We start from the raw sequence: 115,343 nt of genomic DNA on the forward strand, positions 1-115,343 counted from the left end.
AATCTGACCGCTTCTTGTTTGAATTCCTCAGTGAATCTTTTATTGCTCATTTAATACTCCTGTTAACCTCAATTATGAGGCTAAAAAGTATCTAATGCAGCCGGGGCGATTCAGTAAGTCCAGATGCAACATTTTAAGCCCATACACTAGTGACGCTGTAGTCAATCTGATTATCTGGGAGAGAAAACACAAAGCCCGAAAAATTAAAAAGCACCTCTTAACTTGAGGTGTTTTTCAACAATAAATCATACCGTTACGATTTATTAAGTGCAGTTAAAACCGACTGCAATACCCCAGGAAACTTCTGCTCAATCTCCGCAATTCTGAGCGCATTCATATGCTCAGTGCCTTCAATCAAGGTTTCCACTAATCCGGCTGCGCGCAGGATTTTAAAGTGATGCGACATGCTGGATTTAGGGCGATTTAAATCCAGCTCACCGCAGGTGAGTTTGCGGCCAGCATTCGCCAAACGGCCAACAATCTCCAGGCGCGTCGGCTCAGACAGGGCATACATGATGTCTGTCAGCTCTACTTGATCAATACTAGGATGCTTAATCTGGCGCATGGCATTATTTTATCATGCCACTTGATGTTATTCTATAATTCGATTATATTCGAACTATAGAAGTTAATTCATGAGTAAAAGCGTTATGCAACAACAAGTGTCATCACAAGGTATCCCCCTCGCCTTATATGCATTAATGGCCGGAGCATTCGGCATAGGCACCACAGAATTTGTGATTATGGGCTTGCTGCCCGAGGTCAGCCGCGACTTACAGGTCACTATTCCCATGGCGGGGTTATTAATCAGTGGCTATGCCTTGGGCGTGGCGCTTGGCGCGCCGATGATGTCTATCTTAATGGCCAAGTTTTCGCGCAAAAAGTCTTTGCTGTGGTTGATGGGCATATTTACGCTGGGCAACCTGATCTGCGCCATCGCGCCGGATTACACCACACTGATGATCGCGAGAGTGGTGACTTCATTTGCGCATGGGACGTTTTTTGGCATAGGCGCTGTGGTGGCGACCAGCCTGGTGCCCAAAGACAAGCGTGCACTGGCGATTGCATTGATGTTTACAGGCCTCACAGTGGCCAACGTGGTTGGCGTGCCTGCGGGCACCTGGTTAGGCCAACTCTTAGGTTGGCGATCAACCTTTTGGGCAGTGACCATGATAGGCCCGTTGGCATTGGCAGCGATCTACTTTCTGGTGCCCAGTGACCATCATGCAGAAAAAGTGGCGGTTAAGTCTGAGATCAATGCCTTGTTGCAACCGCAGGTGATTGCTGGATTATTGCTAACCATTATTGCAGACACTGGCTTGTTCGCCATCCTCACTTATGTGGCGCCGATTTTGACCGATGTGGCCCATTTTTCACCCGCGGCCATCTCCCCGGTATTTTTGTTATTTGGCGTAGGCATGGTGATTGGCAACATTATTGGCGCCAAGCTTGCAGACATCAACCTCGATAAAACACTCATCGGTGCGTTGATGCTCATCATCGCCACCTTGGCCTCTTTCTCGCTGTTTTCGCATAACCAGATCGCGGTCGTCAGCCTGGTTGGCTTACTCGGCATTGCGGGCTTTGCGATGGTGCCTTCATTACAGATAAAAATCCTCGAAAAAGCCAGCGGCGCCCCTACCCTGGCCTCTGCCATGAACATCGGTGCCTTCAATGTGGGTAATGCGGCCGGTGCCTGGGTCGGTGGGCTGGTGATTTCCTCAGGATTAGGGCTCACCTCGATAGGCTGGATTGCTGCCTGCATCGTATTTGTCGGACTCGTATTGGCGGTAGTCGAACTGCGACTGGTTGCAAGCCGCCCTCATTCAACACCTGCGTAAACACGCTTTCATCATCAAAGGACCATCATGGCTGACTTATTTTCAAGCTACCAATTAAAAGACATCACTCTCAGAAACCGCATCGCGATTCCACCTATGTGCCAATATATGGCCGAAGATGGCGTGGTGAATGACTGGCACCTGGCGCATTACACCTCGCTTGCCCGTGGCGGCAGCGGTTTGGTGATTGTAGAAGCGACTGGCGTCGCACCAGAAGGCCGCATCACACCGGGCTGCCTGGGCATATGGAATGATGCACAAGCTGAAAAGCTGCGTGAAATTGCGGCAGCCATCAAAGCGGCTGGTGCAGTGCCCGGCATCCAGATTGCGCATGCAGGCCGCAAAGCAAGCGCTAATAAACCATGGGAAGGCGATGACCATATCAAAGAAGGTGATGCGCGTGCCTGGCAACCTATTGCCCCCTCAGCCATTGCGTTTGGTGGCGACTTGCCACGTGTACCAAAAGCAATGACGATTGATGATATTCAACGCGTAAAAAATGATTTTGTAGCCGCGGCCAAACGTGCGCTGGATGCAGGTTTCGAGTGGCTGGAAATCCACTTTGCGCATGGCTACCTCGGGCAAAGTTTTACCTCTGCACATTCCAACCACCGCACCGATAGTTACGGCGGCAGCTTTGAGAACCGTTCGCGCTTTACCATTGAAACCCTGGAAGCTATCCGCGAGGTCTGGCCGGAGAACTTGCCACTCACGGCGCGATTCGGCGTGATTGAATATGATGGCAAAGATGAAGAAACATTGAGTGAGTCAATTCAACTGGTGAAAGCCTGGAAACAACGTGGCCTGGATATGCTCAGTGTCAGCGTAGGGTTTACCATTCCGGAAACCAATATTCCTTGGGGCCCAGCGTTTCTGGCCCCGATTGCCCAACGCGTACGTAATGAGGCAGGCATTCCCGTCTCATCCGCCTGGGGCTTTGGCGCACCGAATCTGGCAGATAACGCGATTCGTAAACAGGAGTTGGACCTAGCCATGATAGGCCGTGCCCACCTGGAAAACCCGCATTGGCCCTATTTCGCTGCCAAGCAACTCGGCAAAGAAAACGCTGCCTGGGTGCTGCCTGCGCCTTATGCGCACTGGCTGGCGAGATATCACAGCCCAACCCAAGACTAAGGCGGCGCGTTTCACGCATAAAAAAGCCTGCCCTCTGGCAGGTTTTTTTATCGGCCTGATATCGTTTTAAGGCTCACAGAAAGCTAAACGCTGTCAGCGCCCACTGACAGCTGAATCAGCATCACGAGGATGTTTTGACTGAACATGTCAACTTAGTATGGGTAGTAACAAAACAAATTTATAAAGCAATGTTTTGTGCCTTCATCAACTAAGGAAAAATATCATGAAAACATCTATTAAAACCAACGTGTTAGCAGCGACTTTCATTTGTATTACCTCAACCCATGCGATGGCTTTCGATACCGATGAAATCAAAGACAATCAAGCGCCGTTGTCTACTGAATTTAATCAACTTGATAAATCAGGGGATGGATTACTTTCTTTTACCGAAGCCTCAGAAGACAAGCTTTTCACCAAAAAGCGCTTTGCCAAAGCGGACGTGGATAAAGATGGCACCTTAGACCAAGACGAGTATTCCACTTATAAATCTAAAGCGGTCAACAAAAATGTGTCTCGCGTGGTCGATGATAGTGTGATTACCACTAAGGCGAAGGAAGAGTTGTTAAGAGCTAAAGATATCAAGAGCTTGCAGATCAGTGTAGAAACTTATAAAGGGGAAGTGATCTTGAGTGGTTTTGTTGAAAGCGCCGCGATGAAAGCAAAAGCAGAGAAGATTGTGGCGAAAATTGAAGGTGTGAAAGCGGTGAAGAACAGTTTAGAAGTTAAAAGCTAACTGCATCCGCCAGAAAACACAACGGCCTCCAAATTGGAGGCCGTTGTCTATGGAATGCGATAATGGTGAATCGAGGTCTTGAGATCAGATTTAATCACCAGACACTGACGGAATTTTATGAATACTTAAATCTGCGCCGTCAAACTCTGACTCGGCATCCAAGCGAATACCGACCATTTTCTTGATCAAGCCATAAACAATGACACCGCCGACCAGGGCAATGGTCACGCCGACCAGCGTGCCAATGATCTGGCTGATCACACTGACGCCACCCATGCCGCCTAATGCTGAGCAGCCGAAAATACCAGCGGCAATGCCACCCCAGGCGCCACACAAGCCGTGCAGTGGCCATACGCCAAGTACGTCATCAATTTTTAAGCGGTTTTGAGTGACGGTAAACGCCCATACAAACAGCGAGCCTGCCACGGCACCGGTGACTAAGGCACCTAGCGGGTGCATGACGTCAGATCCTGCGCAGACGGCGACCAGGCCCGCCAAAGGACCGTTGTGGACAAAACCCGGGTCATTTTTACCGAGCACCAGTGCGGCCAGGGTGCCGCCGACCAGTGCCATCAGGGAGTTAACAGCGACCAGGCCGGAGATATTCTGAATCGCTTGTGCCGACATGACGTTAAAGCCAAACCAGCCGACCGTGAGTATCCAGGCTCCCAACGCCAGGAAAGGAATATTGGATGGTGGATAAGCGTGCAAACGGCCATCTTTGGTATAGCGGCCATTACGTGCACCCAGCAATACCACCGCCGCCAGCGCGATCCAGCCGCCCATGGCATGCACCACTACCGAACCAGCGAAATCATGAAAACCAGCGCCAAAACTGGTTTTCAACCAGTCCTGTAAACCGAAATGGTTGTTCCAGGCGATGCCTTCAAAAAACGGGTAGACAAAACCGACAATGAGAAAGGTTGCGGCCATTTGCGGATTAAACTTGGCACGCTCAGCAATGCCGCCGGACACAATCGCAGGGATAGCAGCAGCAAAGGTGAGTAGAAAAAAGAATTTGACCAGGTCATAGCCACTTTTCGCCGCTAATACATCCGCGCCGGTGAAAAAGTTGATGCCATAGGCAATGCTGTAACCAATGAAAAAATAGGCGATGGTGGAGACACAAAAATCCACCATAATTTTAACCAGGGCATTGACCTGGTTTTTTTGACGCACGGTGCCGACTTCCAAAAAGGCAAACCCGGCATGCATTGCCAGCACCATGATGGCTCCCAGCAATACAAACAAGACGTCATTCGCTGACACTAATGCTTCCATTTCGCTCTCCAACTATCGTTTTATACACATGGGCGTTTTGCCTTTAGGCACGCCTTATTTTTAATGCGCAGGTTGAAAGCAAATATCAGACCATTTATATGTGGTTGATTTTAAAGGAAGTGCATTTTAGGTTATCGACAAAATGCACCAAAAATGAACACACTAAAGTGCATTGCACATTTTAAGTGCATTTTTACATAATTTCTGGCGGTTGCAGTTGTTTGAGCATTTCCACCGCATCAGGATGCGCCGCCCAAAAATAGTAAAACTCACGCACGGCGTTTAAAAACAGGTGGCGGGTATTTTTGAGGTTAAACAAAGGCAAGGTCGCATCGGCAGTGATGCGAAACGCATTTTTTTCTGTCATCGGTGCTTCACGCAAACGTAGCAACATCAGCTTGGCCATGCGTGTGCGCAACTCGATGTCCATCTCCTGCTTGTGCTCCATAGACTTAAGCGCTTTGACATAGCCGTTGAGCGCCCATAACTCCGAGGTTTCAAACTTCTCTGACTGCAAGGCTGGCCAGACGGACTGCAAGTCGATGACGGCCGGTTGCCAGCTAATCGGGTGCAACTCGAAACCAACGGTGTCCGCATATTGCATGACGGCTTTGACATCGCCACGCCAAAACGGATAAAACTCGCGGATAATGGTGAGCAATTCCGGCCAGCGTTGTGCCGGTTTATCGGCCAGGCAATCGTCAACCGCCTGGCGGTAGGCGGTGCTGGTACACTCCTGGTCTGCCAGTAAGGGGCTTAACTCCGCCAGCAAGGCATCACGCTGCGCCATAATGGCGTCATCCGCGCCCTTGCCATGCAATAAATTATAATAAGCTTGAATAGCGTCTGCTTCGCGACTTGAACTCATGACAGGCTGCACTGATATAGAGGAATATGAACTTGAAACATCATACACTGAAACATATGATCGCTTTACGGGAGAACAACAATGGCTGAATGGGCTTTATTGGCCATTTTGATTGCTGGCGCATGGTTTTGGATGGACTCTGTCGCCAAACGCGAAGCGGCCTTAAAGATAGGCCGTCAACTGGCAGAGCGTTGCCATCTGCAATTTTTAGATGAAACCGTTGCCTGCTCGCGCGTCGGCTTTGCCCGCGATGGCAATGGCCGTATGCAATTGCAGCGCACGTATACCTTTGACGTCTCCAGCCAGGGCGTGGAGCGTATGGCCTGCCATTTGCAACTGCGCGGTGCGCAACTGGTGGCCTGGCATATTCCACCCTACGCCGCGCAATAACACTCACGCAACAGATGGTCATCGGCCGCTTCGCCCCCTCGCCCACCGGGCCATTACACTTTGGCTCACTGGTCGCCGCCGTTGCCAGCTACTGCGATGCCAAAAGTCGCGGTGGACAATGGCTGCTGCGCATTGAGGATGTGGATCAAACCCGATATGTCGCGGGCGCCAGCGAAGAGATTATTCATACCCTGCAACGCTACGGCTTTGCGTGGGATGATGACATTGTTTACCAAAGCCAGCGCGGCGCTCACTACCAAACCGCCTTAGCGCAACTGCACCAGCGCGGCCTGGCCTACCCCTGTACCTGCTCACGCAAAGAGATTGCTGACTCCAGCACATTGCTTGGTATAGAAGGTGCCATTTATCCTGGCACCTGTTTGCAACATGCCACCAAACCCGGCGCCGCGGCTGCCTGGCGCATTAAAACAGATGCGCAAACCATCCGCTTTGCAGATCAGATTCAAGGCCAGCAGCAACACCAGATGGCCAGCGACATTGGTGACTTTGTCGTAAAACGTGCCGATGGGCTGTTCAGCTACCAACTGGCGGTGGTGGTAGATGACACCTTGCAAGGCGTCACGCATGTGGTGCGCGGGGCTGATTTGCTCAACTCCACCACGCGGCAAATTTACCTGCAACAATTACTGGGCTACCCCACGCCGGTTTACGCCCATATCCCGCTGGTGCTCAATGCCGACGGCCAAAAACTAAGCAAACAGACCTTGGCCACTGCGTTACCAGACGATAATGTTGTCGAGACACTGGTCGCAGCCCTCACTTTTCTGCAACAACCATTACCGGATAATGCCCTGTCATTGCCACTGGCAAACGTGTGGCAATGGGCCATCGCACACTGGCAACTGCCGAAAGTTACCAGCGATTAACAATTAGGGCGCCATCCAAATGGTAAAATAGCGGCATGAACCAAGATCGCAACCAAGACCAATTACACCCGTTTATTTTTGAGCAGTCTGCCGTGCGTGGCAACTGTGTCCAATTAGACCAAAGCCTGTCGACCGCGCTTGAGCACCAGACATTGCCACCGGTGCTAAAAAAAGCCATCGGCGAGTTTACCGCCGCCAGCGTGCTGCTGACCGCCACCCTCAAAATGCAGGGCAAGCTGATTTTGCAGTTGCAAAGCCAGGGTGCGCTGCAACTATTGGTGGTGGAATGTACCTCCGGGCTGAATATCCGCGCCACGGCAAAAGTCAGCGGTGAATTGCATGGCGATCACCTCACAGCCTGGCTCAAACAAGGGCAATTAGTGATTACCTTAATGCCTGAAGAAGGCGAGCCCTATCAAGGTATTGTGCCGCTAGAAGGCGACAGTATTGCCAGCATGCTAGAAAACTACATGCTGCGCTCGCAACAAATTGATACGCGTTTGTGGTTAGCCTCTGATGGCGAGCGCGCCTCAGGCTTGCTGCTGCAAAAGTTGCCGCAACAACAAGAAAGTGACCTCGATTGCTGGAATCGCGTGCAACATCTGGCAGGTACGGTCACCGATCAGGAATTGTTAAACCTGGACACCGTTACCCTGCTACAACGCCTGTTTGTAGAAGAAGATGTGCGCTTGTTCAGCGGCCGTGACGTGCAGGCATTTTGTAGCTGCTCACAAACCAGCGTCACCAATATGCTGCAAATGCTGGGCATGGCCGAAGTACGCAGCATCATTGAAGAACAAGGCAGTGTGCAGATTCAATGTGACTTCTGCAACAAACACTATGTGGTCGACGAGCAAGAAGCGCTGGCGCTATTTGACGAAGATGATGACCATGAGGTCACGCACTAAAAGCAGTTAATCCGCCAACAAGCGTTGGCGCTGACACTCAAATAGCGCCACCGCCGTGGCCGCTGCTGCATTCAGTGACTCCAGCGCCAAGGTCCCCTGATGCGCCATCGGAATAGTAATGCAAGTACTCACGGCAGATTGCAAGGCGGCTGAAATGCCCGCGCCTTCATTACCCACCGCAAACAGCACCGGTTCACGCAGAGCTTGCTGATACAAGCTCTCACCCTGCATGGTCAAGGCCAGGGTGTTTCCGGCAAACGCATTAACGACCTCTACCGCATCCACCCCTTCAACCACAGGCAACACAAACTGTGCGCCCTGCCCACCGCGCAAAGCCTTGGGTGACCAGGCATCGGTACAGCCCTTGCTCAAATAAGCCACCTGCACACCAGCCGCCGCAGCGGTACGTAACATACTGCCCAAATTACCCGGGTCCTGAATATCTTCAATCAGCAAGGCAAAATCCACGTTCTCAGGCAAGGCTGGCTCAGGAATATCCACCAGCGCCATCACGCCACTGCTAGACGCTACCGGTGCCAGCTCGGCAAACATCAACGTTGGCAGCAACATGGTGTCTACATCAGACAACTGCTGAATCAGCCCTGTCGCCTCTACCGTGCTATGCCCTTCGGGAATAATCAGCAAACGTGGCTCACCATAGGTTTGGCAATATGCCTCGATTAAATGCACGCCTTCAAGCAGCGTTGACGATGTTTTTTTACGCTCACGCGACTGATCGAGCAGTTTGCGTAGCTGTTTAAAAACGGGATTATCGCGGGAAGTGATGTGTTTGAAGGCCATGGCGGGATTATACGTGAATTGGTTAGGTGGCTGATTTTGGGATTATGAAGAAACATCATTTTCCTCAATTTTTACTTCGGTGGGCTCATGTGACTTACTTTTTCGCCTTTCGGCGAGTCACTTTCTGGTGCTTGTCCCCCAGAAAGTAACCAAAGAGGACGACACCCAGCCATCACGGCCTGACGGCTCCCTTGCGTTGCTCAACAAAATAAGCCGGTCACGAAACTCGCCCTAGCAGCTTGCACACGACGCAAGCTGCCGCGGAGCTCAGACAGTCGCTCCCTCTACTCTTATTTTGTTTCCGCTACTCAGCGTGATGGGATGGGATTATTCTCATTTAAGCAGCAGCGTAGAAGTTGGGACAATTCAAAAGAATTCTTTTCTTATAACCATCGAGAGTTGCAGTCGCATGGTGTTCGGGGTCCCCATCTGACGCGCCGAGCAACGCAGGATTGGCGGGGGATTTCGGCAATCAACTGTTTGAGCCCCGCAACAAGCCACGTTCTGTGTGGCTTGTCAGGACGAGTTTTTGATTGACGCCCGGCAAGCCGAGTAGCACAGGATAAAAGCGGAAGCTGGGGTGCATTTCTTTTGGTTACTTGTTCTTTGTGCAAGCAAAGAAAAGTAACTCGCCGAAAAGGCGAAAAGCATCTCAACGACATAATCCATACGCTCCTCAGCATGCCATCCGACATAAGAATGACTTTCTAGCACATCAAAAAAACCAGTCTCACCAAAGCCTCCATCCAATTCACGTATAATCTTATTCATGGCAAAAACATTAGATTTAGAACGTATCCTGCACCGTCAGGGTTTTGGTACACGCAAAATGTGCCGCATTTTAATCGTCAACGAAGAGGTCACCGTCAACGGTGAAATGTGCGATGACCCGGACGCCAAGTTCGCGTTAGACGACACACTGCATTTCACTGTGAGTGGCGAGGCCTGGCAATATCGCGAACATAGCTATCTGCTGATGCACAAGCCTGCGCATTATGAATGCACGCATAAAACCCAGTTCCACCCGACCATTTACACGCTGTTACCTGAGCCACTGGTGGAGCGCGGCATTCAATGCATAGGCCGTCTGGACGAAGATACGACTGGTTTGATTTTACTGTCGGATGATGGACAGTTTATCCATAAAGTCAGCTCGCCCAAGCACCATGTGCCCAAGGTATATGAGGTGACTTGCAAACACGCCTTGAGTGCGGCTGACCTTGAGCATTTGCTGTCTGGTGTCAAACTGATTGACGAAGAGGAAACCATTGCGGCACTGGCGGTGACCAGCGTGTCGGCAACGGTGATACACATGACGCTGGCGGAAGGAAAATACCACCAGGTCAAACGCATGATTGCGGCGATTGGCAACCGTGTTGACGCGTTGAAACGCATTCAAATTGGCCAACTGACCCTGCCTGAATCGTTGGCGGCAGGCGAATGGCGCTGGCTGACCGCTGAAGATTTAATTGCTGTGCAGTCTTAATGTGCGCTTTGTAATCACATCACTCACAAGGAAACTCTATGACGTGGATAACCCTGGTAATTGCTGGCTTGTTTGAAACGGCCTGGGCCATAGGCTTGAAATATACGGATGGATTCACCCGCTTCTGGCCATCATTCTGGACCATTCTGGCGATGGTCATCAGCGTCTGGTTATTGGGTCTGTGCGTCAAGTCTTTGCCCGTAGGCACGGCTTATGCGGTGTGGGTGGGCATAGGCGCTGTTGGTACGGTGATTGGTGGTATCTGGCTATTTAACGAACCGGTCTCTGCACTACGCATCATTAGTTTGTGCTTGATTATGGCAGGGATTATCGGTCTTAAACTCGCCACCTTGCAGTCTTAATCACGCAAACTTAATCACTCGGCCTTCAAGCAAAGACCGTCAACACAGACGGAGGAAACAAGTGTATTTTTTTGTCTCCGTACGCAAAAAAGCGGTATGATCATGACACCATCGTTTGACTGGAGCGAGTATTTTGCAACCTCCCGCCATCCCGGCCAATGAAATAGAGCGCCTGCATGTCTTACATGCACTGGCCATTCTCGACACCCAGGCAGAAGAACGTTTTGACCGCCTGACCAGGATTGCAACGCGCATGTTCGATGTGCCGATTGCGCTGGTCAGCCTGGTGGACACCAACCGCCAGTGGTTCAAATCATGCATGGGTTTGCCTGTGCTGGAAACGCCCAGAGACATTTCCTTCTGCGGTCATGCCATTTTGGGCAATGACACTTTTGTCATCAATGATGCCTCAAAAGATCCGCGTTTTATGGACAATCCACTGGTGACGGCTGCACCGCATATCCGCTTTTATGCAGGCAGGCCGATACGCACGATGCGTGGTTTTAAAATTGGCACCTTATGCCTGATAGACACCAAGCCACGCGCCTTTGACGCCGAATATCTCGCAGACCTGAACGATCTGGCCGTGATGGTGGAAAATGAGCTGGCGGCGATTGAAATGGCGACCATGGATGAACTGACCGATTTAAGTAATCGGCGTGGATTCATCATGCTCACCGAGAAATACCTGAACTACTTCACCCGCCACCACGTGTTTGCCACGCTGGTCTTTCTGGACCTGAATGGATTTAAACCGATTAATGACACTTATGGCCATGATGAAGGCGACCGGGCCTTGCAGGCGTTTGGCAAAGGGTTGAAACTGGTGGGCCGCAGCTCAGATATTTTTGCCCGGCTGGGTGGAGATGAGTTTGTCATCTTGCTAGCGAACGCCCGCCAGCACGAAGCACACATTTATGTAGACCGCTTAACGACGTACCTGGATACGGTCAGACAGCAGCAACGTCAACCATACCAACTCTCGTTTGCCCAAGGCATCGTCGAGTTCGACCCACAACTGCCAAAATCCGTTGAGCAACTGCTGGTGGAAGGCGATGCACTGATGTATCAACGCAAAAAATCTACCGCGTTGTTACACCAGCCGCACCCCGCCATCAAATGACTTGAATGGACGGGGACCGGCTTAACTACCCAACAATTTTTGCGCTTTGGCCGTGGCGTTATTGGCCGACCGTTTTTTAGCGCTGACCGCATGGTGATTTTTTCCGGATCCGGCCTGTTGTGCCACACAGGCACCACCTGCACTGCCCAGTCCAGCGCCAATCACCGCCAGTAAACGGCCGCCACCCAAGCCGCGGCCGAGAATCGCACCGCCAGCACCGCCGACTGCCCCACCCAGCATGGTATGAGGCTGTGTCTTGCCACCACTGGCAACCACGCTACCAACGGCACCACCGACTGCCCCGCCCAATACCTCACCGGCAGGACCCAGCATGACTGCACCAATCGCCGAACCAGCCAAGCCACCGACACCACTGGCGCCGACGGCCTGATTATTGCAACTTTGCGCCTGCGCAACATGGCTCATGCATAACAGGCTGACAGATAATATCCAGATTCTCATACAGATCCTCCAGGCTCAATGCCCATGCTTGATGATTGGGAGTTAATCATGGTCATGATGACCACGGCCATGATGGTGGCCATGTTTTTTACCTTTTTTACCACGATAACTTCTCTGGTATGGATCAGGTTCGTCAATCACCTTACCAACCACTGCGCCGCCAGCACCACCGACCCCTGCGCCGACCACAGCACCAGTCGTGGTTCCGCTCACTTTACGACCAACAATCGCACCGGTTGCGCCGCCTGCGGCACCACCCAGAATAGCGCCTGTACGGCCTGAACGGCCAGTTGTCGCGGCGCCACCCAGGCCACCGCCTACCGCGCCACCAATCACTTCACCTGTGCTACCACCGAGTACACTACCTACCGCAGTGCCTGCAGCGGCACCTACGCCACCGCCCAGCCCGGTTTCCAGATTATCCGCCATGGCGGTTGTCGATAACAACGCCAACACACCCCATACCTTGCACATATTTAAAAATTTCATATCTTCCCTTATTTGAATAACTGCTTGCTTGAATGTTGAGTTGATTAATTTTATGGTTTGAATTTATGTTATTTTAAACTGTCCTCTTAGACAGCATTGCTTTTAATATCTTGGTTTTTACTATCCCCCAACCGACTTACTGACATGATGCCAGCTACCCGTTTATCACGACTGTTTTATCCTTTGATTGCGTTAACCTTAACCGCCTGCTCGGCCCCGTTACCACCACAAGCAGAACAGGCTGTTATAAAACGTTTTGACCCGACCCAATATGTGGGCACCTGGTATGAAATCGCCAGATTGGACAACACATTTGAAAAGGGGCTGGAACAGGTGACTGCCAACTACAGCATTAAGCCGGATGGCACACTCAAAGTGGTTAACCGTGGATTTAGTCCGGAGAAAAACGACTGGAGTGAAGCCATAGGCAAAGCCAAGTTTGTTGACCCGGCCAATGCAGACGGTAGTCGCACAGGCCGCCTTAAAGTGTCTTTCTTCGGGCCGTTTTATGGCGATTACAATATTCTCGAAGTAGACCAGCCCTATTACAACTATGCTCTGGTAAGCAGCGGTCGTGACTATTTATGGATATTGTCACGGACGCCGCAACTCACCTACCCGATCAAACAACACCTGATGGCCAAAGCCAAAGAGCTGGGATTCGCCACCGACCAGTTATTGTTCATCCGCCAGTCCAACCAGGTTGAGTACGAATCCGGTCGACATGTGATGCCCCAGCATCACTAATTCCTGCCGCGTCAACCCACTGGAGATCAACGCGCGGGAGGGCTGCCCCTCCCGCTCTGTTCATTGCGCGTCTATCTGTTGTGGCTGCTCGCTTTCAGGGCCTGCCGCGGGCGCATCCATCACAGAATCCAACCCTGCAGGCACAGGCGCTGGCACGACTTCACCCGTGCTGTAGCGCAATGCACCTAATACCGCATACACGCCATCAGCCTGCTTGGCCAGTGTGGTGACCGTTTCCACATCCTGTTTGGAGGCCACTTCACCGCTCAACTGCACCACACCTTGCGCATCGGCATCGACCTGAATATTGGACACATCCACACCATTGGTTTGCAAGGTGTTTTTCACATTATCAACCACGGTGTCACTAGGCAGAAAATTGTACATGGGCTCGGCTTTGGCTAGCACACCCGCAGCCAGTGCATTGGCACTACCACCCATTAATAATGCAATCATCGTACTCATTGCCAGATATCGGTTCATCTTATTCATGATGTTTCCTTTCTGTTGCATAAGGTGGCGAGTTGTTCAAGTTGTACAGAGGATGAATCAGTCAACACATGAAAGAACAACCCGCCGCAAGAAAAAAGCAAGCTACGCACTTGGGAGAGGATATGTAGCTTGCGAGGGGGTGTTTATTAGCCTTTTACCACGATGGCGTTTTTCACAGATTTCACGCCTTCAACGCTGGCCACCAGTTGCTCGGCCTTGGTTTTAAGGGCTGAGTCAGCAACAAAACCACTGATGAGCACTTCACCTTTGTGCGTTTCCACACTGATTTTGAGCGACTTCAAAGATTCTTCTTCCAGCAAGCGCGCTTTCACTTTAGTGGTAATCCAGCTATCTGACATCGCGCCTTTAATCGCTTTTTGACCAGTCTGTGTTTTGAGCTCTGCATATTCTTCGTAGCTCAAACTGCCATCCTTGTCATGGTCATAGGCTTTAAAATCTGGTTGCTTAACGCCTTTGTCCTGTTGCACTTCAGACCAGGTCAATGCGTTATTGGCATTCTTGTCCAGGGTATTAAATTCTTCCAGGTAAGGTTTTTCACCATTCTGGACTTCCTGCAAATCGAATGCGAAAGCATTGAGTGTGATGGTTGTCGCCAACAGGCCGCCAAAGATTGTTGCTTGTGTGTATTTTGACATTAACATGAGCGTCTCCTTTTTCACGCGTTACACAAAACAGTTCTGCTGTCTTGTGTGGCCATATTAATCAGGCACGCGTGTCAGGTCAGTCGTCCAACGACTGAAAGTCATGTCAGAATAAGACTACATTGAGGTTGATGCTGGCTCAGTCGATGGCAGAATCACTCTTGAGATAAGGCAACAGCACACGCGTGCTGGCACCTTGTTGCGGGGCGCTGGAGATTTCATAATGCCCACCAATGGACTCCACACGGTTACACATCCCGCTGATGCCATGCGTGCTATTAGTGAGCTTTTCCGGGTCAAAGCCGATCCCGTTATCGATAATTTCCAACTTGATATGCTGCTCGTCATGCATTAAATGCACAGAGACCTCGGTCGCCTTGGCGTACTTGCTGCAGTTATTCAAACTCTCCTGCACCAGCCGGTAAACAATCAGGCTGACCGTCTCGTTAATCGCCATTTCCTGCTCGGGCATAATAATATCCATTTGCCACTGGTTACGTGTCCTGGCTTCATCAATCAGGTTTTGCAACGAGGCAATTAAGCCAAAACTCTTAATCATGGCCGGATGCAGGTTCTGCACGATTTCGCGTTTAAAGTTAATACTACGATCCAGGTACTGGTTAGTCTTTTTGAGCTTGTCGGTCACCTGCGGCAATTGATCTTTCACATGCTTGATGGCCCAGGAGATATCCATCTTGATCGCGGTCAGCAAAGACCCAAGCTCATCATGCAACTCGCGGGATAGTTGATAACGCTCATGCTCAATATTAGTTTGCGCCTGCAATGCCTGGCGCTGCACGGTGGTGGTCAGACGCTGGATGTTGCGCTCATATTCGGCATTCTCATCGGTGAGGCGTACATATAAATTGGCCTTCTCCGCCAACTCACGTAACAAGCGGCGAATCACCAGCACCACCAATGAGACAAAAATCAGCGGGCAGGCCATGACAAACCAGCGCATCAGCTTACTGGTCATATCCCGCGTATCAGCCACTTCATCTCGGTAGTCCAGCACCAGCTTTTCAAACTGGCGGGACAACACCTCAATATTCCGGCTTTCCTTGACCCCTGAATCCAGCTTGACGACCGCCAATGCTTTATCAAACTGGCGCTTTTTGGCGAAATCAATGGTCACATTCATTTCGGCGGACTTTTTAACAATACTGTTCACCAGCTCGCTCATGGTGTTTTGTATCACCGGATGCTTGACCAGGTTGGTATGGTTGAGCAACTTATTAATATTGCGTAAATGCTGGCCCATTTGCTTGGTCGCATCATCATACGGCTGGAAATAATGCTCCGAACGCGTCAGCAGGTAACCGCGCTGCGCACTTTCGGCGATGGCCAGGTTAGACTGGGTTTTCGACGTTTCGAACAGCAACTGGTCTAGCATGGCTAACACATCAGTTTTTTCACGCGTGGTGACGATAAAACGGTCATTCACCACCAGCATGGCGGCTGCCAGCATCAGACTCACCGTGAGCAAAGCCACCGTGTTACCGCCAAAGGTATCACTGATTTTCTCCAGTCGATCAAGCAGGGCGATAAGGGTGGTTCTGACTTTTTGCATGGCGGTTGAGTGAAAAGATTGAAAAATCAGGCAATCCGGCGTAACGTTTTTTGCATGCATTGTTCACAATGCATCAGTCGCATCATAGCGGTGTTGCGAGTTAACAGCAACGTAAAGATGTGTTGACCCACCAATTTATAGACTGTCAGAGAATTCTGACTTTGATATCGGTGGCTGGCCGATAGGGAGATGACAGGCCGGTTGGGTAAGATAGCCACATGTTGAAAACACTTTTCGTTTAATCAACTGTCCAAACAGTCATCACGGTTTATTGGTGATCTTGAAGACGACACTGTAATCAGTATTTAAACCACGATTTAAAAAGGAGTTTCAAAATGTTTAATTTTTCAAAAGACAATGTTGAGAACACGACCGATCGTTTGGCCAAACACTCTGACCAGGCCATTGAGCAAATTGCTGCGCAGGTAAAATCGACTGCTAATGAGTTGCTGGATGCCGTCAATGACACCGCGGACAATACACAGGACAAGGCAAAAGAACTGATTCATACCTTGAAAAGCAATATTGACCGTTTGACCAATGAAGAAAATGCTGCGGCACTGGCCTCTAACTTGAGTTCAAAAGCGAGCCGTGTCAAAGAGCAGGTGCAGCGCGAAGTCAGCGATACTTATCACTCCATCAAGGACAAGACGGCAGATACCGTGCAGGAACATCCATTGGGCACCGTGCTGGTAGCCGCTGGTGTCGGTTTGCTGATAGGATACCTGTTGGGCACCAAACGTCGTGAATAAGCAAGGAAAGCTATGTGGGTAAACCTCTTGAAATTTGCCGCTGTTTTGTTTTTAAATCGCAAAGTGAGCGCATTGAAAGGTAGTTTTTTCAATCTGCGCCATCACGTAGCCGATTACACGGAAGATCGTGCGCAACAATTAAAACAGGACTTTCTCGAGGAAACTGAACGCCTAGCCACCAGCATGGTCGGCATGCTGGTGGTGTTTAGCATGTTCATTTTCACCGGTTTACTGGGCTTGATGTGGCTGTTTTCCCTCTTGTGGGAACATCCACACCGCTCCTTAATCCTTGGCCTAGCCATGCTGGTGCCAACGATTATCGGGGTCATCGCCTTTATTTCTGTACGTGCCATCTGGCACAAAAAACCGCTGTTTGCTGACTCGCTGGCCATGATTAACCAGGACTGGCGGTTGTTTAGAAAAGAAATGGCACCCGCAGAACAAACAGACGCGGCTGCCGCGCCAGACAATGATGGCGCAAAACCTGCAAATTAAACCCTTAACCCTGACTAATAAGTTTAAGAGAAGCGCATGAAAAGAATTCTTTTGGTAGATGATCACAGCATTGTACGTGATGGTTTACGTAACCTGATCGAGCTGGAAACGGATCTGCAAGTGACGGGGGAAGCCTCGTCCGGGGCCGAGGCGATCCAGTTGGTACGCAAAAACGAATATGATGCCATGGTGCTTGATATTTCCATGCCGGACAAAAACGGGGTGGATACCCTGCATGAATTGAAACATGTGGCGCCAAACCTACCCGTGCTGGTACTCAGTGGTTATGCCGAGGATCAATATGCCTTGAATTTAATGCGTAATGGTTGCAAAGGCTATTTAACCAAAAATGCAGATTCGGATGAGATTATCCTGGCGATTCGCACTGTCTCTGCTGGCAAGCGCTATATTTCCGCCGAACTGGCCGAGCTGATGACCAACGAACTCAGCCACCCCTCAGAGAAGCAATTGCACGAGACCTTGTCTGACCGTGAGTTTCAGGTCTTTGTCAAACTGGCCACCGGCCAGACGCCCACCGCAATTGCAGATGAATTATTTATCAGTATTAAAACGGTAAGCACTTACCGTAGCCGCATCCTGGAAAAAATGGCCATGAAATCGAATGCTGACTTGACCTACTATGCCATCAAATACGGTTTGCTTAATTAAGCCAATACGATTGAACGCATGAATATAACCGCCAAGCAGCCTGTGTTAACCCTTTATTGGACATCAGTCACTGGTTAAACCGTCATGTATAGATTATTGTTAGTTGAAGATTCCGCACTGATTCGTGATGTCATCGTCGAGATGTTGCATGACTGTGACCAACTGGATGTCAGGGATATCGCCACCACCAGTGACGAAGCCATTGATTTGCTTAATGCAAGGCAATACGACATGATCGTGCTGGATATTGAGTTAGCCAAAGGCACGGGCTTTGATGTGGTGCGCCACACCCGCCAGCAAGGCTATCCGTTTAAAGCGCCTGACATCGTCATGCTGACCAACCACGGCAACAGCTATTACCGCAACTTGGCGCATAATATGGGCGTTGAGTACTTTTTTGACAAATCCCTGCAATTTGATGAATGCATGGACGTGATCCAGCAACATGCAAATGCGTTGAACTAACCCTCACCTCCTCTCGCAAACCGACATGACCATCGCTACCTGGGAATTACTGAGCTATATCGTCACCGTCGTCGGTTTGCCACTCGCCATTCTCACCTTTGTGCTGGAACAGCGTAAAGAACGCGAGAATGAAGATGAAGAAGTCTACCAATTGCTGGCAGATAACTATACGGACTTCCTTAAACTGGTCATGGCCTATCCTGACCTGCAATTACGCTCACAAAGAGACCCCATGCCCATGACGGCAGACCAGGAAGAGCGCAAACTGGTGTTATTCGAAATCCTGATTTCGCTGTTTGAACGCGCCTATTTGCTCACTTATGACCCTGACATGCGCGGCAAACGCCTGCGGCGCTGGATGTCCTGGGAGGACTATATGCGCGAGTGGTGCCTGCGTGAAGATTTCCGCCAGCATTTACCGCGGTTACTGGTTGGTGAAGATGCAGATTTCGTCGCGCACATTACGCGCATTGCACAAGAGGCCAGCGCTCATCCCACGTAAAGCCGTGGGGATTTAAACCGACTTATTTCTTCAACGGTGTCAGTTTAAACCCGGCTTGTTTAAACGCTTGCAACAAGCCATTTTGCCCGGCCAGATGGGCCGCGCCAACCGCAATAAACACCGGCCGCTGGCGGGCCTGGTCGATACTACGGGCGGCCATCACCACATTGCGCTCATCGAGCAACTTCACCCGCATACGCTGCCACAATGCCGCGGGCAAGATGCCGCGCGTCATGGCATCATCCATATTGGCAACCTGCTCGGCATCTCCGGCCAAGTAGGCCTTCATTAACCTTTCAAAATCACCTTCTTTTTGTTTCTGGCTACGCTTGAGCACCGCGCGCAACATCAGCAATTGCTCGTCCAGCGTCATGCCATCCATGACGCCAAAATGCTCTTGTGCACTTTCCAGCCCCAGTACCTGTTTATCCAGTTCTTCCGCCTTGGCCTTGAGTAAAAAATCCTGCGCGAACGGTGTTTGCGGCTTGGGCAAATCAAACATCACCGCCAGCAACCACGGCTTCATTTTGAGGACCCGTTCCATCGGGATCACATGCATGTCGGCCAGACTGGCGACTTTATCCAGCTCGGCTTCTGATAAATATTGTTTCAGGCTACCCTGTGGCAATTGCAACAAAGATGCTGGTGGTGCATCTGCCACTTCGAGCATAAACACATCCACCTGTTTAAGTGCCTGCACGACCGCTGGGGAGAAATCAGTGACGCGATTATCGTCAGTATGCATGGTGCCAAACAGATAACTCACCTGCCCGGCTGGGGACTCGAGCTGCCAGAACAGGCTTTTTTCAGCCGCACAGGCCTGCTGGCCCAGCCATAAAAACACCGCGGCACACAGCCATAGCCCGCGCGTCAGGCACTTCATCGCTTTATTCATCCACATCAGCCAATATCCTTATTACTCATCAGCCGACATCCTCTCATAAATGACAACGCTCATGCCATTTTCACCTATCGGCGACACATGACATCGACCAGGTGTTGTCACTTATTTGATACGGAGATACCATGTGTTAAATAATATCAACAAGATGCTCAGGGAGATTGCCATGCACCCGACCGACCAGGCAGCAGAAACCGACCCACATAAAACGCACTCTTTTGAAGCCGTACTGGATGCGGAAATGCGGGGTATGGCACATTTGCGCCAGGACATTCATCGTGAAAACCTGATTGGCCTGGCCTTTTCTGGTGGCGGTATCCGCAGTGCCACGCTCAACCTCGGCATCCTGCAAGGCCTGGCAAAAAAAGGCCTGCTCAACAAATTCGACTATCTTTCAACCGTCTCTGGCGGTGGATATATCGGCGCCTGGTTTTCCAGCCTGGTTAAACACAGCAACCATGTGAATACCGTGCAGGCCGAGCTGGTGCTCTCTACACAGCCACAAAACAGTGTCGCGCGCCAGCTGACAGCCACCGAACAAGCCATTCTCTGGTTGCGCAGTTATAGCAACTACCTGACGCCCAAAACCGGTTTATTCACCGGCGACACGCTAGCGGCCCTGGCACAATGGATGGCCAACACCCTGCTCAACCAGGTGCTGCTGCTCTGCGTGCTCATCGTCTTGATGATGTCTGTGATCTTTTTCAGCCACTCAGACATACAAGGCACCTTGCTACCCGCATTCACACTGGATAGCGATCTGTTAAAGCAACTGTTTGCAAATACCGCACAAACGGTCACGGGCAAAACAGGCATCATCCTGGCATTAATCAGCCTGGCCAGCTCATTCTACTTCAGTCGCCGCAACTGCCTCAGCAGCGCCCATGCTCTTTACCCGGTGGCGGCATTTCTGTGTGGGGTGGCAGGCTTTAGCCTGCTGCTGTGGGCCATCCCACCATCCAGCTGGCAACAGCTATTCACCACCTATGCGGTCGATGACGAGGCAAATCAACTCCAGCCAAACTACTGGATAGGCTTGGGCGTGCCGGTGATTTCACTGCTGATTTCTGCCGGGCTGGTCGCCATCATGGGGCTCAGTGGACGCCTGTTAGACGTCAGTACGCGTGAATGGTGGCATCGTATCGGCGGCATTAATATTGGGTTTTGTGTCATCTGGCTAGCGCTGTTCGCTTGTGCACTTTATATTCCAGTGCTCATCCATCACTGGCTGGGTAGCCTGGGGACCACGGAAAAAAGCCTGACCGGCGTAGGCTCATGGTTGCTGGCTTTTTTCACCGCCAGACTAGGGAAAAGCCGCACGACGGGAGCGGAGTCACCCAACAGCCTGAAAGGCAAATTCACCACAGCCCTGCCCTATCTCGTGGTCGCACTCATTCTGCTGGTCTCTGGCTACCTGAGTTTCAGCCTGTATCTTTCGCCGCATCGCAGCCTGTGGTTTGCCGCTGCTTTGTTGATCGTCGTGCTCGGCAGCTGGCGCATTGATATCAACGTGTTTTCATTGCACAATTTTTACCGCAACCGCCTGACGCGTTGCTATCTGGGTGCCACCAACAATCACCGTAAACCCAACAGTTTTACCGGCTTTGATAATAATGATGATGTCACCATGTCCTCCCTGCGTGGGCAACGTCCTACGCATATTGTGAACACGGCGGTCAATATCAGCGATGGCTCGCAACTGGCCTGGCAACAACGTCAGGCGGCCTCGTTTATGTTTAGCCCCTATTACTGCGGCTTTAAATTACCTGATAACGAAGTCTGGTATGACACCCATCACTATACTGGCGAAGGCGGCCCGGAGCTGGGTAGCCTGGTATCCACCAGCGGTGCAGCAGCCAGCCCTAATATGGGGTATCACACCAACCCGGTCATGGGTTTTATCATGACCATTTTTAATGCGCGCCTGGGGCGCTGGTTTGGCAACCCGCTGCATGAGAATTACTTTAACCGGCTGCTGATGCGATTGAACTGCAAACTGCGGCTGCGCAACCCGCCACAACGACAATCACCGTTCTGGAACCTGTTCTACCTGATCAAAGAGCTGATCACCAACACCGGCTCGACCTCGGGCTATTTATACTTGTCGGATGGCGGCCATTTTGAAAACCTGGGAATTTATGAACTGGTGCGCCGCAGGTGCAAGCTGATTGTCGCCGTGGATGCTGGGGCTGATGGCTGCTATGAATTTGAAGACCTGGGTAATGCCATCCGTAAATGCAAAGTGGATTTCGGCATCACCATCAAACTGGATATCAATCCCTTATTGCCAGTCAACGAATGCAAATATGGCTTGTTTAAATGTGGCAGCCGTCATTTTGCCATCGGCAGCATTGACTACATGGGCGACGGCGATCCGGCACATATGGGTTACCTGGTGTATATTAAAAGCTCACTGACGGGCGATGAGCCCAGCGACCTGATTAATTTTAAATTACAGGAACCGAGTTTTCCGCACCACAGTACCGTAGACCAGTTTTTTAGCGAATCCCAGTTTGAAAGCTATCGCAGATTAGGCGAACATATTGCGCAAAACCTTAAACTGCCAGCCAATCATCCAGATAAAATAGTCGCCGAGCAGATACAAGCACTACTCCCAGGCCTGCTGGAGAGCGTGACTTAAGCCATCACCGACACACGGAGCACGCATGTCATCACACAATATTGTCTTAGGTCCCTTGCTGGGGCTGGAGGGTGAACACGAGAACGCCACCCTCTACAGCGTTTGCTTTCTCTCTGAAAACGACGTCGACGCCGCCACCCTGGCCTATCGCATAGGCAAGCAAAACTTGCGTAGCGAATTCAGTTTGATCAGCAGCCTGAGCCGCGGCAAGTTCTGGCGTGCCGAAATCGCCATTCCGCTGACAACGCTAGACCAGGTCTGTCATTACCAGATTTTGATTGATGCACAACCCGCCAGTTACGCACCCACGCGTAATACCCTGCTTGCTGACTGGTCATTTTTCTGCCCGGCGGCCAAGCAGCGGGTACAACTGGCATTCGCGTCCTGCAATGGATTTTCATCCGACAAACTGCGCGCGCAACACCCGGCGCCTATTGATTACCTGTGGCAACGTATGCAGCAGCAACAGGCTGCGCATATGGCGAATGTGGATTATACGGAAGTGGTCGATGCGCCTTATGCGGCGCTGATGATGGGCGGCGACCAGATTTATGCAGATGCGATTTTCAATGAAAAACAGCCTTTGTATGCCTGGTCGCAAAAACCGCTCAAAGAACAATTATCAGCGCCAGTCTCTGACACGCTCAGGCAGCGTATCGATCAGTTTTATCTCGATACTTATATCAGAAGCTGGACGCAATCTGCGGCGTTACGCTACTGCCTGGCCAGCATTCCCAGCATCATGATGTGGGATGACCACGACATTATCGACGGCTGGGGTTCACAGCCCTACCGCCTGGAAACCAGTCCGGCTTACCGAGCTATGTTTGATAGTGCAAAAAGGTATTTCACGCTGCTTCAGGTGCGGGGAATCAACAACCGTGCTTTGCAGCAACGCAACACGGCACCCGCGCATTTTGGCATGACTGTGCGTTTTCGCGATTATGGGCTGCTGGTGATGGATAACCGCAGCCAGCGTACCTTGCACAACATTATGGGCAGCGGCAAACCAGACTTCATTCAGGGCCTGGCAGAACTACAGGCAGGCTGGCAAGCCGGACAGAAGTTGCTTGTCCTGAGTGGCGTGCCTTTTCTTTACCGGCATTTTTCTGAAAGCGAAAACAACATCCGCCTCAGCATCCAGTTTGACGCCTATGACGATATGGCGGACCACTGGCGATTCAGCACACATTACGATGAAATGTGCAGTGTTTTGCAACGCTTGCTGCAGTTTCAAGCCGCCTTGCAAGCCAACACACCCACCAAAGTTTTTATCATTTCCGGGGATGTGCATGTGGCGGCCAGCGGTACCTATCGCGAGCAGGCTGATACAGGAAATCCATCTAGCACTGGGAATATAGTACAACTGATTTCTTCAGGCATTGTGCACCCGCCACCACTGAGCATGGAACAATCCGTGATCCGGCTGGCTTCCAGCGTCACACAGCCGGATATAGATCTCGGCGGAGGCTGTGTTTTATCCACCACGCTACGCAAAGACGCGTCTGGCAATCGTTTTTTATTCCACCGCAACTATGCCTGCATGCATGAAGGCAGCGACCACAAAGTGTGGGTCAACTGGCATTATGAAACCATTGATTTCCCGCATGCGAATGACCTGGCGGTCGGCGCGCAAAAGCTGCTTGGCCCAACACTCGGCTATCAAGTGCTGGGCTTGCCTTATTAACGGCCTGCGCCAGGTTTTCTGGCTTTATGCTTGTAAGCAGGATTTTTGGTCTGGTTAAAGCCTTTAGGCATGGGCTTGGTCTGGAAGCGGCTGCCATCCGACTGCACAATTTGCTGTAATACCGCAGGCTGATACGCAGGCACCAGATGCTTTTTACCGTTGCCAATTAAATCGGCTCGGCCCATTTTCTTGAGCGCTTCACGCAGCATGGGCCAGTTTTGTGGATCATGGTAGCGGATAAACGCTTTTTGCAATTTGCGGATGGTGCCAGTTTTAGCGACGGGCACGTTTTCGGAGTCTGGGGTGACTTTGCGCAAAGGGTTTTTACCACTGTGATACATGGCGGTCGCCATCGCCATCGGTGTCGGCGTGAAGGTCTGCACCTGGTCAAGGCGGAAATCATTACGCTTGAGCCACAGTGCCAGGTTGATCATGTCCTCATCTGTCGTGCCAGGGTGCGCAGCAATAAAGTATGGAATCAAATACTGTTTTTTGCCTGCTTCGGCACTGAATTTTTCAAACATGCGCTTGAATTCATCATAAGCGCCCATGCCCGGTTTCATCATTTTGCTGAGCACGTTTTCTTCTGAGTGCTCAGGGGCAATTTTCAGATATCCGCCCACATGATGCTGCACCAGCTCTTTGACATAATCTGGCGATTTGACGGCCAGGTCATAGCGCAAGCCTGAACCAATGAGGATCTTTTTCACGCCACGCAGGTTACGTGCCTTGCGGTATAGCTGAATCAACGACGAATGGTCTGTGTTGAGGTTTTCGCACACGCCTGGATACACGCAAGACAGTTTGCGGCAGTTTTTCTCGATTTCTTCAGACTTGCAAGACAGGCGATACATATTGGCTGTAGGCCCTCCAAGGTCAGAAATCACGCCGGTAAAGCCATCTACCTTGTCGCGGATTTCTTCAATCTCACGCAGAATGGAGTCTTCGGAACGGCTCTGGATAATACGGCCTTCATGCTCGGTAATTGAGCAGAAGGTACAGCCACCAAAACAGCCCCGCATGATATTGACCGAGAAGCGGATCATTTCCCAGGCCGGGATATTGGCGCCGTTATAAGACGGATGCGGTTTGCGCGCGTACGGCAAATCGTAGACGTAATCCATCTCTTTAGTCGTCAGCGGAATCGGTGGCGCATTCAGCCAGACCTCGCGGTTGCCGTGTCTTTGTACCAGCGCCCGCGCGTTGCCGGGGTTGGCTTCCAGGTGCAGCACGCGTGAGGCGTGGGCATACATCACCGGGTCGCTCACCACCTCTTCATAAGACGGCATGCGGATGACCTGGCGGTCACGCGGCACCTTGCTGGCTTTAAGCGGCAATGGCAGGCTGATGGTAGGCGCCGCGGCACCATTCGCACCGCTAGCCTCACTGCCTTTGTCATCTGTCGCGCAACTGGCATCGCCCTTGCCCATTTTCATGGCATACGGGTCTTCATGTTTGTCGATCACGCCTGGCCTGTCCAGCCGGGTTGAAGGCACCTCGAGGAACTCTTCCGGCACCTGTTTGCGGATAAATGCCGTGCCACGAATATCCTGAATGTCGTGCACAGCCTCACCGCGCGCAATACGATGCGACAGCTCTACAATGGCGCGCTCCGCATTACCATACAGCAGAATATCGGCTTTGGAGTCGATCAGGATAGAACGACGCACTTTGTCTGACCAGTAATCGTAGTGTGCAATGCGGCGCAGGCTGGCTTCGATACTGCCAATGACCAGCGGCACGTCTGAATAGGCTTCTTTACAGCGTTGTGAATACACCAAAACAGCCCGGTCCGGGCGTTTGTTGGCTTCAGCATTGGGCGTATAAGCATCGTCAGAACGGATTTTGCGGTCTGCAGTGTAGCGGTTGACCATGCTATCCATATTGCCAGCGGTGACGCCAAAATAAAGGTTGGGTTTGCCCAACACTTTAAAGGCGGCGGCAGATTGCCAATCCGGCTGCGCAATAATGCCGACACGAAACCCTTGTGCTTCCAGCAAGCGGCCGATGAGCGCCACGCCAAAACTGGGGTGGTCGATATAAGCATCCCCACTCACCAAAATAATGTCGCAACTATCCCAGCCCAGTGCATCCATTTCGGCGCGGCTCATCGGCAGCATAGGCGCAGTACCGAAACGCTTGGCCCAATAAGGACGATAGCTGTTAACAGGTTTGGCAATAAGGGAGGTGTAGATTTCCACGCGGGTGACCAGCAATGCTTGAGAGTTGCGCATTTTACGCGTTAATTGATTGATTTGAAATCATTTTTCTTAAAAAAATGAGGTGTTTTACCGTCACAAGCACACGGATGACAGAATCCAGCCTCGTACAAAGAAAAGCCCCCACGCAAAATAAACTGTGTGCTGAATCAGACGCTCAGCGCGAAAAGACAGGCAATCGCCGTTAACAGATGTATTTATGATTGCGGCAGTTGTTAAAGCCCTGTATAACCGTGATCAAGAGTGGGGTATTTTTTTACATAATAATTATTAAATTAACAATGAAGCATTACACGCTATTTAAAAAGATTCTATTACCCTTGGCAGCCTTTGGCCTGCTCATCGGGTTCATTTCATTTGCCTTTATTTTCAATCATCACCTGAATAATATTGAAACCAAGGCCAACGAGGAAACACAAAAGCTCGCCAACCTGCTAGTCACCGCCAGAACACTGGTCAGTGAACATGTGCTTTCCAGCATGGCATTGCTGAAACAATATGCCTCGGTTGAAGGCCAGCCCAATATTCACGGTGTCACCGATATGCTGGGGACACAGGTGCCTAACCTGCGCTTTGGCGACAGCCCGCAAACCGGCAGGACCATCCTGGTCGACTCTGTTACCCGCATCGGCAGTGGCACGGCCACCATTTTTGTCAAACGCGGCCAGCAGTTTTTACGTATTGCCACCAATGTAAAAAAAGCCGATGGCAGCAATGCCTTTGGCACCGAACTAAACCCCTATGGCAAGGTGATTGAAAAGCTGCAAAAGAACGAAACGTTCTACGGCGTGGTGGATATCCTGGGCGAGGCCTATCTGTCACGTTATGAACCCATGCACGACGATCATGGTCGTTTGATTGGCGCCTGGTATGTCGGCTATAAACTCGATTTCAACGCCATTGACCAGGCGATCCGCCAATGGGGATTTTTAGAAAAAGGCTTCGTTGCCATTACCGATGGCCATGGCAAGATTCGTTTCCTCACCGGTGGCATCAGCAAGCAGCAGGCGCTAGACGCCATGGAAGACAAGCAGCAACGCTGGAAAAAAGTCAGCAAAGAAGTGCCGGAATGGGACTTCCAGATCAACATCCTGTACCCCATCAATGAAGCTTACTGGTCCGCGCTAGGCGCGCTGTCACCAGTCATGATCATTGCACTGATCCTGACGCTAGTGGTGTTAATGGCCGTCATCAGCGGCTTGCAGCGCTTTGTTTTGAATCCTCTGGGTGGCGAACCGGAAACAGCAAAACTGCTGCTGATGCGCATTGAAAGTGGCGATTTTGCTGAAGACCATATTACGGCCACGCCGGACACCCTGATCGCCAACATGGTCAAAATGCGGCGCCGCCTGCGTGAAATGGTGAGCCAGATACAAGCCAGTGCCAACCGGCTCAAAGTCTCTGCGAGTGTGTTTGACCATGCCCATGATGCCATTTTTATTACCGATGAACATGGCCTGATTGTGCAATGTAACCCCTCTTTCAGTGTCGTCACCGGCTATACGCAGGCAGAGGCAATTGGGCAATCCCCGACCGCCCTGGGCATCGCCTGCCAGCAACCGGATTTCTTTCAAACCTTGTATGAAGGCGCGCAGGCCTTTCAAGAATGGCAAGGCGAAGTGTGGAACCGCCATCACCAGGGGCATGATTACCTGGTGGAGCTGGAACTGTCGCCAGTCATGAACCAGGCGGGCGAGTTCCAGCACTATGTTGGCTTATTCTCGGACATCACCCGCGCCAAAGAACAGCAGAACATGCTGGAACACCTGGCTTATCATGATGTATTAACGCAGTTGCCTAACCGCGTGCTCTTTTCCAGCCGTTTGCAACAAGCCCTGCTGGAAGCCGAGCGCCAGCAGTCACTAGTCGCCATCTGCTATATAGACCTCGACGATTTTAAAATTGTGAATGACCAGTATGGTCACGAGTTTGGTGACAAGCTACTCATGCAACTGGCCAACCGTCTGAACAGCATTCTTAAACCGCAGGATACGCTGGCCCGCCTGGGTGGCGATGAGTTTGCCATGTTATTGTGCGGCGGCCGGACACAAACCGAATACACGCGCTTACTCAAAAAACTGTTGGCGGCGATTGAAAAGCCATTTACGATTGATAAATTCAAGTTCTCGATTTCCGCCAGCATCGGCTACACGCTTTACCCGATTGACCACAATCCGCCCGACACCCTGCTGCGCCATGCCGACCATGCGATGTATCATGCCAAAACACATGGCGGGCACCAGTTCCACCTGTTTGACCTGGCCTCTGCACAACAGTCGCAACAACAGCAACTGCTGTTGCGCGATTTGCTCAATGGCATCCAGAACAGCCATATCAAACTGGTTTACCAGCCGCAAGTATGCATGCAATCAGGCAAACTGTTTTGCTTTGAGGCCTTGTTGCGCTGGCAACACCCCTTGCGTGGCCTGCTTTACCCGAATGACTTTCTCAACGCCGTTGAACATACCAGCCTGATTATCGACATTGGCAACTGGGTGATTGAAGAAAGCCTGCGACAACTCACGGAATGGCAGGCGCATGGCTTGCACACGCAAATTTCAGTGAATATTGCCGCACAACATTTAATGCATAAACAGTTCAGCGAACATTTGGCCAGCCTGTTTAAAAAATATCCCAATATCAAACCACAACAACTGCATATTGAGATCACAGAAAGCGCCGCCATCAGTGACTTTGCCCGCGTCAACCGTGTCATTCAACAATGCCAGTCGCTGGGCGTGGCGTTTTCTATTGATGATTTTGGCTCGGGTTATTCGTCACTGATTTATTTACGTCGCCTGCCGGTCGATATCATCAAAATTGACCAGTCCTTTATACACAATATGCTGAGCAACCAGGAAGACCTGGCGGTGATTCGAGGCGTAGTTATGCTTTGTCGCGAGTTTGGCCGCAAGGTAGTCGCAGAAGGCGTAGAAAAAGCAGAGCAGGCGCAGCTACTGGCGGAATTAGGCTGCGATTATGCACAAGGCTTTGGTATTTCGCGTGGCATGCCTGGCAACAAGGTTATAGAATGGGCAAGCAAGCACGACCCCTACCAATTTAACTGACGTTTATGCACGAACACTACTACCCGCTGCCGGGCGGGCCAGTACTCATTCTGGACACAAAAACGCCTTTTCCGCCATTGCAGCAGGCATTGACCGAGCCCAATGGGCTCATTGCCATTGGTGGCGACTTGACCGCAGACAGGTTACTGACCGCTTACCGGCAAGGGATATTCCCATGGTTCAGCCCGGGGGAGCCTATCTTGTGGTGGAGCCCTGACCCACGCATGGTTTTGTTTCCGCCAGCCTTGAATATCAGCCGCTCATTGCGCAAAGTCATCCAGCAACAACCGTTCGAAATCCGCTTTAATACGGCCTTCAATAGCGTCATCAGCGCCTGCGCAGCGACACCACGGCCCGGGCAACCCGGCACCTGGATCTCAGACGACATGATTGCCGCCTACCAGCGCTTGCACGCGCTGGGCTATGCACATAGTGCAGAAGCCTGGCAGCATGGCCAATTGGTAGGTGGCTGCTATGGCGTGAAAATTGGCCGCATGTTTTATGGTGAAAGCATGTTTCATCATGTCAGCAATGCGTCTAAAGTGGCGTTTGCCCATCTGGTGCAATGGTTAAACGCGCAACAAGTCGGTATGATTGACTGTCAGATGCATACGCCATTGCTGGCAAGCTTTGGCGCGTATGAAATCCCCCGAGACCGGTTTATCGCGCAATTGAACGATTTGGTGCAATATGACGTTACCTAATGATGCTCCGCTGCAAAAACTGCAGTTTTATGTCACCACGGCCTATCCGTGTGGCTACCTGCCCAAAAAGCTGGCGCAAAGCCTGATTGCCACCCCACAAAACCTGGTCGACGGCCCGGTCTATAGTGGCCTGATCCAGCAAGGATTCAGACGCAGCGGTAAATTTGCCTACCGCCCGCACTGCGAACACTGCAACGCCTGCATCTCAGTGCGTTTGCCAGTCAATGACTTTCAAATCACGCGTAGCCAGCAACGCGCCTTTAAAAAACATGTTGACCTGCAAGTGACGATTGTTGAAGCCAACTATGATGCTGAGCATTTCGCGCTTTACCAGGCTTACCAGCAACAGCGCCACCACCACGGCCCAGACCATATTGCAGACCAGGAAGACGAAGCTGCGCAGTATCAGCAGTTTTTGTGTCAAAGCAATGTGGAGAGCATCATGGTGGAGTTTCGCGATGCCTACGGCGCACTCAAAATGGTCAGTGTGATCGACATCGTGATGGATGGTTTGTCTGCGGTCTACACCTTTTACGACACGACCGATAAAGCCAGCTATGGCACTTATAGCATCCTGTGGCAAGTCGCCTGGGCCAAACAGCTGGGGCTCCCCTATTTGTATCTAGGCTACTGGATCGCCGACAGCCAGAAAATGGCCTATAAACAGCAGTTCCAACCACAAGAAAAATTGGTGGATGGCGAATGGGTCGCCAGCCTGCAGCCATAGCATGAAACACACCCCGCAATCGCTCGCCAGGCAGTTTTGCCTGGGGGCATATGTCAATGCCGTGGATGCCAAGCTCTGGCATGACACCTTTGACTACATGGCCAACCTCAAAGACGACAGCGTGTTTCAAAAAAAGCAGATTGCAAGCCTATGGGCGCAATACGGGGGCGACCTGCGGGCAAAAGTGAAAAACGATGCCCTGGTGCTAAAAGTACTTAAACGCGCAATGCCCGGCACAAATGGCGATGGCTACACCGTGTACCGTGGCGAAAGCTGGTTTTTATTTGATAATGACCAGATCGGTTTTTGCTGGACAGCCTCTGAAGACATTGCCACCACTTATGCCAAAGGCCTGAATGCAGTAGAGTCTGGTGGCGTGCTGCTCAAGTGCTATGCGCCAGCGGAATCCATTCTGGCCATAGAAAACAATGTGTTTATATGCGACCCCACACACTTATTGCGTTTGAGCACACTGGCGTTGTTTCCCAAGTTATAGTTTTTGCAGTTGATCACTTGCGCACCAAATAACCAACCATACCCCCTGCCGCAGCCGATAATATAGACATCGCCCACTTTTGCGCCTCGGCATCAGCAGACTTGCTTATCAAAGTATAAAAGCAAAACCAGACTAGCAAACCTACAAAAACAATGGCCATCAAAAATAACACAACATCTTTGAACAAACGTACATTTCGCTCAGGAATAGACTCTTCACGCTCGACCGAAACCTTATATTGATGATTCGGTGGTGGTGTATTGAGGTCTATTTTGCTCATAAGCCGATAATTTCTGTTTGTAACTGCCTACTTTGAGGATCAACCAAGCCCAGCTTTAACCCTTGTTGCTTTCCCTCCTGCGCTGCTAGAAACAACTGTAACGCCTTACGAAATATCTCGCTCTTGTTACTTTCGGAACGCTCAGCCAATTGGTCAATTTCACGATTCAAATCATCAGACAAAATCACATTAAAACGGACACTCATAAAAACCTCCAATACACTATAAATGTGTATTTTATACACCTTTTATACACATCATGCAATACTCCAACCCCCAGCTACCCCCACTGGCCATAGCCCTTAAACTGGGCGTGCACCTCACGCATCTGCTCAGGCGTTAACAACGCAGGCTCGCCAAGTTGCAATAAGCGCCAATACTGCTCGCACAAATTCTCCACCTCAACCGCGATAGCCAGCGCCTGCGGCAAGTTTTTACCTAAAGCGATCATGCCATGGTGCGCCAGCAAACAGGCTTTGCGATCTTGCAACGCACTTACCGCCACCTCAGAGAGGGCCTGCGTACCAAACAAGGCATAAGGCGCGCAGCGGATGTTGTCGCCACCCACAGTGGCAATCATATAATGAAACGGCGGCACATCACGCGCCATACAGGCAATGGTGGTGGCAAACATGCTATGGCAATGCACTACGGCATTCACCTCAGGACGCGCCTGCAAAATATCACGGTGAAAATACCACTCACTAGAAGGTTTTTTACCGGCCTCCGCCTGCCCTGCCCAGTCCATATACACCATGCTTTGTGTGCTCAGTTGTTCGGCAGGCACACCTGAGGGGGTGATCAAAAAACCATCGTCCAGGCGAATGCTGGCATTGCCAGAGGTGCCCTTATTGAGTCCTACCTGTACCATCTGTTGTGCTGCGTGTAACAACTGTTGTGCGGGGGTAGGCGTGCTCATATCATGGCTCCAAACTTTCTAGCTGTTCAGGCGTAAACACGCCGCGTTCAGTAATAATGCCAGTGACCAGCCGGGCAGGCGTGACATCAAACGCCGGATTCAGCGCTGTGCTCTCTTGCGGAATCACGCGGATGCGCTGTACCTGCCCACCCGCGCCCTGCCCTTGCATATACGCCACTTCATCTGCGTCGCGCATTTCAATTTCAATATCCGCACCACGTGCCAGATGCCAATCTATCGTAGGCGTAGGCACGGCGGCATAAAAAGGCACGTTCTGGTCAAACGCCGCTAGCGCTTTTAAATAAGTGCCTATCTTGTTACACACGTCCCCGCCACGTGTCACGCGATCAGCGCCCACAATCACCATATCCACTTGCCCGTGCTGCATTAAATGCCCACCGGCATTATCGGCAATCACCGTGTGCGGCACACCATGCTGTGCCAACTCCCAGGCAGTTAAACTCGCGCCCTGGTTACGTGGACGCGTTTCGTCCACCCACACATGCACCTTAAGGCCTGCATCATGAGCCGCATAAATCGGCGCCAGTGCCGTGCCGCCGTCTACGGTCGCCAGCCAACCTGCATTGCAATGGGTGAGGATATTCACTACCTGCTGTGGATTGACCGTGCCTTTGGCCGCGATGAGCGCCTTGCCATGCTGACCCAAGGCCAGGTTCTGCGTCACATCTTCGTCAGCAATGGCCTGCGCAAGCGCCCAGACTGCTGCTGCGCGTGCAGATTCTGGTAAAACCAGCAACTCCTGCTGCATACGCTGCGCTGCCCACGCCAGATTCACAGCCGTTGGCCGGGTAGCGACTAATTGCTTGACCACAGAGGCCAGCGCCTCATCACTGGCTGCCACCTGCATCCCCAAAGCGACGCCGTAAGCGGCCGCAGCGCCAATCAAAGGCGCTCCCCGCACTTGCATGCTGCGAATGGCATGACACATCTGAGCCAGGGTCGTCACTTCAACCGTCACAAACTCAAACGGCAACCGGGTTTGATCAATCAGCCAAACGGCATTGGCTTGCTGCCAGATCGTACGAAAATGTTGTTGCTTAACACGCATAAAAAGAGCTCTGCTGACGAGTGATCAATAATTGTAAAAGTTGTAAAATTGCTTGCTTTTCCTGTAGGACAAACACCGTATTTTTCCATCCACAAAATCTGTGGATAACTTTGTGGATTGCTGTGTCTTAATTCCGTAACTTACCAATTTAAAAGGACTTTTTCCAAAAGTTCATTTTTTAATCTATTTTTTTATTCAATAAAATCAATAACTTACAATGCATCACTATAATTGAAACACTTTCGACACATTCTTAATGTGTCACTTTAAGTCATGTGCATAAATGGGCTAATTTCGGCAAAACTTGCGTAGAATTTTTGCCTATCATTTCAATGAGTTGCGAAGTTTCCAAGCCACGAATTAAGGCCATTTCTTCCGCTATTCTTTTTAATTGCGCCGGGCTATTGCGCCCCTGGTGGCCGACCCAGACAGGTGGAATATCAGGCGCATCGGTCTCTAATACCAGCTGCTCCAGCGGCAATTCTGCGGCCAGTTGGCGGATTTTTAATGCACGCGGCCAGGTCATCGCGCCACCAAAACCCAACTTGAATCCTAACTGCTCAAAAACCGCCGCTTGCTGCATGCTGCCATTAAACGCATGGGCTATGCCGCCATGCACACGATGCTTGCGCAGGTATTTAAGGATGCTGTCTATCGCGCTACGCACATGCAGGATCACAGGTAACTCGAATTGTTTGGCAATCTGCAGTTGCCCTTCAAACAAAGCGATTTGTTTGGCTTCATTGTCACGCGTCAGGTAAAAATCGAGGCCGATTTCACCAATCGCCAGTAATTGATGCGCCTGCGGCCCGGCCAGTACCGTTGCGACGGTCTCCTGCAACTCCTGCAAAGCATCCTCTGGCGCTTGCGCGACATACATGGGATGCCAGCCTAGCGCAAAGCCTGCCTGCGGGTGTTGTGCGCACCACTGCATAATGGGTTGAAAAGTCGTTTGCGTCACGGCTGGAATCACCACGGCACGGATGCCCTGCGCCAGTGCCTCTCGCCACACTTGGTCGCGATCTGCATCGAATTCGCTGGCATCAAGATGGCAATGCGTGTCTATCAGCATAGAAAATCAAGGTTGCAATTTAGCCTGGATACGCAGATCCTGGCCAAACTGGCGCACATCAAGCATATTCAAATCACGCACCGCTGACATTTGCGTAAGCTCAGGCAAGGCAAACATGCCACGGGCAGTGTGGCCCATCAATTTAGGCGCGTAATACAGTAATAACTCATCAACGTAGCGGCTCTGCAGAAATGCACCATTTAAAGTAGCGCCTGCTTCAATCAGCACCTCATTGCATGGCAATGCCGTCAGTGCCTGCATCAACGCAGCAAGATCAACCTGACCTTGCGCATTCGGCGCCTGCAAGGTGCGCACGCCCATCACCTGTAATATTTCCAACTTGGCAGCGTCACCTTGTGCATAAGCCACCAGCGCATTGCCATCCTGCAACACCTTGGCATCAATCGGGATACGCAACTGGCTATCCACAATCACCCGCAACGGTTGCCTCGGGGTATTCACGTCGCGCACCGTCAACGAGGAATCGTCTTGCAGGATGCTGGCAATGCCGGTGACAATGGCACAACTTTGCGCGCGCCAGTGATGCACATCTTTGCGCGCAGCGGCCGAGGTAATCCATTGGCTATGGCCATTGGCTAACGCCGTACGGCCATCCAGGCTGGCGGCCACTTTGAGGCGCACATAAGGCCGCTGCTGGGTCATGCGCTGGATAAAGCCAGGGTTGAGAGCACGCGCCTGTGCCTCACACACGCCCACCGTGACCGCAATGCCCTGCGCCTGCAAACGCGCAATGCCATTGCCTGCCACCAGCGGATTCGGGTCCTGCATGGCGACCACGACACGGCTCACACCTGCATTCACCAGCGCATCGGCACAAGGCGGCGTGCGGCCAAAATGACTGCATGGCTCAAGCGTCACATAGGCAGTGGCGCCACGTGCCTGCTCAGCCGCCGCACGTAAGGCATGCACCTCGGCATGCGGCTCACCGGCTTTGAGATGTGCGCCCTCGCCGACCACCTGACCATTGCTAACAATCACGCAGCCCACACGCGGGTTGGGCGTCGTGGTATATAGTCCGCGCGCGCCCAGTCGCAGCGCGCGCGTCATCCATTCAATATCTTGTGAGGTCACTTGCATAGACTGCAATGATACAAAAAAACACGGCACTGCGGTTTTTTGTCGTTGCCTTGCGCGCCATAACCCACCAACGTGCCCGACAAACCCTGCCTTACCCTCACCGCTTAACTGTTGAATACCGTGGTATTTGCCAGTTTTTTTGCCGCTAACCTTCGCGCGCGATAGCGCTACACTGAGGCATGATTTATATTGCTGACCCTAATCCATGGCTGGCGCTGTATGCACAACCGCTACAGGCGCGCACCACCCCGCCCACTGCTGATTTGCAAGACTTTTTGTCTGACTATGCCAGATCGCAAGACTTAGCCAACCCGGTGACTATAGACACTCATGCCGAGTGGCAAGCCATGCTCGCGCAAGCGTTGGCCAGCCTGCCGGACAGCTTGCTGAACATCCTCGGCAAGTCTGTGCTGGGCATCTTTTTTGCACGCGGCATCGGCGCCTCCGGCCTGACAGACATGGTCGCTCTGGGCGATGGCAGCACAAATATCGGGTTTGTCGTGGTGATTGACAGCGATGCTTTCCAGCATGCCTCGGCCAACCACTGGGCCAGCTGGAAAGAACAGTCAGCGTTTGCCGCGCATCCAGGCGTGCAGATTGATGTCAAGATTGCCGACCCCGCTAATGATCAACGCCTGCAAGCCTTGCGCTTTTTGCTCCTGCACGAGTTTGGCCATGTATTAGCAACAATGACGGATATCTGTCCTAAAGAATGGTCATTCCCGCTACCCAAACTGGCAGGCCATTTCAGCAAGCTCAGCTGGCAAACCACGGGTGACAAGCTGATTCGGCCAGAGCAGAATTTTCCGCATCGTGAAAAAATTTCGTTTTACCGCCAACCAGCCATTCACGCCAGCCAGGCAATCGATCTTTACCGCGACCTGGCAAGAACGGCGTTTCCGACGCTGTATGCCAGCATGGATGTGCAGGAAGACTTTGCAGAGTGCTTTGCTACCTATGTACACACCCAATTACTGGGTCAGCCATATACCGTGCAACTCAGCGTCGACAATCAACTGGTATTGACCAGCGACGACTTCTGGGCCTCGCCCCGTGCCAGCGAAAAACGTCGCTATATGTACAATCTATTGCAGTCCCTGGAACACAATAATGCAGGGCACACCTTTCAGGGTCTTGCGCCTTTCCTGCGCATGAGCCTGAATGGCGCAGACTTGCGATCACATGGGCAATCGTTACTAGTACAGGCGAACCAGGATCAAGACAACGCGATTTTGTGGATGAACCTGGCGACAGTATTTTTATGCCTGAAAATGCGTGACATGGGATTAGCCATACAGGAGCAAGCCTTATCGCTGCAACGCCTGTATATCAGACCGGCAAACTGTAGACCGCCAAAATTCCGCCTGCTGATGATCATGACCCCGGGCGATTTGTCTGAAAACACCCCCATTGATTGTCTGCTGGAAAACAGCCCGGTCGAGCTGCTGTATTACTATGCGTCAGTCGAGCAGCCATTGCCATCGCCCATGCCTGAACACGATGCGGTGATGGTCGCACTCTCAGATAGCCAGGCCAACCGCGCCTTGCTGCTGGCGGTACAAGCCAGCCTGCTTGACCACGCACGGCCGGTGATTAATCCACCACACCTGTTGCCGAATGTGAATCGTGACCAGCTCAGTGAGTTGCTACAAGGCATCGCCGGGCTGGATATGCCACGCACACACCGATTAACCCGCAGCCAGGTCGTCACGCGCCTGAGCATGCAGCGCCCCACAGAAACAACTGAGCAGGATGCATTGCCTACCCTACCCTTGATTATCCGTCCGGTCGGCTCGCAAGCCGGTAACGATTTGGCCAGGATCACCCAGGCAACTGAACTGGCAGACTATTTGAAACAGGTCCAAAGTACATCTTTCTTTGTATCGCGCTTTGTCGATTACAGCAGCCAGGATGGCCAGTTCCGTAAATACCGCATCGCCATGCTACGCGGCCAGCCGTTTATCTGCCATATGGCGATTTCGAGTGACTGGATGGTGCATTACGTCAATGCCGGTATGTATGACTCTGCCGACAAACGGGCAGAAGAAGGCGCGTTTATGCAGAATTTTGCCAGTTTTGCCACGCGCCACCAGGCAGCGCTGGCCGCGATTTACCAGCGTTTGCAGCTCGACTATTTGTGCATCGATTGTGCAGAGACTAAAGACGGCAAATTACTGGTATTTGAAATCGACCACATCATGGCCGTGCATGCCATGGACTCTGCCAGCCTGTTCCCGTTTAAAGCCGGGCAAATCGGCAAGTTACAGCAAGCCTTTGAGCAGTATTTATACGCATTACAGCCGCAACCTTTATTGGAGAGCGCATGATGAAACTAAGTGCCAATCAACTGAATTTTTCTGGCGGTCCGGGTGCATTGCCCGAGAGCGTATTGCAACAACTGCATACCGCCATGCTCTGTGTGCCAGACGTCGGCTTGTCCATTTTAGGCATCAGCCATCGCTCTGAGTGGTTTGCGCAAGTGGTGCATGAACTGGAAGACAATGTCCGCCATTTGATGGGTTTGCCACCAACCACGCGCGTGCTCATGATGCAAGGCGGTGCCACGCAACAGTTTTCCATGCTGCCAATGAATCTGCTACGCAACGGACAGTCGGCAGACTATATCCATAGCGGCTACTGGAGTGGCAAGGCGATTCATGAAGCGGAGAAATCCGGCCAACTGCACTTGGCCTGGAGCGGTAAAGCGGACCAGTTTGGCCGCTTGCCTACAGATGCTGAGTTACAGCTCTCTAAAGATGCGGCCTATTTTCACTATATATCGAATGAGACGGTAGAAGGGTTGCAGTTCCATCGCGTGCCTGGCCGCGACGACGTACCGCGTATCTGTGATATGTCCTCAGACCTGTTATCGGCGCCAGGGGACTTTAATCGCTACGCCATGATCTACGCCCATGCGCAAAAAAATATCGGCCCGGCTGGCGTCACACTGGTGATTCTGCGTGATGACTTCATGCGCACCCTGCCCGATGATTTGCCAGGCTTTATCAATTATCACGCGCAAGCCGATGCGCACTCCATTTACAACACACCACCGGTATTTGCGATTTATAGTGTGTTGCTGGTCACGCGCTGGTTACGCCACGACATGGGCGGCTTGCACAATATGGCCAAACGCAACCAGGCCAAGGCAGACTGTTTATATCAGGTGCTGGATGACCATGCCGACTTTTACCGTGGCCGTGCGGCAGTGGCTGACCGCTCCAAGATGAATGTGGTATTTAATTTGCCGAACGCCGAGATCGAGCAAGCATTTTTTCAGCAAGCACAACTGGCAGGGTTTTCAGGCTTGAATGGCCACCGTAGCATAGGCGGCATCCGCGCGTCGATTTATAACGGCTTAGAGCTGGCAGCCGCTGAACAACTGGCCGACTTTATGCAAACATTTCGCCAGGGTTATAAAGTAACATCCGCAACCACGGCTTTGTCGCCTGCCTACGCTTAACCGACCAAAGGTTTAGTGCGAAGAAATCTGGCTATGGGTTAAACGCCCATCCTGGTCAAAATAAATGCGCAGGGCGTGATAGACATGCATGCACTTACCAAGGTCATACTCTAGCGCGTTGGCATCTTCCAGGCTAGGACGGCCCAGCAAGGCCATGACGGCTTCTTTTTTAGCGCCACGGATAAGGATGTGATTTTTCAGGTCGTAGGCCATGTCACCGCGGCGACATTCTTTTTGCACCGTATTGGCAAGTTCCATCCAGCGTGTCTGCTCAAACTTGTCACTGCCAAACACCGCCTGGTCTTTAAATGCCCACCAGGTAAAAAACACGATGGTGAGGATGACAGTGAATACCGCTAACGCAATTGCAGACAACTTGATCAGTTTCATGCCCCCCGCCGCCTTTCGGATTATGTATCGCTATCGGTCACATCCAGGTCACGGATAGCGTTATGGAAATCATCCACATCCGAAAAGCTTCTATACACCGAAGCAAAGCGGATATACGCCACCTGATCCATTTGTTTTAATTCTTGCATCACGGTTTCACCCAGCAGGCGCGCAGGCACTTCGCGCACACCCAAACCGAGCACTTTTTGAATAATGCGGTCCATGGCCTTATCCACATATTCGGTCGGCACTGGGCGCTTATGCAGCGCGCGCGTAAATGACACGCGCAATTTTTCGCGCTTGAACTCTTCGCGGTTGCCGTTTTGCTTGACCACTTGCGGCAGATGCAACTCTGCCGTTTCATAGGTGGTAAAGCGCTTATCGCAGACCTGGCAACGACGACGCCTGCGGATGGAATTTCCTTCCTCATTGAGTCGGGAATCCACCACCTGCGTATCATCAGCACCGCAAAAAGGACATTTCATGGCTAAAAACGGCCGTAGAAATTACTTGCCGTATACCGGGAATTTGTCAGTCAAGGCGTGTACTTTGGCTTTCACCGTTGCAATCACTTCTGCATTTTCCGGGTTGTCCAGCACGTCAGCAATCAGGTTAGCCACTTGCTCGGCTTCCGCCTCTTTAAAGCCACGCGTCGTAATCGCTGGCGAACCGATACGGATACCCGAAGTCACGAATGGGCTCTCAGGATCGTTAGGAATCGCGTTTTTGTTCACGGTAATGTGCGCCTGGCCGAGGAAAGCGTCAGCTGCTTTACCGGTCAAGCCTTTAGGACGCAGGTCTACCAAAAACACGTGTGACTCAGTACGGCCAGAGATAATGCGCAAACCGCGTGCCGCCAGGGTTTTGGCCATCACGCTGGCGTTTTTCAACACTTGTTCTTGATACACCTTGAACTCAGGTTGTGCTGCCTCAAGGAAAGCGGTCGCTTTACCGGCGATGACATGCATCAACGGGCCACCTTGCAAGCTTGGGAACACGTTGGAGTTGATGGATTTTTCAAACTCGGCTTTGGCCATGATGATACCGCCACGTGGGCCGCGCAAAGTCTTGTGCGTGGTAGAAGTGACGAAGTCAGCATGTGGCACCGGGTTAGGGTAAACACCAGCGGCGATCAGGCCTGAGTAGTGCGCCATGTCGACCATGAAATAAGCACCGACTTTTTTAGCGATTTCGGCCATCCGTGCCCAGTCAAAACGCAAGGCGTAAGCAGACGCGCCACCAATCAGCAACTTTGGTTTGCACTCGATGGCAATACGCTCCATCTCGTCGTAGTCGATTTCTTCTTTGTCGTTCAGGCCGTAAGGCACAATGTTGAACAACTTGCCGGACAAGTTGGCCGGGGAACCATGCGTCAAGTGACCGCCGTGGCCCAGGTTCATGCCCATGACAGTATCACCTGGTTTCAGGATGGAGAAATACACCGCCTGGTTGGCTTGTGAACCGGAGTGTGGCTGCACGTTGGCATACTCAGCGCCATAGAGCGCTTTCAGGCGGTCAATCGCCAGCTGCTCGACTTGGTCAACAAACTCACAGCCGCCATAGAAACGCTTGCCTGGATAACCTTCTGCATACTTGTTAGTCAGTTGCGAGCCTTGTGCTTCCATCACCGCTGGGCTGGTATAGTTTTCTGAAGCAATCAGCTCGATATGCTGATGCTGACGCTCTACTTCAGAAGAAATCATTGTGGCCAACGCCGGGTCTGCAACGCTTAAGTTTCTTGAAAAGCTAAACATGACGATCAAGTTTCCGTATTCACAAAAATAAAGCGTGATTTTACCATGAGGCGACCCCTGCATGCATCTTTAGCATCACACCGGCAAAGACGCCCCGGTTTTGTGCTCTAAAAGCGCATCATCAAGTCACAAGATAGTGGATGCAATCATTCAGTGCGCTAATCAGGCCACAGACGCACCAAATAAGTGCACACAATCCAACAGTTGCTGAACTGGCAGCAGACCTAAAAAACACAAAAACAAACTATCTATATGATTTAAATAGGATTATTAAACTTGGCATAACTTATGCTAATTAATAACCGTAAGCGTATATCTCCAAAATCGCTCCCTAAACCCAACTTCGGTTGGGTTCTTTTTTTGTCATCGCCCACCATAGGCCTTTAATGCTTGCGCGCTTTCAGTTGTTGCAGCGTTTTCTGGCAACCTTCATCTGCCGTATCTGACGCACTGCCAGAATCAAGAAAAGGCAGGATCACCGCAAATGGGTTAATCAACGCCAACAGCACGCCGCCTGCGACACGCGCGGCAATCGGCCCGGGGCTCAGCGATACCTTAGGGTCTACAAACGGCCCGGTGACCAGAATGGGCGAGCGCACCGTTAATGGTGAAAAGTTTTTCGGGCTGGCTTGCAGCTTGAGGTTAAGCTGCTCCTGCCCCAAATTAACATCACCGAGTACGTTCACGGTGGTCACCGGCGTATCGATGATGGCAGCCTCCGGCGTCAGCACGCCCTGCTTGGCATGCCAGCCCATGGCCGCACATTGCATGGGCAAGGGTTGGTCGCCTTTCATCAGCACGCCCACGGCTTGCGCAATATCCAGGCCTGCGGCTTCCACCACCAGGTGTGAAATCTCGCCTTCGCGCACCATGAGTGCCAGCTGACCATCCAGCGACTTAAGCAAAGCCGCCGTGGAGCGGCCACGCCCTTGCAAGCTGGCCTTGCCATTTAACTTACCCGAGATATACGCCGGTGCTGCATTGACTGGCGGTTGCTGAGCAGAGGATTGTTTACCTGATGACTTTTTGGCGTCAGGCGTCACTTTTAGCCATTGCTCCAGACGGATATCGCGCACTGCCAACTGGATATCCCACTCGGGCGCAGGCGGTGGTGATAGGTCCGTATTGCTGGCGTCATGTGCATCGATACTCAGCGCACCTGTGAGTATGCCTTGCGCGGTACTGGCTTCGAGTTCGGCCAGGCTTAATTTGTGTTTAAGCAACGTCAGGCGCAACTTCAAGGGTGAAATCCGCTGTTTAAAGGCATTGCCTAAATCCACCGCATCCAGGTGTACATCAATATCTGCATTCATGCGGCCATAAGTACTGAAATCCAGCGACTCGTCTGGAAAAAGCTTACCTGGATGCGCTTTATCCTGCGTTGCGCCAAACGCGGGCGCTAAATCCGCCAGCATGAGTAGTGCGCCTTGCAATTTGCCCCGCAGCATGGGTGTTTCAGGCGCAAAGTCATACACAAACTGCCCGGATAATCGGCTACGCCCAATATGCGCAGAAGGGATATTCACTTGCCATTGATCCGTGCCCTTTTCAATATCGGCGCTGACTTTAAAGGCGGCGGTACGCGGGAATGTCAGGTCGAGCAGATCGCCCACATCGGCCAGCGAGCCCCCCTTGACCTCCACTTTGCCTTTCACGCGCTGCGTGCCGAACAAATCATACACCGCCCCCCGAAATTGCGCGTTGACTGCGCCATACTTCAACCAGCCTTGAGAGTTAATCGGCGGAGACTGGCTGCCCTGGGTCGCCACTGGCAAAAAGCCTTGGGTCACGAGCTCACCCTGTATCGGTAACTTGCGAAACTGGCCATTGATTTTCACGCGGGATTCCGGCGTGGCGAGATGTTCACCTTCTTCGGTAAAAAATGTCACAGCCAGCTCGGCATCGGTCACGGCGTCAGCTACTTTTGCCTGCCCCTGATTCACTGCCAGTTGCTCAATCAGCGGAAAAGGCCGTGGCGGGCCGCTATCATCCAGCTCAAACGCCCAACTCGCATGCCGGTCTGCGCGGCGCAGCAAGTAGGTATTGAGTTGATCCGCACGAATCGCTGCAATGCGGTAAGGATCGGTGTCTTTGAGCGACCACAGATCGCGATAACGCAACGCCAGGTCCAGGCCATGCGCATCGACAAAATAAGGGGCGTCAAAACCTTCTGGCGCCGACAGTTTTAATCCACCCACCTGCAGGCGAATGCCACCTAGCAACTGCAAGCGAAACGGACGTTCAATCACGACTGAACGGTGCAATTTATCTTGCAGCAATTGTTGTAAGGGCTGACGCAGAAACGGCCAGCCGGCGATTTCACTGGCAATCACGGCCAGCACCAACACCAGCAAGATCCCGGCAATCCAGTTGCTGATAGGCGCAGATTTTTTTGTTGTTATGTCAGTCTCATTCATAGCTGGTCATGATGACAATGATCCGTCAGCATGGCTAGTCCGCCGTGGCTGACACACGTGTAGGCCGATTCTGTCAAAGCGATTGCTGCTGTCAGTTATAATAAGGGCATCAACACACACTTAAATACTGGAGCCGATTGTAATGAAATGGACCGATAGCCAGCGTATCGCTGAAGACCTGTATGACAAATTCCCCGAGGTGGACCCAAAAACCATCCGCTTTACCGACCTGATGCAATGGGTACTTGAATTGGACGGTTTTAACGACGATCCTGCCCATTGTGGCGAAAAAATCCTCGAGGCGATTCAACTGGCCTGGATTGAGGAAGCCGAGTAAATGACCACTTTCCTGCCAGCGTCGATTTTCAAAGCCTACGATATCCGCGGCATCGTCGGCGAGACGCTGACAGAAGACATTGTGCGCCAGATCGGGCTGGCTGTAGGCAGCCTGGCGCTGGAACGTGGCGAACACAGCCTGTGTGTCGGCTACGATGGCCGCTTATCCAGCCCCACCCTGGCCGCCGCCCTTACAACAGGCCTCGTAGAAACGGGGATCAATGTCATTGCCTTAGGCATGGTCACCACCCCCATGCTGTATTTTGCGGCGCACTATTTAACGCAAACCAGCAGTGGCGTCATGATCACCGGCAGCCACAATCCGCCAGCCTACAACGGCCTCAAAATGGTGGTTGCGGGCGAAACCCTCAGTAGCGAAGCCATACAAGCACTTAAGCAATCGATTATCCAGCAGCAGTTCACACACTCATCCCAGCCAGGCAAGCAATCGTTTCACGATATTCTTCCGGCCTATCAAGAAGCCATTGTGTCAGACATCCAGCTCGCACGCCCCATGCACGTAGTAATTGACTGCGGCAATGGCGTGGCTGGCGCTTATGCACCTGCCTTGTTTAAAGCCCTGGGCTGCGAAGTTGAAACCTTGTTTTGCGAGGTGGATGGCTACTTTCCCAACCATCACCCGGACCCGGTTGAAGCCAAGAACCTGCAAGATGTGATACACACTTTACAGGCTGGCGCGGCCGAAATCGGCATAGCCTTTGATGGCGATGGCGACCGCCTGGGCGTAGTCACCAAGTCCGGCCAGATTATCCGCAGCGATCGTCAACTCATGTTGTTTGTTGAAGACGTGCTGCAACAACAGCCTGGCAGCAAAGTCGTGTTCGATGTGAAATCCACGCGTCATTTATCGCCTTTTATACGCGAGCACGGTGGAAAACCGGTGATCTGGAAAACCGGCCACTCGCTGATGAAAGCCAAAATCAAGGAAACCGGCGCCGCCATTGGCGGCGAGCTCTCCGGCCACCTGTTTTTTAACGATGCCAGACAAGGCAAACCTCGCTGGTTTGGCTTTGATGACGGCCTGTATAGTGCCGCCAGGCTGCTGGAAATCATCAGCCGCAGCCCCGATGCCAGCGCCATGCTCGAAGCCCTGCCTGATAGCGTCAACACCCCAGAACTGCAAATTGCCATGCAAGAAGGCGAACCGCACGCCTTGATTGCCACGCTGCAACAATCGGCGCAATTTGCGGATGCCATTGAAATCATCACCATTGATGGCCTACGTGTGGAATACGCCGATGGCTTTGGCCTGGTGCGCGCCTCCAATACCACGCCAGTCCTCACGCTACGTTTTGAAGCGGATAGCGAAGCCGCATTAACCCGCATTCAACAAGCGTTTAAACAAGTCATCAGCCTCGCCGACCCAGACTTGAAAATTCCGTTTTAAGCCACCATTGAATGAGCATGCGATATGCCACACAACGACTCTACTCTCGCGGGCGCAGCCTGCTCTACACCCTGATCTGGCTGGGCCTTGCCACGTTGGTCTGGTTTTTAGTCGACCGCGTGCAACACCCGAATACCCTGGAACAGATTGGCCAGCAACAAGTCGTCAGCCTCAAACGCGGCCCCGACGGCCATTACAGCGCCGAAGCCCTGATTAACGGCGAACGTGTGCGCGTGCTGGTCGACACTGGTGCTACTGGTGTCGCTATTTCGCAAAGCGTCGCGGACCGTTTGGGCCTGGTCAGCCGCGATGCCATTAACACGCACACAGCCAACGGCAATGCGGTGTCTTACCTGGTGCGCTTGAAAACTGTGCAACTAGGTGGTGTGGTTGCGCATGATGTCGCCGCGACCATTTCGCCAGGGCTGGAAGGTGATGCCCTGCTTGGCATGAGCTTTTTAGGCAGGATGGACGTGAGGTTGTATCGTGGGGTGATGACGATACGGGATGGTGAGTAGTACGCGTGAGCACACGGGTTGCCCACGCGCCAGCGATTATGGTGCCTCAGCTGGTAATGGTTTACCTTGCTTGACAATGGCCACCGCCTGAGCAAACCGTTTATGGAACGTCGTTTCAGTTAAGGTTGTGGCGACATTCACCGTGACACGGCGTTTGGTCACGACAGTGACCTTGGTGTCGTCATCTTTCATTGGCTCTACCCAGGCACCCATGACCGCGCCCCATGACACCAAGTTAACGCCACTGCTGGTGAGCATATAGTGCTGGTCTCTATGCTCCTCAATCGCATCCGCACCTTCCCATCTGAAGACGGTTTTTGCAATTTCCCAGGCTTGCGCTTCTGTCACAGCATAGTTCTTGGTAGTGCCTTCGGCACCGCTTTGTTTCACTTTGACCACATCTTGCATGGTTGAGCAACCAGCCGCAGTCATCGCTAACGCCACTAACAGGGCGCTTGCAACTCTTCTTTTGATATTCATTCTTATTCTTTCAAATTATTAAGTAAAGATTGGTTAATCCAATCCGGCGCCACATTAGCAGATTTTGCGTGGCAAAGCCATGCGTTGCACACTGCTAGCGCCTGACGCCATACTCCAGCACAAACCATTGCGGATTCAATCCCACCAGCGGCGCACGCAATGTCGCCAACTCAGCCTCAGGCCCATGCACCTCAATGCGAACCAGCGTAGACACCTCGCCCATTTCATGCAAAATCGGGCGCAGGTTTTCAAGATGGGCTAACAAGGCCGCCGCATTCTCAAAGCCTTCGCGGCAATGCGCGAGGTCGCCATCAAAACTAAAGCCATAATACAAACAGCCGGGTTCGCGCGCTGACCACGCCACATACTTCTCGCAGATGGCGCGAAAAGCAGCGGCTTTGCCAGGATGAATCTCAAAGTAAGGGGAAACAGAACAGCAGGTATCTAATGTGGCCATTGCTAACTATCTTTGTTTAATCAATTACTTTGCCAGCTCGGCACCTTCAACCACCACACGGAAGAATTGCAATGCCGCCTGGTCCTGGATACGCACGCCAGTCGCCACAGAGCCGCGTTTGCCCGGTGCGATACCGCCCGTAATCAGCATGGATCGGGTCTGGTCGACCAACCGCCCGCGGTTATCATATTGCAACATACGCACCTGCACGCGGCCAACCTGCACGCTACTATTGTTCTGCACAGCGGCATACACCATGCCGGTGTTATCTGCCAAAGGGCCAGAAGGCAGGTAGCGCGCGGGGTTGCGTGGTAAATCGATGCGCATGGCGCGACCAGCGGCTTCTTTACCGATTTCAGAATCCGAACTGGCAGCCAGTTGATAATGCTGTAAGGCCAGTGAAGTTTCACCGCGGCCTTCGGCAATCTGGCCTAGCAAGGCATAACCAGGCGCCGTTGGCAGCAAGGCATTGGCTTTTTTCAGGAAAGGCTCAGCCTGCTCTTTTTTGCCATCATTAAATAAGGCAATCCCGCTTTGCACATAAGGCTTGAAGTAGTCAGGCTGCATTTGAATCGCCTTGTCGTAAAACGCCAGCGCCTCTGTGGTGTTTTTCTTGGTCAAGGCAATATCGCCTAACAATTCCTGAAAACGCGCTTCGTGCGGCTCGATACTGATGGCTTTTTTGGCCAGGGTTTTGGCTTTTTCGGCATCGCCTTTTTGCAAGGCTTCCTTGCCTTCGTCGTAGGCTTTATAAGCCTCGCGCGTCGCCATCAGTTTGGCCACTTTTTGCGCATAAACATCTTTGCCCATCTCGCCGCCAGCGCCTAATTCTGCCAGCGTTTTCCTGTTATCATCCACACGCTCTTGTGACGGCGGGTGGCTGGCAAACAGGCCGGAAATAAAATCTTGCCGTTTGCCTTCGCTCAGGCGTACAAACGTTTCTTGCAAGGTGACCGCTGCAGCCGGGTCATACCCAGCCAGTTTCATATACTTCATGCCATAGTGGTCAGACTCAGACTCAGCATCCCGGCCATATTTGCTGGTGATTAACTGCCCGCCCAGCTGCGCGCCACCGACCACCAGGTTGGCATAGTTAGAATCACGCGTCGCCAGCCCCACGGCCAGCATGGCGCCTTGCATAAACATGCCACGCTCCATACCCTTGGCACCGTGACGCGCCGCCGCATGCACAATTTCATGGCCTAGCACGGCAGCTAACTCAGCCTCACTATGCAACTCGTAAAGCAAGCCACGGTTAAAAGCGATTTTGCCGCCCGGCATCGCCCAGGCATTAGGCACCGAGTCATTCAGCACCACAAACTCATACGGTAAATCCGGGCGGTCAGACACCGCCGCCAGCTTTTGTCCGACTTGTTGCACATAGCGCGTCAGCTCTGCATCCAAGGTGTAATCACCGCCTTGCGACTGGCGCGCCGGGCTATAGTTTTGCTGGCCCAGTTGGATCTCCTTGTCTTGCGAGACAAACTGGAACTCGCGTTCTTTTGTCACCGGGTTGACGCCGCAGGCCAGCAAGCCTGCGGACAATAACACCGGGCAAAGAATACTTTTTTTTATCATGTTCATGCAGCCATTTCCCCGCGGCTATTCTATTTTTTAGGTGATCACAGTTGGCTGTTGCCTGCCAGTGAGTGGTGGCAGTTGCGAGATCTGGTGGGAAACAGCAATCAACTCTGCCAACGCCTCTTGTGCATCCAACTGCTGCTGCGCGGCATCCTCAGTAAAGGCTTCGAGGTAGACACGAATGGTTGCCCCTTCAGTGCCCGTGCCCGACAAACGAATGACCACACGCGAGCCGCAGGCGAACAAGATACGCAGCCCCTGACCAGTGCTAACCGAACCATCAACAGGATCGGTATAGCTAAAATCATCGACTGTTTTCACGGTATAGCTGCCAAATACTTGCCCTGGCAAGCTGGCAAATTGCGCCTTGATATGGGCTATCACAGCATTGGCCTGCTCGGTGGGCACGCCTTCATAGTCGTGACGCGAATAGACATTGCGGCCATAAGTTTGCCAGTGTTTACGCACCAAAGACTCAACGCTCTCGCCAGTCACCGCCAGCAGATTGAGCCAGCACAACACCGCCCACAAGCCGTCTTTTTCACGTACGTGGTCACTGCCGGTGCCAAAGCTTTCTTCGCCACACAAGCTGACACGGCCAGCGTCCATCAGGTTGCCAAAAAACTTCCAGCCGGTGGGTGTTTCATAGCAATCAATGCCCAGCTTGGCGGCTACACGGTCAACCGCGCCGCTGGTCGGCATCGAGCGCGCCACGCCGGACAACCCTTGGGCGTAGGCTGGAATCAGTTTGGCATTGGCCGCAATCAGCGCGAGGCTATCAGAAGGGGTGACAAAAAAGTGATTGCCCAAAATCATGTTGCGGTCGCCATCGCCATCGGACGCCGCCGAGAAGTCAGGCGCTTGTGTGCCGTAGGCAATCTTCACCAGGTCTTCGGCATAAGTGAGGTTAGGGTCCGGGTGGCCGCCACCAAAGGTTTCTGAAACCTCGCAGTTCATCAGGCTGCTGGCCGGTGCGCCCAGGCGTTCGCCTAGAATCACCTTGGCATAAGGCCCGGTCACGGCATGCATGGCATCAAATTGCAGACTATGGCCTGCGGCCAGCCAGCCTTTAATCGCGGCAAAGTCAAACATGCTTTGCATCAGGTCAGCGTAGTCAGCCACTGAGTCAATCACTTCAACTTCAAACCCATCCAGTGTGGTCACGCCGATGCTGGATAAATCCACCTCGGGCAAATCGGCCAGTTTGTATTGTGTAATCTGTTTGCTATTGGCAAAAATGGCATCGGTGATTTTTTCTGGTGCCGGGCCACCGTTGCTGGTGTTGTATTTGATGCCAAAGTCATCATCGGGCCCGGCCGGGTTATGGCTGGCAGAGAGGATAATGCCGCCAAAGGTCTGGTATTTGCGGATGATGTGAGAGGCGGCCGGTGTCGACAGGATACCATTCTGCCCCACCAGCACTTTGGCAAAACCATTGGCTGCCGCCATTTTAATAATCACCTGAATGGCCTCTTTGTTATAAAAGCGGCCGTCGCCACCCAGCGTCAAGGTAGCCTGCGCTGGAATATCCAGCGTATCAAAAATACTTTGTACAAAGTTTTGCAGGTAATGGGCTTGCTGGAACACGCGTACTTTTTTACGCAAGCCAGAAGTACCGGGTTTTTGATCAGAAAAAGGATGTGTTGCGACAGTTTGAATCGACATGGCCTTGGCTTCTTGAAATGTTAAAGACTCTAAACTTGATTGTATTACAAATCGGTGACAGTTTTATGTGATGGTTGGTCAAACATGCATGGTTTATCGGGCCCGATGGCCAATACCGAAATACAACACCGATAAGCCGACGAGATGACACACCGGCCACCATAAGGCGTTAAATTGCTGCTGCATAAACGCATAAGCGCCTAGCACGCCGCCAGTCACAAAACCGCCAATCAGGATTAAGTAAAGCGTTAGCCGCCTTTTATCGACGGCTTGACCACGCAAGCGCAGGCCGAAAGCGATGCCAATATCCGTAAACAATCCAGACACATGCGTCGTGCGCACCACCGCCCCGCTAAAGGTACTGGTCATCGCATTTTGCAATCCACAGGCGGCAGAAGCCAGCCACTGGCCGCTGAGCCAGCCCTGATTAAGCAATACCACCGCCGCTGTGAGCAAGCCTGCTTCTATCCATAATGCCAGGTGATATTGTCTGCCCAGCTTGAGTGCCTCGTGGCCGATGACCATGCCACTGATGATGGCGCCCAGCACAAAAAAGAGCATCACACAGAGCAAATGCAGCACTTGCAAGACATCCCCTTGCATGATTTCAATCGAGAAAAAAGTAGAAATGCCGGTCAGGTGCGACACGGCCTGATGACGGAACCCCAGCACGCCAACGGCATTCACGAAGCCAGCATTCATGGCCAGTAAATATCCGCCCAACTCTACCCAGCGCGGCAAACGCTGCATCATGTCACACCCTCGTTTTCCGACTTGTTGTGTCACTACATTTTACGCTGCCGACGCACAACGACAACAAAATCACGCCGCTAAAACTACGTAAAATCATGAGCCGCTTTTAAGGATTCGCTTCAGGGTGGTTTTGAAACACGTGCGTATAGTGTGAGTCATACCAGTACATCAAGCACGATGTGCTCACCAACAACCAAAGGAGACACTCATGTGGACTAAACCAGCTGCGACTGAAATGCGTTTTGGCTTTGAAGTGACTATGTACGTCATGAACAAATAATCAACCTTATCTATTTAGATAGATTGAATAAAAAACCGCCGGAATACGGCGGTTTTTTATTGCCTGTCACACTGTGCTTAAGCCAGCTGAGACCACAGCAAGTTAATGCTCACGCCCATCAAAAAGACGGCAAAAATACGCTTCAATACCTTGACCGGCAAACGTTTGGTCAGCGCCACGCCTGCCGGGGCAAATAACACACTGAGCGGGGTGATCAGCATAATGGCAGGCAAATAGAGCAAACCGAACGAATCTGGTGCATGTGCCGTTTGGCGCACGGCATCTTGCAGATAACTCACCGTGCTCGCTAACGCAATTGGGAAACCCAATACAGCTGACGTCCCGATCGCCTGTTTCACCGACACATTGCGCATGGCAAGGTAAGGCACAGTCAATGTACCGCCACCGATAGACACCAGCGCAGAGATCACACCAATCAACAACGACACCAGGCTGATTTCCACCTTACCAGGCACTTTGTGCTGAGTCGGCTTGCGGTCCAAAAACAACTGTATCGCGGCAAAAAAAGTAAATGTGGCAAAAAACAGCGTCAAATAAAAGGCATCGAGGTGAATCGCCACCAAGGTCGCCAATAGCGAACCAATAAACGCCATCGGCACCATGGCCCACACATAGGGCCAGACGATATTCTGGTTTTTATGATGCGCGAGTATGCTGGACAGTGAGGTAAAGACGATGCATGCCATTGAGGTTGCCAGCGCCATATGAAAAGCCGCATCGGCCGAAAACCCTTTAGCCACCAGCATGGCATGCAGCATAGGCACCAGCACAATGCCACCGCCTATGCCCAGCAAGCCAGACAGCACACCGACCACCACGCCTATCAGGCAAAACAACGCATACTGCTCAAAAAATAGTTGTATCCAGTCCATGCGACACCCATCGGTTGAAAGCGCAACAGTATACCTGCTGAATGATGATCTTTTCTTTGCTTTTTCTATTGATGATTTTTGTTACAATAATCAAATGAACGACTCTCAAGAGAAAAAAGCAGGCGGCAAACGGTTGGGCGCAGGGCGCAAACCGGGCTCTGGTTTATATCAGGAAGCCACTACCGTCATGCGCGTGCCTGCCAGCCAAAAAGCGCTGCTAAGCGACTTGCTGGTCAGCTATGCCCAGCAGCGGAAAAACCTGGACAGTCCGGACGCCTTCGAGCTTCCTGAGCAGACAACACGCCCTATCGCATTGCCGCTCTATCAATCAAAAGTACCTGCAGGCTTTCCCTCCCCGGCCGATGATCACATAGAAACACGCCTGGATCCGAGCACCTATTTGATAGACCAGGCAGATTCAACGTTTTTTGTCACCATACAAGGTGAGTCGATGATAGAAGTGGGCTTAATGCCTGGGGATAAAGCGGTGGTAGATAGAGGAAAATCACCAGTGATCGGTGATATTGTGCTGGCGATGATAGATGGCGAATTCACCATCAAAACACTGGCCAAGCAAGCAGATGGCACACCAAAGTTATTACCCGCAAACGCGTCTGGTCGCTATGCGCCACTCCTGATTCAGCCTCCCATGCAGTTTGAAGTATGGGGCGTGGTGATAGGCTCGTTCAGGCGCTTCAGATAAACAAAAACCCGGCGCCCATTGAGCATGGACAACCGGGCTTGCTGAACGCAGATGAATTATTTGTTCATCACGTACATGGTTACTTCAAAGCCGAAACGCATTTCGGTAGCAGCTGGTTTAGTCCACATAATGATCTCCTTTTTTGATTTCCCGAACCGACCCCATGTCTGGCTCGTGTGAAAGTATTATCGGCCCATGCCCCCATAATCCTGCTATTGCGGATCATGAACAGGGTTTAGGGAATTTCATGAAACAGCCCTCATGCAAATGAATATGCCAACATTCAATCCATCAGCCACCAGGGCAATTGCACTGGTCGATGTGAATAATTTTTACGTCAGCTGTGAGCGGGTGTTCAACCCCAAACTGCGCGGGCGCCCAGTGGTGGTGCTGAGTAATAACGACGGCTGCATTATCTCGCGCAGTGCAGAAGCCAAGGCACTGGATATCGCCATGGGTGCGCCGTGGTTCAAAGTGCGCAAGTATGCCGAGCAAGAGGGGGTGATTGCCTACTCATCGAACTATGCTTTATATGCGGACATGAGCAACCGTGTGATGTCGGTGTTGCGGCAATTTAGCCCGTCACAAGAGGTGTACTCGATTGACGAGTCGTTTCTCGACTTCACCGATTTTCCCAGACGCGACCTGAGCGCCTATGCACAACAACTCAGGCAAACAGTGCTGCAAGCCACAGGATTACCAGTCTGCGTCGGGATTGCCCGCAGCAAAACCCTGGCAAAACTGGCGAATCATTGCGCCAAACAACAAGCTACCCTCAATGGCGTTTGTCATTTCAATAACCTCGCGCCAACAGTCTTAGACGACACTTTGCGCAACATCGACGTCAGCCATGTCTGGGGCATAGGCCGCAATTTGAACAAGCACTTGCATGAGGTAGGCATTCATAGCGCCTATGACCTCAAGATGAGCGATGCAGCGACCATGCGCCAGACATTTAACGTGGTGATGGAGAAAACCGTGCGCGAACTCAATGGCACCTCCTGCCTGGCACTGGAACAGGTACGTGGACCACAACAGCAGATATTGAGCACGCGCAGCTTTGGCCGGGCAGTGCGTGACCTGCAAAGCCTGGAAGAGGCCGTCACATTGTATACAACACGCGCAGGCGAAAAGCTGCGCCAGCGCAAGCTATACGCAGGCAGTGTCTACGTCTATATCCGTACCAGCCCGTTTCGCGATGCTCAACAGCAATACGACAACAACTTGCGGCTGCCGCTCCACACTGCGACGAATGACACCTTGCAACTGGTGCAAGCCGCCCTGGCAGCGTTGCGGCAGATTTACCGTCCTGGTTACGACTATATGAAAGCAGGTGTTTCACTCGGTGAGCTGGTCACGGCGGAGGCACAGCAACAAGACTTGTTCCAATCTACCGCCACCCACGAGAAAGCAGGCCGCTTGATGCATGCGTTGGACACCATCAACCAGAAAATGGGCCGTGCCACGCTAAGACTGGCCAGCGAAGGCGTACAACACCACCAACCCTGGCGTATGAAACAGGAACTGAAAAGCCCGGCATATACCACCTGCTGGGATGAGTTATTAGCAGTGGAATAACCCCGGCTTGGCCTTAAACCTTTTTGGGGAGTGACACCGAGCTAAACGTCACGGCACTGATCACCAGCACGGCACCGAGTAACTGCGCATGATTAGGCGGCACATGCTCGAATGCCGCAATCACCATGGTCGTCACTGGCACCAGGTTCATAAAGATCGCCGCTTTTGATGGCCCCAGGTTGGAGATGCTTGCGTTCCAAAACAGATAAGCCAGCACCCCGCCGCCTAGCGACATCATCAATAAGGCTGACCCGGCATGGATGGTCGGCATCACAACATGATCACCATGCCAGCATGCAGCGATGCTTAACGCGATTGCACCAACAGTCATAATGCCCGCCGTATTGGCGATACCACTCACATTTTTCGGCATCATTTTTTTGACCAGCACGTTATATAGCGCCCAATTCAGTGACGCAATCAGGATGTAGATATCGCCCATTGCAATGGTGAGTTGCGCGCCCGCGCCCAACACGACGATAGACACACCGGCAATGCCAACCGGGAAGGCCACCAGCTGTTGTGTGCTTGGCCTGTCGCGCAGGATCACATAGCCCAGCACGGCCGTCAGCAAGGGATTCAAGGCCATAATTAACGCACCATTAATAGCAGAAGAGGTTTCCATGCCCAGAAAGAAAAACAGGTTAAAGCCAAACACGCCGACCACCCCCAACGTCAGATACGCTTTCCAATGCTGGAGGGGCATGGTCTCTTTTCTCACTTGCGCAATCAAGACCATCACGGCGGCGGCCAGCACGTAACGACTCGCCCCAGCCACATAAGGGCCCATTTCGGCAATGACCGGGCGTGCCAGGTTAAAATTGGCGCCCCAAAAAATGGCCGCCATGGTGGCCATCACATAGGTTTTAAAGTAATTCATCTGCCTTCTCTATGACTGCTTAATCTATCAAGTGACTCAACCACCCGTTATAGCCTGTCGCCGCTTCAGCCGTCAATCCCTTCGACAATAAACACCCGGTATTGCGCACCACGGTGCCGATGTTGCATCGCCTGCTGATATTGCGGACTGTGGTACCAGGCTTCGGCTTCTTCAACGCTAGCAAATTGGTGAATGAGGCATCCTTCAAAGGCCGGGCCTTCGAGGATAGTGAGTGCACCATATTTTACCAGGGGTGTCACGGCACGCCCCTCCCGGGCGAGAGGGGCCAGACTGGCATAAGTCGCCATTTCCGCTTGATCCGTGGTCCGCTCACGCATCATGACCACATAGGCACTCATGATTAGCGCGCCCCTTGCAGACGCTGTACAAGTGCCTGTGCGGCTAATGCAGACGACGCTGGATTTTGCCCGGTAATCAACAAGCCATCCTCGACCACATAAGGTTGCCAGTCAGCACCTTTTGAGTATTGTCCCCCATGCTGAATCAGCATATCCTCAACCAGAAAAGGCACGACATTGGTCAAGCCAACCGCCTCTTCTTCAGAGTTAGTAAAGCCTGTGACTTTTTTACCAGCCACCAGCGGGCGGCCATCCGGCTGTTTGGTGTGGCGCAACACGCCGGGCGCATGACACACCAGCGCAACAGGTTTACCCGCATTCAGTGTCGACTCAATCAAGCTAATGGAGTCGCTATCCTCTGCCAGGTCCCACAATGGCCCGTGCCCACCTGGATAAAAGACTGCATCAAACTGCTTATGTGACACCGCGCTTAAGGGCACGGTATGCACCAGCGCTTTACCGGCTTCTGCATCGGTTTCAAACCGTTTTGTGTCTGCCGTTTGAAAAGCAGGGTCATTACTTTTTGGATCCAATGGCGGTTGCCCGCCTTTGGGCGACGCCAGCGTTAACTGTGCACCGGCGGCTTTAAACGCGTAATAAGGTGCCGCCAGTTCTTCCAGCCAAAAACCGGTCTTGTGGCCAGTGTTGCCCAGGGTGTCATGCGAGGTCAGTACCATCAGAATATGCATTTCAACGCTCCTTCAGAATTAAGTGATTTGGTGTAGCCATCATGAACGTTTTGATTCCATTTTTGAAATTTATTATGTATATTTTAGTTATTCACATAATGAATAGTTAAATGCGCTACGACCTGAATCTGTTAAGAGTATTTATTGCGCTGATGGAAGAGCGCAGCGTGACCCGCGCGGCTGACCGGCTGGGCATCACACAGCCCGCACTGTCGAATGCATTGAACCGCTTGCGAGATATCCTGCAAGACCCATTATTCATTCGTGAACGTTATGGCATGCAGCCGACACAAAAAGCGGAAGAAGTGGCCCCCGTCATTATGGAGGCAATCGGCCAGCTGGATAGTATTGTGCTGGAACAGCAGACCTTCGACCCGGCGAATGCCAACCTGCTGTTCACCATTGCGCCCAATAGTTATGTCGAATATGTGCTGATTCCGGCAGTGGTTGCTAGGTTGCGTACCTTAGCGCCGGGGATCAAGCTGCGCATCATCCCTTATGGCAATGATTTGGCCGAAACTGGCGTCATTTCCGGTAGTACGGCACTGGTCATGGGGCGTTTTGTCGACCCGCCAGATAACCTGATTGTGCAGCACCTGATGGATGATCGCCTGGCTTGTGTGGTGCGCGCCGATCATCCGACCATCGGTGATGAGATCAGCAAGGCGCAATATGAACAACTGAAACATGTGAATGTATTGCCGCCAGGGCGTATGCGCGCAGGCCTGTTTCAGGCGCTGGACCGACAGGGCTTAAAACGTGAAGTGGCGGTCTCGGTCACACACTTCCTCTCGGTGCCAGAAGTGATCTCTGTCACCGATTATTGCACTACCCTGCCGATTCAGATTTGCCGCCGCCTGGCCCATGATACGCGCCTGAAAATTTTGCCTACGCCAGTCGACCTGGGCACGTTTCCCGTGGATATGGCCTGGCATGTAAGATACCGGCATGACCCGGCACACCGCTGGTTACGGTCATTGATTGAAGAAGTGGCGCGTACGCTCTAAGCACGTCTAGGCAGCATCAATCAGGCCATGCTTCATGGCCAGCCGCACCATTTCCACCGGACTGTTGACCGAGAGTTTCTGCTTGATCAGGGTGTAATAGTTAGCCACGGTCTTCTGACTGATTTTAAGCATATCCGCCACCTCTTCCACGCGCTTGCCTTCGGCCAGCAGCCTAAACACCTCGAACTCACGCGAAGTGAGTTGCTGCAGTGGATTACTGTCGCCGATCAGTGTTTGCAAAGCGACTTTCTGCGCCACATCCTGGCTCAAAAAGGTGCGTCCTTTAGCCACATCCAACACGGCCTGCACTAAATCCTCTGCTACACCGGTTTTAGTCACATAGCCCTTCACACCTGTTTTAAGTGCCTGCGCGGCAAACGACACCGCCTCGTGCATGGAGAAAATCACGATTCTGGCTTGCGGATAGCGTTGCAAGATACGTTTGGCGGCTTCCAGGCCGCCCATACCCGGCATGGAAATATCCATCAGCATGACATCGGGCAGAATCTCGCCGTACACCTGGTATGCCGACTCCCCGGTATCTGCCTCGGCCACGATTTCAATCGATTTATGGCTTTCGAGCAAACGACGCAACCCTGAACGCACCACGCTGTGGTCATCCACCAACACTACTTTAACTGTCATGTCACTGCTTCCTGAAAACCTTCTGTTGTGTGAAAATGCACTTCGATACGCGTGCCATGCCCCGGCGCACTCGTAATGTTCATACTACCCATCAAGCCCTCTACCCGCTCCTGCATCCCCGCCAGACCATAGCCGCGACTTTGCACACTGGTATCAAACCCGCGTCCGTCATCCTCTACCAGCAGATACAGGCCCTGGTCACTTTCCGTCACCTCTATCGTCACACGCGTCGCAGCTGCATGCTTGCTGATATTGGTCAGGCATTCCTGCAAAATGCGGTATACCGTCACCGACACCGACTCATCATGTTGGCTCAGGTGGTTGGAAATCGCATTCACCACCATGATGCCGCGGTTACGGTCATGCCAGTGATGAATCAGCTCGGCCAGTGCCAGGCTCAGCCCTAACTCATCCAGCACCCGCGGGCGCAAGCGCGCCAGGATATCCTGTATGGTGACCATCATTTGCCGCGTAATCTGTGCAATCGCCTGCGCACTTTCGCGCGCCACACTGAGCTTTTTGGCCGCTACCAGCGCACTGGCATCCACATGCACAGCCGTCAGGTATTGCCCGATTTCATCATGCAGGTCTCGCGCCAGCTTTTTACGTTCTTCTTCCTGCAGGTGAATAATCTGCTGCGTTAAACGGTGGTTGTTACGTATGCTTTGCTCCAGCGTACTGGCCATGCTGTTGAATTTATCGCTGATTTCACTCAACTCAACCTGCTCAAACCCGGGCAAGCGGCTTTGATATTCCCCGCGTTCAATCTGGTTCAGGCCATGAATAATCTGTTTCACCGGTTTAAACGTCGCGCGTACCGTCCAATAAACAAACAGCAACACGCTCAAGCCGAACAGGCCGACAATCGCCAGCAAACCAGAGGTGTCATCCCAAATCTCGCGCAACTCAAAACTCGGGTCAGGCGTAATCACCAGCTCGCCGATAAAGCGCCCGTTCAGAATGATATTCTTGCGCTTGGGCTCATTGAGCACGCTGGAAATATCCAGCAATCGTACAAACCACGCGGGTGGCTCTTCACCGGTATGTACTAACCGTGTCGAGCGGTTGGACTCACGCAGTCGGCCGGTCATATCAAAGAAATCCACCTTCAAATGGCGGATATTGGTCAGTTCATCCAGGCGAAATAAATTGGTTTGACCATTTTCACTGTTATTCAGCCAGCCAAAATCGGTCATGTAATGCGCGATTTCCGCATCCAGCAAATGCATCACTAGGTTGGTGCTTGAATCCACCTCTGCCAATACGTCTTCGCGTGCATTTTTCACCACCGATACGGCCCAAGTCAGTAGCAAGCCGAGCAATAACAAGGTAATGATCAGGTTAAGTTTAAACTGAAGGCTGAGTGATTTCATCATGCTGTGTGGATTTTAAAGTCGATCGCCCAAAAACTTTCGGGAATTTTTCCCGATTCATCTCCCTGACATGCAGGGACACCACACATTATAGAAGCACACTGTTGAAACGCCACCAGACGATAGTAGACGCTTCCTGATTAACGAATCACCACACCCCAGGGCAAGGTGCCGACCGGGATATCCTTTAAGCGAAGGTTGGTTTGCGTATCGATCACTGATACCGTGCCATCTTTTTCATTGGGCACATAGGCGAAAGGTTGTCAGAAAACAGATAAAGAGGTGCTGACCAACGCGACCGTGAATAGAAGCTGTTGCAGGATGTGTTGCATAGAGTGTCCCTTAAAAAAATCGACCAGTTGCTGCAACAACTGGTCTGAACATGGAGATATACTTTATGCAAATCAATTAAATTAAGTCATTTAAATTGATAACTGCATATTAAGCATGCTGTGGCTGTGCCAATAGCGGCAGCCTTCCCGATTTCACCGGGATTCATTCCCGACAAACTGACCAAATGCCCGAGGTTGCGCGCCGACCGCAATACGAGTACGCTCTTTATGAACACGGATATCAATCACGCTCACATCATTGCTATCACGATTAGCCACATACGAGATAGTGTCATCGCGTCCCAACTGTAGCCCGCCGGGCGCATGGCCGACATGTATCTGCGCCATGACCCGCCCGCTCTCAGCCGCGACCACCAGCACGTGATCGTGATACCAGTCAGCCACATACAAGCGATCACCGCGCTGGTTCACCGTGAGGCCAACAGGCGCAATAGGCAGCATGATCGTGCGTATCACTGCCTGCTGCTGCATATCAATCACCGATACCGTGTGTTCGCCCTGATTGGTGAGGTAGGCAAAGTCCGCCGCCTGCGCCCAGAGACAGGCACTGACGCCCAATAAGCCATACAGCATCTTCATCATGTGCAAGACTGGCTGACGCATTCTTCTGTTGCCCACACTATAAGACGGACGCGAGTCTGCGGACCGCGCGCGGGCAGAGATTTTTCACCGATACTTCGGGTATTGATACACGCAACCATGTGATTGCAGGGGTTCAGGCAGAAGCGGATGTTTGTGTGAAGTGCGCGTCAATCGCCGTCATGTCCAACGCTTGCCACATCGCAAGGTGGTGTTGCAGCTCGTGGGGGTGCATGGCGCCAGTGACCATATCAATGACAACGCGCTGACGAATGACCATCAAGGCCGGGACCTGCGCCACCTGGAAATTGCTTGCCAGGTCAGTCGCCACATCGATATCCGCTACGGCAAACAAGGCTTGCGGTGCCTGTGCCGCCACCTCGGCAAAGTTCGGGTAAAAGGTCTGGCAAGGCGCGCACCACTTGGCCGTGAACAGCACGACGATAAAGTCATGGCTGGCCACGGTTTGATTAAACTGCTGCTGACTGTCTATGGTCACCGGCAGATGAGGGGCAGATGGGGTACTCATGGTCATTCCTTGGATAATGGCGCGCCTGCCACTGGCAGGCGTTTAATACTATAAATAGTCCAATGTTGCGGCCCGGCAATGCTGTGTGAACAACCCAGCTCTTTTTCCGGTGCGTCCGGGGTAAGGATATGCCTGGTGTGGTCAGCCGTTTGCACCTGCATAAACCAGCGGTCCACCCACACCTCTACCGCACCCGCAGCAGCATCTGTCAACTGTAATGACACCATATTGCCGCCATGCGCCAGGCACAGGGAATCATCAGTCTCAATAAGCCTGGACAGCGCATCGTCTACGGTTTCCGCCTGAATGCACGGACTCAGCGCCAACAGCAGGGCAAAAAATAAACGGCGACTCACACGCATACACATCCACTAAACATGCATGTGCTTAGGCACACACAGATAAGCCCAGGCTTTTAAACACCGGGCGCATGGCCAGGCACACTTTTTTGCGCCAGCCACTTTGATTGGCAGCCGCATTCTGGCGACCGTCTTTCAACCCTTGCAGACCCTCTTTCACAAAAGCATCTACCGCAGTCTTGGCTGACTCATCATCCTGCCCGGCAGGTGGCTCATTACCGGTAAATGCGCGGTAATAACGTGCAGTCCAGACAACCTTGCTCTTCGCTCCCTCAGCCACGACCTTGATCTTGCCATTGAGTGAGCTGACCGGCAGCGCCTCCAGGTCTATGTCACCGGACAAGCGATAGGCCACCGTCATATCTGCCGCTGAGACTTCGTCTATCTCCTGCAGCAATTGCTTGCCATTTTTAAGCGTGATTTTCTGTTGCTTGTCATTGACGGCTTCACAGGCCGTCACTTGCGGATGCCATTGCGCTAGGCCACAAGGGGCACTGACACGCTTCCAAACGACCTCGGCAGCAGCGTTGATCTGGGTGGATTCATCGGTTTTTTGCGGTGTAGGGCCATGTGCCCACACCTGCGCGCTCAACAATAATCCAGCCAGTAATAAAGACCACTTCATGTTTACTCCTTCTCGATAAAATCTATACGGTTCACTTGCCTGGGCGGGTTATACCACCTATACGCCGCTTCACACTGCGTGCCCACGCCACCAGGCCAGGACCAGCGGCGAATGTCAGCCACAGGTAACCCAGCCAGGCCGCACACGCTGCCCAGCCCAACCAGGGCCTGAGATCGGTATCGGCCCAACGCCAGGCAGTCATGCCCAGGCCTGTCGCCCAGTGGCTGCTATCCGCAGTCGCGTCCAGGCGCACATAATGCAAGCCGGTGATCGTTGCCAGGCGTTGCAGATTCTGCGCATCCAGGGCCGACAAATGTGCGTTTTCCAGCAAGTTATTGCCCGGCCCATGCCCGGCGTTACGGTCATGCTGCCCCTGCTCCATCGCCAGCACAGACAAGGTTTCCGCCATGCCAAAATTGCCAAAGCGCTGTACCTCTTCCTGCTCCCAATAGCCGGCCACCGCATTCTTTTCATCCAGCTTGGGAATCTTGCTCGGTGTGCGTTGGCCCATACCTACCAGATAGCCTTGCACATCGCCTGGCTTGCCCGCATAACTAGGCATATATTTAGGATTGGCGGGCGGTGCCTGCTGGCCGTCGGTAAAAAACATCACGCGCATCTGCTTGCCCAGTTGCGGCGCTTGCTCCAGCGCGTGATACACGCCATGCGAGATAAAAGAATCGGCTGCCCAGGCCATGCGCCAGTCCATGCTGGCTACGGTTTGGTCCAACGCAGCGAAATGGCTGCATACTTCCACCGGCTCCACCACATTCACCACATTACGCTCGGTAAACATGCCCAAGGCCACTTGTGAGCCGCAAGGCAGCGCCGACAAGGTCTTGCGTATGCTTTGCTTGGCCATCTGCAAACGGCTCATGCTTTTGCCCGCGACCTGATAGTCAGGCACATTCATACTCTGTGTGATATCCACGACGAAATACCAGTCATAGACACGGTTGGGCAAATACCAGTGCGGTTTGAACAACACCAGGGTTAACAGCAGCAATATCCCTATCAGGCAACTCTTGCGCCAGGTTGCCTGGGCATTACCCGCGACTGACCAGACGGCTTCTGACCAACCTGAAGGCAGGCGTTTGCCCCAGGACTTCACAACACCACGCCACATCAAGGCATGCCTCTAGGATTACCCGGCATCGCAGGCCAGCCGCTAGGCTCTTCTTCTGCCTTGATTTGCTCATCCTCATATTGCTGCGGCCCAGACATGCCATGCGTTGTCGGTGCCAGGCGCAACGCCAGATGGTAGTTATATTTCACTTCAGACCAGCCAGGCTCAATGCGCAAGGCTTTCTGGTAACTTTCTTTGGCCAGCGCCACCAGCGGCCCGGCTTCATCCCAGGCGGGCAAGCCTCGCTGCTCCAGCAAGCGGGTCGCCGTACGCATATAAATATTGCCAGAGTTGAAATAGGCCTGTTTGCGCAAAGGATCATCCGCACTCACCTTGCTCACCAAGGCTGCATATTGTGCTAACGCCTGCTCCGGCTTTAACTGGTTGTCATAAAACACGGCATTGGCAAACAAGGCCTGCGGCGTCTGGTCGGCCCCCAGCAAAGGCTGCCCAATCAGCACATGCGGTTCCAGGCTATTGCGATATACCGCCGCCTGATAGATTTCAATCAACTGTCTGCCCAGCATGACCACCGCAATCAACACCATCACGCTTGCCCACAGCACGCCGCGCCGCAGCATGCTGACTCGTTTTTCATTCATGACTGCCACCGTTTTAACTCCAATCCAAACATTACAGCCAGCAATACCGCCGCCAGCCAGGCCAGGCCATAGGCGTATTGACTCAAGTCTTGCCGAGAGACAGGTTCCAGGTAACGGGTAGGTTTATTCTTCAACCTGGCAATATCACGCACAGCCGCCATCACCGCCTCCGGGTTTTCTGCCTCATAGACGCGATAAGGCACATTCAATGTTTGAAAATATTCATGCAGGGCATATTCAGGATAAGCGTCTATGTTTTCACCTTCAGCCAGACTTTGCTTGAGACTGACACCACTCTCAGAGCGCAGGTAAATCCAGTACAGCGAGGCCTGTTGCCGCATAAACATGGCCCGCAGCATGTCCTGGGTTTTGCCATCCAGATGCGCACCACCATCGGATACCAGCACCATGGCCCGCGCCCCGGTCACCGGCTGGTCAGCAAAATAATCCAGCGCCATGCCCAAGCCCCTGGCAACGGCCGTAAAGCCCATGCCACCCGCCTCGGTCGCATCCAGCGCCGCCTGCACAAAGACACGGTCATTGCCCAAAGGGGCGGCCAGAATCGGCGAAGTGCTAAAGGTGACCATACCCATCAGGTCATCGTGCCCCTGGGCAACCAATGTTTTCAGCACCTTGCGAGCGACCTCCATTTTGGGCACCCTGGCCTGTGCATCACCTTTTTTCACAAAAGGCTCATTCATGCTGGCACTGCGGTCCAGCACAATCATGACATGCGCGCCGCGCCCAACCTTTTCGACAAACTGAGACTTCAGGTAAGGGCCGCTCAGTGCCAGGCTCAATGCCATAATCAACAGGCTGAGTGTCGCTTTCCATGACCGTTCCAGCCAGACGGACAGCGGGTCCACAGGCAACCCTTGCAAAGCCGGATGCGGAAAATGGATTTGCCCCTGCCAACGCCAGGGCAACAGCGCCAGTGGCAGCAATAGCAGCGGCCAGCCATGCGCCAGCCCCCAGTGCTCGCCGTAGCCTGTGGCCAGCCACCCCTGCTGGGCAATGTCATGCCACATACTCAGGAAACCTCCACCAGACTTAACTGTTTGGCCAGCCGCTTTAAATCAGCCAGCGATAACAATGTGGGCCGACCGGCAAAAAAGGCCTGTTGCAGATCCTGGTAGAACGTTTGCAATGCTTGCGCATGTGCTGCCAACGCTTGCTGCGACGCCAGCCAACCTGCGAGATTTTCCGTGGTGACAGCATAGCCAGCCCGTTGATCAACAGCACGGCTGATCAACCGCATGGCCTGCAGTGCAGCCTCATGATGCCCTTCTTTGAGGGCACGGATAGAGCGCCAGGCCTGCCTGAACGGCATCTGTTTTTCCCTGGGTAACTGTATCCATCCGGCATACCACAACCAGTAAAGCACACCGGTTGCCAGCAGGCATAACCAGCCTGCCAGTGCCCATAACTGGCCCGCGAGTGGCCAGGATGGCAAAGGCACATCCGGATACAGCTGCACATGTGCAGCATCGATACGCGCAGGCAACAAACTGGAAACAATCACTTTATCCGCAGGCACATCCACCGTCAGCCGCTGTTGCTCACGTGTGAATTCCAGGTGTAAGTTTTTAAGCGGCATGGTTTTGACGGTGTCGCCTGCCACAAAAATCTGCCAGTCTATGTCGAGATCAATCTGGCGCCCGTTGGCAGTATCCGTGTGCGTCCAATGCACCTCTCTTAACTCAATGGCCTCGTTTTGTGCCGGGGCAGGCAGGCTGGATGCGTCCAGCGTGAAGCCCGCTGGCACCTGCAAAGTAATATGCTGCCGGGCAATACTGCCCAGGGTGTAATCTGTTTCTCGCGTCACGCTGTGCGCAGTCACCTGCAAAGTACGGTGATCGGCAGCGACACTGGTGCCAGCCATCCCCAACAGGTTAACCAGCACCAGCATACAGAATGTGCTTTTAACGGTATTCGAAACGGCACTCATGCCATGCTCTCCATCAAATGACGGCTGACTTCTTCCGCACGCCAGTCCGGCTTCAGCCATAAGGGCGGACGGGTACCCGCTGTTAAAAACCGGGCATTCAGCGCCTGCATGTGTTGCCGGTCGTGGTCCATGATGCGTTGGTGCAAGCCTTGCCTGAGCATCCAGCTACGCACCTCTCCGCTTTCCATATCCCGTAAACGTGCCCAGCCAAATGCAGGCAGGCCTTCCGTCGCAGTGCGATCACGCAATACCACCGGCATCACATCGTGCGGCTGCCCGGCTTGCAACACTTGCTGCATCAACGCCTCCGGCCAGTAAAAATCAGACAGCAGGAAGACCAGCGCGCGCTGGGCACCGATGGCCGCCATTGCTGCAGGCATGGCAGAGGCGCCATGATTTTGCGGCGCAGCCTGTTGCCAATACTGCGTCATGCGCTGCGCCACCGCCTGTGCCGTTCCTGGTTGAAAGCTAGGCGGAACTTGCCAGGTATGCGGCAAAGCATCATGTGCAGCAGCCATGCCAAACGCATCTCCCTGCCGGGTGACTGACCAGGCCAGTGACGACACAAACTCCGTCACTTGCTGGCGCAGATTGGCCTCGCCCTGAAAAAACATGGAACTGGAGACATCGACAATGGCATAGACGCGGATGGCTGCGCGTTCAAGATAGGTGCGGACCAGCCATTGCCGGGGCACGGTGCGTACACTGGCACGAATATCGATACGTTTGGGATCCGGGCAGGCCAGCAAGGAAGCAAATCCGGCAAAGTCACTGCCACTGCCATGATGCGCGGTTAAGGTTGCACCGGCGTGGTAAGCCCGGGAGCGCCAGTTAACATGGTAAAAGAACTGGCGGGGCTCAAAGGCCGCATGCACGTGTGGCGAAGCGGGAATCATGCCCGGAGCGTCTGACGGAATAGCCATAGGGAAACTGCTTGCCAGACGCGTTATGGCGCAGACACTTTATCCAGCACGGCTTGCAGCAGCAAAGGCGCCAAGCGCGCGTGCTGCAAGGCATAGGCGCCATTGAAAAACACCCGATGCGCGACCACAAACGGCCACACCGCACGGATATCATCCGGCGTTAAATAATCGCGGCCTTCCAGCCAGGCGCGTGTGCGCGCACTGCGCATCAGCATGGCCATGCCGCGCGGGCTGGCGCCACCGGCCAACAGGCGGGACATATCCACATCCGGCAACTGTATGCCTGCCGCCAATGGATCTTTCAGCACACGCCACAGCCCCACGGCATACTCCTGCAAGGCCATTTCTGCACGTACCCCCGCCTGTACGGCTTCAGCCACCTGATTTAGTTGCGCGTAGGGTGTTAATCCAGCGGGCAATTGCCCGACCAGGGCATCGACATCATAAAAGCGGGTATCGAACATCAACGCCCGTTGCAGGTCAGGCGCGTCTGGCGCCTGCACTGAGATCTCCATCAGGAAACGGTCGCGGGCCGCCGCCGGAATCTCAAAGGTTTCTTCACGTTCCAAGCGGTTTCTGTCCGCAAACACGGTCAGGTGCGGAAAGTGGTATTCACGGTTAAAGGCATTCACCGACCGCTCAGCCATCAGCCGCAAAAACAAGGCATGCGCCTGCGGACGGGCACGGTTGATTTCATTAAAGAAAAAGACCGACAAAGCCTCTTCGTGTTGCAGCAATGGCCCGGGTTTGACTGCCGCCTGCCCTTGCTCATTGATATAGGCATGGTAAAGAAAATCACTGGGCATGAGGTCGATGGCGCCCTCTATACGCTGATAACCGCCGCCCAGCAAATGGGCTGCGGCACGCAACATCGTGGTTTTACCGACCCCGACATCGCCTTCCAGCAAGACATGTCCGCGCGAAAAAATGGCAATGGTTAACGCACGCACTTGTTCGGGCATGCCAACCACCACGGTATTCAGGGCTTGTTCAAAAGCAAGCGCACGTTCACGCCATACTGGCAATTCAATTTTATTTTCCATAACACCATATCCATGATTCAGGATGAAACAGGCCATTGCCGACTGCGTGCAATCGACACCGGGTTGTCACATTCAAGAGATGTGAAAACTGACACCGGAAACGATGTCAGTTTCCTTAGGGGGGAATTTTGATTACTTCACGTCAAACACGAAATTGCCGCTAGACTTGGCGTTCGCAATACGTTTTGCATTGCGCGCATCCATGGCTTTGATAGCTTCTTCTTGCTTGTTGAGTTCTACCGGATCATGTTTTGGGTCGTATTTGGAACCCGCAATTTTTTCCGGATAGCCGGGTTTGTTTTCCCAGCAGTTACCTGGCTCTTTACAGTTTTGACCGTCGTAAGCCAGAGCCTGATTTGACACTGCAAACACACTGGCTACGGCCAGTAATGTCAATACGTGTTTCATCACTTTCTCCTTCATCACAAATTAGCTGGTGTATTGTTTTCAATTAACGGATGGCCCACCAGCCTAACCATCTGGTAATGCTTTAACCGTGAGGCGTTGCCGCGCCACCGTTTTTAAGGTTTTCTTCGGCCTGATGACGGATCCAGGCGATGATATGGATAATTTCATCCACTTGCAGGCGCCCTTGTTGCGGGCCCATCATTCCAGCCGCACCGCCATAAATCGTTTCAAAAATGCCTTTGTCGGTTTCGTTCTTGGGATAGGTCCAGTATTCATCCGCCAATGCCGGACCTAACTTGCCCTCAGCCAAATGACCGTGGCAGCCTGAACAAGCGGTTGAGAACAGCGTGTAGCCTTTTTTAATGGCTTCCGGGTCATTGCGATAAGGGTTTTCACCCGTGGCCAGGAAATGCTTGGCCTCAGGCGTAAACGTTTCGCCCTCCATCGGTGCCAACTCCAGCACATCGCCAGAAAGCGTGCCACGGAACTCCAGGGCCGGGCCGTCTTTCAATGCCATGTGTACTGGGGCAGCGGCCTCTGTGCTGCTGACTGCCTCATCCTTGGCGCAAGCGACCGTCAGGAAAGTGGCCAGCACCAGCCCGGAGACACCAAACGCCATGGCAAGTTGTTGTTTCATGCGGCGCGGTTGCGCGTGTTGAGATTCTTTCACTTCAAACTCCAAAAACTAGATTAATTAAGATTGCAAACTATTGCAGGCTCAGCAAAGGCACGCCTTCGTCCTTGAGGATGGCGGTAATTTCAGCGCCATGGGCATCAATGACACCATTCAGGGCATCGACCAATTCCGGGTGTTGCTTGCTGACACCCATCACCACGTTGTAGTGCATGGGGATTTTTTCGCCATTGGTTTTTTTGGCGTTATCTTCAACCATCACCATATTGAGCGGCACAGCCGAGGCACGCACATAACGCGCAGCCTCAGGGGCCCACAACATGGCCATATGCAGGTGCATGTTTTCAACGTCATTCACCAGGCGGGAAGGCTCGACATGGATATAGCGGTTACGCGTCGACTGGAAGTTCTGGATCTCGGTAAAGTAATCAAACATGTCATCAAAGCGGTTAATTTGCAGCAACATGTTTTTACCGGGGCTGTCCGGCATGACACCAATACGGAAATTCTTTTCTTTCAGATAAGGGTGATCCCATGAGGTGACGTCGATCTCGCGGTCCTTGCGGGTAATAAACACATAAGCTGAACGGTAATAAGGTTTGGTCGCCAGTACACGTGGATCATTGGGGTCAGTGCCGATCAAGACAGCACACTTGCCCTCTTCCATGTCCTTTTGCAGCGTCAGCGGATTGGACCACCAGAAATAATTCACAGGCATGTTGAGCGCTTTGCCCACCACAGCCGCAATTTTGTTTTCAAAGCCTTCTTTCTTGTCATTAGAAAAAGGCAGCTCGGATTTACCGGCACAGATATTCAGGGTATTGGCCGCCATGGCAGGCCATGCAAACAGGTTCAACAGCATGGTCAGGCCAGCAGCCAACCATAATTGACGATATTTTTTTACTTCACGAAACATCTGCTCTCTTCTCCATTTAGAGAGAACAGGATGACCAACCATCCTTGCGGCTGACGGTCATCCTGGTCATTACATCAACAGGTTCACTGTATTGATTACAGGCTGAACACCATCAGGCCACCGCCCATTTGTGTGTGGTTTTGCAGTTCTTTGAACGCACCAACCGCACCCAAACCAGCACTTGGGTCTGTCAGGTCAAATACCAGACCGACACCAGGCCAGCCGCCAACACCGTACATGCTGCCGACGTATTGCTTACCTTTAAAGGAGTAAGTCATTGGAGATCCGATACCACCAGATGGCATCTTGAAGTTCCACAACTCTTTACCGTCTTTGTTATCCAAGGCTTTCAGGTAACCATCCAGCGTTGCATACCAAACCAGGCCGCCTTTGGTGTACAAAGTACCGCCCCAAGCTGCAAACTTCTCCCACTTGGTCCATTTAGCCTTACCAGTGGTCAGGTCAAATGCACGGATTTGGCCCATTTCTTTCTTGGTTGGGCCGTTAGGGCCAGGGTACATCGCCAATGTCGCGCCAACGAAGAACTGACCGGCACGGTATGGCAGCATGAACGGCTCCCAATCCATACAAATGTGGTTCAGGCCAGCGTACAGCGTACGGCTTTCAGGATCGTAAGAATCTACGCCCTGGTTGTGGAAGCCCATCGCTGATGGACAAATGTTGGTGCCTTTATGGTCCATACGTGTCGCGAATTCAGGATCACGTACTGGTGTACCTGTTTTCAGGTCCACTTTCTTGAACACGTTCACAGCCGGGTCGACTTTTTCAGCCACGATCAGGTTGCCGTTTTCGCGGTTCAATGTGTACAAGATACCGTTACGGTCAATGTGGCTCAGCAATGGAGTCATTTTGCCGTTCACTGGCTGGTCGGTCAGCACCATCTGGTTCACACCAGCAAAGTCCCACTCGTCATGTGGCGTCTTTTGGTAGCCCCATTTCGCCATACCGGTGTCCAGATCACGACCCCAAATGGTCATGGTCCACTTGTTGTCGCCAGGACGCATGGTTTCGTTCCATGGTGCCGGGTTACCTGAACCGTAGTAGAACAGGTTCAATTTAGGGTCATAAGCGTACCAACCCCAGTTTGTACCGCCACCAATTTTCCAGGCATCGCCTTCCCAGGTTTTCAGGCCCAGGCCGAATTGACCGTAGTGTGGATTGTCTTTGTTGAAGTCTTTGGACAAACGAATAGACTCGTCAGAACCAGTTGCAAATGCACGCCATTTCAGCTCACCTGTTTTCAGGTCATAAGCGTTCACCGCACCGCGCACACCCAGCTCAGCACCAGAGCAACCCATCAACACAGTGTCTTTCGCCACAAATGGGGCTTGTGTCAGTGTTTGACCCACTTTTGGATCACATACTTCAACTTCCCAGTTGATTTTGCCGGTTTTGGCATCCAACGCCAGCAAGTGACCGTTGGCTTGTTTTTTCACAATTTGACCAGCACCGTAAGCCAGACCACGGTCAACCACGTCACAGCACATCACTGCTTTGGTTGAAGCATCTTGCTTAGGCTTGTGTTGCCAGACAATTTTGCCTGGATCGTTCAGGTTCAAGGCATATGTATTGTTTGGGAAAGCAGAGTGGATGTACATCATGTCGCCAATGACCAATGGCGCACCTTCGTGACCATTGAGTACACCGGTCGAGAATGACCACGCAGCCTTGACGTTTTTAACGTTAGACTTGTTAATTTGCGCCAATGGGCTGTTATGCTGGCTGTAGTAGCCACCGGTGGCAATCGGCCAGGCACCTGCGGTGTTCACTGCCTTGTCGAGATCTGCATCTGCCAGTGCCAGGCCAGAGATACTTGCGAACAAGCCTCCGACCAACGCGCCGACGACGGCACGAGATGTGTTGTTTTTCATACGTTCTCCTAATCACTTAAGAATGAGTTTTGCGTGTTGTCACAAGCACCCCCCCGAATGCCGCACTTCACGACCGAAATTGTTAATAATTTGTAACAATGACAACAGATGAAAGATTCCCTTTGATGGATTCAAGAATTCATCCGCGCAAACCAGCCAACAACGGGAATCTTTCACGGGGCGTTCGCGCGAGATGTGGTCTATAGTTGCGCAGTCTTAATATAAGTCGCGCAGATTCACACATGGCAGACGCTATAGGCCTGCCGTAACAAAGCTTCAAAGTATTTAGTCACTTCAGTCATGCATTCTTATCAACGATCTATGCCAGTCATTGCTGCTATTCACAAACTCGGCAAACTCAGCCGGGCCAGTCAGGACACGCTCATTGTGATGACGGGCGTGGTACTGACTTTTGTCTGCTCGTCGGAGTTTGATCTGGCCGAGCGCGTCAATGCCTGGCTGCTCACCTATGAATATGCGCAGCTGGATGAAGTCCCGCTCACCTTGTTTGTCTTTGTGTTATTGAGTGTTTGGTTCAGCCAGCGCCGCATGCGGGAAATACACGCCGAAATCCAGCGCAGAAAAAGTACAGAAGCGCAATTGAGCAGTAGCCAGCAACTTTATAAAACATTGTTTGATGGCGACCTGACGGGCAATGTCGTGCTGGATATTGACGGTAATATCGGCATGCACAACCGTGCGTTTGACCGTATCTGCCGCCCGCTGGAGGATGACCATAATGCCTGTGCACTGTTTTCATTTGACTGGCTGACTTTTGTCTCGCAACTGCAATATCACCTGGAACTCAACTTCAATAAATTGCAAATCCGGCGACCGGATGGCCTGCCCTGCTATGTCGGTGCCCGTTTTGTGTATGTGCCTGCAGCAGAGCGCAAACCGGCGCAAATACATGGTTATCTTGTCGACATGACCGAGCAATGCCTGGTCGAGCTCGACCTCGAACGCACCCTCAAAGAAAACCGTGTGCTGGCGCGCCATGCCATGCAGATGCAAGAGCAGGAACGCAAATACATCGCCAGTGAGATTCATGATGAAACTGGCCAGTACCTGACGGCGATCCGCATGGACGCACTGACCCTGCAAAAAAGCAATCCGGAGCAGGCACACGTGATTGCGGTCAGAATTGCCTCTAACACCCAGCATGTGCAGCAGTCTATACGTGCGTTGATCAAGCACCTGCGGCCACCGGCACTCGACTCACTGGGGCTGATTGGCGCGGTGGAGCGCCTGGTCAATGACTGGAAAAAACTGAATCCGCAAGTCGACTGCCACTTGGCGCTGGATACCGGCGAACAGACATTAAACGAAGACACCAACATTGTTGCGTTTAGGGTGGTGCAAGAAGCGCTGACCAATATTGCGCGCCATGCCCAGGCCAGCGAGGTGTGGATAGATATTCATATCATCAAGCGCCACGATAAATCCCTGCTGCAAATTGAAATCCGTGATAACGGACAAGGCATGGATACCTCGCAAGCCACTGAAGGCGTCGGCCTGGTTGGCATGCGTGAGCGCATAGAGTCACTGCAAGGCAGTTTTAAACTCATGAGCGGCGTGCAGGCAGGCACCCTGATTACCGGCCTGCTGCCACTCAATGTCAGTAAGCAGGCACGTCCTGCCTCTTCTTTATTGTCAGACCCGGGAGTCAATGACTATGCAACATCGTAAATGGTTAACCCTGATCGCACTCACCGTGCCTTTATTGTCACTGCCTTTGTCGCTGTCGGCCAAAGACCTGCAAACCGAAGAACAACCTTTTTTGCAAGCCTATAGCGGGCAATCGCGGCAGTTTGTCGAAGAACAGTTAGGCAAGCCGATTAAAAAAGAAGTCGCGGTCAAACCGCATAATGCCGACCAGATTTTGCAGCAACAGCAACAAGCAGCGCCAGGCGCGGGCGAGCAAATTGAAATGTGGTATTACCGCGGCAAAATCCAATACGCCCCAAACAAGTTTTTTAATACCGCCGAGCTCACCTTTGCCAACGACAAATGCGTGAACATCACTTTTGCTAACAAAAAGTAAGGCGCGCGCAAACCGATGGCAAAAGTAATGATTGCAGATGACCATGCCATGCTCAGGCAGGGCTTGCGCACCATGCTGGAACAGGCCAACCACCAGGTCACAACAGATGCACTGAGTGGTGAGGAGGCTTGCCTGCTGGTCGAGAAAAATCATCCCGACCTGCTGATTCTGGACCTGGATATGCCAGGCATCGGCGGCCTGGAAACCCTGAAGCGTATTTTGCATCGCAAGCCACAGATGCGGGTGCTGATTTTTAGCATGCATGATGACTGTATCTATGCCACGCGTGCCATCCAGGCCGGTGCACGCGGCTATGTGACCAAAACAGAACCGCCAGAAGTGGTGCTAGAAGCCGTGCAGAAAATCCTCAAAGGCGGACGCTACATTAACAACGAGTTAGCACAGAGTTTGTCCATGTACCATCTGGAGAGTCAGGAAAACCCCATTCAAAAACTGTCGCCACGCGAGTTTGAGGTGTTTAGACGCATTGCGCAGGGCGAGGCGCTGGCAGCCATCGCCAAAGGCATGCATATCGGCTATAAAACCGTAGCTAATATCCAGACCAGTGTCAGGCAAAAGCTGGGGGTAGAAACCACTGGCCAGGTGGTCCATATTGCCGTCCGCTTTGGCATTATCAAAGGCCTGTAGCCGGAGACTATCGTGATTTCCATCATCGCCCGCAAAGAGCTGCGCAGCCTGTTTGCCACGCCCATGGGCTGGCTGGTGCTGGCTATTTTTCAGGCCATTGTCGGTACTTACTACAGCCTGAGTTTTAATCAGTATTTCGAAATCATGCACAGTGCACAATGGCAGGTGCAGCGCATAGGCATCACGCAGTTTATGACCGAAGGCGTGTTTGGTGTGGCGGCGGTACTCATGCTGTTTGTCGTGCCACTTGTGAGCATGAAACTGATCAGCGAAGAGCGTAAAAACCAGACCATGGTATTGCTCATGAGTGCACCCATAAGCATGAGCGAGCTCATACTAGGCAAGCTGCTGGGCATTGTCACTTATTTGAGCACGCTGATTATCAGCATGGTGGTGATGATTGCCATGCTGTTGCCGTGGGCAGAAATTGACCTGCCCTACCTACTGACCAACGCGCTGGGACTCTGGTTGCTGGTCGTCGCCAGTAGCGCACTCGGGCTGTATGTTTCCTGCCTGACAGCTAACCCGATCCTGGCCGCTTTTTGCAGTATGACGGCACTGACCGTCTGCCTGTTACTGGACAAGTTTTTTAGTGACAATCACCAGGCCTTGTTTCATGACCTGTCACTCATGCAGCATTACCGCCAATTTGCCCTGGGCATCCTCAACAGTTACGACGTGCTGTTTTTTGTGCTGTTTGCCGTGTTTTTTATATTGCTTTCTATTCGTCGCTTACACGCAGACCGACTCTATGGCTAAAACCAATCCTGTACGACGTCTATCATTTACGTTTTCGGCCTTGTGGTGGCAACACCGGCTGGTTGTCCCCGCACTGCTGATAGTCACGTTAATGCTGGGTCTGTTTGCCTGGCAGTTTAATATCATGGCAGACACCACACATAATCACCGCAACACACTGTCGGCAGCCAGCATACAAGTGCTCAAGCAGTTACCAGAGCGCATAGAAATCACGGCGTTTTGCAGCAACAGCCCATACAAAGGACGCTATTTCAGAAAATCGATCACGGCCCTGATACAGCGTTATCAACTCTTGCACCCCAACCTGCAACTGCAATTCGTCGATCCAGCCACAGCCCCGACCATGGCACGCGAGTGGCAAATCAAAAAAGAAGGCGAAATGGTTATTCGCTATCGCGATCAACAGCAACACATGTATTTGCCTTACACAGAAGAAGCCTTGACCAATGTGCTGCTGCAACTACAGCACGGCGCGCGTGCACCGCTGCTATTTGCCACAGGCAATGGTGAGCCAGGCCTGCAAGACACCACCAGCGAGGGGGCAAGCCAACTGGGACAAGCCCTGCAAGCCGCGGGCTTACGCGCACTGAGCACCACATCACTGGCGATATTGCCCAACGAACAGGCTGCGCTATCGACCCTGGTGCTGGCCGGCGCTCGCCAGCCATATACACATTCACAGTTGACGGCCATTCAAGCGCATATTCAGCACGGCGGTAACCTGGTTTGGCTGCTAGATACGCCGCAGCAGCAAGGATTAGATGCATTGGCCACACAACTAGGGCTCAGCATCAGCCCCGGTGTAATCATTGATCCCAGCAATCGCCAGTTTGACATTCCACTGCATGCCTTGAGCACGCAGCACTATGCGTCACAAGGCCCCACCCAGGAGTTTGCACTGCGCACATTTTTTGACCACGCGCATGCCATTCAACGGCCACGCCAAGCTGGGGACACCTGGCGCGCGCTGCCGCTGGTCGCCGTGGCTGACCATGGCTGGGTTAGCGCAGACTATCCATCTACACGGTCGGCCACACCACCAGTGTTTAACCCGCAAACAGACACACAGGGCCCGGCCACAGTGATGCTGGCATTAGAAAAAGACCGCCCTACAGGTGAGCGGCAACGCATCTTGATCATCAGTAGCCGCCAATTTTTTAGCAATGCACAGTTACAACGCGGTGGCAATCTGGCACTGAGCATGCAAAGTCTGCAATGGGTGGTCAATAACCAGCCCAGCGTGAGTTTAACTGTCACACCACTGCGAGACAGCGTGATCGCGCTGCCTGCCAAACAGACCTGGCTGATCCTGTTATTTAATGGCTTTCAATTTGGCCTGCCAGCCTTATTATTATGGGCAGGCTGGCTGAGCTGGCGCAGAAAGCAACGTGTTTAAATCAATGCGCGTAATCACAATGGTGTGCTAAAGACATTAACCCTATACGCTTTTTACAATAAAAAACCCCGGCATTACCGGGGTTTTTAACGAGGCCAGCGGCTGATTACAAGCCTGACAGGCCTTTTTCAATCGCTTGATTATGATGCGCTGGCTGCTCTGTGGTTTCAGACACAGGGGCAGCCACGGCTGACTCTGGTTTAGCCTCAGCAGGTGCGGCTGGCACTGCCGGAGCTGCTGTGGCATTGCTATCCATGGTCAGTTTGGAAAAGTCGCCATAAAACTCAACTTTGGCATCTTTACGCAAGGCAGATACTTCGTTTTTAATCACAGTTTGTTGATTAGAGTTCACCAAGAATTGCTGGATCACTGGCTTGGCTTTTTCCAGGTCTACTGGCTGACGGTCAACCTTGGCCAGGAACAACAAGACCAGCGCTTGTGGGCTTTTTACTACCAACGTATCGCCCGCTTTCAGGCTGTTTAACTTTTTCAACAACTCCAGCGGCAATTGCTCAGCGGCCTTACGGCTGGCATTGGCGCTAAAAATGTAGTTATTGTCTTTTAACCACTTGGCCAGATCATCTGCGGTTTTGGCAGCACTGATGCCCGCTTCAATCTCGCTGGCACGTTGCGTGCCGTCTTTCACGGCAAACTCCTGGATCACATAGACGTTACGCTCGCTGAACAATTCAGGATGCGTATCGTAGAACTTCTTGATGTCATCAGCAGATGGTGTCGCTTGTTTGGAAGCGATTTTCTGCATATAGGCCTGCGCCAGCACTTGTTGCTTGGTGGCTTCCAATACCTGCAACACGTTAGGGTCACGGTCCAGTTTCTCATCGACAGACTTCTGCTTGAGCAGCTCCATGTCGACCATTTGCTGCAATACTTTCTCAGACGCAGCCTTGACCTGTGACTGGTCGAGCTTGCCCAGTTTGGACAAAGCAAAATTTAACTGGTGTACAGTAATTTCGCTGCCATTCACTTTGGCAACGACTTGCGAGCCTGCTTTGGCAGCATCGTCATGTTTACTACACCCGGCCATGGCCAGCATCAGTGCTGGCACGATTAATGCGATTTTTTTCATCATCACCCTTTAATATTTGGTATTTTTTGTGTTCTGTTGCGACAAGTCGCCAAACTAATGACGGCCACTCTCAGGCCTATCTTTAGCCCTCATGGGCAACATTTACAACACACATGCTAACACACTCCGGTTACCAATATTGCCAATGACCACCATACACCACCCATAAGCCGAGCACGGCATTGGTGGTCACGTGGGCCAGTATTGATACCCAGAGCACCTGGAATTGACGGTATAACCAGGCATATACCAGTCCTGCCAACAACCCGGCTAACCAGAGTTGGTGTTCCACTGCAAATAATACGCTACTTAGTGCAATTGCATAAGCCGTCACAGCAGCAGGGGCAACCGACATAAAGTCAGCATTATCCAGCCTGCGCATGACATAAGACCGCCAGAACAGCTCTTCGATCACAGGCACCACCAGTGCCGAGCCACTCCAGCGACAAATCAACCAGAATATATCTGCATGCGTTTGCATGGGCATCGCCACGACTGGGCTGGCACCATGCCCGCCCAGCCAGGCTGGATAAGGCGCAATCCACAGTAGAAAGACCAGCCAACCGGCCAACAGTGCGGCCATGGCCTGGTTAAAGGTAGGCGTGACACGCAGCTCGAGATAGTCACGGCGGAAATACAATAATAGCCACAAGGCACACACACTTCGCAGCAGATAGGTTGATTCGGCGCCTAGGCCTAACCAGGTCAAGGCAGCGGCCAGCCACGGTTCTGTCGCCAACAGCAGAATGAATCCGGCAAACGGGTAAATGCGGGCACATTCATGCCGGGTAAACCAGGAGCTTAATAACGCAGTCATGATGCCAGCCGATCCTCAAAAGCCTGCCACAGGCGAAAATGCTCAGGGCGCAGCTATTGTATCAACTTTATTTTCTAGTAGCTGCGTCTGCTTGCCCTGTAGAATATTTTCCAGCTCTACACGTTTGAGCTGGAAAAAAGGCTCTGCCCGCAAAAATCGCTGATACGCCCCGGCATCCGCGTATAAGTTCACCAGGTCGTGGCCATAACTATACAAGCGGCTGTTTTTCTCTTCACAGGCCACCAGTTGCTGATGTTCTGCGCTCACCTTGCTCACCAAGCCTTTACGCTGATGATCATTGGTATCTAGGTCAGCTTTCGCCACCTTTAGTTGCTGCTCGGTCTTTTCGAGTAATTGCGTCTGCTCGGCTAGCTGCGCTTGCAATTGCTGCACTTGTGCTGACAACGCCGTTTTCTCCTGGCTCAGCTTCTGGTTATCAGACGTAAGCTGCTGATTACGTTTAACCTGTCCCTGCAGTTTGGCCGAATGTGCCTTCTGCGAACTCTGCGCCTCGCCCAGCGCCTGCGACAGGTCTTTTTTCTCTTGCTCAAACTGGCTCTGCATGGCCGATTTCTCAGTCTCCAGGTCCTGCTTCATCTTTTGCATTAAAATCGCCGCGCGCTTAGCCGCCTTGTCCTGCTTTTCGGCGGCCATACTGTGGTTTGCAAACAAGCCCAAGCAGCAAACGCTCAGCAAGAGTGACACCATGATTTTCATGCTATTCCTTTAGAATCGGCCATTAAAGTCGACAAAAAATGTATCTACCGAGAATGGCAAGCCAGAAATCTCGTCTGCGCTGACATAGCGTGAAGATAACCAGGCATTTTTGCCTACACCATACTGTGCGCCCACATAAAAGCCTTTGGCATCTGTGCCACCGAGACGGAAGTTAGAGTCGGTGAAACCATCCAGTGTGGCATCTGCCTCCAGGCGGCGATAACCACCAAACACCTGCCAGTCATGCAGCTTCTTGATCATGGGATGACCCACCATCAATGCAAGCTCATAACCCTCATTTTCTTTTTTGTAGGTGTTGCCAGTGCGGCGCTGAATTTCTTTCTGATCAAAGCCGATGTTTTGCACATAAGCACCATGCAAGATGACATGCACCGGGTCAAACACGGCCAAATCCACTTCACCGGTAAAGTTAATCAACTGAAACTGAGAGGCCAGTCCACAGATGCCGCCTGAACCACACAAACTACCATTGGTCGTACCATCATTAATACTGAATGTATGGTTACCTTTTTGACGCCACAGCGGCACGGTGCCGGCATATTTGAGGCTATCATTGACCGGATTGCGCTCACCTTCTACATTTTTAAAATCGTAGTAAGCCACGCCTAATTTGACCTTGCTATCATTGCTGGCAGTCCACTCAATGCCACCCTGTGCGGCATACATCCACTTGTCACCGGCCTTGTTGGTATTAGAGCTTTCTACCTCTTCAATCGGGAATGCGCCCACTGAGGAGAATAGCTTCCAATGCCTGTTAATCGCTGGATTCGCACGTGCTACAAAACCATCAAATGCCAGGTCAGGATCCCACAGCAAGTCCGTGCCAAATACCTGGTTGCCGGTAAAGAATGGGTTAGCAAATCGCCCCCCGCTCAATGTCAGCCAGTCATAAGGCTTGGCCTCAAGAAAAGCACGGTCCAGCCCGAACACAAACTTGCCTTGAGAGAACCCCTCGGTCTGGTTTGGGGTCACTGGTGTTTGCAACATCCCGGTGGTGAAGCGAATACCACCATCCAGCCACTCGTTAATATGTATATTCGCACCAAAGAATGCACGCACACGCTGACGCTCGCGATCTTCAGTCGTGTTATTAACGACCATATTCTGCACTTCGCTACTTGCCAAAGCGCCGGGAATGGCATTGCTATCGCTAAACATATCCTGCTGATAACGTAAACGCAGGGCACCTGTCCACTCTATGCGGTCTATCCACTCAGGAATGCCCAATCGCTCACCTGCTTTGTAATTGAGCTTTTTCATGACTTCTTGCTCAATTTCAGCACGCATTTCATTTTTAACATGCTCAGGCACATATTGCACACGAATAGCCTTGGGCTGACCGCCGACCGCCTGCTCCACTGGCTGTGGGTTCTGTGCCGCTAAAGCCTCGGCCTCTTCTTTGGCCTTCTGTTTGGCTTGTTGTGCCTGCTGCAATAAGGTATCCGCCTTTTGTTTTGACAGCAAGCCTTCTTGTACCAACAACTCAATCAAACTCATGGTAGTTGCCCGTACCTCTTCGAGCGATTCACGCTCGCCCGCGGCTACATTGGCTGATTGCGCCCCAAGCAGGCTAGCCACCACCAAAGGAATCATCCAGTTTTTTGCTTTAATGTTCATTCTCTTTCCCTAATTACTAAGCGCTTTTACCGCGTTGCCTGTCGCATGTTTAAGACATATTTTTTGAAGCCATTCGGACGACGACTTTTCTTGGCATATCCTCTGGCGCAGATTCCTTCAATGGCGGAATCCTGCTCAATACCTTGCGAATCAAGGCATCAATTTCCGCATCCCCGCTGGAATCAATCAATTCGGCATGATCAATATCCCCTTGCGCCGTTAAGAACACCCTGACATCCACCTGATACTTGACTTTGTTCAAGCCATTTTCAGCATCCAGGGCTTTTTTGATCTGCGCATCGACCTTGTTGGTAAACCAGGCAAATGCCGCCATATTTTTCTTGCCACCGATTTTGGGGCCGGTAGTGACATCACCACCTTTGTACTCGTTGTTCACCGCCCCGGCCTGGAACGGGCTAGGACCATCGCCAGCAGCCCCTTCCATTTTGAGGTTCTCTGCTGGAGGCGCCTCTACGGGCTTGGGTTCAGGCTCTTTGGGTGCTTCCTTCGGTTGCTCTTTGGGCGTTTCCTTAGGCGGCTCTTTTGGCGGTGGGGGTGGCGGAGGAGGCGGTGTATCCGGCAACAATTTCACCGTGGTGATTTGCTTTTTATGCGCAGGGCCACCTGACAATAACTTTTTAATGCCATACCCTATACCCGCCAATACAGCCAGCACCAGCAACGCCACGACAACGCGTGTCGCCCATAAGCGCGTGGCAGAGTCAGGGGTTTCTTCTGCAACGGCATCCATGTCATGCAATGCCATGCTTATGTCCCAATCTTGCCGGTCACCAGGCCGACATTTTCAATTTGCAGACGGTTGACCAGGTCAATCACGCCGATGACCCCGGCATAAGGCGCTTGCGCCTGGCCTTTGATCATGACGTTGAATTTCGGGTCCATGGCCTTGGCCTGGTTGAGCTGGGTTTCCAGCTCGGCCATGCTTACACCCACCCCGTTAATCGTCAGCGTGCCGCCCTGCTGCACCTGCACGATTTTGATGTCGTGTTTTTCGGTGCTAGGCTTGTTAGAGGGCTTGGGCAGATTCATGGTCAGGCCCTGCACACCAGCGGTGGTCATCAGAATAAAAATCACTAACAGCACATAGGCCAGATCGAGCATAGGCGTGATGTTGATGGTGTCGTAAGGTTGGGCGTCGTTTTGGACTTGCATGGCTTACTCCACCACTTTCTTGGTCACCAGGCCGACTTCGGTGATGTCCAAGCGTTTACAGATTTCGAGCACTTCGGACACCTTTTCATAATGCGCAGCCGCATCGCCTTTAAGCACCACAGGCAACTCGGGATTACTGCTTTTATATTCCGCCAGACGCTGCTCCAGTTGCGCCATATCCACCGGAAAAGCATCCAGGTAAACGCTGCCATCACTGGTCACGGTGATGGCCCGCATTTGCGGCTTGGCCAGCGCGGCAGAGTTCACGGTATGCGGCATATCGACTTTGACGCCTTGCACGGATGCTGTAGTCATGATGATAAAAATCACCAGCAATACGTACGCCAGGTCCAGCATGGGCGTAATATTGATTTCATCGTATAGCTGGTTCTCTTCTTTGACGCCTTCTGACATCGTCTAAACCTTATTCCTTACCGTACAGTTCGGCGGTACGGGTAATGAACTCATCGACAAAAATCTGCATGGCGATGGTGATGTTTTTGACGCGGCTGGCCAGGTAGTTGTAACCAAACAGCGCCGGAATCGCCACGCCCAAGCCTGCAACCGTGGCTAACAAAGCCGCCGCAATACCCGGCGCAATCGCGTTCACGTTGACGTCACCCGCCGCAGCAATCGCGGCAAAGGTAATCATCACACCAACCACCGTGCCCAGCAGGCCGAGGAAAGGACCACCGGAAATCGCGATCGTGAGCAACACCATCATGCTGTTCAGGCGCTGGGTTTCACGCACCTGGTCAGCATCCACGGCTGCTTTAATGGCATCAATCGACGCGCCACTCAGTTCGACTTTGCCTTCATGTTCACGTTTTTTAATCTCACGCAAACCAGCTTTATACAAACCGAACAGGTTGGAGTTGGCATAGGTGCCGGATTTATCCAGGTCCAGCAAATCCTTGGCAGACGCCTGCTGGAAGCGCTTGAGGAACAAGGCATTGTCTTTGTCGGTGCGCACCACCAAACGGGCTTTGCTCACCATGACCCACACGCTGATGGCGAACATCACCGCCAGGATCGCGATCACTACTTTTGCATCGACGGTCAGGCTGTCGATCAGGATGCCCATGTAGTTGGCTTCGCCGCCTTCACCCTCTTCTTCACCATCGGCGGCGATGACTTTAACCATGCTGGCATCCGCGCCTTGTGATTTCGCCACCAGTGCCAGCCAGGCAGCACTACGTGCCGTCGAAGCAAGTTGTAACTCATCCACTTCTGCATTCAAGTTTTGCCCTAAAGTGAATTCCGCGTTCGCCTGCGCATCGCTCGCTTCCACTTGTCCAGCCACTTGACCATTGACATACACAATGGCCTGACCAGCCTGGAATACCACGGCAAGATGCTGCCACTGGCCAGCCTTCAATTCACCAGCTTGGGTACTGGCGGCACCAGCATGCAGTGCCAGGGCGCTACCTTCCAGGGTTAACTTCACGTTACCACTTTTGAAAATCTCAGCAGTTTGTGGCAAATTGGCCGGCTTCAGCCAGACAGACCAAGTCATGCCGTTGGCCAAGACTGGTTCAGCTGACAAAGCAATCGTTAACGGGCTGTTGCTTAAAGTGGCACTTTCGGCAATCAAGCCAGCTTTTTGCACCACTGCATTGCCTCTTGCGGTCAATTGCGCAGGACCACTGTCTTTGAGCAATGCGTTATCGGCAAACGCAAAGCGGGCCAGTAAAGCCGAATCATTCAGGGCTTGACCATCACTGACCGATTTGGCACCTTCGTTACCGGTATACAAGCTGATCGCCAGCTCTTTATTAGCCGCAGACACTTGCGGCAGCACCACCCAGGCCACGGCCAGCTCGTTCACCGCGTCGTATTTTTCCAGTGAGAATTTGAGTTCTGTTTTATCATCCGCAGCGATAAAACGCAGGTCAGCGCCATCCACATTGGCACCGGTAAAATCAAAATTGCCAGAATGCAGGCGCACCAATACCGGCGCCTGATTCACTGCCTCTTTAATATTGGCGGTTTCTATCGTAATTTTTTGTTGTGTCGCCCAATCTGCATTCCATGCTGCCATGACTGTCGTAGACAGGCTGAGCCCTAATAATCCAACCAATAAACCAAGTGTTTTCTTCATAGCTTCGCTGACGAGTTAATTCGAGCAGCAAGTCTATAGAGCGAATGTTGCAGACAAATTAAGATCGGACTAGTCGGACTATTTATTTCTGACACACATTTTTTTGGCAGGATGACAGGCAATAAAAAAGCCCGGCGAACCGGGCTTGGTCGTGCATTGCACACGTGGGTGAACTATTGCACACCTGAGTGAATTTAAGATTGACGGCGGGCAGCGATCCAACCAATCAGGCCCAAACCAGCCAGGATCAGGCCAGATTGTGTTGGCTCTGGCACTGCTGCGGCATAGGCCAGACTACCGGTGCCAGACAGGCCCAGCGCCGTGTCATAAGCAAAGAAAGCATCTGAAGTATCTGCATCACCTGCGATCAGGCTGAAACCAATCGCTGGGCTGTTTGAGTCTACAGACCACTCCAGGCCGGTAAACACGCCGTCCTGAAACACCGCAGTAGCGTCTGCCAAGGCTGGGGTGCCCAGGTTAAACAGGCTGCCGCCAAAGTTAAAGTTCAACGTGCTCAGGTTGAGCAGCTCAGTGCCTGATGCCAGCAGACCGGCATCGTCAAAGCTGAACTGGCCCTGGTAGCTAGTGCCGTTGTAATAACCGGACTCGACCTGGCCTGCAAACTGCAGGGATTGAATGGCTGCCTGGGCTGGCATGGCCATGCTTACAGACGTGGCCAGCAAAGCAACCAGTGTGATTTTTTTCATTAAATAATTCATTGCAAAATTCCTTTAGTAAACATTAAAGTATGAAATCTCTGGCTGGCGACACTTGTTTTGCGGTCAAGCCTTTGAGCGTCACGAGTGATTTGGCAGCGGCTGGACCGGCGGCACCGTCAGTATCGACCATCACCTGTACGCCACCCGTCACATCCACCAGGCGCAGGTAACCGCCGGTAAGTGCGGTGTTGGCAGAAATACCGAGTGAAGACAGCAAGGCCGTCAGTTGCAACTTGTCGGCATACGGCGTGAAATCAGTGATGGTGTCACCGGCATCGCGCATGCTGCTGTAAACAAACACATCATTGCCCGCGCCGCCGGTCAGCGTATCCACACCCAGGCCACCGTTGATGATGTCATCACCAGCCGTGCCCACCAGCACATCGCGGCTGGCGGTGCCCGTGCGCGTCACGCCAGGCGTGGTCGTGGCAATGGCCAGGTCAATCAGGCGGCCGCCTTTGTCGTACTGGTTTTCCAGGCCATACATGTTGGCGGTGATTTCATCGCCATCGGCATTGCTCAGGCGACCCAGGCCACCTTCCGCTTTAGGCGATTGAATATAATTCGCCAGTGCCTCTTGATAGGTGATGGTGAACGGGCTATCTTCAAACACCACGGCATTGGCTGCGAACGGGAAACCATCGCCGCCTGCGGCAGTAAAGTCGATCGTGGTGAACGAGAAAGTGCGGCTGTTATTCACAACGACACCGTTATCAATCAGCACCGTGCCGTCATCCAGCACCACGCGTTGAATACGGTTGCCCGTGCCCTGCGTGGTTCTGGCGATGTTACGACTGTCATACACCACTTGCATGCCAGAGATTTGCGGATAACGGCCATTGGCGCGGCCCATCGGGCTGGTGTCGCCATAACCGTGCTCCAGCAGGTCTTTCAGCTGCGTCGCATTGACTTCTGGTGCGCGTTTGACCAGGTTGGTAAATGGCAACACATTAAAGGTATCGCCGATAGACACATTGCCGACTGTCGCGATGTTGGTACGGATACCGCCACCGTTCTGGATCGCTACCTCGGTTTTGCCAGCAAAGCGCATTGCGTCCGCCACCAGGTTGCCCAGGCCGGTTTCCGCGTTACGTACACCTGCCACAAACGTGCAAGGCAAAGCTGCGCACGTGGTATGGGTCGGGCCGTTTAATTTCACTGCCGTGGTGCCGATGATTTGTGCATTCAAGGCAGAAATGTAGTTGAGCACTGGCGTGATCACTTGCGTTTGAATGGTGGCATCACCACTGACACGGTCTGCATCGGCAGCGGCACCGCTCACACGCATCATTTTGCTGGATTCAATGCCAACAAAAGTGCCGTGTGTGTCGTCAATGGTGAAATTCACCTGGCCGACGTAACGGTTACCAAAATGGCTGGTGAGGACTGGCACGGTGCGGCCATGCGCATCCGTGGCACTCACCGGGTGAGAGGTGTAAGTTGCGGCAACCCCGCCGTTGATCAAGGCATCATCCGGGTCAACCATCAACTCATGGCCACCACCGGACAGCACCAGGTCCACGCCAGTCAAGGCTGGCACCACGACATTGATTTCATTGGCCGCGTTTTGCAAATGGCTCATCAAAATCACCGTGGTCACGCCTTGCTCACTGCGCAGGCGGTTCACTTCGGCCTGAATCAGCGGAATCAGGGCTTGCAGGTTTTGTGCTTCGGTATTGCTCGCCTCGTAACCAATCACGTTCACCGCACCTGGGGAAGAAATATTCGGTAACAGTGGTGTCGTTGCGCCCACCAGGCCAATTTTATGACCGGCGGTAGTGGTGATCACTTTGGAAGGCGCCACTTTACCGCTGGCTTTTAAGGTGCTGAATTCAGCCGTGGCATTGAAATTCAGGTTGCTGGAAAGATAGGTGCTGCCAGAGACGTTGGCAAAGCGGGCAGCCACTTGTGGGCCCAGGTCAAACTCGTGGTTACCAAACACCATGGCATCAAAGCCAATCTGGCGCAAAGCAATTGCATCGTAAAAGTCCTGGCCGCCATCGCTGTAGCTATTCGCCAGGTTATTCAGGCTGGCAGTGAAACGCGGGCCTGGCAAAAAAGCATCACCGGCGTTTAATTTCAACACGGTACGGCCCTGGCCAACGGCAGTTGTTTCAGCATTTTTAATCACAGACGCCAGGCGGTCTATGCCGCCGTAAAACGAAATGGCCTGACCGGCGTTGTCGCGCAGATTGCCTTGCGCAGACAGCAACCAGCTTTCCTGGTCACCTACATGTAGTACAGTCACACCCTCAGCCCAGGCAGCACCGGCAGTCAATGCCAGGGCCACGCAAGCGGTTAATTGTTTCAGTTTAAACATTGTCTTCTCCATGGCGTGCCGTAACGCATCGCGGCACGCATTCATTCAAGTATTCACGTGCCTGATTAACGTGCCTGGCGACGACGTACCAGCGCCAACACACCCAAACCAGCCAGCAACATGCCTACGCTGTCTGCTTCTGGTACAGGTGTCACCGCCGCGACAGTAAAGGCAGTGGTGTTAGGCACCAGGTCAGCTGAGACACTGTTATTCACGGTGTCTACGTTCCAGTGATTGACGTTTGCCACTTGCGCTTTGTAATCAGCAAAGTTGTTCAGGCCATCACGCACACCGTTGTACTCGGCGTAATCTGGCTGGCTGGAGGCACCAGCTTTGGCAGTTAATTCGATAGCATTGACGCCTGCTGTCAAACCCGTGTTGCTCAAAGATCCGTGCGCATCAAAAGTGCCATTGGTAATCGCACTGAGGAAAGTCGTTGGTGCAGTCGCACCAGTCCCCAGATAGGCGTAAACAGTTTCACCAGAGTTAGAAATACCCCAGTTGCTGCTGCCGCTCACGGTCACGCGGGACAATACCCCGGTAGACGCTGACAGGCTTGCAGTGTCATAAGCAGAGAAACGCACCACAGTACCAGCAGCAACCACATCGCCGGAAACCCACTGGTTGTAGCTTTCGCCGGTATTGAATGCACTGCCAGTCCACTCGTTATCGCTGAAGTAGATGGTGGTGTTAGCGGCAATGTCGACAAACGTCACAAAAGACAAGCCATCTTCGTCGGCGTTAAAAGCAGTGAACATAATGTCACCGGCATTCAGGGCCGCGTTGGCCTGGCTGGACAACAACAAAGCGGCGATTAAACTGATCTTTTTCATAAAACTATCCTCTCACTAGATATTTGAAACATTGATTGATGATTGATATTGAATTACCAGCGCACATCTCTGTGGGCGTCCAGTTGATTCATGGCTAATCCTTTTAAGGTCACCAGCGGTTTGGCAGTCGCCGCCCCTGCAGTGCCATCGGTGTCGATCTGCAATTGCACACCGCCTGTCACACTCACCCAGCGCGCCACCCCGTCTGCAAACGGCTGGCTGCCGCTGTAACCGATGCTTTGCAGCAGTTCAGCGATGTCCAGTTGATCTTCGCCCGGTGTAAAGTCAGTAATGGTGTCAGTCGCATCACGCATGCTTTGGTAGACAAAGGTGTCACGCCCAGCCAGCCCGGTGACGGTGTCTGCACCCACACCACCGGTGATGACATCGTCACCCACGGTGCCTACCAGCGTGTCGCGCTGGCTGCTACCGCTGATGGTTTTCACCAGTTGCACGCCAACGATCACCGGATCATGATCAGAAGAACGGTAAGGGCTATCGCTATACAGGTCTTGCGGTTTGAACTCGGTGTTGTAATCAATCACAAACGGCTCATCCGCATTGATATGCCAGTGCGAAGTACCTGTCACTTGTGCGGCCATGCTGCTGCTCGCCAAGGCATGGTCGATGTAACCAGACTCACCATCAAACACGTAGGAGTAGTCACTCTCACCGTTAAAGCGGGCGATCTGGTCTTGCAAACCACCTGCCACCAGGGTCAGGATAGGGTCTTCTTTACCATAGGCATTGAGGTCGCCAATCACCACCACGTCAGTATCACCAGACTGCGTTTGCACCGTATTGATAAACTGCAGCAAACGGTTGGCCTGCGCCACGCGCTGCGGGTTGTAGCAGCCTTGGCCATCACCCTGATCCTGGTTACCGCCTGCGGCATCCGAGCAGCTCTTGGATTTAAAGTGATTGACCAGGACTGAGAACTTCTCGCCATTAGCGGCTTTAAAGGTCTGCGCCAGCGTTGGACGGTTGTTGATACTGTCGTTATCAGACAGTGCCGCTGCCGTCGGGGTCAGTTTGGACGGTTTGTAGATCATGGCCACCTTGATCGCGTCAGTACCCGTGCCGGTCACCGGGTCAGCAATCACCGCGTAGGTATTGGCCCCTAAGACGCCATTCAGGCCATCGACCAGGTTTTGCGCCGCAGTGGTGCCGTTGTTCTGGATCTCCATCAGGCCCACCACGTCGGCATTCATCGCCGTCAACGCACGGATGATTTTGTGACGCTGGCGGTTGAACTCGACCAGGTTATTGGCACCACGGCAGTTAGACGCCGAGACGCTACTGCCCAGGCTGCAACCCTGCCCGCTTTGACCGCTGGCAGTGGCGCCGTTGGTAAACGTAGTGAAGTAGTTGAGCACGTTAAAGCTGGCAATTTTAAGATTGCCCTGCACGCTGGCAGGGGCGGCCGTGCGGTGATTTTCACGCGTAAATTGCACAGCCTCTGTAGGGTGCAGTTTGTAATCACGTGGGCCTGGGTTAGAGGCCGTGATCAGGCCGTGGTCTATCACCCCGGTCAGGTTTTCTACCACGTCACCCGCACGCAAGGTGTTGTCTTCGCCGATAAATGGAATCGGATTCGGGTTTTGCACACTGCTGCCATCATCCAGCACCAGACGGCGGCGTGCATTGTCATCCGCCAGTTGTGCCGCCGCCGCAGACGTCGCTGGGAACACATTGCTAGGCTTGATCATGCGGCCTTCGGCAGACAAAGTCACCTGACCATAACGGCCTTGAAAGTAATTCTGAGAAGCGGTCATGGGCTTGGTGATGCGCACCAGCATACCTTCGTAAGCCTCTAAATCACCTTCTGTGACTTCTGGCAGCGTGATGTCTGTTGGCAGGATGACATTGTTGCTGCTCAGCACTTGCAGGCCACTGATATTGATCAGCTCGGTAATGGTGTTGAATTCAGTCACGCTGGCAGTCATGCGGACCTTTTGGCCCTTGCTGACGGTCGGCGTCACACCTGTGCCCAGATAGACAAAAATACCGTCAGAAGTCAGTGGATTACCATCACCGCTGGCATCTTGCATGTAAAAACCATTCAAGCCTGGGAACACGGCCGTGACTACGCCTTCGGTGGTCACCGTTTGACCATTGAGCGGGCTGACAGAACTCACGCCCAGCTCGCTGCCCTGAATCTCAAAAATACGGGTAATGCTGCTGCTTTGTACCGTGACATTGACACTGCACGTTGCGGTTTGCGCTTCGTTGTTGGCAAACTGGACATCTACCGCATAGTTACCTGCTGGCAAGCTGCCATCGAGTTGCAGGCTGGTGCTGGCAGATTGGCCATCACTACCGGCAGCCACAAAGTTGCTCAAACTGAGCCCAGCTGGCGCAGAGGCAGACAGCGTGGCCGCATTCACGATGCTGTCCGCATCAGACGCTTGCAATAACACTGAACCAGCTTCGCCGACTTGCAATGTGACTGCCGGGCAAGAGGTGACTATCGGCTGATTAGTGCCAGTAGCGCCGCCACACACATTGACTGCACTGCTGCTATTGCGTGGTGCCGGGGCGCCAGTCACAAAGTCGCTGCCGTTCTGGTTAGTATCCTGGCAGCCATTGTTTTTACGTAACAAGGCCGTGCTGCTGTTGATGGCCGAAGCCACTGCGCCTTCAAAGAAGTTAGCCGTGCCATAGCCGACCAGGTCCACCATCTGTGCTAACTGGGCAGGGCTACAAGCCACTGAACCACCGTTACAGGCCAGGCCAGTGCTGTTATTCACCAGCACTACCTTGCCATTGGTGCCGCTCATGTCGGTGGCGTTATTGCCTACATCCGGCGTAGGCAATACCAGGCCGTTGGCGGCACTGCGCAAGCCCACCAGGTAGTATTGACCAGGTTGCAATACGCCAGACAGTGTCGTCACGCCATTAGCAGCGAAGTGGCCGGTACCGGTCGCACTAGCATATTGCACAGACCAGCCATTGATATTCACCGCGGCAGAACCAGCATTGAATAACTCAACAAAGTCCTGGTTATACACATTGCCCTGGCCGCCATAAATCTGGCTAATCACCACCTCGGCATAAACGGGAAGACTGAGGGATGACAGGCCAAGCCAGGCCAGCGCCCAATGGATTTTTTTTAATTGCATGCAGGACTCCGAAGTTTTTTGATTCGATAAAAAGCTTGAGTACTGTAGCAATTTAGATTGCCACCAATATTAAGTTTCACCCCGGCAGGCTAGGCAATTCGGACTAGAAAATCAGACGCATTTGTATAGTTTTAGGTCAATGACCAGGCCGACAGACTAGTCAGCAACTGCAAAGCAAAACGCCCACCAAAGGCGGGCGTTTTGCTTTGAGACAATCTCGTAATGAAGTAATCAATCCTCCAAACGAATCGTTTTCACTGTCACGATAGGTGGCAACTCTTTAGGGGCGACGTTTTGATTATTCATCTGGTTACCCAGATTTTCTGTCATGGTGTTCGCGGCCCCTGCAGAAGTACTTGCAGAGCTTAACGCAGCACCGGCCAGGCTACCCGTATCGGCCACTGGTACTCCAGAGGAGGTACCAGACACAGTAATGTTGGAGCTATTCAACACTTGTGTAGCACCCACCAGCAAGTTACCCGCAGCAACCCCTGCTTCGCCTGCGTCCAAGACACCGCGTGGGGCAAATAAGGCTACCGTTGCATCTTCCAGCTTAGGACCTTGCAGTGGGCCATTTGGACCATCCGGATCATAGGTCTGGGCACGAATCCCTGAACCGGAAGCCACCCCTTTCACCTCTACCGTGACATCGCCGTTGGCATTGATACTGACCACACGCTCAGGCACAGACTGCGCTGCTTTGGAGCCTCTACCAGCATCGATATCGCCATGATTAGACCAGATCAGAATATCACTACCATATTGCGTAATCACTTTCGACTGGTTGACCAGGAAGTTACCATCTGCATAAGCACCGATATTGCCACCTTTCTCAGTCACCACACCAATATCATGCTCAAGTGAGTTATTAGAAGCTACGCCAGCATTAATCAAACCACCAGGTGCAAACAGATTGATATTGCCATTTCTGGAGGTTCTGATCTGGCTTTGATACATCAACAAATCACCGGAGTAGTCCTTGCCAGAGAACAAGGAAGCAATGACATCATCACTTCTGGTGGTGCTAGCGGTTTTAATATACTCCCTGCCTGCTTCCAGCAATTCCGCCTGGAATTGTCTCAAGGCAAAAATCTCTTTTCTGGTCGTATCCAACGTCAAGAACTCTGCCATGGCCTCCTGCGCAGTGTACGGCTTGCCAGTCGCCTGGTTTCTGCTGCTGGTGATTTCATTCATGTAAGCCTGTACGCGTGCAGCTGTTGACTGGCGATAGTTGGCCAGCGCCTTAGCATCGCCTTGCAGTGATACAGGCCCACTCCCCGTTGGGTCAATATAGGTGCTGACAAAACCATCAATATTGGTGCCTGATTTGCCCAGGCCAGCCAGTAAAGTGATGTTAGCACTGTTGTCAGCCAGGTTAGGATTCACCGTATTCGCCAACGAAAGAATACCGCTGGTATTACCCAAGTCGACCGTGCGACCAGCCTTGATTAACACTTCACCAGGGCCGTTGATATCAATACGCGCCTGCTGTTTACCGTTCTCCATGACGAAATCTTTACCAGCGTGGATTTCTGACACATCATCCACATTATTATGCTGGATAGAGGCATGCAAAGTCACATTATTACCAGCATTGATATAAACTGGTTTTGAAGACTTGAGACCATAGATATTGGTACTATCTCTCGCAGTTGGCGTCCCGGTCAGTCTAATATCGCCATCACGTGCCACAATCACTGCTGTTGTTGAGTCATTTTGATGCACTGGCACCGCAGAAACACCCGTTTTAATGCTACCCAAGATGCTGGTAATGCTGCTGTCACTCGGGCTACCCGTCGTTGGATTAAAGACATTTAACACAGCACTTAAATCGGCATCTGAAATCAAGATATTCGCCGTAGGATTGATATTACCACTGGTATTCACACCACTTACGACACTGCCAGCAGCCAATAAACTTAAGTTACCGCTTGCTGCTGGCGCCAGCAGCATCTTATAGGTCGTAATATCTCCTGCAAATGCGGTCACATTGACGGTACTCGGATGGATAGCCGCCATATCATTGTTAGTTAATGTCGTGTACCCCGCTGAGTTGAGACCAGTGCTCACAATCGACTGTCGATTGCTTTGCCCGACCTCAACATTGCCGGATAAAGAGGCCACATTCAAAGCAGAATTTTCGGAGTAAGTATTAAAAAAAGTACTATTTGCAATTTGATTCTGCGCCAAAGTAGTCCCTTGCACCCAAAGCGTCGGGTTAAAGACTGTTTGTACTTTGACATTGTTTTGGGCTTTCACTGTCGCACTGGCATCTTGCAGCGCAATCACAACACCATTGGCACCGGCTACCTGGCCAGCATCCGCAGGCCCTGGAATGCTATCCCCAGCTTGTAGACTAAGGGCACCACGGCCAACATAGTAGACGCCATTCACCAGATTACCTCCTGCTGATACTGACACATCACCACCACCGTTAATCAGACTCGTGCGCACTTCATTACCTTGCGCATCCAGCGTTTTCTTAAATTGTGCATTGGTCGCAGAGGACGCTGATACGTTGGTGATATTGCCGCCCGCCTGGATGTTAACGTTACCGCCACCCAGCGCGGCAACGCCTTGCTGGAACAGGTCAGGACGCACCCACCAACTTGTATCTGCACCATTGCCGCCTTGACGTAACAACCATTGGTTGACACTTTGAGTGGTCGTTGCGCCAGTAATATTGCCTGCAACATTAATTGCAATATCTCCGCCATTATTCACATAGCTAGCAGCCGTAGGTACGTTAGTGCCCCCTGATGCAGGCGTAAACCCAGCCAGTGCTGACGCCTCTTTACCCACGGTATAAATGACGGAGCCAACATTCCCCAGAGTCATGTTGCCACCCGCAGCAATGGTGATATTGCCTTCTCCAGTACGGATAATTTTGTTATTTGCCAGCGTGAAATCACCTGTCCCGGCTTTAGTCTCAGCGATATTCGCAGCACTATAGTCAGCCCCGGCAATTAGGTTGTAGTTAAACGTGTTTACATTCGACTGCAACACGCCTGCTGTCGTCGCTGTGTTGAAGCCATCGCTTAAAGAGCCACTGAAAGTCAAATTACCGTTTGAGCGCAGGGTCAGCGAACCACCACGCCCTGCCAGCAGCGCACCAAATGAGCGCAGGTTCACGTCTGCCGTGCCCACGGTCATGGCGGTTGCCGTGTTACCCGTGGTGCTTCGCACTTCAATATGTGGCAGCACTTTTGCAGCCAGGCCATCCTGCGTCGCCGCATAGCCTCCTGCACCAGCATTCGCATTATAGAAGCTGTTGGTATCACTGATCATGCTGGCCATATTGGCAGCGGTAAATGCCGTGGTGGTATAGGTGCGACTACCTTCAACCGTCACTTCACTGGCCCCTTTGATTGCAGCAGTCGTGTTCAATGCCACATTCACGGTATTGGCAGTGCCGGTCGTTCCGCGTGCACCTCTTAATGTCACCGAGCCATCGTAACCATCAACCCCTTTATTACCGTTGGCCGCAGCATCATAGCCACTGGTATCAATCAGGGCGCCAGCCTCAGCAGATACGGCATTCGCAGTAGATACACTGTTCGAGGATAACAGTACAGAACCGCCAGAGCCGGTTTGCAAGTCACCGCGAGACTGATTGGCCTGTTGGCCGCGGACCGTAATTTGCGCAGTATTAGCCAATGTCACCAAGCCATTGGCATAAATGGCCACATCGCCACCTTTGTTACCATCTGCATTAATATGCCCGGCAACAGTCGCATTACCGTTATCAACCCCAATGGTCAATGCATGCGCAGTGACTGTATCGCCAGCGGCAATCGTGACATCCCCGCTACGGACACGAATGTCACGGCTTTCATTAAAGTGGCCGCTTTCCAGGGCCTGGTTCACTGCACTGAAGTTATCCAGGCTGCCAACATCCAGGTTGAGTGACGCCGTTTTTTCGCCCTTGGCCGCCTGCCCCTGCAGCGTGCCATCCGCCACCAAAAAGCGGCCACTCTTCGCATCCACTTGCAACGTACCAGCATCCCCGGCAGTGGTCCCTCCCTTGAGGTTTAGCAGCGCATTACTTTCGATCTGGACATTGCCCTGCGCAGAAGTCAGGTGCACATTACCTGCATCCGTCGTCGCTGAATGGGTGCTATCAAAAGCAACTGTTGCCGCAGAAACGTCAATGGCCCCGCCTGAAACCACAGTCAGATTGCCACTGCGCGCCACTGCATTCACGGCCCCGGCATTCAATACCAGCTTGCCTCCCAATTGCATCTCGGTGGCAGACAAATTAAGTGTTGCACCCAGCCCAGAAGTATTTGTTGGCTGTTGTCCATTGCTTAACGTCTGCAGACTGCCAGTGCTCGCAAGGGAGTAATTGGCCCCAGAGTCCGCCGTCATCACAGCACTGTTCATGGTTGTATGGTCAGCATTGATATTGACCGTCCCAGTGCCTGTAAAACGGATGTCTTTATTGGCATTCAGGCTGACACTATTAAACCCGCCAATATTGCTGGACACACTCCCGGTATCGCCAAAAGTAATCTGGTTGGCGTTGATAGCCAGTTGTCCGTTAAGTGCTGCAGGGGCAGTAAATAAAGCATTATTGGTATTTTTAAGGACAAAGCTATTGGCATTGATGTTCACATTGCCAGCATCGTGATGCGCAATCCCTGCCGTATTAAACGTAATATTCAGGTTGCTATTACCAAAGTTAACAGCGCCTAAGATGTCAATGTTTTTATAGCTGTTAAAGGTAATCCCTGACAAGCGCCCAAAATCAGCCAAGGTCTCTGAAGTAATACGTGTCGCGCCATTCACAGGTTGATCACCAATGGCGTATTGATTGGCGCCCAAAGTCACCGTGCCACCATCAGCGACCTCAATCGCGCCCGATTGATCAAAGGCATTCGTTGCATCGAGTACCATAGATCTTGCGGCACTCACACTTGCGCCATCTGCAATAGTTAACTTACCTGTCGTCGGCGTTGCTGTCACGCCTGTTCTGGAGAAGTCGAAGTCGTTTTTGGCTGACACGGCCAACAGTGCGCCATCACCATTAGCGACCAGGGTGGTCGTCCCGGTTTTGTCTGGTTTGGCGCCGGTCTTCACCACCGCGCCTTGATTAACAGTGATCGTATCTTTAGAGGCAACAATTAACTCATCCGTTTGCACCGCATGATCTGCATCGTTGCTGAACGTCACGTTAGAAGCCGTGGTCGTGATGGTCTGCGTCTTGCCAGTGACAGAACGACTCCCGCCTAACAGAATGGAGTCAGCACTGATTTTACTTAACTGATCAGCAGAAATCTGCAACACTCCTGCCTGCTGGGGATCAACGGTTGAAACCACACGAATATCGTTAGAAGAAATATCTACCAATGCCCCTTTGGCGCCTGCCACATTGCTGGTATTAATATCCGATTCCAGGTTAAGGCTGCTGCCTGCTGCCAATACTAATTGACCAGCATCATTTGTCAGCCTTGGGGTTTCTTTTCCATCCCGGATGGCATTTTTGGTTAACAGGGCATTACCCGAGCTGACCAGGTACTCTGCCAGGCCTTTATAGTTTTTGGTGCCGTAGTCTTTGTAAAAACTATTGCCATTAACAATATTAAAACTTGTATATTGACCACGGCTAGTGCCATCAATTTTAGTGAGATATCCTGAAGACAAACCTGTGCCGTCTGCCTGCGTTAACTGCGTATTGATCTGCATATTGGCACCGTTGGCACTGACCAGGAACGCGCCTGGTAACAGCGCATAGTGCGCAGGCAGCAGCGTGTATTTACCTGCTGCCAGGCCATTGCCGCCAGACAAGTAGATCGCCTGACCGATGCCGACGTCAGAACCGGCACTCATTAAATAGTCATACGGTGCATACTGATTACCCAGAGACGGCAGCACAGCATAATAGCCTGCCTGCGACAGTACATCGACCGAGCCGCCTATGCCCTGAATCCACTCGTAAGCCATGGTATCGCCGTTACCGGAAATATCGACACGTGCGCCCGCCTGCAGATTCATATTATTGGCGTTCAGCGTGACCTTCTTCTTATCAACTGCAGCTATAAAGTTGTTGATGGCACCTTTGGTATCCGCCAGCTCACTACCACCCAATACAGTCACGGCATAAGGAATCAAGCTACCCTCAGCAGACACTGAGGTCAGGCTACCTGGGGCCAGCGTTAAATCATGGGCAGCATTCAGGGTAATTTGCCCTAAAGGCGCACGTAACACCCCGGCCTGCAAGATAGAGTCTGCATTTAAGGTCATACTACCCACCGCTGACAAAGGCACCGTGCTTGCGGTTTTAGACTGGTTGGTCACTTCAATGCGACTGCCAGCACCGGTGGCCGTCACCGTAAAATCAACCGCGGTTGCCGGGTAAATTTGTGCGGCATCTAGCTGAATCAGGCCTGGCGCAGTAAGAGAGGCCGTTCCTTGCAGAGACGATGTAATGCCACGCGCACGAATATCCGTTTTACTGTGCAAACGTGTTTCGGCAACACCATTGATCGCAATATTGCCCTGCAAGTCAATAAAGTTTGCCTTGGCAGTGAAGCGGTCTGTGCCTGCGGCCAGTTGGCTATCGCTCATGGTAATCGTGCTGTTGTTGGCTAACACCAAGGTAGACGCGTTAATATTGGCCGATCCCGATAGCGTGGTCGCATCCAGCGTCAGTAGCGAAGGCACATTCAGTGTCGTATCGGCGAAATGGATAGTGTCGCCAGTCGCGGCACTCACGTTATCCACCTTCAAGCTGACATTGTCAAAACCACCTTGACGAATCTGATCGGCTGAAATCTGACCGACACCTTGTGCGGTGCTCAATGGCTCAGTAGTCGAGTTGGAGGTGTTAATCAGGTTAGCAGTACTACCACCAGCGGTATTATTGGCGGCCATCAGCTCTTTGCTGTTAGTGACGTTCAATACACGTGTACCAGTTGTAAAATAGAGGGGGGTAGAGATGTCGTTTTCAATCCCCGAGGCATTCTTGCCACCAAGGGTGATATTCAGTGTGCCCCCTTCACCGGCCCCAGAGGGATTACCCATCAGGGTGCCATCCAGCGCGATACCATCACGGCTGTTAATCGCAATCACGCCTGCACTGCCTGCCACAGACTGCCGGGAATAACCACCTGACACTGGCAAATCAACTTTGCCACTGGTGCCCGAAACATCAATCACCGAGCCCGCCTTGGTAATGAGCACACCATTGCCTGCTGATAAAGAAATATTTCCTGCTTTGGTCACAAAAGCCGTGCGCAGGTTACCGTCACTGGAAGGCGGCTTCACGTATTGCGCCCGTGCGCTCAGCGTAGCAGTATCACCTACAAACAAACTCAGTGTAGGGTCAAAGCTGTTATTCGGCAGGGTCAGATCACTCGTATCGGGAATCGCGTCTATGGCTAGTTTAATGTCACCACCAGGCGCAGTAATATCCCCCAGAATGGTCATCTGGCCTTTAGACGTCAGGCTCACATTGCCTCTGGGCCCGGATTGGCTAGCGGGGGTATCTGTCACGATACTGGCATTCGACTGCAGCGTCAGGTCATCTCCCGCCAAGACAGCCAGGCTGGCTGGTGTACGCATGCTACCGGCGAGTGATGTTTTACTCACCAGTGTGCTTAAATCGCTACCACTTTGTGCCACCCGCGCAGAGCCCCCAAGAACACGCGAGTGTTGCTCCGGGTGTATTGTCACCAGGCTATTGGCCTGATCACCGATCATCACATCACCGTTCAGGCGGCCCGCGTTACTGATGGTGTAGTTTGAAAAACCACCCTGCTGGAAAAAGCCTTCAGATAACCACAATGTATTTTCTTGCTGGGGATTGATGCCGCCCAACTGAATATGATCAACGACTCCCGTTGCCTGCTCACCCTGTAACTTCACGGTTAAATGGCCACCTTGTGTTTGCTGACCATCGACCATCATGCCATAGCTGCTAAAGCTGCCAGCGCCGATCTTGTTATCTGCCATGGTCACGGCAATGTCACCACCATGGCCAGCGTTCAATTGGCCTTTATTATTGAGCCATGCTCCAGATGAGGCATCCATGCTTGCACCTTGCCCCATACGCAAGCCACTACTAATAGTAATGGTGTCTTCTTTGGGAGTGCTGCTATCGGTAATGATGTCACCGGTATCCTTGTGAACAACCATGCTGCCGATGGTAATGTTGCCGCCATTGAGCGCAACTTTGCCCAGCATTGCTCCGTTGACGCCAGGCAAATCATTGGTAAACAGGCCCGCAACATTGATCTTTACATTGTTAGCCACGGTCACATCGGCACTTTGACTGGCTGACAGATTGACTGTGCCGGAAGGCAAACGAATATCGTGATTAACGTTTACACCGCCACTGCCTAGCACATGCAGGCTACCATTTGCCTGCATATTGATGTCTGTGTTGAGGTTGACCTGTCCAGTGGTTTTGATCACCACATGATTTACCCCATTGGCCAGCATGGCGGTGCTTAACTCGGACGTTTGCTTCTGCTCTGTGCTCAGTTGACTGTCTTCATTAAAGCTCTCAGACAGCGGGGCTGCAGATGAAACGATATTTAAAGCACCGGAGTTGTTATAGGTCAACTTGAAGGTGCCACCCAACGGTATGTTATGTGCGTCAGTCTCTCCGCGCTGATAAAGACCGCTCACCGTACTGGCAAGCACATTGCCCTGCAACGCCATATTGGTGGTAGAAACATTCAGCGTCCCGGCATCACCACCCTGTTGATAAGTGGGCTGTGAATAACCGCCGACTGTCGCATCTGTGGCGACACTTTGCGCAGAAACACCATTCAAAGCATTGGCTGTCAGCGCCCATTGCCGGGTCTGCCCCCAACGGCCACTGGTCACAGAATAATAGTCACTCATGCCCTGATAGGGCAGATTAGGCAATGCCTCAGACGCAAGTACCCATTTACCATTAATGAGCAAACTGCTTTCTCGGATAGAACCTTCGGTGTAAGTGGTACTGCCTGCCGACAAGTCAATCGTAGAACCTGCTTTGCTGACGACATTCACACCTGACAAATTCACCTGACCACCATTGGTGGAGCGTTCAGCCACCGTTCTGGTGATACCCGCTTTTGCCTGATCAATCACGCTCTGGCTCAGTATCTTAGTTCCTTTCCGGGCATCCAGATACAATACTTCACCAAACAAGGCCCCGCCTCTTAATACCGGGGAGTCTCTTAACTGGTCAGAATACAGCTGAATTGCCAGTTGGTTACGGCTCATTGGGGCCGTGGCATCTACCCCGGAAACATCAATCACCGCGTTCTCGCCCAGATAGATGCTACTGTTATTCGTCTGGATATCTGTAGCAGTCACAAAAACTTGACCGCTATTAGCTGTGATGGTGCCATCAATCACAATATCCTTACCCTGAATGTTGATCACCGACCCTTCAAGCTCAGTTTTTGTCGTTTGTGTACCATCTAGCTTATAAAGTGATACCGGCAGCTTTTGTGCATCAATAATCTCTTCTTTATCATCCACATCAATGGTGACGGTCGTTTTACTATTTTTACCTAACGTCACTTTGCCGTACTCTGGATTGATATTCAGCTCGCCACTTTTAGAGCCAATTTGTTCGGCTTTGAGAAAAATCGAACCATTGGCACGCACCGAAGTAGACGCAGAAATATTCCCTTGCTGATTCACTGCCAGGCCAATCAGGCTGGCATTACCATGATTGACAATGATGTCTCCCAGGTTAGTCGCCTTGCCACCCGAACTCACCTCCACTAGCAACCCTGCAAACTTATCCAGCGTGCTTAGGTAAACTGTCTTGCCCGCCGCCAGAATGGTTTGGCCATCCGGCGTTTTAATCACGCCGCTATTGGTAACATCTGGTGCCAGCAACATGACACGCCCGCCCGTGGCAGTGGTAATGTTCGCACCCTTGGCAACATCAATCACGCCAATGGCATCCGCGAATGAAAACACCGGGGAGGTCGTGTTAGACAAAATACCATTTTGATAAATGGTCTCAATGTTATTGTTCGCTAGGTTATCGAGCGTCGTCGCAGTCAGCGAGCCGACGTTGACTTGAGAACCGGCGCCAAAATATATGCCATTCTGATTGGCAATATAGACATGGCCATTGGCATTTAACGCGCCATTAATAAAACTGGCGCCACTGCCCATGACCCGGTTTAACACGCTAGAGTTGGCATCAGGCATTTTAAAATTGACGGTGGCATTAGAGCCAATATTAAAGCTGTCCCAACGGATCACTGCATTATTGACCACCGTATTGATGTTCATGGTATTGCCATTGACATTGATATTACCGATGGCGGGCACAATATTGTGGCCCGTTGGCAAGGTATTGGCGTCCATCGCCAGCACTGGTGCAGACATCCAGGTTAAACAGCCAGCAAACAACAAGGCCATACTGCCGGTAGAGATTTTCCACCAGGACTGCTCAGCACCTGCCTGACTGTCACCGACAGTGGCAGCACCCGCCAAAGTCACTGTTTTTTGATGAGTACGTGCAATTTCGGCAATCGGCACTAACATGCCCAAGCGTTTGCTAAATACCAGTTTGAATCGTAACTTGTTCATCATTTCACCTCGTCTACTTCAGCTAAGCGCTTATTACCAGTCAAAACCCACTTTAAAATGCAGGCGCGTATCACCACTTTCAGCCATCCCAGCTGGCTTGAGTGGTGCCGTGTTTCCGTTTTCCAATATCCAGCTTGATTGCAACACGCGCGCAAAATCCAGGCGCATAAACAAACCATGTGCGGCCTTCACATCCAGGCCAAACCCGTAAGAGGACAAAATGTAACGCTCGATTTGCGAGAAGCGGTCATTAGCAAACGTGACCGGATCACGCGTGGTCGCCAAGCCATAATCGTAAAAAGCCAGCAAACGCATTTCGTTGACCCAGGAGCCCGCATACTTCTGTAATGGCGGCGAACGCAACTCCATGGTGAGGTTGGTACCAGTATCCCCCAGCGCGCTGGACTCGAGAAAGCCGCGCACAGTATCCAGGCCACCAATAAAAAACTGTTCGTTAGACACCAGTGAGTCGCCGGTGACTTGTCCACCCAAAGAGCCGTACCATTGCCATTGATAAGGCAGTGTCCAGGTATGCTCGAGCTGTCCTCTCAAATAAGAAAAGTTTGGTCGTGCCAGATAACGTCGCTGTACAAACTCAGCCTCTTCATTGACTAATGCCTTGGTGGAGAAAACAAAGTTCAGGTCGAGCTTGGTAGTACTCTCCGGCGTCACCAGATTGCCGGTATAGCCAATCAGCATGGGAAGATAGGTAATCGGATTACTGCCCAGGTCAGCCCCCAACCTGCGGGTGCTTTCTTTAAAGTCTTTGTAATCAACGCCCAGGGTCAAATTGTGATTAAAAGACTTGATTGGGCTGGGCATCGGATGGATATAGCGCAAACCATAAATATTACCGTTACCCACCACATTCAAATCGCCTACCGCACTGATGTCACTTTGTGAGACCACACCATACATGGCCCAATAGTCGCCGGCATAAGGGATCACATAGGTGCCCGAAAATACTTTCACCTCGTTGGCATCTTCCGGTGTCACCTGGAAACCCAGACCAATACTGTGATCGCTCTGCCACAGGTTGTCATAGCGCAAGTTGCCTGACAGGCGGGTCTTGGTGGTGTTTGGCGTGTATCGGTTGTTGTATTCCAGGCTGGCATGCAACGGAAACTTGTCATCCACCTTTAAATCCACCTCAACCATGCCTGGCGACTTGCCTGGCCGCAACACAGGCGCCACTACACGGTCTTGGTTAATATTGACCGAGGCAATTTGTTTTTGTACGGTTGGAAAGTGTGGAACATGTCCCTCTTTGAATTCCGTGACGTTCTGCTTGATTTTGCCCAAAGAGTAATAACGCGAGCCAACTACGCTCAAACGCTCCACTTTGCCCTCCAGCACTTCCAGCTTCACAACGCCGGCGTTGACCTCTTGCTCAGGAATACTCACGAACACCGTCAAATAGCCCGCCTCATGAAAGCTTTGCTCTAGTGCAGCACGCGCTTTTTCTACATCTGCGATTGAACGATGCTCACCAAGGTAGGGATAAACGGCTTTTTCAACGTCATTGACACTGAGTACGGTATTACCATTGACCACGTATTCGAAAATATCAAACTGATCCTGGGGCAACACCTCTACTGCAGCCTGCGCATTCAGCTCAGCCACCGGGGAATTACCAGGTTGCGGGGTGACCTCAGTCGCCTGCTCTGCATGCAATGCAAACGACCACAAGACACACACTCCACTCATCACACGCAGCAACAATTGCAACACCTTTCTTTTCTGTTCAACCGCCTAAGGCACTTATCGAGGCTTGCCATTTTGAAAGCACTGCGTGTCACAAAGATGAAATACGGACTAGTCCGCGGCGGTGTTTGCGTAGCCCATGCGGGCCATTGTCACCGGCCGTCAGCGCTAGGAGTGGCGCGCGCCATTGATTACACGTCACCATAAAAAAAGCACACCCGGTAAGGGTGTGCTTTTCATCAAACTTCGCAGCTTTTGGCTACTAGGAATGTCTATTAGAACAATTGTTGTGCCTGGCAGTTATTACCATTGCGTGAACCTTTAGCCACGATGGTACCCACTGTGCAAGAAGAACCGGCAAATGGGTTGATAGTCAAGCCACGTGGTACTTCAGCACAATCCAGACCAGCGAAAGCACCAACGATTTCATTGATGACAGTCTCACCGAAGGTACCGGAAGCTGAGTTAGCTACGAAAGATTTCATTTCCATATGGAAATCGTACAAACCTTGAGCCGCTGTGTAACGCGCGTTAGCATCTGTTGTTTGGCCAGAGCCAGCAACTGGTGCTTCCGGGTGAACGTTATCCAGCTTGATGTAGCGATAGCCATTCGAAGATGTATCTGTACGCCAGTTGTTTTCCAGTGACAGCACACCGATTGCAAAACCTGCTGTAGACAATGCTGTTTTGGCGTTACCAGTACCGGAACCTTCTGTGATGATCAAAGTAGGTGTGGAGTCAACCTGACCGACAGGTGCCAAAGCACCTAAAATAGATGGGTCACCATTACAAGGATTACGCAAGAAAGTCGCATTTGAAGAAGCTTGTGTACCAGAAGTAGGAACACGGCGGGCCAAGTTCAGGGCAGCCGTAGAACCAGGTACCAGAATACCGGCATCAGCAGCTGTACCACTTACGATAGAAGCATATTGCGTATGAGAAATGCTAGGTGCATTGGCTGGCAAGTAGTCAGGGTCAGCTGAGTTGGCAGCGGCTACGCTTGCATAGATGCCCTGTGCAACTTGCATCGCACGATACAGGGCAGTAGAAGTCGCGATACCGAATGCTTGACCAACGTTAGCGTTAGATTCAACACCGTAACCATCCACTGATACACCGAACAATGCAGCTTCAACGTCAGAGAAACCACCTGCTGGTTTCGCAGTCGCGCCATCAGCAGCTGTTGCTGGTGTCACAATTGCGCATGAGCGGTAGGAGGCAATCGCAGTTTGACCTGGTAAGGACAAAGTACCAGTTTGAGCCACGCAACCATCGTTAGCACCCAACTTGCCGATACGGCGCAAGTTTGTAGTGCCTACTGTACCATCACCGTCAACATCGTTAGGGATATGTGGTGCATAAGCGTTAAAAGAACCACCATCAATCGTATGATAAACTACAGAAACCTTGCCACCACGTGTACAAGCATAAGCCAGGAAGTTACTTGCAGCGGAGTTACCTGGTCTTACAGCGGCCGTTGCTGAACCGTTGTTGAACACAGACAGAGTGTTTGCATCACAACCAGCAGCAAAGCCCTGGAAAACATTGTAGGTTGGTGCTGAAGCACCAGAGATCCAGGTTTCATTCAATGCACCGTTGCCACGCGCAGTATTGATCTGTGCTTGAGTCACAGGGGCAGCAAACGCTTGACCAGCAAACAGGGTAGCTGCAACAGCCAAGCATACTTTATTAAATTTAAACATTTTTTCGCTTCCTTCGATAAAAGATTTGATTAGCGGCCAGTTTGTAAACTGGCCGTTTTTCATGGCTTTTTAATTTTGTATTAAGCCTTGCGACGACGAGCGACCAAGCCAACAACACCCAAGCCAGCCAGCAACATCGCGTAGCTGTCAGCTTCAGGTACTGGCACTACGAATTCCAACAGACCACCGGAAGTCATTTTGAATTGGAAATTACCATTTAAGCCCAGTGTATTGAATGCTACTGGAGAAGCAGCGGTTGCACCTGTCAGTTGTTGCACAACAGTCATGGTGCTATCCAGGTTATCCATAGACACATGACCTTGGCCGTTAATACGACCAGTGGAACCATAAGCTTGGCCGCCTGCATATGCTCTTGACAAGTTACTTGTCACAACGCTAGCACCATTATCAACAGTGTTGTGGTTGTCCAACGCGTTGTTGTTAGTCATGTAGCCATTGAAGTTTGCAATAGAAGTTTGCAACTGATTTGAGTTTGTCAGGTTAGCACCTGACTTGTAAGTAGAGATGATGCCGCGTGCGCCTGCACCAGTACCGGTACCATCAGCAGCATAAATAGCCCACTTGGTAGTAGAAGCGGAAGCAGTATCCCAGAATGAAGTCCATGCATTTGAGTAATCACCACCGGCCAAATCAATAGAAAATGTTTTGGACAAACCATCTGCAGACAGCGTACCGTTAGTGTGTGCATCAACAACCAAGCTCTGGAAGCTGTCGTAGCCGTAGCCCAGATCAAAAGTGGCTGACGTATTGCTGTTAAAGTCCAGCAAAGTCAGGATTAGGCTTGAGCTACCGCTTGTCGCAAATGTCATAGCCGCGTGTGCTGGAATAGTTGCAGCGGACAGAGCCAATGCAGCAACCAATGCTTTTACTTGAAATTTCATAAACTTCTCCTTAATTTTTTGAGCAAACCGATAGAAAGAGCAAACTACTAATACCTGAGCGAATACGATGAAACTCATCCCGAAAAATTATGGGGGCAGTAGATGACAGCCTTATTTTGGAAACCTAGTCCGCATGGACTAGTCTGGCCGCGTTAAACACCCGCATAAAAATCCTGACTAGTCTAGAAACTAAAAATGACAGCGTAAAAGTGAACACTAGTCCGTTCGGACTAGTCTGGTGAAGTGCACCCCAACACTAACGCCTGTGGACAAAAAGCAAGGTCATCAATTTATTGCTTACGGGTAATCAACCCCAGTTTGAGCGCCTTACTGGCGGCCTGGCTGCGGTTCTCTACATCCAGTTTGCGTAAGATATTTTGCACGTGGTTTTTAATGGTGAGCGGGCTGACCTGCATGATATTGCCGATCTCCCAATTGGTTTTGCCTGCCTGCAACCATTCCAGTACTTCGAGCTCACGCTTGCTCAGCGGTTTAATGCGGCCATTGCGTGCAGTGGTGGATAGCACGGAGGGACATTTATTGGCAGTGACTTTGACAATCGCACAGTGCAGGTGCGGCATGAGCAACTCCAGCAGGTGAGCCGTTTGCGCATTGGCTGGGGAGCTCATGCGGCCAAACATGACCATGGTGGCAATACGGCTGTGTTCGTTGCCAAAGCCATGCACCACAAAACGCTTAAGCTCCGACGCCAGCATGCGTTCAGCATCGACATGCTCAACGGCATAGTGGTTATACTGCTGCGCGGTGAGCTCGGTATGGTAAAATACTGGCATGCCCAGCTTGCTCCAGCGCGCAAAGGCTTCATTCACCAGGCCATCCTCATCATTAAGCACCTGGTCGAACTGGGTATCACCAAAATAACGGCTGGAGGTCAGGTATTCATAGTCATAACTGGCACGCTCCAAACTACGCACACCAATAATCACCACCTCATGGGCCAATAAACATTGAAACCCGCGCTGTAGCCAGTTAAAAAGGTGTGAGCGATGCTGCAGGCGCAACGACTCCTCAATCACCTCCATAAATAGCGCGCGTTGCTCTTCATTCAGTGCCAACGTCCATTGGTCGTTGACCTGATCTATCCCTGTTATTGTTGTATCCATGTGTTAACCACATTTATATAAATGCAGTAAGTTTGCTCAGAATTTGTGACAGAAAAATGATTCACACATGTCAGTTGATTGATAAATTCATGACAACGGATTAGCAACATGACTAGGAGAGGAAATTGCCATTTTCTAACTGCCTGGTTTTATTGGCACAGGCCTGTACAAGCATGACAATCACATGAATTGCGTGCCCAAGCATGTTTGGCAGCGCATGGCCGCTTGTCTTTGCCGTGTCACATGACTGTGACACAATCAGACCCATCATGAATGCGCCCGCTCACAGCTCGCACCGAACCAGACTGGCCCTGTTGCTAGCGACGGCGATCGCTTGTGGTAGCGCTGATGCGGAGACGACTGCTGTTGGTTTAACCGCACAACTACTCGCCGAACATATCCAGTTGGATAACTCCAGTGACAGTGAGTTAGTCATCAGTAATATTGACGCCGCAGAGGCAGAAAATGACGCTGTCACGCCAGCCCGCGGTCTCCAGTCATCTCAATGGAAAGGTGGTGCTGTGCCCTATCAGGCCGAGGTGCAGGCCGCTGCCGAAGCCACACAGATAGAGCCAGCACTGATTCACGCCGTGATTGCCACCGAGTCCGGCTACAACCCCAAGGCGCTGTCGCGTAAAGGCGCATATGGGCTGATGCAAGTGCTGCCCGCCACAGCACAAACCATGACAGCCATTCCGGTCAGGCAATGGTCAGTGCCACAGCAGATATTGTGGGGTTCGCATTATTTAAAGCGCATGCTGGATATGTTTGAAGGCAATGTCACCCTGGCCCTGGCGGCCTACAATGCCGGGCCACAAGCAGTGAAAACCCACCAGCACGCCGTGCCACCTTTTGCCGAAACCAGGCAATATATCCCCAAAGTGCTTGGCTATTACCAAGCGTTCAAAACCAGGCTTGCACCCACAGGTTACGGCAGCCAAGTCAGTAACTGACCTGGTTTAACGATTGACCCACGCCAGCTCCAGATCAGCCAGGGTATTCGGCTCATACACAAACAGCCACTCGCGATAATGCTTGGCGCCGTGAAAACCTGACTGCGACTCCTGGTAGCCAGTGCTGCGTATCGGCGCTAATAGCGATTGACCATGCACGCCGACAATCCGGCCATCGCGCATGATTAAGGTCATGCCCTGCTTCACAACAAACGGGTCTGGGTATAGACGGCGTAAATGTCGCTTGGGCACAGGGAAACGCTTGTCCTCAATCAACTCTTCTAGCCGTATCGGGTATTGTTTGACTGGCTGCGGGGTCGATTCATAATAACGCCCAATCGCCAAGCGATAGGCTTCGCCGGTTTCCAACAACAAGGCTTCATTACTGCGTTGGGATTGCTGCTGCCACATCACAGCGGCACCTTGCATGCCGATGGCCGCAATCACCAGCGTCACCATCACGCCTATGTAAGAAAATCCGCCTTGCCTGCGCATGCCTTGGCTTACCAGTCGGTGTAGGCTGAGCCATCGGCAGCCTGGCCGGTCGCGCTACTGTGCAGGGTATATACGCCACCCACCACAGGCAACTCCGGCGGCGTAATCACCCAGACATCATTGCGCTCAGTAATGGGGTCCCAGGGTAATTTGTCCAGGTAATGTTTATCGACCAACTCCTGCAAGGTGTCTGGATACTGGCCCTGGTCGGCATAGTATTCATCCAGTGCTTTGCGCGTGGTGGCCAGTTGCTGCTTGAGTGCCTGGTCCTTGGCGCGCTGCACGCCAGAAAAATAGCGCGGCACGGCCAGCGATAATAACAAAGCCAGAATCGATAGCACCACCAGCAGCTCTACCAGCGTAAACCCACGCCGCTTACCATTGTGCATAAGCCACTCCATTGATGCCGGTTTGCGTGCTTAATGAATACACATCGTAGACATCTTGCGTGTAGCGCGGTTGCTCAGGTGAGCTGTCGTAACTGCGTAGACCCCACGCCTGACTTAAACTGCCAGCGCTCGGATTTTTCATCATCGGGTCTTGAGGAATGCGACGTAAGAAACGTATGCGCTCATGCTTGGTACTTTTGGCATCTTCCACACCGTCGACCAGCACCTGCAAATTGGGCGGGTAACCGCTGGTATCGGCATTCTTTTTCACCCTACCCTCATCGGCCGCTTTTTTGTAGGCATCAATCGCACGCCGCATTTCACGCAAATACTCGCGTAACTGCTGCTCTTTTTGCCGCTGCACCGTCAGCTGTATCATGGGCGTGGCGATACTGGCCATGATGGCAATAATCGCCAGCGACACCATCAGTTCAATCAGGGTAAATCCAGGCGCGCGTTTCACGGTGTCAACCATCAAGGAATCACCTTGGGGGCAGGTAAAGTCGTTGTGCCCTGCTCCGAAATACCATTCACATTGTTAGACAAGCCCGGCATGGCTGACGCAGGCTGCGTAGACTCGTTGCTGGCCGGTGGTGCATCCGGGGCAGGCAATGCCACAGGCTCAGGGGCTGGTGCGGACTCTGGCGACTCATTACCCGGTACATCTGCGGCATCATTCAACTCGCGCTGGCGTTGCAACTGTTGTTCGCGTGCCTGCTGGCCACGTGTGAGTGTGTTGCTCGGCATGCTGTTTAACAGCGGCTTGTCAGAAATCACCGTGTCGGTCCCGCTCCAGTATTCAGAGAAGGTCGCTTCCGGCAAGGTCACATTGCTGATGACCTTGGGCGTGATTGCCAGCACAATTTCAGTTTTATTCTTTTCATCAATATGGCGCGAGAACAAGCGACCCAAGATCGGGATTTCACCCAGGCCTGGTAATTTATCGGCGTTTTTACGTTCCGAGTCCTGAATCAGCCCGGCCAGAATTTGTGTTTCACCATGCTTGAGGCGCAACATGGTGGTCGCGTTACGGGTGCCAATGTTATACACCTTGGAGTTGTTGCTCAGCGTAATCGCCTCGCCCAGTGAGCTGACTTCCAGGTTGACTTTAATACTGACAAAATCATCCAACATCACGCGTGGCTCGACCTCCAGCTTGAGGCCAACATCCACATAAGACACGCTCTCAGACGTCCCCACGTTGGCGGTGGTATTGGTGGTAATCACTGGCACCTTGTTACCGACCAGCACTTTGGCTTTTTCGTTATTTTTCACACGGATACGCGGGTTAGACAGCAGGTTCAAATCACTGTCTGTGGTTTTGAATTGCAGGCTGGGATTAGGGCTGACGCCAATATCAGACGATTTGATGCGCTTGAGCGCTTCCAGCGTTAACTGGCTATCGAGCACCGTGAGTGACGATGGGTAGACAATGCCCAACTGGTTCATTTTGCCGCGCGTGATTTCCATCACCTCGATTTCGAGCATCACTTCCGGGTCGGCAATATCCTGCGCCTTAATCATTTTCTCGGCCAGCGCCAGTACTTCCGGTTTATCCCTGAGCACCAGCATGTTCAGGCGCTCGTCCACATACACATCACGGATTTTTAAAATGGTGCGCAACATATCGGCACACTGCTTGGCGCTGGTGTTGGCAAAGTAAAAATTACGGATCAGCAAATCCTGGTAATCCTTGTTCTTTTGCTGCGTCGCCGGGTACACCAAGGCGCTATTGGCAGACAGCACTTTCTTTTGCAAGCCGTTGCTGGCCAGCACCATGTCTATCGCCTCTTCAATCGGCATTTTTTTCACGAATACCGAGGCTTTGGTTTCTGGCTTGATGTCTTTATCCAGCACAAAATTTACGCCCGTGGCACGCGACAAGGCCTCAAACACCACCTTGATATTGGCATCGCGTAACTCCAGCGTCACCGGTTTGTTCAAGCTGGTTTGCAATTGCGGCAAGGCTGCACGGGCACGCGGCTCCATGGCGATCAGTTGTTTTTCCAGGGCCTGCGCTTCGGCATTGGTGGGTTGCTCCAGCAAAATATCACGCACTTCTTTCAAAGCCTGTTTGGGGCTATCCATATGCTGTTTAACGGCATCCAACTGCTTGCGCAAGGCGACTTCACGCGCGCTGGCGTTCTCATAGGCCTGCGCTTTAATATGGTGCGGATCCAACGTTAAAATACGCGCATACACCTGCTTGGCCGCCGCAATATCGCCTCTGGCATCGGCAGCTTCAGCCTCGGCAGACAGCACATTAATGGCCTGTTCGCGCTCGCGGAACCAGCGGTTACGCAACACCACATCCGCCGGGCGCTCTGCCACTTGTTGCGCCAACTCATGCACTTTACCTTCTGGGGTGGTCGCGGTGAGTTTGGGCGGGAACAGGCCACACGATGACAACACCCAGGCCGACAGACTGATGGCGACATAACGCGGAATCGCAGTCCGCAAAGGCTGATTTAACTGAAAAGCATTCATTGGTTAAGCATTTCTTCCTGATGATTGTTGTCAGCGTCCGTCATCGCCTGGCGCTGGCCAGCCGCTGTCGCTGTTTTGGTTTTGCTCAGTACCACCACCTTATTCAGCGGCACATAGGTGAAATACACAGATTGCATATCTTCACGGTCGAGTCGCCACTGCGCACTGACATTGCCCCCCAGCTTGGGCAGTAGCACTTTTTTCTGCTGCATTAAAATCACCACATCGCCGCCTGGCACATCCTGCATGCTGCCCACATAGCTATAAGGCAAAGGGGGTGCCTCAGGCGGTGGCGGTGGTTGCGGCTTGGGCGGTGGTGGCAACCACTCATGTGCCGCAAAAAGGGCATGGCTCAGCTTGTTGGCTGGCAACTGGCGTGTGAAATAAGTCCCCTCACTGGCAGGTACGGCGGCGACCGAGACTGATGCCGTCGCAGGTGCCACAACGGGCTGACTGTCAGGTGCTAACGGTATGGCGACCACTTCGTCGTGTGGCAGTGGTCTGCTCACCCTCGGTTTGGCAGCCTCCACGGTAGTATCAGCAGCAACCTCCTCTTGCGACCATTGCCAATAGACCAGACCCAGCGTGAGCAACAGGGCCAGCCACAACAGCGGTCGTGTGGATGGTTTGGACTCAGACACCATCTGCACGCCCTCCGCGGATAAACACCGAGAATGTCAATGTGGCGTCGACAACGGGCTGTACCGTTTCATTTTTACGCAGCTCCAGCCCGGTCAATGCCATAGAGGGATATTGCCGCAGCACATCCAGGATGAACTGGCGACAAGTCGCGTAGTCGGCCTGTATGGTAAAACGCATATCAAACTGCTGAATGTCATGTGTCGCCGCATTAGACTGGTGTGCCTGCCACTGGTAATCGCCCACATTGAGGGCGATCTGCCGTTTTTGCGCCAGGCTGGCAATATGCATCATGCGTGGCGAAAGATCACTAAATGCCGGCAATTGCTGCCAAAGTACAGCCAACTGCACAGGATCATCTGGTAACGATGGCGCTTTAACAGCAGAATCTGGTTTCGCCGAGTTTTTTTCTGCGACCACAGGCGCAGCGACCAGGCGTTGTGTCGCCAGTTGCCGGATGTCTTTTTCCAGCGCGTCTATCTGCGCCACCTGCGAAGATTGCTGATGTGATAACAGGCCCCACATCAGCAGTAATGCAAGCGATAACACCATGGGCAACCAGCCTAAATACCAGGCCGCGCGGCGCAGCAGCCAGACCACATTCATAGGCGCCACGTTCATTGGCGAAGGAAAACGTACTACAGTCACGGCTGCCACCCCCCCTGAATCTCAAAACTGACCGGACGTTGCGGATGACTCTCGTTGACCTGGTGTTTTTGCAGATGTACCTGCTTCAGCACTGGCACCACCTGCAACTGACTCATATACTTCAATAAATCCTGATAACTCTTGGCCTCGCCTGACAGCACAAACTGCGCACGGTTGGCATCGGGCAACAATTGCAATAAAGCAATCTCTGGCACTTGTTGTGACTCCAGCGCTTGTAGCAAATCAAACCAGCGCACATTGAGCTGCTGCACTATTTTTTCGGCCGCTTTCTGCTCTGGCTGGCTTAATACCCTCACCGTTTGCTTGGCGGCCACTTTGTTGACTGGCGAATGTGCAGCGGTTGTCGCCGTTGTCTGTTGTTGAATCAACTGCTGCTGACGTTGTGCAAGCTGCTGCAACTGCACCTCAGTGTCGGTGACCCCTGCATACTTCACCGCTACCAGCACGCCTAATAACATCACCAGCACCGCGCCAGGCCAGCGCAATAACTGCCAGGCAAATGCTGGCCGTGAAAACTCCAGCTGATAATTCGGGTTAGGCCACATGCGCAAGCTCCTGCTGACATGGGGCAACTGCACGACTGGCTGGCAAGACTTGCCAGGACACCTGGCCAGACAATGCCTGTTTTAAGGAGCGCCCCGTTTTTTCCATCACCTGGCGACCAGGCTCCAGCAACCAGTAGCACGAGGAAGCCTGCACGCCCAGCAAGGTACGTTCGCGCATGAGCCAGGCTGCCATGGCATTCACGTCCGTCATCTCCGTCGCCAGGCTGGCGACATGGGTCATGTGACCCTGATCCAGTTGCAATAATCGCAGCATCTGTGGCTCAGCCGTCAGCACCGTCCCTGTCGCTGGCAAACGCGTATTCGCCCACAGGGCGCTGGCATAAGGCTGCACCGACCACTGCATGGCATGTCTGGCCAATAATGCATTTATATCCAGGGATGCCAAGGCGGGAATCGCCACCAGCAAGCTGTCTTGCGGCTGCTGGATATCCTGCAAACGGAACGGCCAGGCTCGCGCGGCCTCACCGTAGGTTTGCATCAAGATCGCGCGGGCATAGGCCTGCTGCTCCTGCCCAGACAGATCCAGCGACTGCACGCTTTGCGTCATGGCAGGCAAGCGCAACAGATGCACGTGCTTATCAGCAATAGTGACTTCTATGCGCCGCCAACGACTGGCGGGGAGTTGTGACAACAGCGCTGGCAGTGCCGCTTGCAAATCCGTGCCGTTCCAGCGGCTTTGCGCGGTCAGGCGACGCGTGCGCAAGCCCGCAGGCCTGTGCGCTGCCAGTAACTGGTCTGCGGTCACCAGCACCCTGGTCAGGCCGCAACAGGACCACTCAGGCAATAAACGTGACACGGTTGATCTCCTGTAAGCTGGTCATGCCTTCTGCGGCTGCACTAACGGCGGCCTCACGAATCGTGCGCATGCCATTTCTGGCTGCCGCTTCTTTGAGTTGACGGATTGGCTGCCTGGCGATAATCATCTCGCGCAGCTCATCATTGAGCACCAACATTTCTGCCACGGCCTTGCGCCCTTTGTAACCGGTACCGCGGCAATGGCCGCAGCCTTGCGCGTGTTTGAACTGCATGCCAGCGGCCTGCGCTGCCGTCAGGCCAGACGCACGTAACATTTCCTCATCTGGCACAAACGGTTCGGCACAATGCGGACACAAGGCGCGCACCAGCCGCTGGGCGACGATGCCATTGACCGCCGACACAAAATGGTAAGGATCGACGCCCATATGCATAAAGCGGCCGATCACATCCAGCACGCTGTTGGCGTGCACGGTGGAAAACACCAGGTGACCGGTCAGTGCCGCCTGCACGGCAATTTGCGCCGTTTCAGCATCACGGATTTCACCGACCATGATTTTGTCTGGGTCGTGACGCAAAATCGAGCGCAGGCCGCGCGCAAAGGTGAGGCCTTTTTTCTCATTGACCGGGATTTGCAATACACCCGGCAATTGATATTCGACCGGGTCTTCAATGGTAATGATTTTGTCAAAGCCGGTATTCACTTCTGAAATCGCGGCATATAAAGAAGTCGTTTTACCGCTACCGGTCGGGCCTGTGACCAGCACCATGCCATACGGCTCGCTGGCCAGTTTTCTAAAGCGCGCAATCACATCGGCATCAAACCCCAGTGCTTTCAAGCTGAGGCCTTGCGCCTGCTCAGTCAGGGCTTTGCGATCCAGCACACGCAACACAGCATCCTCACCAAAAGCACTCGGCATGATAGAAACACGGAAATCGATCAGCCTGCCCATGGCGTGCACTTTAAAGCGGCCATCTTGCGGAATGCGGCGCTCGGCAATATCCAGTTGCGCCATCACCTTAATCCGTGAAATCGCCTGCTCTGCGCTGTCCAGGCCAGGGCTGTTGGCAATACTGGCCATCACGCCGTCAATGCGGTATTTCACCGCCAGGCCGCCAGGATGCGTTTCCAGGTGTATGTCACTGGCACCGGTTTTGAGCGCATCATACAAGGTGGAGTTAATCAGTTTGACGATGGGGTTGGCATCTTCGTGAATAGACTTCAGCGACAACTGCATGACGACTTCTTCGTCGCCTTCGGCTGCGGCATGCTCGGTCGAGAGACCGACGCCATCCATGGCGCGCATGGTTTCTTCTTCGCCTGCCAGATAGGCACTAATCTCTAAACGATGCGCCAAGCGCCACTCAAACGGCACTTGCACCGCATGCTGCGCCCACAGTGGCAACTGGCGGTCAAACGGATCAGCAAACACCAAAATGAGGGTTTGTGCCGCATCATAAAACGCCAGGC

The 115,343-nt window shown here is 52.4% G+C and carries 111 protein-coding genes (1 of these 111 running past the window's edge); 36 read left to right on the plus strand and 75 right to left on the minus strand.

The window, feature by feature from the left end; genetic code table 11:
• Nucleotides 1-253: 253 nt before the first annotated feature.
• Complete coding sequence (locus tag INP78_RS13010; protein WP_194742634.1) at nucleotides 254-565, minus strand: helix-turn-helix transcriptional regulator; 312 nt, start codon at nucleotides 563-565, stop codon at nucleotides 254-256.
• A 70-nt stretch (nucleotides 566-635) separates the two neighbouring features.
• Here INP78_RS13010 and INP78_RS13015 point away from each other — a divergent pair, with 70 nt between their 5' ends.
• From INP78_RS13015 to INP78_RS13025, 3 genes are all read left to right on the plus strand, one after another.
• Nucleotides 636-1,841 carry an MFS transporter gene (locus INP78_RS13015; RefSeq protein WP_228522890.1) on the plus strand — a complete coding sequence of 402 codons (1,206 nt, stop codon included), beginning with the start codon at nucleotides 636-638 and terminating at the stop codon, nucleotides 1,839-1,841.
• A 27-nt stretch (nucleotides 1,842-1,868) separates the two neighbouring features.
• Nucleotides 1,869-2,975: an NADH:flavin oxidoreductase/NADH oxidase gene (locus tag INP78_RS13020; RefSeq protein ID WP_194742635.1), complete on the plus strand. Its 1,107-nt coding sequence runs from the start codon at nucleotides 1,869-1,871 to the stop codon at nucleotides 2,973-2,975.
• Nucleotides 2,976-3,198: 223 nt separating this feature from the next.
• A complete protein-coding gene (locus tag INP78_RS13025; RefSeq protein ID WP_228522891.1) occupies nucleotides 3,199-3,708 on the plus strand; it encodes a BON domain-containing protein in 510 nt (169 codons plus the stop codon).
• 90 nt (nucleotides 3,709-3,798) lie between these two features.
• On the opposite strand, the gene INP78_RS13030 is transcribed toward INP78_RS13025, so the two are convergent.
• Both INP78_RS13030 and INP78_RS13035 read right to left on the minus strand, forming a co-directional pair.
• Nucleotides 3,799-4,989 (minus strand): ammonium transporter, encoded by a 1,191-nt coding sequence (locus INP78_RS13030; protein ID WP_194742636.1) that lies wholly within the window; start codon nucleotides 4,987-4,989, stop codon nucleotides 3,799-3,801.
• A gap of 193 nt (nucleotides 4,990-5,182) precedes the next feature.
• Entirely contained in the window at nucleotides 5,183-5,857 is a 675-nt protein-coding gene (locus INP78_RS13035; RefSeq protein ID WP_194742637.1) for a hypothetical protein, read from the minus strand.
• An 81-nt stretch (nucleotides 5,858-5,938) separates the two neighbouring features.
• On the opposite strand from INP78_RS13035, the gene INP78_RS13040 reads away from it, so the two are divergent.
• From INP78_RS13040 to INP78_RS13050, 3 genes are read left to right on the plus strand one after another with little or no spacing between them, the layout of a single operon-like run.
• On the plus strand, nucleotides 5,939-6,247 hold the full coding sequence (locus INP78_RS13040; RefSeq protein ID WP_024929275.1) for a DUF3301 domain-containing protein: 309 nt from the start codon (nucleotides 5,939-5,941) through the stop codon (nucleotides 6,245-6,247).
• Between the two features lie 14 nt (nucleotides 6,248-6,261).
• Nucleotides 6,262-7,134: a tRNA glutamyl-Q(34) synthetase GluQRS gene (gene gluQRS / locus INP78_RS13045; RefSeq protein ID WP_194742638.1), complete on the plus strand. Its 873-nt coding sequence runs from the start codon at nucleotides 6,262-6,264 to the stop codon at nucleotides 7,132-7,134.
• Nucleotides 7,135-7,169: 35 nt separating this feature from the next.
• Nucleotides 7,170-8,042 carry an Hsp33 family molecular chaperone HslO gene (locus INP78_RS13050; protein ID WP_194742639.1) on the plus strand — a complete coding sequence of 291 codons (873 nt, stop codon included), beginning with the start codon at nucleotides 7,170-7,172 and terminating at the stop codon, nucleotides 8,040-8,042.
• A gap of 6 nt (nucleotides 8,043-8,048) precedes the next feature.
• On the opposite strand, the gene INP78_RS13055 is transcribed toward INP78_RS13050, so the two are convergent.
• Both INP78_RS13055 and INP78_RS13060 read right to left on the minus strand, forming a co-directional pair.
• Nucleotides 8,049-8,843: an RNA methyltransferase gene (locus tag INP78_RS13055; RefSeq protein ID WP_194742640.1), complete on the minus strand. Its 795-nt coding sequence runs from the start codon at nucleotides 8,841-8,843 to the stop codon at nucleotides 8,049-8,051.
• Between the two features lie 516 nt (nucleotides 8,844-9,359).
• Nucleotides 9,360-9,614: a hypothetical protein gene (locus INP78_RS13060; RefSeq protein WP_194742641.1), complete on the minus strand. Its 255-nt coding sequence runs from the start codon at nucleotides 9,612-9,614 to the stop codon at nucleotides 9,360-9,362.
• On the opposite strand from INP78_RS13060, the gene INP78_RS13065 reads away from it, so the two are divergent.
• From INP78_RS13065 to INP78_RS13075, 3 genes are all read left to right on the plus strand, one after another.
• Nucleotides 9,613-10,329, plus strand: coding sequence for a pseudouridine synthase (locus INP78_RS13065; RefSeq protein ID WP_194742642.1), 717 nt, complete (start codon nucleotides 9,613-9,615; stop codon nucleotides 10,327-10,329). The genes INP78_RS13060 and INP78_RS13065 overlap by 2 nt on opposite strands.
• 38 nt (nucleotides 10,330-10,367) lie before the next feature.
• On the plus strand, nucleotides 10,368-10,691 hold the full coding sequence (gene sugE / locus INP78_RS13070) for a quaternary ammonium compound efflux SMR transporter SugE (RefSeq protein WP_194742643.1): 324 nt from the start codon (nucleotides 10,368-10,370) through the stop codon (nucleotides 10,689-10,691).
• A gap of 133 nt (nucleotides 10,692-10,824) precedes the next feature.
• Nucleotides 10,825-11,814: a diguanylate cyclase gene (locus INP78_RS13075; protein WP_194742644.1), complete on the plus strand. Its 990-nt coding sequence runs from the start codon at nucleotides 10,825-10,827 to the stop codon at nucleotides 11,812-11,814.
• A gap of 21 nt (nucleotides 11,815-11,835) precedes the next feature.
• Here INP78_RS13075 and INP78_RS13080 read toward each other — a convergent pair whose 3' ends face one another.
• Complete coding sequence (locus tag INP78_RS13080; protein ID WP_228522892.1) at nucleotides 11,836-12,276, minus strand: bacteriocin; 441 nt, start codon at nucleotides 12,274-12,276, stop codon at nucleotides 11,836-11,838.
• Between the two features lie 42 nt (nucleotides 12,277-12,318).
• Nucleotides 12,319-12,765 (minus strand): glycine zipper domain-containing protein, encoded by a 447-nt coding sequence (locus INP78_RS13085; RefSeq protein WP_194742645.1) that lies wholly within the window; start codon nucleotides 12,763-12,765, stop codon nucleotides 12,319-12,321.
• Between the two features lie 144 nt (nucleotides 12,766-12,909).
• On the opposite strand from INP78_RS13085, the gene INP78_RS13090 reads away from it, so the two are divergent.
• Nucleotides 12,910-13,512, plus strand: a complete 603-nt coding sequence (locus INP78_RS13090; RefSeq protein WP_228522893.1) for a lipocalin family protein — start codon at nucleotides 12,910-12,912, stop codon at nucleotides 13,510-13,512.
• A gap of 60 nt (nucleotides 13,513-13,572) precedes the next feature.
• On the opposite strand, the gene INP78_RS13095 is transcribed toward INP78_RS13090, so the two are convergent.
• The 3 genes from INP78_RS13095 to INP78_RS13105 all read right to left on the minus strand — a co-directional run bounded on the left by INP78_RS13095 (nucleotide 13,573) and on the right by INP78_RS13105 (nucleotide 16,236).
• Nucleotides 13,573-14,004 carry a BON domain-containing protein gene (locus INP78_RS13095; RefSeq protein WP_194742646.1) on the minus strand — a complete coding sequence of 144 codons (432 nt, stop codon included), beginning with the start codon at nucleotides 14,002-14,004 and terminating at the stop codon, nucleotides 13,573-13,575.
• Between the two features lie 146 nt (nucleotides 14,005-14,150).
• Nucleotides 14,151-14,666, minus strand: a complete 516-nt coding sequence (locus INP78_RS13100; protein ID WP_194742647.1) for a BON domain-containing protein — start codon at nucleotides 14,664-14,666, stop codon at nucleotides 14,151-14,153.
• Nucleotides 14,667-14,805: 139 nt separating this feature from the next.
• Complete coding sequence (locus tag INP78_RS13105; RefSeq protein WP_194742648.1) at nucleotides 14,806-16,236, minus strand: CHASE3 domain-containing protein; 1,431 nt, start codon at nucleotides 16,234-16,236, stop codon at nucleotides 14,806-14,808.
• Between the two features lie 335 nt (nucleotides 16,237-16,571).
• On the opposite strand from INP78_RS13105, the gene INP78_RS13110 reads away from it, so the two are divergent.
• The 5 genes from INP78_RS13110 to INP78_RS13130 all read left to right on the plus strand — a co-directional run bounded on the left by INP78_RS13110 (nucleotide 16,572) and on the right by INP78_RS13130 (nucleotide 19,119).
• Entirely contained in the window at nucleotides 16,572-16,988 is a 417-nt protein-coding gene (locus INP78_RS13110; RefSeq protein ID WP_194742649.1) for a YqjD family protein, read from the plus strand.
• 12 nt (nucleotides 16,989-17,000) lie between these two features.
• Nucleotides 17,001-17,483 carry a phage holin family protein gene (locus tag INP78_RS13115; protein ID WP_194742650.1) on the plus strand — a complete coding sequence of 161 codons (483 nt, stop codon included), beginning with the start codon at nucleotides 17,001-17,003 and terminating at the stop codon, nucleotides 17,481-17,483.
• A gap of 36 nt (nucleotides 17,484-17,519) precedes the next feature.
• Nucleotides 17,520-18,152, plus strand: a complete 633-nt coding sequence (locus INP78_RS13120) for a response regulator transcription factor (RefSeq protein ID WP_194742651.1) — start codon at nucleotides 17,520-17,522, stop codon at nucleotides 18,150-18,152.
• A gap of 84 nt (nucleotides 18,153-18,236) precedes the next feature.
• Nucleotides 18,237-18,617, plus strand: a complete 381-nt coding sequence (locus tag INP78_RS13125; protein WP_194742652.1) for a response regulator — start codon at nucleotides 18,237-18,239, stop codon at nucleotides 18,615-18,617.
• Between the two features lie 25 nt (nucleotides 18,618-18,642).
• On the plus strand, nucleotides 18,643-19,119 hold the full coding sequence (locus tag INP78_RS13130) for a hypothetical protein (RefSeq protein WP_194742653.1): 477 nt from the start codon (nucleotides 18,643-18,645) through the stop codon (nucleotides 19,117-19,119).
• Between the two features lie 22 nt (nucleotides 19,120-19,141).
• Here INP78_RS13130 and INP78_RS13135 read toward each other — a convergent pair whose 3' ends face one another.
• Nucleotides 19,142-20,020 carry a TraB/GumN family protein gene (locus INP78_RS13135; RefSeq protein ID WP_194742654.1) on the minus strand — a complete coding sequence of 293 codons (879 nt, stop codon included), beginning with the start codon at nucleotides 20,018-20,020 and terminating at the stop codon, nucleotides 19,142-19,144.
• A 127-nt stretch (nucleotides 20,021-20,147) separates the two neighbouring features.
• Here INP78_RS13135 and INP78_RS13140 point away from each other — a divergent pair, with 127 nt between their 5' ends.
• Nucleotides 20,148-22,661 (plus strand): patatin-like phospholipase family protein, encoded by a 2,514-nt coding sequence (locus tag INP78_RS13140; RefSeq protein ID WP_368667999.1) that lies wholly within the window; start codon nucleotides 20,148-20,150, stop codon nucleotides 22,659-22,661.
• 25 nt (nucleotides 22,662-22,686) lie between these two features.
• Nucleotides 22,687-24,348, plus strand: a complete 1,662-nt coding sequence (locus tag INP78_RS13145) for an alkaline phosphatase D family protein (RefSeq protein ID WP_194742656.1) — start codon at nucleotides 22,687-22,689, stop codon at nucleotides 24,346-24,348.
• On the opposite strand, the gene INP78_RS13150 is transcribed toward INP78_RS13145, so the two are convergent.
• A complete protein-coding gene (locus INP78_RS13150; protein WP_194742657.1) occupies nucleotides 24,345-26,582 on the minus strand; it encodes a YgiQ family radical SAM protein in 2,238 nt (745 codons plus the stop codon). The genes INP78_RS13145 and INP78_RS13150 overlap by 4 nt on opposite strands.
• 266 nt (nucleotides 26,583-26,848) lie before the next feature.
• Between INP78_RS13150 and INP78_RS13155 the strand changes: the two genes are divergently transcribed.
• From INP78_RS13155 to INP78_RS13170, 4 genes are read left to right on the plus strand one after another with little or no spacing between them, the layout of a single operon-like run.
• Nucleotides 26,849-29,635: an EAL domain-containing protein gene (locus INP78_RS13155; RefSeq protein ID WP_228522894.1), complete on the plus strand. Its 2,787-nt coding sequence runs from the start codon at nucleotides 26,849-26,851 to the stop codon at nucleotides 29,633-29,635.
• 5 nt (nucleotides 29,636-29,640) lie between these two features.
• On the plus strand, nucleotides 29,641-30,339 hold the full coding sequence (aat, locus tag INP78_RS13160; RefSeq protein ID WP_194742658.1) for a leucyl/phenylalanyl-tRNA--protein transferase: 699 nt from the start codon (nucleotides 29,641-29,643) through the stop codon (nucleotides 30,337-30,339).
• Nucleotides 30,326-31,066 carry an arginyltransferase gene (locus tag INP78_RS13165; protein ID WP_194742659.1) on the plus strand — a complete coding sequence of 247 codons (741 nt, stop codon included), beginning with the start codon at nucleotides 30,326-30,328 and terminating at the stop codon, nucleotides 31,064-31,066. The genes aat and INP78_RS13165 overlap by 14 nt, the downstream gene beginning before the upstream one ends.
• Before the next feature lies 1 nt (nucleotide 31,067).
• Nucleotides 31,068-31,562, plus strand: coding sequence for a hypothetical protein (locus INP78_RS13170; RefSeq protein WP_194742660.1), 495 nt, complete (start codon nucleotides 31,068-31,070; stop codon nucleotides 31,560-31,562).
• 13 nt (nucleotides 31,563-31,575) lie between these two features.
• On the opposite strand, the gene INP78_RS13175 is transcribed toward INP78_RS13170, so the two are convergent.
• From INP78_RS13175 to ribD, 6 genes are all read right to left on the minus strand, one after another.
• On the minus strand, nucleotides 31,576-31,842 hold the full coding sequence (locus tag INP78_RS13175; protein ID WP_194742661.1) for a hypothetical protein: 267 nt from the start codon (nucleotides 31,840-31,842) through the stop codon (nucleotides 31,576-31,578).
• Nucleotides 31,839-32,048, minus strand: coding sequence for a ribbon-helix-helix protein, CopG family (locus INP78_RS13180; RefSeq protein ID WP_194742662.1), 210 nt, complete (start codon nucleotides 32,046-32,048; stop codon nucleotides 31,839-31,841). Before INP78_RS13180 ends, INP78_RS13175 begins: the two co-directional genes overlap by 4 nt.
• Nucleotides 32,049-32,122: 74 nt before the next feature.
• The gene (locus INP78_RS13185) at nucleotides 32,123-32,761 is read right to left on the minus strand and encodes a class II aldolase/adducin family protein (protein WP_194742663.1); all 639 of its coding nucleotides are present in this window, start codon (nucleotides 32,759-32,761) and stop codon (nucleotides 32,123-32,125) included.
• A gap of 1 nt (nucleotide 32,762) precedes the next feature.
• On the minus strand, nucleotides 32,763-33,830 hold the full coding sequence (gene mtnA / locus INP78_RS13190; protein ID WP_194742664.1) for an S-methyl-5-thioribose-1-phosphate isomerase: 1,068 nt from the start codon (nucleotides 33,828-33,830) through the stop codon (nucleotides 32,763-32,765).
• A gap of 271 nt (nucleotides 33,831-34,101) precedes the next feature.
• On the minus strand, nucleotides 34,102-34,902 hold the full coding sequence (locus INP78_RS13195; RefSeq protein ID WP_194742665.1) for a TatD family hydrolase: 801 nt from the start codon (nucleotides 34,900-34,902) through the stop codon (nucleotides 34,102-34,104).
• A gap of 6 nt (nucleotides 34,903-34,908) precedes the next feature.
• Complete coding sequence (gene ribD / locus INP78_RS13200; protein ID WP_194742666.1) at nucleotides 34,909-36,000, minus strand: bifunctional diaminohydroxyphosphoribosylaminopyrimidine deaminase/5-amino-6-(5-phosphoribosylamino)uracil reductase RibD; 1,092 nt, start codon at nucleotides 35,998-36,000, stop codon at nucleotides 34,909-34,911.
• A 179-nt stretch (nucleotides 36,001-36,179) separates the two neighbouring features.
• Between ribD and INP78_RS13205 the strand changes: the two genes are divergently transcribed.
• Together INP78_RS13205 and INP78_RS13210 are read left to right on the plus strand one after the other, a co-directional pair.
• Nucleotides 36,180-38,327 carry a RimK family alpha-L-glutamate ligase gene (locus tag INP78_RS13205; protein ID WP_194742667.1) on the plus strand — a complete coding sequence of 716 codons (2,148 nt, stop codon included), beginning with the start codon at nucleotides 36,180-36,182 and terminating at the stop codon, nucleotides 38,325-38,327.
• Nucleotides 38,324-39,463 carry a phosphoserine transaminase gene (locus INP78_RS13210; protein WP_194742668.1) on the plus strand — a complete coding sequence of 380 codons (1,140 nt, stop codon included), beginning with the start codon at nucleotides 38,324-38,326 and terminating at the stop codon, nucleotides 39,461-39,463. The genes INP78_RS13205 and INP78_RS13210 overlap by 4 nt, the downstream gene beginning before the upstream one ends.
• Nucleotides 39,464-39,475: 12 nt before the next feature.
• Here the strand turns inward: INP78_RS13210 and INP78_RS13215 are convergent, their stop codons facing one another.
• The 4 genes from INP78_RS13215 to INP78_RS13230 all read right to left on the minus strand — a co-directional run bounded on the left by INP78_RS13215 (nucleotide 39,476) and on the right by INP78_RS13230 (nucleotide 44,024).
• Nucleotides 39,476-39,853, minus strand: coding sequence for a hypothetical protein (locus tag INP78_RS13215; RefSeq protein WP_029146876.1), 378 nt, complete (start codon nucleotides 39,851-39,853; stop codon nucleotides 39,476-39,478).
• A gap of 20 nt (nucleotides 39,854-39,873) precedes the next feature.
• Nucleotides 39,874-40,338 carry a transcriptional regulator NrdR gene (gene nrdR, locus INP78_RS13220; RefSeq protein ID WP_029146877.1) on the minus strand — a complete coding sequence of 155 codons (465 nt, stop codon included), beginning with the start codon at nucleotides 40,336-40,338 and terminating at the stop codon, nucleotides 39,874-39,876.
• A gap of 21 nt (nucleotides 40,339-40,359) precedes the next feature.
• Entirely contained in the window at nucleotides 40,360-41,607 is a 1,248-nt protein-coding gene (gene glyA, locus INP78_RS13225; RefSeq protein ID WP_194742669.1) for a serine hydroxymethyltransferase, read from the minus strand.
• Nucleotides 41,608-41,990: 383 nt separating this feature from the next.
• Entirely contained in the window at nucleotides 41,991-44,024 is a 2,034-nt protein-coding gene (locus INP78_RS13230) for an AsmA family protein (RefSeq protein WP_194742670.1), read from the minus strand.
• Nucleotides 44,025-44,166: 142 nt separating this feature from the next.
• Between INP78_RS13230 and iscX the strand changes: the two genes are divergently transcribed.
• Genes iscX through INP78_RS13245 form a run of 3 tightly spaced genes read left to right on the plus strand, consistent with a single transcriptional unit; the run spans nucleotide 44,167 to nucleotide 46,286 of the window.
• Nucleotides 44,167-44,361, plus strand: coding sequence for a Fe-S cluster assembly protein IscX (iscX, locus tag INP78_RS13235; RefSeq protein ID WP_194742671.1), 195 nt, complete (start codon nucleotides 44,167-44,169; stop codon nucleotides 44,359-44,361).
• Nucleotides 44,362-45,768 (plus strand): phosphomannomutase/phosphoglucomutase, encoded by a 1,407-nt coding sequence (locus INP78_RS13240; RefSeq protein WP_194742672.1) that lies wholly within the window; start codon nucleotides 44,362-44,364, stop codon nucleotides 45,766-45,768. It abuts the gene before it with no gap.
• Nucleotides 45,769-45,779: 11 nt separating this feature from the next.
• A complete protein-coding gene (locus tag INP78_RS13245; protein WP_194742673.1) occupies nucleotides 45,780-46,286 on the plus strand; it encodes a TIGR02281 family clan AA aspartic protease in 507 nt (168 codons plus the stop codon).
• A 36-nt stretch (nucleotides 46,287-46,322) separates the two neighbouring features.
• Here the strand turns inward: INP78_RS13245 and INP78_RS13250 are convergent, their stop codons facing one another.
• From INP78_RS13250 to INP78_RS13270, 5 genes are all read right to left on the minus strand, one after another.
• The gene (locus INP78_RS13250; protein WP_194742674.1) at nucleotides 46,323-46,766 is read right to left on the minus strand and encodes a hypothetical protein; all 444 of its coding nucleotides are present in this window, start codon (nucleotides 46,764-46,766) and stop codon (nucleotides 46,323-46,325) included.
• A 94-nt stretch (nucleotides 46,767-46,860) separates the two neighbouring features.
• Nucleotides 46,861-47,223, minus strand: coding sequence for a putative quinol monooxygenase (locus INP78_RS13255; protein ID WP_194742675.1), 363 nt, complete (start codon nucleotides 47,221-47,223; stop codon nucleotides 46,861-46,863).
• Between the two features lie 24 nt (nucleotides 47,224-47,247).
• Nucleotides 47,248-48,801 carry a M48 family metalloprotease gene (locus tag INP78_RS13260; protein ID WP_194742733.1) on the minus strand — a complete coding sequence of 518 codons (1,554 nt, stop codon included), beginning with the start codon at nucleotides 48,799-48,801 and terminating at the stop codon, nucleotides 47,248-47,250.
• Nucleotides 48,802-48,837: 36 nt separating this feature from the next.
• Nucleotides 48,838-50,469 (minus strand): alpha-D-glucose phosphate-specific phosphoglucomutase, encoded by a 1,632-nt coding sequence (locus INP78_RS13265; protein ID WP_194742676.1) that lies wholly within the window; start codon nucleotides 50,467-50,469, stop codon nucleotides 48,838-48,840.
• A 93-nt stretch (nucleotides 50,470-50,562) separates the two neighbouring features.
• Nucleotides 50,563-51,222 carry a YoaK family protein gene (locus tag INP78_RS13270; RefSeq protein WP_194742677.1) on the minus strand — a complete coding sequence of 220 codons (660 nt, stop codon included), beginning with the start codon at nucleotides 51,220-51,222 and terminating at the stop codon, nucleotides 50,563-50,565.
• Between the two features lie 208 nt (nucleotides 51,223-51,430).
• On the opposite strand from INP78_RS13270, the gene pqqA (INP78_RS13275) reads away from it, so the two are divergent.
• Nucleotides 51,431-51,502, plus strand: coding sequence for a pyrroloquinoline quinone precursor peptide PqqA (gene pqqA / locus INP78_RS13275; protein WP_081624291.1), 72 nt, complete (start codon nucleotides 51,431-51,433; stop codon nucleotides 51,500-51,502).
• 77 nt (nucleotides 51,503-51,579) lie between these two features.
• Here pqqA (INP78_RS13275) and INP78_RS13280 read toward each other — a convergent pair whose 3' ends face one another.
• A complete protein-coding gene (locus INP78_RS13280; protein ID WP_194742678.1) occupies nucleotides 51,580-52,395 on the minus strand; it encodes a sulfite exporter TauE/SafE family protein in 816 nt (271 codons plus the stop codon).
• Between the two features lie 94 nt (nucleotides 52,396-52,489).
• On the opposite strand from INP78_RS13280, the gene INP78_RS13285 reads away from it, so the two are divergent.
• Nucleotides 52,490-53,098, plus strand: coding sequence for a LexA family transcriptional regulator (locus tag INP78_RS13285; RefSeq protein ID WP_194742679.1), 609 nt, complete (start codon nucleotides 52,490-52,492; stop codon nucleotides 53,096-53,098).
• Between the two features lie 56 nt (nucleotides 53,099-53,154).
• On the opposite strand, the gene pqqA (INP78_RS14670) is transcribed toward INP78_RS13285, so the two are convergent.
• Entirely contained in the window at nucleotides 53,155-53,226 is a 72-nt protein-coding gene (gene pqqA, locus INP78_RS14670; protein WP_081624291.1) for a pyrroloquinoline quinone precursor peptide PqqA, read from the minus strand.
• A gap of 133 nt (nucleotides 53,227-53,359) precedes the next feature.
• Between pqqA (INP78_RS14670) and INP78_RS13295 the strand changes: the two genes are divergently transcribed.
• Nucleotides 53,360-54,676, plus strand: coding sequence for a Y-family DNA polymerase (locus INP78_RS13295; protein ID WP_228522895.1), 1,317 nt, complete (start codon nucleotides 53,360-53,362; stop codon nucleotides 54,674-54,676).
• Nucleotides 54,677-54,689: 13 nt separating this feature from the next.
• Here INP78_RS13295 and INP78_RS13300 read toward each other — a convergent pair whose 3' ends face one another.
• The 3 genes from INP78_RS13300 to INP78_RS13310 form a co-directional block, all read right to left on the minus strand.
• Entirely contained in the window at nucleotides 54,690-55,556 is an 867-nt protein-coding gene (locus INP78_RS13300; protein WP_194742680.1) for a DMT family transporter, read from the minus strand.
• 65 nt (nucleotides 55,557-55,621) lie between these two features.
• Entirely contained in the window at nucleotides 55,622-55,915 is a 294-nt protein-coding gene (locus tag INP78_RS13305; protein WP_194742681.1) for a DUF1330 domain-containing protein, read from the minus strand.
• 2 nt (nucleotides 55,916-55,917) lie between these two features.
• Nucleotides 55,918-56,604, minus strand: coding sequence for a type 1 glutamine amidotransferase domain-containing protein (locus INP78_RS13310; protein ID WP_194742682.1), 687 nt, complete (start codon nucleotides 56,602-56,604; stop codon nucleotides 55,918-55,920).
• A 110-nt stretch (nucleotides 56,605-56,714) separates the two neighbouring features.
• Here INP78_RS13310 and INP78_RS13315 point away from each other — a divergent pair, with 110 nt between their 5' ends.
• The gene (locus tag INP78_RS13315; protein ID WP_194742683.1) at nucleotides 56,715-57,611 is read left to right on the plus strand and encodes a LysR substrate-binding domain-containing protein; all 897 of its coding nucleotides are present in this window, start codon (nucleotides 56,715-56,717) and stop codon (nucleotides 57,609-57,611) included.
• Between the two features lie 6 nt (nucleotides 57,612-57,617).
• Here the strand turns inward: INP78_RS13315 and INP78_RS13320 are convergent, their stop codons facing one another.
• The 17 genes from INP78_RS13320 to INP78_RS13400 form a co-directional block, all read right to left on the minus strand.
• Nucleotides 57,618-58,256 (minus strand): response regulator transcription factor, encoded by a 639-nt coding sequence (locus INP78_RS13320; RefSeq protein WP_194742684.1) that lies wholly within the window; start codon nucleotides 58,254-58,256, stop codon nucleotides 57,618-57,620.
• The gene (locus tag INP78_RS13325; RefSeq protein ID WP_194742685.1) at nucleotides 58,253-59,632 is read right to left on the minus strand and encodes an ATP-binding protein; all 1,380 of its coding nucleotides are present in this window, start codon (nucleotides 59,630-59,632) and stop codon (nucleotides 58,253-58,255) included. Before INP78_RS13325 ends, INP78_RS13320 begins: the two co-directional genes overlap by 4 nt.
• Nucleotides 59,633-59,769: 137 nt before the next feature.
• Nucleotides 59,770-59,877, minus strand: a complete 108-nt coding sequence (locus tag INP78_RS13330; protein WP_194742686.1) for a hypothetical protein — start codon at nucleotides 59,875-59,877, stop codon at nucleotides 59,770-59,772.
• Between the two features lie 237 nt (nucleotides 59,878-60,114).
• Nucleotides 60,115-60,585, minus strand: a complete 471-nt coding sequence (locus tag INP78_RS13335) for a YncE family protein (RefSeq protein ID WP_228522896.1) — start codon at nucleotides 60,583-60,585, stop codon at nucleotides 60,115-60,117.
• A gap of 112 nt (nucleotides 60,586-60,697) precedes the next feature.
• On the minus strand, nucleotides 60,698-61,090 hold the full coding sequence (locus INP78_RS13340; RefSeq protein ID WP_194742687.1) for a thioredoxin family protein: 393 nt from the start codon (nucleotides 61,088-61,090) through the stop codon (nucleotides 60,698-60,700).
• Nucleotides 61,091-61,092: 2 nt separating this feature from the next.
• Nucleotides 61,093-61,452 (minus strand): hypothetical protein, encoded by a 360-nt coding sequence (locus INP78_RS13345; RefSeq protein WP_228522897.1) that lies wholly within the window; start codon nucleotides 61,450-61,452, stop codon nucleotides 61,093-61,095.
• Nucleotides 61,453-61,477: 25 nt separating this feature from the next.
• Nucleotides 61,478-62,074 carry an SRPBCC family protein gene (locus tag INP78_RS13350; protein ID WP_194742688.1) on the minus strand — a complete coding sequence of 199 codons (597 nt, stop codon included), beginning with the start codon at nucleotides 62,072-62,074 and terminating at the stop codon, nucleotides 61,478-61,480.
• Nucleotides 62,075-62,105: 31 nt separating this feature from the next.
• Nucleotides 62,106-63,200 carry a vWA domain-containing protein gene (locus INP78_RS13355; protein WP_194742689.1) on the minus strand — a complete coding sequence of 365 codons (1,095 nt, stop codon included), beginning with the start codon at nucleotides 63,198-63,200 and terminating at the stop codon, nucleotides 62,106-62,108.
• On the minus strand, nucleotides 63,200-63,802 hold the full coding sequence (locus tag INP78_RS13360) for a hypothetical protein (protein WP_194742690.1): 603 nt from the start codon (nucleotides 63,800-63,802) through the stop codon (nucleotides 63,200-63,202). Before INP78_RS13360 ends, INP78_RS13355 begins: the two co-directional genes overlap by 1 nt.
• Entirely contained in the window at nucleotides 63,799-64,830 is a 1,032-nt protein-coding gene (locus INP78_RS13365; protein WP_194742691.1) for a VWA domain-containing protein, read from the minus strand. Before INP78_RS13365 ends, INP78_RS13360 begins: the two co-directional genes overlap by 4 nt.
• 2 nt (nucleotides 64,831-64,832) lie before the next feature.
• Entirely contained in the window at nucleotides 64,833-65,750 is a 918-nt protein-coding gene (locus tag INP78_RS13370) for a hypothetical protein (RefSeq protein WP_194742692.1), read from the minus strand.
• A complete protein-coding gene (locus INP78_RS13375; protein WP_228522898.1) occupies nucleotides 65,747-66,673 on the minus strand; it encodes a DUF58 domain-containing protein in 927 nt (308 codons plus the stop codon). The genes INP78_RS13370 and INP78_RS13375 overlap by 4 nt, the downstream gene beginning before the upstream one ends.
• 23 nt (nucleotides 66,674-66,696) lie before the next feature.
• A complete protein-coding gene (locus INP78_RS13380; protein WP_194742693.1) occupies nucleotides 66,697-67,716 on the minus strand; it encodes a MoxR family ATPase in 1,020 nt (339 codons plus the stop codon).
• A gap of 132 nt (nucleotides 67,717-67,848) precedes the next feature.
• On the minus strand, nucleotides 67,849-68,124 hold the full coding sequence (locus INP78_RS13385; protein WP_194742694.1) for a methanol dehydrogenase [cytochrome c] subunit: 276 nt from the start codon (nucleotides 68,122-68,124) through the stop codon (nucleotides 67,849-67,851).
• An 82-nt stretch (nucleotides 68,125-68,206) separates the two neighbouring features.
• Nucleotides 68,207-68,743 (minus strand): cytochrome c(L), periplasmic, encoded by a 537-nt coding sequence (gene moxG, locus INP78_RS13390; RefSeq protein ID WP_194742737.1) that lies wholly within the window; start codon nucleotides 68,741-68,743, stop codon nucleotides 68,207-68,209.
• Nucleotides 68,744-68,831: 88 nt separating this feature from the next.
• Entirely contained in the window at nucleotides 68,832-69,674 is an 843-nt protein-coding gene (gene moxJ / locus INP78_RS13395) for a methanol oxidation system protein MoxJ (protein WP_194742695.1), read from the minus strand.
• Between the two features lie 95 nt (nucleotides 69,675-69,769).
• Complete coding sequence (locus INP78_RS13400; RefSeq protein WP_194742696.1) at nucleotides 69,770-71,566, minus strand: methanol/ethanol family PQQ-dependent dehydrogenase; 1,797 nt, start codon at nucleotides 71,564-71,566, stop codon at nucleotides 69,770-69,772.
• Nucleotides 71,567-71,887: 321 nt separating this feature from the next.
• Between INP78_RS13400 and INP78_RS13405 the strand changes: the two genes are divergently transcribed.
• The 5 genes from INP78_RS13405 to INP78_RS13425 are packed head-to-tail and all read left to right on the plus strand — an operon-like array spanning nucleotide 71,888 to nucleotide 76,413.
• Complete coding sequence (locus INP78_RS13405) at nucleotides 71,888-73,255, plus strand: sensor histidine kinase (protein WP_194742697.1); 1,368 nt, start codon at nucleotides 71,888-71,890, stop codon at nucleotides 73,253-73,255.
• A complete protein-coding gene (locus INP78_RS13410) occupies nucleotides 73,242-73,610 on the plus strand; it encodes a hypothetical protein (protein ID WP_194742698.1) in 369 nt (122 codons plus the stop codon). Before INP78_RS13405 ends, INP78_RS13410 begins: the two co-directional genes overlap by 14 nt.
• Before the next feature lie 15 nt (nucleotides 73,611-73,625).
• Nucleotides 73,626-74,258: a response regulator transcription factor gene (locus INP78_RS13415; protein WP_194742699.1), complete on the plus strand. Its 633-nt coding sequence runs from the start codon at nucleotides 73,626-73,628 to the stop codon at nucleotides 74,256-74,258.
• 12 nt (nucleotides 74,259-74,270) lie between these two features.
• On the plus strand, nucleotides 74,271-75,017 hold the full coding sequence (locus tag INP78_RS13420) for an ABC transporter permease (RefSeq protein ID WP_194742700.1): 747 nt from the start codon (nucleotides 74,271-74,273) through the stop codon (nucleotides 75,015-75,017).
• The gene (locus tag INP78_RS13425; RefSeq protein WP_194742701.1) at nucleotides 75,010-76,413 is read left to right on the plus strand and encodes a GldG family protein; all 1,404 of its coding nucleotides are present in this window, start codon (nucleotides 75,010-75,012) and stop codon (nucleotides 76,411-76,413) included. Before INP78_RS13420 ends, INP78_RS13425 begins: the two co-directional genes overlap by 8 nt.
• 106 nt (nucleotides 76,414-76,519) lie before the next feature.
• On the opposite strand, the gene INP78_RS13430 is transcribed toward INP78_RS13425, so the two are convergent.
• The 17 genes from INP78_RS13430 to epsA all read right to left on the minus strand — a co-directional run bounded on the left by INP78_RS13430 (nucleotide 76,520) and on the right by epsA (nucleotide 106,921).
• On the minus strand, nucleotides 76,520-77,503 hold the full coding sequence (locus INP78_RS13430) for an EpsD family peptidyl-prolyl cis-trans isomerase (RefSeq protein ID WP_228522899.1): 984 nt from the start codon (nucleotides 77,501-77,503) through the stop codon (nucleotides 76,520-76,522).
• Between the two features lie 127 nt (nucleotides 77,504-77,630).
• Nucleotides 77,631-78,317: a CAAX prenyl protease-related protein gene (locus tag INP78_RS13435; RefSeq protein WP_194742702.1), complete on the minus strand. Its 687-nt coding sequence runs from the start codon at nucleotides 78,315-78,317 to the stop codon at nucleotides 77,631-77,633.
• Between the two features lie 42 nt (nucleotides 78,318-78,359).
• The gene (locus INP78_RS13440; protein ID WP_194742703.1) at nucleotides 78,360-79,034 is read right to left on the minus strand and encodes a hypothetical protein; all 675 of its coding nucleotides are present in this window, start codon (nucleotides 79,032-79,034) and stop codon (nucleotides 78,360-78,362) included.
• Nucleotides 79,035-79,043: 9 nt separating this feature from the next.
• On the minus strand, nucleotides 79,044-80,672 hold the full coding sequence (locus INP78_RS13445; RefSeq protein ID WP_194742704.1) for a putative porin: 1,629 nt from the start codon (nucleotides 80,670-80,672) through the stop codon (nucleotides 79,044-79,046).
• A gap of 49 nt (nucleotides 80,673-80,721) precedes the next feature.
• Nucleotides 80,722-81,438, minus strand: coding sequence for a TonB C-terminal domain-containing protein (locus INP78_RS13450; protein WP_194742705.1), 717 nt, complete (start codon nucleotides 81,436-81,438; stop codon nucleotides 80,722-80,724).
• 2 nt (nucleotides 81,439-81,440) lie between these two features.
• Entirely contained in the window at nucleotides 81,441-81,845 is a 405-nt protein-coding gene (locus INP78_RS13455) for a biopolymer transporter ExbD (RefSeq protein ID WP_019883050.1), read from the minus strand.
• A gap of 3 nt (nucleotides 81,846-81,848) precedes the next feature.
• Nucleotides 81,849-82,259, minus strand: a complete 411-nt coding sequence (locus tag INP78_RS13460; protein WP_019883051.1) for a biopolymer transporter ExbD — start codon at nucleotides 82,257-82,259, stop codon at nucleotides 81,849-81,851.
• A gap of 10 nt (nucleotides 82,260-82,269) precedes the next feature.
• Entirely contained in the window at nucleotides 82,270-83,946 is a 1,677-nt protein-coding gene (locus INP78_RS13465; RefSeq protein ID WP_194742706.1) for a DUF2341 domain-containing protein, read from the minus strand.
• Nucleotides 83,947-84,140: 194 nt separating this feature from the next.
• The gene (locus INP78_RS13470) at nucleotides 84,141-84,653 is read right to left on the minus strand and encodes a PEP-CTERM sorting domain-containing protein (RefSeq protein ID WP_228522900.1); all 513 of its coding nucleotides are present in this window, start codon (nucleotides 84,651-84,653) and stop codon (nucleotides 84,141-84,143) included.
• 34 nt (nucleotides 84,654-84,687) lie between these two features.
• Complete coding sequence (locus INP78_RS13475; RefSeq protein WP_194742708.1) at nucleotides 84,688-86,985, minus strand: 5'-nucleotidase C-terminal domain-containing protein; 2,298 nt, start codon at nucleotides 86,983-86,985, stop codon at nucleotides 84,688-84,690.
• Between the two features lie 65 nt (nucleotides 86,986-87,050).
• Nucleotides 87,051-87,818 carry a PEP-CTERM sorting domain-containing protein gene (locus INP78_RS13480; protein ID WP_194742709.1) on the minus strand — a complete coding sequence of 256 codons (768 nt, stop codon included), beginning with the start codon at nucleotides 87,816-87,818 and terminating at the stop codon, nucleotides 87,051-87,053.
• Nucleotides 87,819-87,871: 53 nt separating this feature from the next.
• On the minus strand, nucleotides 87,872-90,940 hold the full coding sequence (locus tag INP78_RS13485; RefSeq protein WP_194742710.1) for an ExeM/NucH family extracellular endonuclease: 3,069 nt from the start codon (nucleotides 90,938-90,940) through the stop codon (nucleotides 87,872-87,874).
• Between the two features lie 231 nt (nucleotides 90,941-91,171).
• Nucleotides 91,172-101,491 (minus strand): filamentous haemagglutinin family protein, encoded by a 10,320-nt coding sequence (locus tag INP78_RS13490; RefSeq protein ID WP_194742711.1) that lies wholly within the window; start codon nucleotides 101,489-101,491, stop codon nucleotides 91,172-91,174.
• A gap of 30 nt (nucleotides 101,492-101,521) precedes the next feature.
• Complete coding sequence (locus INP78_RS13495) at nucleotides 101,522-103,186, minus strand: ShlB/FhaC/HecB family hemolysin secretion/activation protein (RefSeq protein ID WP_368668004.1); 1,665 nt, start codon at nucleotides 103,184-103,186, stop codon at nucleotides 101,522-101,524.
• A 281-nt stretch (nucleotides 103,187-103,467) separates the two neighbouring features.
• Entirely contained in the window at nucleotides 103,468-104,895 is a 1,428-nt protein-coding gene (locus INP78_RS13500; protein ID WP_194742712.1) for a hypothetical protein, read from the minus strand.
• A gap of 80 nt (nucleotides 104,896-104,975) precedes the next feature.
• Nucleotides 104,976-105,797, minus strand: coding sequence for a PEP-CTERM sorting domain-containing protein (locus INP78_RS13505; protein ID WP_194742713.1), 822 nt, complete (start codon nucleotides 105,795-105,797; stop codon nucleotides 104,976-104,978).
• 290 nt (nucleotides 105,798-106,087) lie between these two features.
• The gene (gene epsA / locus INP78_RS13510) at nucleotides 106,088-106,921 is read right to left on the minus strand and encodes an XrtB/PEP-CTERM-associated transcriptional regulator EpsA (protein ID WP_228522902.1); all 834 of its coding nucleotides are present in this window, start codon (nucleotides 106,919-106,921) and stop codon (nucleotides 106,088-106,090) included.
• A gap of 269 nt (nucleotides 106,922-107,190) precedes the next feature.
• On the opposite strand from epsA, the gene INP78_RS13515 reads away from it, so the two are divergent.
• A complete protein-coding gene (locus tag INP78_RS13515) occupies nucleotides 107,191-107,874 on the plus strand; it encodes a lytic transglycosylase domain-containing protein (RefSeq protein WP_228522903.1) in 684 nt (227 codons plus the stop codon).
• 6 nt (nucleotides 107,875-107,880) lie between these two features.
• Here INP78_RS13515 and INP78_RS13520 read toward each other — a convergent pair whose 3' ends face one another.
• The 9 genes in view from INP78_RS13520 to INP78_RS13560 are tightly spaced (at most 8 nt apart) and all read right to left on the minus strand, a layout consistent with a single transcriptional unit that may run on beyond the window.
• Entirely contained in the window at nucleotides 107,881-108,369 is a 489-nt protein-coding gene (locus INP78_RS13520; protein WP_194742714.1) for a type II secretion system protein, read from the minus strand.
• Nucleotides 108,370-108,377: 8 nt separating this feature from the next.
• Nucleotides 108,378-108,758, minus strand: a complete 381-nt coding sequence (locus INP78_RS13525) for a type II secretion system protein (RefSeq protein WP_194742715.1) — start codon at nucleotides 108,756-108,758, stop codon at nucleotides 108,378-108,380.
• On the minus strand, nucleotides 108,745-109,233 hold the full coding sequence (locus INP78_RS13530; RefSeq protein ID WP_194742716.1) for a type II secretion system protein: 489 nt from the start codon (nucleotides 109,231-109,233) through the stop codon (nucleotides 108,745-108,747). Before INP78_RS13530 ends, INP78_RS13525 begins: the two co-directional genes overlap by 14 nt.
• On the minus strand, nucleotides 109,233-111,245 hold the full coding sequence (locus INP78_RS13535) for a secretin and TonB N-terminal domain-containing protein (RefSeq protein ID WP_194742717.1): 2,013 nt from the start codon (nucleotides 111,243-111,245) through the stop codon (nucleotides 109,233-109,235). Before INP78_RS13535 ends, INP78_RS13530 begins: the two co-directional genes overlap by 1 nt.
• Complete coding sequence (locus INP78_RS13540; RefSeq protein ID WP_194742718.1) at nucleotides 111,242-111,889, minus strand: hypothetical protein; 648 nt, start codon at nucleotides 111,887-111,889, stop codon at nucleotides 111,242-111,244. Before INP78_RS13540 ends, INP78_RS13535 begins: the two co-directional genes overlap by 4 nt.
• Nucleotides 111,879-112,532 carry a hypothetical protein gene (locus INP78_RS13545; RefSeq protein WP_368668002.1) on the minus strand — a complete coding sequence of 218 codons (654 nt, stop codon included), beginning with the start codon at nucleotides 112,530-112,532 and terminating at the stop codon, nucleotides 111,879-111,881. Before INP78_RS13545 ends, INP78_RS13540 begins: the two co-directional genes overlap by 11 nt.
• Complete coding sequence (locus tag INP78_RS13550) at nucleotides 112,529-113,098, minus strand: PilN domain-containing protein (protein ID WP_194742719.1); 570 nt, start codon at nucleotides 113,096-113,098, stop codon at nucleotides 112,529-112,531. Before INP78_RS13550 ends, INP78_RS13545 begins: the two co-directional genes overlap by 4 nt.
• A complete protein-coding gene (locus tag INP78_RS13555; RefSeq protein WP_194742720.1) occupies nucleotides 113,088-113,915 on the minus strand; it encodes a hypothetical protein in 828 nt (275 codons plus the stop codon). Before INP78_RS13555 ends, INP78_RS13550 begins: the two co-directional genes overlap by 11 nt.
• A protein-coding gene (locus INP78_RS13560; protein ID WP_194742721.1) for a GspE/PulE family protein crosses the window boundary here: on the minus strand, nucleotides 113,896-115,343 show its 3' portion. It continues 238 nt past the right edge of the window; the window shows 1,448 of its 1,686 coding nt (coding positions 239-1,686); its start codon lies beyond the right edge, outside the window; it ends in the stop codon at nucleotides 113,896-113,898. The genes INP78_RS13555 and INP78_RS13560 overlap by 20 nt, the downstream gene beginning before the upstream one ends.

It is taken from the genome of Methylophilus sp. 14, from assembly GCF_015354345.1.
Taxonomy (GTDB): Bacteria; Pseudomonadota; Gammaproteobacteria; order Burkholderiales; family Methylophilaceae; genus Methylophilus.

Coding starts and splice junctions, on each gene's coding strand:
- INP78_RS13010 (WP_194742634.1), bottom strand. CDS start 565: ATGCGCCAGATTAAGCATCCTAGTATTGATCAAGTAGAGCTGACAGAC.
- INP78_RS13015 (WP_228522890.1), top strand. CDS start 636: ATGAGTAAAAGCGTTATGCAACAACAAGTGTCATCACAAGGTATCCCC.
- INP78_RS13020 (WP_194742635.1), top strand. CDS start 1,869: ATGGCTGACTTATTTTCAAGCTACCAATTAAAAGACATCACTCTCAGA.
- INP78_RS13025 (WP_228522891.1), top strand. CDS start 3,199: ATGAAAACATCTATTAAAACCAACGTGTTAGCAGCGACTTTCATTTGT.
- INP78_RS13030 (WP_194742636.1), bottom strand. CDS start 4,989: ATGGAAGCATTAGTGTCAGCGAATGACGTCTTGTTTGTATTGCTGGGA.
- INP78_RS13035 (WP_194742637.1), bottom strand. CDS start 5,857: ATGAGTTCAAGTCGCGAAGCAGACGCTATTCAAGCTTATTATAATTTA.
- INP78_RS13040 (WP_024929275.1), top strand. CDS start 5,939: ATGGCTGAATGGGCTTTATTGGCCATTTTGATTGCTGGCGCATGGTTT.
- gluQRS (WP_194742638.1), top strand. CDS start 6,262: ATGGTCATCGGCCGCTTCGCCCCCTCGCCCACCGGGCCATTACACTTT.
- INP78_RS13050 (WP_194742639.1), top strand. CDS start 7,170: ATGAACCAAGATCGCAACCAAGACCAATTACACCCGTTTATTTTTGAG.
- INP78_RS13055 (WP_194742640.1), bottom strand. CDS start 8,843: ATGGCCTTCAAACACATCACTTCCCGCGATAATCCCGTTTTTAAACAG.
- INP78_RS13065 (WP_194742642.1), top strand. CDS start 9,613: ATGGCAAAAACATTAGATTTAGAACGTATCCTGCACCGTCAGGGTTTT.
- INP78_RS13060 (WP_194742641.1), bottom strand. CDS start 9,614: ATGAATAAGATTATACGTGAATTGGATGGAGGCTTTGGTGAGACTGGT.
- sugE (WP_194742643.1), top strand. CDS start 10,368: ATGACGTGGATAACCCTGGTAATTGCTGGCTTGTTTGAAACGGCCTGG.
- INP78_RS13080 (WP_228522892.1), bottom strand. CDS start 12,276: ATGAGAATCTGGATATTATCTGTCAGCCTGTTATGCATGAGCCATGTT.
- INP78_RS13085 (WP_194742645.1), bottom strand. CDS start 12,765: ATGAAATTTTTAAATATGTGCAAGGTATGGGGTGTGTTGGCGTTGTTA.
- INP78_RS13090 (WP_228522893.1), top strand. CDS start 12,910: ATGATGCCAGCTACCCGTTTATCACGACTGTTTTATCCTTTGATTGCG.
- INP78_RS13095 (WP_194742646.1), bottom strand. CDS start 14,004: ATGAATAAGATGAACCGATATCTGGCAATGAGTACGATGATTGCATTA.
- INP78_RS13100 (WP_194742647.1), bottom strand. CDS start 14,666: ATGTTAATGTCAAAATACACACAAGCAACAATCTTTGGCGGCCTGTTG.
- INP78_RS13105 (WP_194742648.1), bottom strand. CDS start 16,236: ATGCAAAAAGTCAGAACCACCCTTATCGCCCTGCTTGATCGACTGGAG.
- INP78_RS13110 (WP_194742649.1), top strand. CDS start 16,572: ATGTTTAATTTTTCAAAAGACAATGTTGAGAACACGACCGATCGTTTG.
- INP78_RS13115 (WP_194742650.1), top strand. CDS start 17,001: ATGTGGGTAAACCTCTTGAAATTTGCCGCTGTTTTGTTTTTAAATCGC.
- INP78_RS13120 (WP_194742651.1), top strand. CDS start 17,520: ATGAAAAGAATTCTTTTGGTAGATGATCACAGCATTGTACGTGATGGT.
- INP78_RS13125 (WP_194742652.1), top strand. CDS start 18,237: ATGTATAGATTATTGTTAGTTGAAGATTCCGCACTGATTCGTGATGTC.
- INP78_RS13130 (WP_194742653.1), top strand. CDS start 18,643: ATGACCATCGCTACCTGGGAATTACTGAGCTATATCGTCACCGTCGTC.
- INP78_RS13135 (WP_194742654.1), bottom strand. CDS start 20,020: ATGTGGATGAATAAAGCGATGAAGTGCCTGACGCGCGGGCTATGGCTG.
- INP78_RS13145 (WP_194742656.1), top strand. CDS start 22,687: ATGTCATCACACAATATTGTCTTAGGTCCCTTGCTGGGGCTGGAGGGT.
- INP78_RS13150 (WP_194742657.1), bottom strand. CDS start 26,582: ATGCGCAACTCTCAAGCATTGCTGGTCACCCGCGTGGAAATCTACACC.
- INP78_RS13155 (WP_228522894.1), top strand. CDS start 26,849: ATGAAGCATTACACGCTATTTAAAAAGATTCTATTACCCTTGGCAGCC.
- aat (WP_194742658.1), top strand. CDS start 29,641: ATGCACGAACACTACTACCCGCTGCCGGGCGGGCCAGTACTCATTCTG.
- INP78_RS13165 (WP_194742659.1), top strand. CDS start 30,326: ATGACGTTACCTAATGATGCTCCGCTGCAAAAACTGCAGTTTTATGTC.
- INP78_RS13170 (WP_194742660.1), top strand. CDS start 31,068: ATGAAACACACCCCGCAATCGCTCGCCAGGCAGTTTTGCCTGGGGGCA.
- INP78_RS13175 (WP_194742661.1), bottom strand. CDS start 31,842: ATGAGCAAAATAGACCTCAATACACCACCACCGAATCATCAATATAAG.
- INP78_RS13180 (WP_194742662.1), bottom strand. CDS start 32,048: ATGAGTGTCCGTTTTAATGTGATTTTGTCTGATGATTTGAATCGTGAA.
- INP78_RS13185 (WP_194742663.1), bottom strand. CDS start 32,761: ATGAGCACGCCTACCCCCGCACAACAGTTGTTACACGCAGCACAACAG.
- mtnA (WP_194742664.1), bottom strand. CDS start 33,830: ATGCGTGTTAAGCAACAACATTTTCGTACGATCTGGCAGCAAGCCAAT.
- INP78_RS13195 (WP_194742665.1), bottom strand. CDS start 34,902: ATGCTGATAGACACGCATTGCCATCTTGATGCCAGCGAATTCGATGCA.
- ribD (WP_194742666.1), bottom strand. CDS start 36,000: ATGCAAGTGACCTCACAAGATATTGAATGGATGACGCGCGCGCTGCGA.
- INP78_RS13205 (WP_194742667.1), top strand. CDS start 36,180: ATGATTTATATTGCTGACCCTAATCCATGGCTGGCGCTGTATGCACAA.
- INP78_RS13210 (WP_194742668.1), top strand. CDS start 38,324: ATGATGAAACTAAGTGCCAATCAACTGAATTTTTCTGGCGGTCCGGGT.
- INP78_RS13215 (WP_029146876.1), bottom strand. CDS start 39,853: ATGAAACTGATCAAGTTGTCTGCAATTGCGTTAGCGGTATTCACTGTC.
- nrdR (WP_029146877.1), bottom strand. CDS start 40,338: ATGAAATGTCCTTTTTGCGGTGCTGATGATACGCAGGTGGTGGATTCC.
- glyA (WP_194742669.1), bottom strand. CDS start 41,607: ATGTTTAGCTTTTCAAGAAACTTAAGCGTTGCAGACCCGGCGTTGGCC.
- INP78_RS13230 (WP_194742670.1), bottom strand. CDS start 44,024: ATGAATGAGACTGACATAACAACAAAAAAATCTGCGCCTATCAGCAAC.
- iscX (WP_194742671.1), top strand. CDS start 44,167: ATGAAATGGACCGATAGCCAGCGTATCGCTGAAGACCTGTATGACAAA.
- INP78_RS13240 (WP_194742672.1), top strand. CDS start 44,362: ATGACCACTTTCCTGCCAGCGTCGATTTTCAAAGCCTACGATATCCGC.
- INP78_RS13245 (WP_194742673.1), top strand. CDS start 45,780: ATGAGCATGCGATATGCCACACAACGACTCTACTCTCGCGGGCGCAGC.
- INP78_RS13250 (WP_194742674.1), bottom strand. CDS start 46,766: ATGAATATCAAAAGAAGAGTTGCAAGCGCCCTGTTAGTGGCGTTAGCG.
- INP78_RS13255 (WP_194742675.1), bottom strand. CDS start 47,223: ATGGCCACATTAGATACCTGCTGTTCTGTTTCCCCTTACTTTGAGATT.
- INP78_RS13260 (WP_194742733.1), bottom strand. CDS start 48,801: ATGATAAAAAAAAGTATTCTTTGCCCGGTGTTATTGTCCGCAGGCTTG.
- INP78_RS13265 (WP_194742676.1), bottom strand. CDS start 50,469: ATGTCGATTCAAACTGTCGCAACACATCCTTTTTCTGATCAAAAACCC.
- INP78_RS13270 (WP_194742677.1), bottom strand. CDS start 51,222: ATGATGCAGCGTTTGCCGCGCTGGGTAGAGTTGGGCGGATATTTACTG.
- INP78_RS13280 (WP_194742678.1), bottom strand. CDS start 52,395: ATGGACTGGATACAACTATTTTTTGAGCAGTATGCGTTGTTTTGCCTG.
- INP78_RS13285 (WP_194742679.1), top strand. CDS start 52,490: ATGAACGACTCTCAAGAGAAAAAAGCAGGCGGCAAACGGTTGGGCGCA.
- INP78_RS13295 (WP_228522895.1), top strand. CDS start 53,360: ATGCAAATGAATATGCCAACATTCAATCCATCAGCCACCAGGGCAATT.
- INP78_RS13300 (WP_194742680.1), bottom strand. CDS start 55,556: ATGAATTACTTTAAAACCTATGTGATGGCCACCATGGCGGCCATTTTT.
- INP78_RS13305 (WP_194742681.1), bottom strand. CDS start 55,915: ATGAGTGCCTATGTGGTCATGATGCGTGAGCGGACCACGGATCAAGCG.
- INP78_RS13310 (WP_194742682.1), bottom strand. CDS start 56,604: ATGCATATTCTGATGGTACTGACCTCGCATGACACCCTGGGCAACACT.
- INP78_RS13315 (WP_194742683.1), top strand. CDS start 56,715: ATGCGCTACGACCTGAATCTGTTAAGAGTATTTATTGCGCTGATGGAA.
- INP78_RS13320 (WP_194742684.1), bottom strand. CDS start 58,256: ATGACAGTTAAAGTAGTGTTGGTGGATGACCACAGCGTGGTGCGTTCA.
- INP78_RS13325 (WP_194742685.1), bottom strand. CDS start 59,632: ATGATGAAATCACTCAGCCTTCAGTTTAAACTTAACCTGATCATTACC.
- INP78_RS13335 (WP_228522896.1), bottom strand. CDS start 60,585: ATGCGTCAGCCAGTCTTGCACATGATGAAGATGCTGTATGGCTTATTG.
- INP78_RS13340 (WP_194742687.1), bottom strand. CDS start 61,090: ATGAGTACCCCATCTGCCCCTCATCTGCCGGTGACCATAGACAGTCAG.
- INP78_RS13345 (WP_228522897.1), bottom strand. CDS start 61,452: ATGCGTGTGAGTCGCCGTTTATTTTTTGCCCTGCTGTTGGCGCTGAGT.
- INP78_RS13350 (WP_194742688.1), bottom strand. CDS start 62,074: ATGAAGTGGTCTTTATTACTGGCTGGATTATTGTTGAGCGCGCAGGTG.
- INP78_RS13355 (WP_194742689.1), bottom strand. CDS start 63,200: ATGTGGCGTGGTGTTGTGAAGTCCTGGGGCAAACGCCTGCCTTCAGGT.
- INP78_RS13360 (WP_194742690.1), bottom strand. CDS start 63,802: ATGAATGAAAAACGAGTCAGCATGCTGCGGCGCGGCGTGCTGTGGGCA.
- INP78_RS13365 (WP_194742691.1), bottom strand. CDS start 64,830: ATGTGGCATGACATTGCCCAGCAGGGGTGGCTGGCCACAGGCTACGGC.
- INP78_RS13370 (WP_194742692.1), bottom strand. CDS start 65,750: ATGAGTGCCGTTTCGAATACCGTTAAAAGCACATTCTGTATGCTGGTG.
- INP78_RS13375 (WP_228522898.1), bottom strand. CDS start 66,673: ATGGCTATTCCGTCAGACGCTCCGGGCATGATTCCCGCTTCGCCACAC.
- INP78_RS13380 (WP_194742693.1), bottom strand. CDS start 67,716: ATGGAAAATAAAATTGAATTGCCAGTATGGCGTGAACGTGCGCTTGCT.
- INP78_RS13385 (WP_194742694.1), bottom strand. CDS start 68,124: ATGAAACACGTATTGACATTACTGGCCGTAGCCAGTGTGTTTGCAGTG.
- moxG (WP_194742737.1), bottom strand. CDS start 68,743: ATGGCGTTTGGTGTCTCCGGGCTGGTGCTGGCCACTTTCCTGACGGTC.
- moxJ (WP_194742695.1), bottom strand. CDS start 69,674: ATGTTTCGTGAAGTAAAAAAATATCGTCAATTATGGTTGGCTGCTGGC.
- INP78_RS13400 (WP_194742696.1), bottom strand. CDS start 71,566: ATGAAAAACAACACATCTCGTGCCGTCGTCGGCGCGTTGGTCGGAGGC.
- INP78_RS13405 (WP_194742697.1), top strand. CDS start 71,888: ATGCCAGTCATTGCTGCTATTCACAAACTCGGCAAACTCAGCCGGGCC.
- INP78_RS13410 (WP_194742698.1), top strand. CDS start 73,242: ATGCAACATCGTAAATGGTTAACCCTGATCGCACTCACCGTGCCTTTA.
- INP78_RS13415 (WP_194742699.1), top strand. CDS start 73,626: ATGGCAAAAGTAATGATTGCAGATGACCATGCCATGCTCAGGCAGGGC.
- INP78_RS13425 (WP_194742701.1), top strand. CDS start 75,010: ATGGCTAAAACCAATCCTGTACGACGTCTATCATTTACGTTTTCGGCC.
- INP78_RS13430 (WP_228522899.1), bottom strand. CDS start 77,503: ATGATGAAAAAAATCGCATTAATCGTGCCAGCACTGATGCTGGCCATG.
- INP78_RS13435 (WP_194742702.1), bottom strand. CDS start 78,317: ATGACTGCGTTATTAAGCTCCTGGTTTACCCGGCATGAATGTGCCCGC.
- INP78_RS13440 (WP_194742703.1), bottom strand. CDS start 79,034: ATGAAAATCATGGTGTCACTCTTGCTGAGCGTTTGCTGCTTGGGCTTG.
- INP78_RS13445 (WP_194742704.1), bottom strand. CDS start 80,672: ATGAACATTAAAGCAAAAAACTGGATGATTCCTTTGGTGGTGGCTAGC.
- INP78_RS13450 (WP_194742705.1), bottom strand. CDS start 81,438: ATGGCATTGCATGACATGGATGCCGTTGCAGAAGAAACCCCTGACTCT.
- INP78_RS13455 (WP_019883050.1), bottom strand. CDS start 81,845: ATGCAAGTCCAAAACGACGCCCAACCTTACGACACCATCAACATCACG.
- INP78_RS13460 (WP_019883051.1), bottom strand. CDS start 82,259: ATGTCAGAAGGCGTCAAAGAAGAGAACCAGCTATACGATGAAATCAAT.
- INP78_RS13465 (WP_194742706.1), bottom strand. CDS start 83,946: ATGAAGAAAACACTTGGTTTATTGGTTGGATTATTAGGGCTCAGCCTG.
- INP78_RS13470 (WP_228522900.1), bottom strand. CDS start 84,653: ATGAAAAAAATCACACTGGTTGCTTTGCTGGCCACGTCTGTAAGCATG.
- INP78_RS13475 (WP_194742708.1), bottom strand. CDS start 86,985: ATGTTTAAACTGAAACAATTAACCGCTTGCGTGGCCCTGGCATTGACT.
- INP78_RS13480 (WP_194742709.1), bottom strand. CDS start 87,818: ATGAAAAAGATCAGTTTAATCGCCGCTTTGTTGTTGTCCAGCCAGGCC.
- INP78_RS13485 (WP_194742710.1), bottom strand. CDS start 90,940: ATGCAATTAAAAAAAATCCATTGGGCGCTGGCCTGGCTTGGCCTGTCA.
- INP78_RS13490 (WP_194742711.1), bottom strand. CDS start 101,491: ATGATGAACAAGTTACGATTCAAACTGGTATTTAGCAAACGCTTGGGC.
- INP78_RS13500 (WP_194742712.1), bottom strand. CDS start 104,895: ATGTTTAAATTTAATAAAGTATGCTTGGCTGTTGCAGCTACCCTGTTT.
- INP78_RS13505 (WP_194742713.1), bottom strand. CDS start 105,797: ATGAAATTTCAAGTAAAAGCATTGGTTGCTGCATTGGCTCTGTCCGCT.
- epsA (WP_228522902.1), bottom strand. CDS start 106,921: ATGGATACAACAATAACAGGGATAGATCAGGTCAACGACCAATGGACG.
- INP78_RS13515 (WP_228522903.1), top strand. CDS start 107,191: ATGAATGCGCCCGCTCACAGCTCGCACCGAACCAGACTGGCCCTGTTG.
- INP78_RS13520 (WP_194742714.1), bottom strand. CDS start 108,369: ATGCGCAGGCAAGGCGGATTTTCTTACATAGGCGTGATGGTGACGCTG.
- INP78_RS13525 (WP_194742715.1), bottom strand. CDS start 108,758: ATGCACAATGGTAAGCGGCGTGGGTTTACGCTGGTAGAGCTGCTGGTG.
- INP78_RS13530 (WP_194742716.1), bottom strand. CDS start 109,233: ATGGTTGACACCGTGAAACGCGCGCCTGGATTTACCCTGATTGAACTG.
- INP78_RS13535 (WP_194742717.1), bottom strand. CDS start 111,245: ATGAATGCTTTTCAGTTAAATCAGCCTTTGCGGACTGCGATTCCGCGT.
- INP78_RS13540 (WP_194742718.1), bottom strand. CDS start 111,889: ATGGTGTCTGAGTCCAAACCATCCACACGACCGCTGTTGTGGCTGGCC.
- INP78_RS13550 (WP_194742719.1), bottom strand. CDS start 113,098: ATGTGGCCTAACCCGAATTATCAGCTGGAGTTTTCACGGCCAGCATTT.